Source organism: Cupriavidus phytohabitans (genome assembly GCF_017815025.1).
Classification (GTDB): Bacteria; Pseudomonadota; Gammaproteobacteria; order Burkholderiales; family Burkholderiaceae; genus Cupriavidus.
This window is the reverse complement of record NZ_JAGIQB010000029.1, coordinates 1-94666: the sequence shown is the minus strand read 5'-3', so window position 1 is coordinate 94666 and position 94666 is coordinate 1. Positions and strand designations below refer to the sequence as shown.

Below are 94666 nucleotides of genomic sequence, written 5' to 3'. Positions count from 1 at the left end.
CACCATCGACGCCGAGATCGAGAAACTTCTCTCCGGCTACGGCTCAAAGTTTGAAATCCGTTTCTCGTGAATACTTAAGTGTCGTGTGACTCGCTTAATCGGATAAAGCGACACCTAACCGGAGAACCTTGCATGCAGTCGCTGAAGATCATTTGCCCCAACGGCCATCTCGGCTTTGCGCCGCTGCGCACCGGCAGCTTCGAGCTTGGCGTGGCCGCCCGGCCGGACTACATCGCGGCCGATTCGGGCAGCGATGACGTGGGCCCGGTGCCGCTCGGCTCGGATACTTCGACCAGCCCCGAGGCGTGGCAGCGCCACGACCTGGAGCACATGCTGCTGGCCTCGCGGCGCCTGGGCGTGCCGATGATCATCGGCTCGGCTGGCGACACGGGCACCAACAGCCGGGTCGACCTTTACGTCAGCATCATCCGCGAACTGGCGCAACGGCACGGGCTCAGGCGCTTTCGCATCGGCTACTTCTACTCGGAGGTTCCCACGTCGCTGGTCCGCGAGAAGCTCGGCGCCGGCGAGACCATCCGGGGCCTCGACGGCTTTGCCGACCTGACGCTGTCCGAGCTGGACAGCACCGAGCGCATCGTCGCTATGGCCGGCGTGCATCCGTATCTCGAACTGCTGCGCCAGGGCGCAGACGTGATCATCGGTGGCCGCAGCTCCGACGCCGCCGTGTTTGCCGCGCCGGCGCTGCACCATAGCTTCGCGGCGGACCACGCCTACTATCTGGGCAAGGTGCTGGAGTGCGCCTCCTTCTGCGCGGAGCCGTATGGCGGCAAGGAAACGGTACTGGGCGAGATCACCCGCGACGACGTCCGCGTCACCGCGATGCATCCGGACCAGCGCTGCACCGTTGCCTCGGTGGCCGGCCATGCCATGTATGAACGCTCCAACCCGTTCGAGGAATTCGTCGCGGGCGGCAGGCTCGACATGCGCCATTGCCGCTACGAGCAGCTCGATCCGCGCACCACCCGCATCACCGGTTCGCGCTTCGAGCCCGACCAGCTCGTGCGCGTCAAGCTGGAAGGCGCCGGCAAGGTCGGCGAGCGGTATGTGGGGCTTTGCGGCATCCGCGACCCGTACACGATTGCCAATGTGGACCGCGTGATCGCCTGGGCCCGCGACCAGGTGCGCGCGCGCTTCGGCGATAACGGCTACGAGCTGCACTACAACGTCTACGGACGCGACGGCGTGATGGGCGAGCTGGAACCGCTGCGCGACCGTCCCGGCCATGAGTTGTGCGTCATGGTGCAGGGCGTGGCGCCAACGCGCGAGATGGCGGAGGAAGTCGCGATGATCGGCCTGCGCCAGATGTTCTATGCGCGCCTGCCGGACGTCAAAGGCACCGCCGGCTCGGTGTCGTTCCCGCTGGACGAGGTGCTGCGCGCCAGCCCCGCCTATCGCTGGACGCTGAACCACACGATGGCGGTGCACGATCCGCTGGCACTGTTTCCCACCCATGTTGTCGAGGCCGGCGTCTGAGGCGCCAGGTTTCCAGGAGATCCATCATGACCACTGCCAATCCGACCGCGTTCGCCGCGCCCGCCCCCCATGCGCCCGCGCAGAAGCTGCACGAACTTGCCAAGACCATCCGCAGCAAGAACGCCGGGGTCAACAAGATCACGTTCGACATCATCTTCCGCGAGGCGGCGCAGTATGAGCGCGTCAAGCGGTCCCGGGTGCTGAGCCGCGAAAGCATGGCCGCGCTGTTCGGCGTCCCGGCCACGCGCATCAGCGATTTCGTCGAATACGATCCGGCCTTCGCGATCAAGTTCACCATGTACCGCCAGCGCCCGAGCGGCAGCGCCGGCGACGGCGACATCTTTGGCGCCCAGCAGTATGCACCGCTGCTGGAACTGGAGATTCCGGCCTGACCTGCGCACAGCCAGCGCGGCCGGCCCGGCTGGCCGCGCGCGGGCCTGTGGCATCGCCGGCGCCGCCCGGTTGCGCCGGCGGTGCCGTCCTGCAGCCTTGCTGCACTACGATGAGTTCGGACAGACGTATGAACAAGACCTCTTTCAAGCGCATTTGGACCCGCCTGGCGCGCACCCTGCCGGCGGCTATTGCCACGGCAGCGCTGGCGCTCGCCGCCACGGCCGGCGCCGCGCCCGCGGACAATGCAGCTGCCGTGCCGCCGCTGATGCGGATCGTGGTGCCGTTCTCGGCAGGCGCCAGCAACGACGTGATCGCGCGCGCGATTGCGCCGGCATTGGCCCGTCAGCTCGGCAACACGGTGATCGTGGAGAACCGGCCCGGCGTGGCAGGCGTGCTGGGCGCGGATTACGTCGCCAAGTCGCCACGCGACGGATCGGTGCTGTTGCTGACGTCGTCGACCTTCCTGACCGCCGCGGCGACGCAAGCGCGCTCGCCATATGACCCGCTGACCGCGTTCGCGCCGGTTGCGCTGGTTGCCGACGGGCCGCTGCTGCTGGCGGTGTCGTCCACGCTCGCGGCGTCGAAGTCGATCCGCACCGCCGCGGAACTGATCGCCGCCGCGCGCGCGAAGCCGGGGGCCATCACCTACGGCTCGGCCGGCGTCGGATCGCTGGGCCACCTTGCGTCAGAGATGCTGTGCGACGCCTCCCGGGTGCAGATGATGCACGTGCCGTACAAGGGCGCGGCCAATGCGCTGATCGACCTGGCCGCGGGGCAGATCGATGTGATGATGTCGAACTACAGTTCGATCGCCACGCAGATCAAATCCGGCAAGGTCAAGCCGCTGGCCGTGACGTCGGCCACACCGAATCCCGCTTTCCCGGAGTTGCCAACGCTGGCGGCGTCGGTGCCGGGCTATGGCATCGAGATCTGGGTCGGGGTGCTGGCCCCGGCCGGGACGCCGGCGGCGCTGGTGCAGCGGCTCAATCGGGAAATCGCCGAGATCGCTGCCTCGCAGGAGGTGCGCATGGTGCTGGAGCCGGATGGCTCGCGTCCGCTGGCTGTCAGTCCGGCCGAGTTTGGCGCGCGGATGAAGCACGATCTCGCGCAATGGAAGCGGATTGCCGCGGAACGCAAGATCATTGCGGAATAGCCCCATGCGTCACACTATCGGCCGTATGCGAATCGGTAATCGAGAGCGTATCCGGTAGGTGTTTGGATAAGCCGCATAGGTGATCTGGCAATTTGGGCGCTCGGCCGGCATATGCAATGTGGTAAGCCGATGTGCCATAAATAGACGAAGTAGTAATCGACGTATAAACTCTGGTAATCCTCCATGCCTCCATTACCTCACTCCTCAGTCCGCTTATGGCTTACGCTCCACTCGGCTACAGCGCCCTGATTGCCAGGTTCAAGCTGCGCGTTCCGCCCCTGCATTCGATATCGGAACTGGCGGACAAGACAGGCGTGCTGAGCACGCATACCGGCGCCGACGGCAGCGTAAAGACTGTCTATCCCAGAAATCGCTACCGCGGCGACGATACGACCCTCGACCATCTCACCTTTGCGCTGCGCAAGGAACCGCTGAATCTGACCGTGCTGGCCGCGCTGTTCGAGCATCAGGAGGCGGTTGAGGAGGTACGGCAGTGGCTGGCGGCTTCGCCCGGATCGCGGTACGCGCGGCTCAGCGGTTTCTATGCCAAGTGGCTTGCCGGCGCGCAGTTCGACTACAAGCTGCCGGCGGGAACCGCCCGCGTTGCGGCGCTCGACGAAGCGGACTACGTTACGGGCGACAGCCAGCTCGACGCCCAGTTCGGCATTGTGAACAACCACCTCGGCCCGGCGGCATTCTGCCCCTTGGTGCGCCGCACCGAGCGCCTCCAGGCATTCATCGGCGCCGATCTCCCGGGCAAGATCGCCGCCGCGATCAACCGGCTCGAACCGGAAGTCCTGGCGCGCGCGGTGGACTATCTCTACCTCGCCGAAACGCGTTCGACCTATTCGATCGAGAAAGAGCTGCCCGACAACCAGCGTGTCGCCAGGTTCAGGCGCCTGCTGGAGTTTGCCGGTGCGGCCGTGCCGCTCGACGAGGCGCAGTTCTGCGAATGGCAGAACGAGATCATTTCATCGATCCGGGCGGAGTACGCCTATCGCGATCGCCAGAACTGGCTCTCGCGCGGCGGACGGCTGCGCAACATTGCCGACTACATCCCGCCGCCCCCGCAGCAGGTCGAGCCGATGATGGAAGGCCTGGCGCAGGTTGCCGGCCTGATCAAGACAAAAGCGGCGCACCCCCTGGTCATCGCGGCGTGCGTTGCATTCGGCTTTGTCTATATCCACCCGTTCTACGACGGCAACGGGCGCCTCCACCGCTTCCTGATCCACCATCTGTTGCGCCAGGCCGGCGTGACGCCGGAGGGCGTCGTGTTGCCGGTATCGGCCAGCATGCTGAAAAACCTGCCGGTCTACGCCGGCTTGCTGAAGGACTACTCGGCGCCTCGCACGGGACTGCTGAACTATGTGCTTGACGCGGACAGCGACACGATTCTCATCAAGTCGCCACAACCCTATTGGCTCTATGCCTCGTTCGATGCGACGGCGCTTTGCGAGTTTGTCTTCGAATGCGTCCAGCAGTGCGTCGAGGAAGACCTGGCGCTGGAGATCCGTTACCTGAAGGCCTTCGATGCCAGCGTGGCCCGCATCGAAGGATGGCTGGACCTGCGCCAGGCGCGCCTCACCAACCTGATCGACCTGGTCGTGCAGAACCACGGCGAGCTCTCCAACCGCAAGCGCGCGAAATTCACCGAGTTGTCCGATGCGGAGATTGCACGGATCGAGGAAGTGGTGCGCGACGAATTCGCGGACTACTTCGAAGCCACGGCAAAGGCGGCCTGATTTCGCGAGCGTGCTTCAGGCACCTCGGGCGCCTCGGGCGCCGCACGATTGCCAAAATCGGATATCCGTAGCGGCCACTGCATGGCCCGATCAGGCCATGCGGGCGCCAGGGATGCCGGCCCTCGCGCCCGGCGCCCCTCGCCGCACCGCCGCACGCACGCCGCGACTCAGTAGATCTCCCGGTACGCCGGTTGCCGATTCCGGCTAACGCCCAGGCCCCGCCACTTCATAGACTGCCTCCATCCCGCTTCCCACAGGAGACAGTCGTGACGCACCCAAGCAGGAACGCACGCCCCGCCACCAGAGCGCGGCAGTTCGCACGTTCCGCACCCCCGGCGCTGCGCGCATGGTGCCTTGCCATGTCGCTCGCATCGCTCGCCATCGGCGCGGGCAGCGCCGTCGCCGAGCTGCCGCCCGAAACGCTGACGATGGCCACGCTGGCGCCGGCCGACGAAAACCGCCTTTACGTCTCCGACGTTGCGTTCCGCCACATGGTCGACGGCCGCCTGCACGTGGTCGACGGCAAGCAGATGAAGTACCTCGGCCTGGTGCCGACCGGCTTCGGCGGACAGTCGCTGCTGTCGCCGGACAAGCGCACCATCTATGTGGTCTCGACCTTCTACCCGCGCCTGTCGCGCGGCGAGCGGACCGACGTGGTCAGCCTGTACGATGCCGGCACGCTGGCCTACCGCGGCGAGATCGTGATCCCGCCACGCCATGCGCAGTCGCTCAACTACCGGGGCATCATCGCCACGTCCGCGGACGGCCGCTTCCTGTATGTGCAGAATGCCACGCCGGCGACCTCGGTCAGCATCGTCGACCTGAAAGAGAACAAGCTTGCGTCCGAAGTCCAGACGCCGGGTTGCTGGGGCATCCTTGCCAGCGCCGCGTCGAGCCAGCGCTTTCACTCGCTGTGCAGCGACGGCGCCATGCTGACCGTCACGCACGATACCAATGGCCAGCCTGCCGGCCAGAAGCGCAGCGCGCGCATGTTCGATCCGCAGGAAGACCCCGTTTTCCTGCATGCGGAGCGCATCGGCAACACGCTGTACTTCGTTTCCTTCAACGGCAACGTCTATACCGCCGACCTCTCGGGCGAAGCACCGTCCTTTGGCAAGCCGTGGCCCATCGTCGATACGGCCGACACCAGGGGCGGCTGGAAGCCCGGCGGCTATCAGCTGTTCGCGCTCCACGCCGCCACGCAGCGGCTCTATGTCGGCATGCATCCGAAGAGCCGCGAGGGCTCGCACAAGACGCCCGCGGCGGAGATCTGGACCATCGACCTGGCCAGCCGCAAGCGCGTGGCGCGCGCGCCCGGGCAGAACGCGCTGGCACTGACCATCACGCAAGGCGCCAGGCCCACGCTGTACGCGCTCGACGCGATCAAGGCGGGCGTGGTCGCGCTGGATCCCGCGGCACGGCTGAAGCCGGTCGCGCGGCTGGATAACGTGACCGAGAACGCCGTGCAGGTGGAGGCCCATCAATGACCGCCGCCCTGCTGTGCGCCGATCCCCTTGTCACCGCTGCCTGCAGTGCGGCCGCGGCGCTGGTGCTGCTGATGTCGGTGCTGCCCAAGCTGCGCGACTTTGCGCGCTTCCACGCGGCCCTCGACGCCTACCAGCTGGTTCCCGCCGCATGGACCCGTGCCGCGGCAATGGCCTTCGTTGCCGCTGAAACGGGCGCCGCGCTGCTGCTGGTGGCACGGCCCCTGCAGGCGGCTTCGGCGGTCGCCGGGCTTGCCGTCGTCGGCCTCGCCACCGCTGCCGTCGGCATCAACCTGGCGCGCGGCCGTCGCGATATCCGCTGTGGCTGCGATGCCGAGGGCGTGCCGTTGTCGGGCGGCCTGGTATGGCGCAATGCCGCCTTGCTGGCGGTACTGGGCGCGGCGGCCGCATCCGCCGCGGCAGCGCCCACGCGCGCCCTGGCACCGCTCGACTTTGCCGCCGCTGGCTTCTGCGCCCTGGCGCTGCTGCTGATGTGGCTGGCCAGCACGCAATTGCTGGCCAACGCGGCACGTACCCGCGCCTGACCATCCCTTGATTTCCTTCTGACCGAGACCGTGATGACTGCTCTTGTGATAGCAAATATCGTGCTGTGGATCGCCGTGCTGGCGCTGCTGCTTGGCCTGTATGCGCTGGCCCGCCAGGTCGGCATCCTCTATGAACGCGTGGCCCCGATGGGCGCGCTGGTGATCGACGCCGGCCCGCGCGTCGGCCAGCCGTTGCAGCCGTTCGCGCTGCAGGACGTGCGCGGCGGCCAAGTCTCCGTTGGCGGCCAGCAAGCCGCCGCCACGCTGATGTTCTTCCTGTCGCCAACCTGCCCGATCTGCAAGAAGCTGATCCCGGTGCTGAAGTCGATCCGCGCCAGCGAACGCGGCTGGCTGCGCATCGTGCTGGCGTCCGACGGCGAGCAGCCGGAGCATCTCGCCTTCCTGAAGCAGGCCGGCCTGGGCGAATTCGAATACGTGTTGTCGAAGGAACTCGGCATGCACCTGCAGATCGGCAAGCTGCCTTACGGTGTGCTGCTGGACCAGCAAGGGACGCTGCGCGCCAAGGGCCTGGTCAATTCGCGCGAGCAGCTGGAAAGCCTGTTCACCGCCATGGACCTGAACGTGGCGTCGGTGCAGCAGTTCCTTGAAACCCACGCCTGAGCGCAAAGGAGAACGTGTGATGTGGTTCGACAACCTCTTCGAGCGCCAGGCGCGCCGGGCCGCGCAACGCGTCGGCCGCCGCAGCGTGCTGGCCACGCTGGGCAAGGCGATGGTCGGCGGCATGGCGCTGCCGGTACTGCCTTTCGACCGCAGCGCGCATGCCGCCAGCGCGCACGGCGCGCGCGCCGGCAAGCCGGCCGACGAAACCGCATGCGACTACTGGAAATACTGCGCTGTCGACGGCTTCCTGTGCTCGTGCTGCGGCGGCACTTCGACCACCTGCCCGCCCGGTACCGAACCGTCGAAAGTGTCGTGGGTCGGCACCTGCCGCAACCCTGCGGACGGCAAGGACTACATGGTCAGCTACAACGACTGCTGCGGCAAAACTACCTGTGGCCGCTGCGAATGCAATACCAACGAGCGCGAGCGCCCGGGCTACAAGCTTGGCGTCCACAACGACGTCAACTGGTGCATGAGCAACACCAGCACGATGTTCCACTGCACCACCTCGATCATTCTCGGAGTCCAGGAATGAAGCCGTCCGTCCTGATCGCCACCGCCGGGGCGGCACTGCTGGCCGCCCTGCCCGCCGCCGCGGCCGACCTTGCCGCGCAGGGCAAGGACCTGTTCGCCGCCAACTGCGCGGCTTGCCACAACGCCGACGCATCCGGGATTGCCGGGGTCGCGCCGCCGCTGGCCAATGCGCTGCGCGACCGGCTGGGCGCGCCGGCAGGCCAGGCCTACCTCGCCAACGTGCTGGTGCACGGGCTGGCGGGCCCCATCGAATCGCAGGGGCAGTCCTTCAACGGCATCATGCCGCCCTTTGCCGCGCTGCCGGACGCCTCGCTGCTGGCGGTGATGGCGTGGCTCAACACGCAGAACGGACAGGCAGCGACTGCCGGCGGCGCCGAAGCGCTGGCCAAAGCGCGCGCCGAGCGCAAGACGCCGGGCGCCGTGCGCAAGCTGCGCGAGGCCCGCTGACATGGGCCGCGCCGCGCCACGCCGCGTCGTGCGAGTCGTGCGGATCGCGGCCACCCTGGCCTGCTGCCTGGTTGCCGCGGCGGCGCATGCCGAGGGCAGGCTGCAGCGCGGCCAGGCCAGCTACATGCTGCACTGCTCGGGTTGCCACCTGCCGGATGGCTCGGGCAAGCCGGCCGCCGGCATTCCCGACATGCGCCTCACCGTGCCACAGCTGCTGCGCTCCGCCGCGGGCCGCGCGTTCCTGGTGCAGGTGCCTGGTACGTCCGGCTCGGACTTGACCGATGCGCAGATCGCCGAGCTGATGAACTGGATGCTGCCGGCGCTGACCGCGCAGCACGACGCGGCCCCGTACACGCCGCAGGAAGTGACCCGCTACCGCAATGACCGGCTCGACGATGTCGCCGCGCACCGCGCCGCGATCCTGCCGGGCCGCTGAACCCGAAACACCCACACCGACAACGATCCGACGAGGAGACCCATGGACACCCGCACCGACCTGCTTCTGCCCGCTACCCGCGCCTTCCTGCAACGCCCCAAACGCATGCTGATCGGAGGCCAGTGGGTCGCCGCTGCTGACGGCGGCGTCTTCGTCAGCGAGGACCCCGCCACCGAATCGCCGCTGGCCGAGGTGCCCGCCGGCAAGCCCGCCGACGTCGACGCCGCCGTGCAAGCCGCGCGCCAGGCCTTCGGGCAAGGCGCATGGGCCACGATGCGCCCGTCCGACCGCGAGCGCCTGCTGCTGCGCCTGGCCGACCTGGTCGAGGCCAATGCCGACGAACTGGCGCAGATCGAGGCGCTCGACAACGGCAAGCCGGCCAGCATGGCGCGCGCCGTCGACGTGGCCACCGCCGCCAGCTTCCTGCGCTACATGGGCGGATGGGCGACCAAGCTGCACGGCGAGAGCCTGGACGTGTCGGTGCCGCTGGTGCGCGAGCGCGAGTTCGTCGCCTTCACCCGGCAGGAGGCGGTAGGCGTGGTCGGCGCCATCATCCCGTGGAACTTCCCGCTGCTGATGGCGGCGTGGAAGCTCGGTCCGGCGCTGGCGTGCGGCTGCACGGTCGTGCTCAAGCCGGCCGAGGAAACGCCGCTGTCTGCGCTGCGCCTGGGCGAGCTGATCGTGGAAGCCGGCTATCCCGCCGGCGTGGTCAATATCGTGACGGGCGGCGGCGCGGACTGCGGCGCGGCGCTGGCGGCGCATCCGGACGTCGACAAGGTCGCCTTCACCGGCTCGACGGAGGTCGGCAAGCTGGTCGGCACTGCCGCCATGCAGCGGCTGGCCCGCGTCACGCTGGAGCTCGGCGGCAAGTCGCCGGTGATCATGCTCGACGACATGCCGCCCGAGGCCGCGGCGGCCGGCGCCGCGCAGGCCATCTTCTTCAACCAGGGGCAAGTCTGCACCGCGGGTTCGCGGCTCTACCTGCCGCGCAAGCATTTCGACGCCACCGTGGCGGCGCTCGCCGGCATCGCCAACGGCTTCCGGCTGGGCGCGGGCATCGAGCCCGATACCACCATGGGGCCGCTGGTCTCGGCACGCCAGTGCCAGCGCGTTGCCGGCTATGTGCAGGCGGGCGTGCAGGACGGCGCGACGCTCGTCTGCGGCGGTCCGGCGGACACGTCGCGCGGCCATTTCTTCCGCCCGACGGTGCTCGCCGGCGCGCCGGACACTGCCAGCGTGGTGCAGGAAGAAATCTTCGGGCCGGTGGTGGTGGCCCTGCCCTACGACGAGATCGACGAGGTGGTCGGCCGGGCCAACGGCACGCCGTTCGGGCTCGCCGCATCGGTGTGGTCGAACGACCTGTCGCGGGTGCACCGGCTGGTGCCGCGCATCAAGGCCGGCACCGTGTGGGTCAACTGCCATAACCTGCTCGACAACGCCATGCCGTTCGGCGGCTTCAAGCAATCGGGGATCGGCCGCGAGATGGGCCGCGCCGTGTTCGAACACTACATCGAGACCAAGTCGGTGATGATCGCTGTCTGAGCCGCGGACCGCCAGCAATGAGTACGACCATGAAGACCACTTCTCCCTGCCCCGCCGCCGCCGCCGCTGTGGCGCAGCCGGCCCGCCGCCAGTGGCTGGGCCGGCTGGCCGGTACCGCCCTGACCACGGCCGCGGCCGGCGCCGCGCTGTCGCGCCCGGCTACTGCCGCAAGCCTTGATGCCAACGCGGCGGGCCAGGCGGCAAGCGGCACGCCCGACCCGATCGTGATGATGCCGGCCTGGAAACTGTCGCGCGAGATCTATGCGCGGCGCGTCTCGTGCCGCGAGGTCATGGCGGCCTATCTGTCGCATATCGATCGGGTCAACCCTGCCGCCAACGCCATCGTTGCCCTGCGCGAGCGCGACGTGCTGCTGCAGGAAGCCGCGGCCGCCGACCAGGCGCTGGCCGCCGGCAAGCCGGGCGGCTGGATGCACGGCATGCCGCAGGCACCGAAGGATCTCGCGCTGACGCGCGGCATCCGCACCACCTTTGGTTCGCCGATCTTCAAGGACAACGTGCCGGCGACCGACGCGATCATCGTCGAGCGCGTGCGCAAGGCCGGCGCCATCCTGGTCGGCAAGACCAATACGCCGGAGTTCGGGCTGGGCTCGCAAACCTTCAACACCGTCTATGGCGCCACCCGCAACCCCTATGACGCCACCCGTTGCGCCGGCGGCAGCAGCGGCGGCGCGGCCGCGGCGCTGGCGATGCGGATGCTGCCGGTCGCCGACGGCAGCGACTTCGGCGGCTCGTTGCGCAATCCCGCCGGCTATTGCAACGTGTATGGCTTCCGCCCGTCGATGGGCCGGGTGCCCTACGGCCCGACCGCCGAGGTTTTCCTGCAGCAACTTGGCTACGAAGGGCCGATGGGCCGCACCGTCGCCGACGTCGCGTTGCTGCTGGCCACGCAGTCAGGGCCCGACCCGCGCACCCCGCTGGCGCTCGAGCGCGACGCAACGCTGGCCCGCCTCACGCCCGACAACGTGATGGTGACGCTGGACGCCGACCTGAAAGGCAAGCGCGTGGCGTGGCTGGGCAACTGGGACGGCTACCTGCCGATGGAAGACGGCATCCTGCCGTTGTGCGAGCAGGCGTTGCAGGCATTCCAGGCCTTCGGCGTTTCGGTCGACGCCATCAAGCCGCCCTTTGCGCCGGAACGCCTGTGGAAGACCTGGCTGGTCCACCGGCATTTCCTGGTCGGCAACGGCATGTTGCCGTTCTACCGCGACCCGGCCAAGAGGGCGCTGCTCAAGCCCGAAGCGGTCTGGGAGATCGAAGGCGCGCTCAAGCTCGATGCCGGCGACATCTATGCCGCCAGCGCCGAGCGCAGCGCCTGGGCGCAGGCGCTGCAGCAGGTCTTCGCCAGGCATGACTTCATCGCGGTGCCGACCGCACAGGTGTTTCCGTTCGACGTGCGCGAGCCGTGGCCGAAACAGATCGCCGGCAGGCAGATGGACACCTATCACCGCTGGATGGAAGTGGTGTTCCCCTGGACGCTGTCGGGTTGCCCGGTAATCAGCGTGCCAGCGGGCTTCAGCCGCGATGGCCTGCCGATGGGCATGCAGCTGATCGGCAGGCCGCACGACGACCTGGGCGTGCTGCGGCTGGCGCGCGCCTATGAGCAGGAGCGCGACTGGGTGGGCCGCCACCTGCCGCGCGCGATGATGGCCTAGGCCTGGGCCAACCCGCGGCGCCGTGCCAGCGTTTGCGACGGCAGTTCGCCGAAGAAGGCGCGGTACTGCGCCGCGAAACGCGGCAGATGGTGGAAGCCGAACCGCGCCGCCACGGTGCCGACCGGCTCCACCGGGCCGGCGCGCAGCGCCAGGCGCACGCCGTTCATCCGCACCGCGCGCACGAAGTCCAGCGGCGCCAGGCCGGTGACCTCGTTGAAGCTGTACTGCAGCGTGCGGCGCGATACGCCCAGGCGCTCGCACAGCGCCAGGATGCTCCAGCCGTGGTCGGGCGCGGCACGCACCAGCGCGTAGGCGTCGGCCACCAGCTGGCGGCGCGCGCCTGCGGTTGGCAGCGGCTCGCGCGAGCGGTCGTCGTCCGCGATCAGCGCGGTCGCCGCCGCCAGCAGCAAGGCGTCGCGTATCGCGCTCTCCACGAAGCGGTTGCTGAACACCTCCGCTTCGATCGCCGCGGTCGCCAGCACCGACAGCAACGCGGCGCGCAAATCATTGCCGACCGCCGGCCGCAACTGGCGCACGCCGGCCAGCTTGTCGAGGCGGCGTGGTTCGCCGCTCGCCAGCGCTACCGCGCGATCCAGCGCGGGCAGCGGCATGGTCAGTCCGGTCAGGTCCAGTTCGCGCGGGGTGCGCATCGCCAGCGCCTGGCCGTTGCCCGCGCACAGCAGCGAATATCCGTGCATGCGGTAGCCGTGGAACCAGCCATCCTCGCATTGCACATGCGGCAAGGCGAGCGACAGATAGCCGCGCGCCGCTTCCCCCTCTTCCAGCAGCGCCTGCGTGGTCTGTTCGCGGAACACATGGACATCGCCGTAAGTGACCTGCGAGACCTCGGCCCGGAACACACCTGGCGTCAGTTGCTGGTAGCGCTGCTGCCAGCCGTCGAGCTCGGCCGCGGCAGCCTGCGCCTCGTCGGCAACGACATGGCGCAGCGCGCGCGGCGCGGTGGCTGCAGCGGACGGTTCGGTCGGGGGCGGTGGATTCGGGGGCATGGATGCGCTTGCCATTTGCGCCGCGCAGGGCCTTGGGCAAGACGTAGTTGTGTTGCGGGCTGGCACCCGTTGTGTCGTCTCGCCTGCCGCTGGCGGCAGGTCAGTGTAGCGAACGGTGGCACCCTCATGGGAGCGGGAGAACCCTGAGGGCCGCCGCTGCGCAGCCATGATTGCAACGCCTGGGTGCTGGCAAGCGCCGTGCCCGTACGGTTGGTGTGCCGAGGATGTGTTGGAAAAAATAGTTGGCCTGTGCGGAATAAAGCCGGTCCCGGGCGTGTTTACTCCGAAGCAGCCCGCGAACCACAACCCGGAGAACGCCACACATGAAGTCCACCCTGCCCGCTTTCATGCTCGCCGCCATTGCGGCGGCGGCCGGTTCGATCTGCCTGGCAGGCGGTGTCCCGACGGTGCCGCATGATCATGGCCAGTCGCCAGTGGCGCGGCAGCCGGAACAGCCGGAACCCTTTGTCGCCAGCACCGCAAAGCCGTTCGCGCAACGCATGGACGACGCCATGGCCGTCATGGATGCAGGCATGCGCGCCGCCCCCATGAACGGCGACCCTGACCACGACTTCGTCGCGATGATGATCCCGCATCACCAGGGCGCCATCGACATGGCCAAGGCATTGCTGCTCGACACCCGGGATCCGGAATTGCGCAACCTGGCACAGGGCATCATCACCGACCAGCAGAACGAGATCCGCCTGATGCAAGCCTGGCTTGCCCGCCATCCGAACACCGCGCCGAGCCGCAGCCCGGCACCAGCACATTCTCACTGAAGGAATCCCACATGAAGCAGACCTTGCAGCTTGCGCTGGTCCTGTCCACTGCGTCGTCGCTCGCCGTCGCGGCACCGGCCGCCAGTGACCGCGTCTACACGGCAGACCAGAACAGCAACACCGTGTCGGTCATTGACCCTGCCACCAATACGCTGCTCGGCCAGATCCGTCTTGGCAACGCCCGGCCCGATATCCTTTCGCCGCTTTACAAGGGCGAGATCAACGTGCATGGCCTGGGCTTCTCGCCGGATCACAAGACGCTGCTCGTCGTCTCCAATGGCTCGAACTCGGCAACGTTCATCGATACCGCCACGAACAAGGTCAAGGGGGTTGCCTATATCGGCCGCTCGCCGCACGAGGGTTTCTTTACCGCCGACGGCAAGGAAGCGTGGGTGGTCGTGCGCGGCGAGGACTACATCTCGGTGATCGACCCGGCCAGCTACAAGGAGATCCGCCGCATCCCCACCGCGCCAGGCCCGGGCATGGTGCTGTTCCATCCCGACGGCAAGCTCGCCTTTGTCGTCTCCAGCTTTACGCCCGAGGTCGACGTGATCGATGTCGCCACGCACCAGCTCGTCAAGCGCATTCCGGTCGCCAGCCCGTTTTCGCCCTTCCTGCAGTTCACCCCGGACTTCAGCGAAGTGTGGATGACGCACAAGGACGTCGGCAAGGTCACCCGCATCGACACGCAAAGCCTCAGCGTCAGGGGCGTGTTCGATACCGGCTTTATCACCAACCACATCGGCTTCGCCAGGACCGCGCGCGGCACGCTCGCCTACGTGACGGTCGGCGGCGAGAATGCGGTCAAGGTCTACAGCACCGACGCCGAGCCCCGCCTGCTCGCGACCATACCCGTCGGCGCGCTGCCGCATGGCATCTGGCCGTCCGATGACGGCAGCCGCATGTATGTCGGCCTGGAAAACGGCGACGGGGTCGACGTGATCGACACCGCCACCCAGCGCGTCATCGCCCGCACCCCGGTCGGACAGGCACCGCAGGCCCTCGTCTATGTCTCCAATGCCGTGCCGGCCGGCGATGGCAAGGCAAATCTCGCGCCGCGTGCAAACAGCGATCCCGTCAACATTCCGCTCAAGGCCACCAGCGGCGCCGGACGCGGCTTCGTCGTGGCACGCAACCTGGGCCTGGTCGATGCGCTGGAAGTGTTCCTCTACCAGCTAAAGCCGCAGACGGTCTACAACGTCTACGTCTCTGGCCACCGCACGCCCGTTGCAAGCTTCAGGACGAATGCCGCCGGCGCCGCCAATGGCACGGCCATCGGGCCGTTGCGCGAGGCGGTGCCCGCCTTGTCCACGAAGCAGCCTGCCGCCGCCACGCTGCTGGTGGTCGAGGGCAACGCGCCGCCGACCACCAGCAGCGCGGTGCTGACCGGCACGCAGTAAGGTGCGCTTCAGCTGCCCCGGTACGTGCCGAAACTCCACGGCGAGCACAGCAGCGGCACGTGGTAGTGCTGCGCGGCGTCCGCGATGGTAAAGCGCACGGGCACGATGTCGGCGAACGTGTCCGGCGCCTTGAAGTAGTCCGCCACCCAGAAGCGCAGCTCGAAGTCGCCGGTGCGGGCCTGGGCGGCGGGCAGCATGGGCGTGTCAGTGCGGCCGTCGTTGTTGGTGCGCGCCTTTGCGATCAGTTTCGGGGGTTGCGTGCCGACGTCGAACAGTTCGATCTGCATGCCGGCAATCGGCTTGCCGAGCGATACGTCGAGCACGTGGGTGCTGATGCCTGCCATGGTCTGCCTCCTTTCAATGCAATGCAGGCATCAGCTGCCGCGGTAGTAGTTGTAGCTCCACGGCCCGAACGTCACGGGCAGGTGGATGCGCTGGCTGGCGTCCGTCACGCGCAGGCGCAGCGGGATCTTCGACAGGAACAGCGGCTGCGGCAGGCCGGCCTTGCGGGCGGCGAAGTATTCGTCCACGTGCATGACCAGTTCGTAGGTGCCGGTGCGGTAGGCGTCGCCGAGCAGCAGCGGTGGTTCGCTGCGGCCATTGGCGGCGAGCGTCACCGTCTGCAGCAGGCGTGGCTGTCCGTTTTCAATGCGGTACATGTCTACGCGCATCCCGGCTGCCGGCGTGCCGTGCCAGGTGTCGAGCGCGTGCATGGTCAGCCGCGGGCTGAGGCCGCCCTGCTGCACCGGGCCCGCGGTCTGGTTGGGCGCCGGAGTCGGTGCCGGGCTGGCGGCCAGCGCGCTGCCAGCCAGCAGCGCACTGCCTCCCAGCGTGATCGATTGCAGGCCGAAGCGTCGGCGGGCGGCGTTGAAGCCGGGATCGTGGTCGTCGTGCATGTCAGGCCTCGCGCTTGTGATGGAGACGGCGGATGCAGAACACAACCAGCATCGCAGCCAGGATTTCGATGGCGGCCACCAGGTACAAGCCGCTGCTGACCGTGCCGGTGGCGGTCTTGATCAGGCCCATCGCATAGGGCGCGCCGAAGCCGGCCAGGTTTGAGACAGAATTGATCAGGGCCACGCCCACCGCGGCGGCGCTGCCAGCCAGGTAGCGGTTGGGCAGCTGCCAGAACACGGGGATGGCGCTCATGGTGCCGACCAGCGCGGCAGTCATGGCCACCAGGGTGATCACAGGCGACAGCGCCTGCATGCCCAGCAGCACGGCCAGCAGGGCCATTGCCGCACCACCGACCAGCGCGGCGCCGCTGAAGTGCCAGCGCACCTCGTTGCGACGGTCAGAGTGCGCGCCGTTGGCGATCATGCCGATCGCGCCGCAGAGGTAGGCCACCGCCGCGATCCAGCCCACCGCCATCGGCGTGGTGAAGCCGACTTCCTTGATGATGGTCGGGATCCAGAATGTCAGCGTGGAGTTGGCGCACAGCAGGCAGAAGAAGATGGCGATCAGCAGCCACACCTTGCGGTTGGTGAACAGCGTACGCCAGTCGTGCCCACGTTCGCCCATGGTGGCGTTGTCCCGCTTCAGGGCGTCAAGCACCACGCGCTTCTCGCTGTCGGTCAGCCACTGTGCCTGCTCCGGCTTGTCGGTCATGTAGAACCACGCGAAGATGCCGGCCAGCACGGAAGGAATGCCTTCCAGGATAAACAGCCATTGCCAGCCATGCATGCCATGCACGCCGCCCATCGAGGTCATGATCCAGCCGGCCAGCGGGCCGCCGAGCACACCTGCGATGGCGGACGCCGACATGAAGGTGCCGAAAGCGCGGGCGCGCCGCTCGGACGGATACCAGTAGGTCAGGTAGAGGATCACGCCGGGATAGAAGCCCGCCTCGAACGCGCCCAGCAGGAAGCGCAGGATATAGAACTGCGTCGGCGTGGTGACATAGGTCTGCAGCATGCAGATCACGCCCCAGCAGATGGTGATGCGCATGATGGTCTTCTTGGCGCCGATCTTCTGCAGCAGCATGTTCGACGGCACTTCGAAGAAGAAGTAGCCAAGGAAGAAGATACCGGCGCCCAGGCCATACACCGCCTCGCTGAAGCGCAGCGAATCCAGCATCTGCAGCTTGGCGAAGCCGATGTTGACCCGGTCCAGCCACGCGAGCACCCACAGCACGCCAAGGAATGGCAGCAGGCGCCACGACACCTTGCGAAAGACGCTGGCTTCCGCATTGTCCGCCGTGTCGGCGAACAGCGGAACGCCCTGTTTTGTAATGGACATGGAGTCTCCTGTCTTGTCGGTTTGTGTTGTGCGGGCGATGCCGCGGGATGGTGCTGCGGCGGCCCTCCGTCTGGATTGGGTGCAAGTATAGGAACGGGCCCGGATTGCGGAACGGGGGGGCTGGTATAGGCCCTATATCAGCTTGGATATGGGTCGGAAAGCCTTGCCTGGCGCGGGATTCCGGGCTTTTGCCAGGCGCGTTGGCGGACCTATGGATTACCCTAGGGCACCCGCTTTGCCCTCCTCCGCGGTGCGCCGGGGGGCGGCGTTCCCGCCCGCGTGCGGGTTCGACCGCGTTGCCGTGCGGTGCGGTGCGCAAAAGGCTACAAAGCCGCCATGGGCAGCAAGCAATGCGCACCGGTTGCGGCGCCTGCTGCCCACGCCTACTTACCTACCGGAACGCCCGAGACTCCGCATGATCCGCGCCGACGACCCTTTCGATACCTACCTGCTGCGCGTGCTGTGCATCCTGATTGCCGAGCAGAGCGTCTCGCGCACCGCCATCCGCCTGAACCAGTCGCAACCGGCGATCAGCTCGGCGCTCAAGCGGCTGCGCGCGATCTTCAACGACCCGCTGCTCACGCGCGAAAAGAATGTCATGGTGCCGACCGAGCGCGCCCTGCAGCTTGCCCGCAACGCGCAGGCGGCGCTCAGCGCGCTGGACAACCTGCTGGTGTCGGACGACCGCTTCGACCCCGCCACCACCGAGCAAAGCTTTACCGTAGCGATGCCCGACTACCTCGCGCCGCCGTTCTTTGCCCAAGTCGTACGGGAGTTCCGGCGCATGGCACCCCAGGCGCGGCTGGCGGCGATTCCACTGACCGCCACCTTCGACTACGAGCAGGCGCTGTCGGAGGGCACCATCGACATCGTGATCGGCAACTGGCCCAATCCCCCGGAGCACCTGCACCTGTCCGTATTGCTGGAAGACGAGGTGGTCTGCATGGTGGCGCCTGACAGCGTGCATAACCGGCCGGGAAAGTTCACCGCGCAGGCCTACCTGGGCGCGGCGCATATCGTGCCGACGCCCTACTCGCGCGACCAGCGCGGGGTGGTGGACACGGGCCTCAGCACGATGCGCGTGCACCGGGACAACCGCGTGAGCTGCCCTTACTTCAACCTGGCGCCGAGCCTGATCCCCGGCACGGACCTGATCCTGACGACGGGCCGCCACTTTGCCAACTATCACGCGCAGCATGTACCGGTGGCGGTGCTCAGGCCGCCGATCGAATTCCCGTTCATGCGCTTCTACCAGCTGTGGCATCCCGCGCGCCACCGCTCGGCCTCGCATGCGTGGCTGCGCGGCATGCTGACGGCGGCATCGCAGGCGCTGCGCGACCTGCGCGACCTGGACCCCGCCCCACGCGCATAGCGGTATCGGATTCTGTTATGCGTCTTATATGGCCGCGCCCCTCGCCGCGGCCATGCCTGCTTCCTATACTCGGCCCGTATTCGGTTTCCATGCCTGGCCTGCGCGGCCGGCACAACGGGAGAGCAGTCCATGTCACAGTCCATCGATCTGGCGCCGGTCAACGCGCTGGACCAGTCCGGCTTTACCCACGCGTTCGGCAGCGTGTTCGAGCATTTTCCGCTGGCGGCAGAGCACGCCTGGGCGCGGCGGCCCTTTGCATCGTCCAGCGCGCTGCATGATGCGATGATGGATGTCATCCGCAAGCTGGATGCGAAGGCCCAGTGCGATTTCCTGAACCTGCACCCGATGCTGTCGGCCGCCAATATCCGCGCCGGCACCATGACGGCGGATTCCAATGCCGAGCAGAAGAGCGCGGGGCTGGACACGATGTCAGTGCAGCAGGAAGCCACGCTCGACCGCATGAATGCCGCTTACCTGGCACGACACGGCTTTCCCTTCATTATCTGCGTGCGGCACTACACGCGGGAAGGCATCTTTGCCGCGCTGGAACGCCGTATCGACCGCAGCACGCAGCAGGAACTGGATGAGGCGCTGGCTCAGATCGGCGCGATCACGCGCGGGCGGCTGCAGGCACGGCTCGATACGCTGGCATGAATGCGGCGACAGGTGCGGGCGAGCCAGGCGGCCGAACCGATCGCGCCTGCGCGCACACTGCTTGATAAATCAACTTGTTGACTAAATAACCGACGATTCAGCACTTCTTCACCGGAAATACCCTAGGTTTCCGTCACGATATAAGTAATGATCTTGACGTATAACCACGCATCAACCATAGTCCGTCCAGCCCGGGTCAGGAGCCCGTTCGCGGGCTCTTGCCGCTGGTTGAGCGTTCAAAAGAAGATTGGTGAAGGAGACATAGATGCAGCACATTGATGTACAGAAGCTGGCCGACGGCGCCAGCTTTAACCGATTCCATGCGCGTGTCCTGGCCTGGTGCCTGCTGGTGATCATCATCGACGGATATGACATCGCCGTAGCGGGTGCCGCGCTGCCATCGATCATGAAGGAGATGGGCGTCACGGCGTCGACCGCCGGCTTCATGGCGAGCTCGGCGCTGTTCGGCATGATGTTCGGCGCTATCTTCCTGGGCGCCCTCTCCGACAAGATCGGACGACGCTGGACCATCTCGCTGTGCGTATTCCTGTTCAGCGTGTTCACGGCGGCCGCGGGCCTGACCAGCGATCCGGTCACGTTCAGCGTGATGCGGTTTATCGCCGGTCTTGGCATCGGCGGCGTGATGCCCAACATCGTGGCGCAGATGACGGAATATTCGCCGCGCAAGATCCGCAGCTTCATGACCACGGTGATGTTCTCCGGCTATGCCATCGGCGGCATCCTGGCCGCGGTGATAGGCAAGCAGTTCATTGCCGGGTTTGGCTGGCAGATCGTGTTCTTCGCGGCCGGCGTGCCGGTGATCCTGATCCCGTTCATCCTGAAGACGATGCCGGAGTCGCTGTCGTTCCTGGTGTCGCGCCAGAACGAAAAGGACCTGCGCGCCCTCGCGCAACGCATCGACCCGCACCTGCGCCTGGATGCCGGCGCCACCTTCCGCTTGCCGCAGCAGGACCGCGCAGCCGGCGCGCCGGTGGCCCGCCTGTTCCAGGACGGCCGTGGCTTCAGCACGGTCATGTTCTGGATCGCCTTCTTTACCGGCCTGTTCATGGTCTATGCGCTCAGCACCTGGCTGACCAAGCTGATGGCGATGTCGGGCTACAGCCTGGGCTCCGCGCTCAGCTTCGTGATCGCGCTGAACGTGGGCGCTGTGGTAGGTGCGATCGGTGGCGGATGGCTGGCCGACCGGTTCCATATCAAGTGGGTGCTGGTGGTGATGTACTTGCTCGGCGGCGCGTTCCTTTACCTGATGACGTTCAAGACCTCGACCGAGATGCTCTACCTGCTGATCGGCGCGGTAGGTGCTTGCACTACCGGCGCGCAGATCGTCGCGTATGCATACAGCGGCCAGTTTTATCCGGTGTCGATCCGTTCGACCGGCGTTGGCATGGCCTCGGGCATCGGACGGCTTGGTGCCATCGCGGCGCCGGTGCTGATCGGGCTGATCGTTTCGCTGCAGTTGCCGCTGGCGCAGAACTTCCTGGTCATCGGTGCGGCGGGGATCGTGGGTGCGCTGGCGCTCGCGTGCATCAACCATCGGCTGTCGGCATCGGCGCCGCACGCCGATGCAGCGGCAAGCGCGGCCCCGGCGTCGATGGTGCCGGGCGTGGCTGAAGCGCGAAGCTGACAGCGTCCTGGAGGCGCGCGGCGCGACTGCGCGCCGCCATAAGGAAATGGCGGGCCCTGGCCCGCCATTGTTCATTGGAGGTCAGTCGACCGCGTCGACGATAAAGCGCCGGGTAATGGTTACGCCGGCCCGCACGCGGCGATGCCGGACCGCCCAGACGACCGCACGCATGGCCTTGCCGCCGTGGGACTCGACCATGCGGGTACACCGCTCCAGCGCCGCATCGTCCGGAAAATAGCGAAGCTCGGCGGCACTGCCCAGGATCACCGCAATGTCCAGCGCGGATTCCTGGCGCATGGCCAGCGACAGCAGGCGGCTGAGGCGGCGTGTCACCGCATTGGCGTCGCCGGGCCATTGGCGCCGCGCCTCGGCCTGGATGGTCCGGGCCGCGGCGCGGATGTGATGGAGCATGTCGGTGATGCCCATTTCCGGCTGTGTGGACCGGAGGGGGCGCGCGGCTTGTGCCACTTCCATATTTGCGTCCCAGCGAGCCGGAAGACCAGCCGCTCAGCGGCCGACGAAGCGCGCCGGGCGCTCGACGGCCAGGACGGCGACATCGGCAGCATGGTGGAACGTAATGGTCATGGCTGAACCTTGATGGCAAGAATCCGAAGAATACTAGGCACGCCTTACGTATACGTCAATATCCTTACTTATATTTACCAACACATCCGCTAGCAGGCTTTTTCTCACTACCACCGTTTATAAATAATAATCATGATCTTTGCGCAAATGCAGCAAAAGAGCACGATGGAACACATTCAAACGGCTCGCAGGGTACCATCCCACCCGTCGCGCCCGTGCGTGTGTGCTCCGCGCCGCCTTAGAATAGGCACACTAATGGCAGGCTCACGGCGGCCAGTGTCAATCCCACACCATGACCAAACCAGAATTCGCGTACGACCCGTCCGACGCATCCGTCCATAACCGGCTGTTTTTCCGGCTGTTCCAGGCCGGCAATACGCTGGACCGGCAGACCAGCAAGTCGCTCGGCATCACCACCGTGCAGTGGTCCGTGCTGGGGGCGCTGTCGCGGCCGCAGGTGCCGGAAGGCATGTCGTTCTCGGAACTGACCGAATACCTGGTGGTGAGCCGGCAAAGCCTTGATGGCGTGCTCAAGCGGCTGGAGCGGGAAAAGCATGTCCAGCGTGTTGCCGACACCGTGGACCGCCGCGCCAAGAAGGTCGTGCTGACGCCGAAGGGGCGCGAGTTCTGGAACAGCCTGCAACCCAGGATCTATGAGTTCTACCGCCAGGCGCTGGCGAGCTTCGGCTTTGACGACAAGGTTTCGCTGGTCCATTTCCTGAACCAGCTCAACGCCGGCCTGGCCAGCGTCCACATGGACGCGGACCCCGGCGCGCACGCGGCGGAGGAACCGGCACGGTCCGCGCAGGACTGACAGCGGTCGCGACGCTCAACATGGGTGCCATAGCAACCCCGGAGCGCCGGTAACACCCGCCGGGCTATGACAAAATAGGCCACGTATCGTCCCGGCGCGCTTGCGCACCACTCCGTATTAGCCGCCCCGCAACATTGACCCAGTTCACCGCCACCGTCCCCATTTCGCTGGTCAACGGCTTCCTGTCCGGTGCCGACCCGGCCGCCATGGCGCGGCTGGCGGAGCGCGCGGGGATCCCGAGCGGCCTGTTGCAGGCGCCGGCCGCGCGCGTGACCGAGGAACAGTTTTCCACGCTCTACCGCGAACTGGCCATGGAACTGGACGACGAGATGCCCGGCATCTTCAGCCGGCCGCTGCGCAACGGCACGCTCAAGTTCCTGTGCCTGAGCCTGCTGGATGCGCCGCGGCTGGAAGTGGCGCTGCACCGCTTTGGCCAGTTCTTCCACCTGATCCTGGACGATTTCCGGCTCGAATCCGGACGCGACGATGGTTTCGGCGAGGTCGTGCTGCGTGCCGACCCGGCCGGCCCCGGCGTCAGCGCGCTGGGCAGCGAGCTGATGCTCAAGCTGGTCCACGGCGTCGCCTCATGGCTGATCGGCATGCGCATCCCTCTGGCCAGGGTGGAGTTCGATTTTCCGCGGCCGCCGCGCGCCAGCGACTCCCTTTACCTGTTTCCCGGCCCGGTGCAGTTCGGCGGCCGCCAGACGCTGCTCAGGTTCGAGGAGTCCTACCTGGACATGCCGGTCCGCCGGCGCAAGGCCGATTTGCAGAAATTCCTGGCGCGCGCGCCCGAGGACTGGATCTTCGTCGCGTTCGCCGACCAGATGGTGTGCCACCATGTGCGCCAGTACCTGGCCGACTGCCTGCCGGCGACGCCGACCATCGAAGCGGTGGCGCAGGACCTGCACTTCTCGGTCCGCACGCTGTGCCGCCGGCTGACCGCTGAAGGCACGACCTTCCAGGCAGTGAAGGACGAGGTGCGCCGGGACATTGCCATCCAGCGGCTCACGCGCACCACGGATGCGATCGCGGCGATCGCCTTCGATATCGGCTTTGACAACCCCACCGCCTTCCATCGTGCCTTCCGCAACTGGACCGGCAGCACGCCCAAGGCCTACCGGACCATGCCCGCACACCCCTGACAAATCCTGCCACGAGGCCAGGCCGGTGCCGACCTGCGGGCATCGCCACGCGCCGGTTTATGTATGGCGGCAGATTTCGTCAATGAATGGGCAGCTTTGGATAGCCGCGCCCGGTGCTTCCCGCGTTACGATGACGTATCGGCCCGGGTTGCGGGCCAGGCGCCATGCCCTGCGCGCCACCCAGGAACAAGCGTACAGACGTACAGACAGGAGACATCCATGACCTACCGTGCCCCGCTCAAAGACATGCTGTTCGTGATGAACGAGCTCGCAGGTCTTGACGCTGTCAGCCGCCTGCCCGGCTTCGAGGAAGCCACGCCGGAAACGGCCGGGGCCGTGCTCGACGAAGCCGCCAAGTTCAACGAACAGGTGCTGACACCGCTCAACCGCACCGGCGACCTGGATCCGAGCAGCTGGAAGGACGGCGTGGTGACCACCACCCCCGGCTTCAAGGACGCCTTCCGCCAGTTCGGCGAAGGCGGCTGGCAGGGCGTGCTGCATCCGCAGGATTTCGGCGGCCAGGGCCTGCCCAAGCTGATTGCGACCGCCTGCATCGAAATGCTGAACAGCGCCAACCTGTCGTTCGCGCTGTGCCCGCTGCTGACCGACGGCGCCATCGAGGCCCTGCTGACCGCCGGCTCCGACGAGCAGAAGGCCACCTTCCTGCCCAAGCTGATCAGCGGCGAGTGGACCGGCACCATGAACCTGACCGAGCCGCAGGCCGGTTCGGACCTGGCCGCGGTGCGCACCCGCGCCGAGCCGCAAGGCGACGGTACCTACAAGGTCTTCGGCACCAAGATCTTCATCACCTACGGCGAGCACGACATGGCGAAGAACATCGTCCATCTGGTGCTGGCCCGCACGCCCGACGCGCCCGAAGGCGTCAAGGGCATCTCGCTGTTCATCGTGCCCAAGTACCTGGTCAACGCCGACGGCAGCCTGGGCGAGCGCAACGACGTGCACTGCGTGTCGATCGAACACAAGCTGGGCATCAAGGCCAGCCCGACCGCGGTGCTGCAGTTCGGCGACCACGGCGGCGCCATCGGCACGCTGGTGGGCGAAGAGAACCGCGGCCTGGAGTACATGTTCATCATGATGAACTCCGCGCGCTTTGCAGTCGGCATGCAGGGCGTCGCGGTGTCCGAGCGTGCCTACCAGCAGGCCGTGGCGTATGCGCGCGAGCGCGTGCAAAGCCGCCCGGTCGACGGCTCGGCGCGCGAAGCGGTCACCATCATCCACCACCCTGACGTCAAGCGCATGCTGATGACGATGCGCGCGCTGACCGAAGGCGCACGCGCCGTCGCCTACGTGGCGGCCGCCGCCAGCGACACCGCGCACCAGCATCCGGACGAAGCCGTGCGCAAGCAAAGCCAGTCGTTCTATGAATTCCTCGTGCCGGTGGTCAAGGGCTGGAGCACCGAGCTGTCGATCGACGTCGCCAGCCTCGGCGTGCAGGTGCATGGCGGCATGGGCTTTATCGAGGAAACCGGCGCGGCGCAGCACTACCGCGACGCCCGCATCCTGCCGATCTACGAAGGCACCACGGCCATCCAGGCCAACGACCTGGTCGGCCGCAAGACCGTGCGCGATGGCGGCGCGGTGGCGCGCGCGATCTGCGCGCAGATCGCCGAGACCGAGGCCGCGCTGGGCAAGCATGGCGGCGCGGCCTTCGCCGCGGTCCAGGCGCAGCTGGCCAATGGCCGCGCGGCGCTGGAAGCGGTGGTCGAGTTCGTGGTGGCCAATGCCAAGTCGGATCCGAATGCGGTGTTCGCCGGCAGCGTGCCATACCTGAAGCTGTGCGGCATCGTATTCTCGGGCTGGCAGCTGGGCCGCGCGATGCTGGCCGCGGATGCGAAACGGGCCGAGGATCCGAACTTCCACGACGCCAAGATCGCCACCGCGCATTTCTTCGCACAGCACATCCTGTCGCAGGCAACCGCGCTGCGCGATGCCGTGGTCGGCGGTGCGGCGCCGGTCAATGCGCTGACGGCGGAGCAGTTCTGACGGCGCCTCGGCGCGCAGCAGACACGGGCGGCCTTTGGGCCGCTTTTTTTTTTGGCAGCGACTGGCGCGTCGGTCCTAGCGCTTTGCCGCCAGCTCGCCGTCCAGCACCGTCAGGATGTGATACGCCGCTTCCACCCGCGCCGGCACCGGCATGTTCTTGTTGCCGAGCATCACCAGCCCGATGCGCTTTGCGGGCACGAACACGACGTACGCACCAAACCCGTTGGTCGACCCGGTCTTGTTGACCAGCACATTGGCGCCCGGCGCCTGCGGCGGCTCCAGCCGGTCGACCTTGTTGGCCTCGAACACCATCCGCGGCGAGCTGCCCGCCAGGATGGCGCTGACCGGCGTCGGATAGGGATACATCTCCCATCCCAGCCCCTGCACCATGCCGCCGACCTTGAAGTAGCCCGTACGCGTGGTGGCGATGGCGCGCTGCAGCCTGTCATCGAGCCCGCTCGGCGACATGTTGGCCTCGACGAAGCGGATCATGTCGGCAGACGTCGTCTTCACGCCATAGGCCTCGGAATCCAGCACCCCCGGCGTCACGCGGGTCGGCTTGTCGTCCTTGGTGTAACCCGACGCGTAGTCCACCATCAGCGGCTTCGGCACCCGGATATAAGTGCGCTTCAGGCCAAACGACGGGAAGATGGTCTTCTCCATCAGGTCGTCGAACGGCTCGCCCAGGCTGCGCGCGGCGAGGTAGCCGAACAGGCCGATGCTGGGGTTCGAGTAACGCCGGTGGGTACCGGCCGCGTAGGCGGGTCGCCAGGCCTTGAAGTAATCGGTCATCGCCCGCGGGCTGTTGACCGTCTCGGGAAACTGCAGCGGCAGGCCGCCGGCCGCATAGGTGCCAAGGTCCAGGAGGCTGGTCGTGCCCAAGGCGCTGCCGGCAAGCGCCGGCAGGAATTTACCAGCGGGGTCCGACAGCGACATGGCGCCGCGCGCCTGCGCATAGCCCGCCAGCGTCGCGGTGAAGGTCTTGCTGACCGAGCCGATCTCGAACAGCGTGGACTCGGTGACTGGCTTGCCGCCCCGCTTCGCTGTCACGCCATAGTTGAAGAAATACTGCCTGCCGCCGGCCGTCACCGCGATGGCCATGCCCGGCACGTTGTGCGCCTTCATCATCGGCGCGATCGCCTCGTTGACAGCGCGCTCGAGCTGGCGCTGGTCGACCTTGTCGGCGGCGTACGTGGCTGGCGTGCACAGGAGACCGGCGGCGGCAATCGCCGCGAAGTGCGTGGGGGCAAGGATCGTCATGTCAGGCAATGGCAGGAGTGTCGGCAAACCGCGAGGGACTATACGCGTCTGCGCGCGGCTTGCACAATGGCAACTCCCTTCCTGGCGGGCCACCGTGGAAGCCTTCCGCCGCGAGAGACTCGCCGAATGTTTTGCCGCCCGTCACGGTTAAGCCCCGGAAAGCTGGCCGCCAGCGCTGAAACCCCCGGGCTCAACCCGCCGCGTCCGGGTTGAAGCCAAGCGCGGCGCTGACCACGCGGGCCTCATGCCGCAGGGCGGAGCCGACCGGCCCGTCGATCGACGGATCGAAGCCGCCGGTGGCGCCCAGCGCCGTCAGCACCGCGCACACGCGGCCGGTGTAGTCGCGCACCGGCGCGGCCACGGCGCTGATGCCGGTCAGGTTGGTGTCGCGCACCCAGGCGCAGTCGTCGGCCTGCACGGTGCGGCGCAGTGCGCCGATCGGGTCGTCCTGATCGAGCAATGCTAGCCGCGCCGGGCCGGCCTCTGCCAGTTCTTCCCTTGCCTGCGCCTGTACACGGGTTTCGTCCAGCAGGCCCAGGAATACGCGGCCGGTGGCCGACCACAGCAGCGGCATCACCGACCCCGCCCGCACATTCACCGTGACCGGCAGGCCCGGTTCTTCAAAACGCATGATGGTCGGGCCCTTGTTGCCCATCACCGCGACAAAGCACGTCACTTCCAGCGTCTCGCGCAGCCGCACCAGAGAGGCTTCGGCGAGCCGGATCGGGTCGGCCTGGCGCATCGCCGCCATGCCGATCTGCAGCGCCTCGTAGCCGAGGTGGTACTGCTGGGTACCGGATTCCTGCGCGACCAGTCCCTCTTCCAGCAGGCTGACCAGGTAGCGGTGCACCTTGGCCGGGCTTTCGTCGATATGCGCGGCCAGTGCGGTGAGGCTGGCGCGCCCGCCCAGCCGGGCCAGTCCTTTGAGCACCGCCATGCCCGTGACAGCGGACTGCACGCGCTGGCGGCGCTCCCGTGTGCGGAGCGAGGCGTCTGCAGGCGTTTCGGAGGCAGCGGGCTTGGAACGGGAGGCAGGCATGGCAGTGGTGTTGATGGTTGGGCAAGAGCAGGCAGATTAGGCCACGCCCGGGCGGGCGGTCGGCTTCAAGGTTAACCCTCAATTCAATCATTACGCAATGCGTATAAGATTTACGCAAAACAGAAATCAACGGAGACAACCATATGCCCCGCCCCCTGTTGCCGCGCCTGGCCATCGGCGCGCTCGTCCTGCCCTTGCTGTCCGCCATGCCGGCGCAAGGCGCCGACACCTACCCCGCCAAGCCGATCCGCTGGATCGTGCCGTACGCCGCGGGCGGTGGTTCCGACTTCCTCGCGCGCACCATCGGCCAGGGGCTGTCGGCCAAGGCCGGCCAGCCCGTGCTGGTCGATAACAAGCCCGGCGGCAACACCGCGATCGGCGCGGCCGAGACGGCGCGCTCGGCCGCCGACGGCTATACCGTGCTGTCCGCCGACAACGGCACGCTGGTGTTCAACCCCGTCCTGTACAAGACACTTTCCTACAACCCGGGCAAGGACCTGGCTCCGGTCACGCTGCTGGGCCGCTTCCCGATGATCCTGGTGGTCGGCGCGAACAGCCCGGTGAAAAGCGCCAGGGACTTCATCGCGCAGGCGAAGTCCACGCAGGGCGGCGTCAACTATGGCTCCGCCGGCGCGGGCAGCCCGCACCACCTGGCGATGGAGTTGCTGAAGGTGGAAGCCGGCGGCCTGCCGATGACGCACGCGCCGTACCGCGGCGCCGCTCCCGCGCTGGCCGACGTCGCCGCCGGCCAGGTGGCCGCAATGATGGTGGACTACGCCGCCGGAGCCGGCTTCATCAAGGGCGGCAAGGTGCGGCCGCTGGCGGTGGCCAATGCCACCCGGCTGCCGCAGCTGCCCGACGTGCCGACCTTCGCCGAACTGGGCTACCCGCGCGTGGAAGCCGCCGCGCTGGTCGGCATGGTGGTGCCGGCCGCCACGCCGCCCGAGGTCATCAACACGCTGAACAAGGATGTGGTCGCGGCGATCCGCGAGCCGGCGGTGAACAAGCGGCTGGTGGATTTCGGCGTGGAGCCGGTGGGCAATACGCCGGCGCAGTTCAGCGAGCTGCTGCGCACCGAGTCGGCACGCTGGACCAGGCTGATCCGCGACCTGAAGATCACGCTGGACAACTGAGGCCGGCAATCGTCTGGCAATCGCCTGACCCCAAGCCCGTCCGGCCCGCCCGGACGGCAATGTTCTTGCAGGAGTACGCAGCATGGCCACCCCCTCCCCCGACACCGCGCGCGGCGGCTGTCCCGTCGACCATTCCGCCTTCACCGCCCCCAATGGCTGCCCGGTCAGCCACAAGGCGGCCGAGTTCGATCCCTTCGGCGACGGCTACCAGCAGGATCCGCCCGAGTATGTGCGCTGGTCGCGCGAGCAGGAGCCTGTGTTCTACAGCCCGAAGCTTGGCTACTGGGTGGTCACGCGCTACGACGACATCAAGGCGATTTTCCGCGACAACATCACCTTCAGCCCGTCGATCGCGCTGGAGAAGATCACGCCCACCGGCGACGAAGCCAACGCGGTGCTGGCCTCGTACGGGTATGCCATGAACCGCACGCTGGTCAACGAGGACGAACCCGCGCACATGCCACGCCGGCGCGCGCTGATGGATCCGTTCACGCCCGCCGAGCTGGCGCATCACGAGCCGATGGTGCGGCGCCTGGCGCGCGAGTACGTCGACCGCTTTATCGACGACGGCCGCGCCGACCTGGTCGACCAGATGCTGTGGGAAGTGCCGCTGACGGTGGCGCTGCATTTCCTGGGCGTGCCCGAAGAGGACATGGACCTGCTGCGCCAGTACTCCATCGCGCATACGGTCAACACCTGGGGCCGCCCCAGGCCCGAGGAACAGGTCGCGGTGGCGCATGCGGTCGGCAACTTCTGGCAGCTGGCCGGGCGCATCCTGGACAAGATGCGCGAAGACCCGTCAGGCCCGGGATGGATGCAGTACGGCCTGCGCAAGCAGAAGGCACTGCCCGAGGTCGTCACCGACTCTTACCTGCATTCGATGATGATGGCCGGCATCGTCGCCGCGCACGAGACCACGGCCAATGCGTCGGCCAACGCCATCAAGCTGCTGCTGCAGCACCCGGATGCATGGCGCGAGATCTGCGAGGATCCCTCGCTGATTCCCAACACGGTGGAAGAATGCCTGCGCCATAACGGCTCGGTGGCGGCGTGGCGCCGGCTGGTCACGCGCGACACGGAGGTGGGCGGCATCCGGGTGGCCGCCGGCAGCAAGCTGCTGATCGTGACCTCGTCGGCCAACCATGACGAGCGCCACTTCGCTGATGCCGACCTGTTCGACATCCGCCGCGACAACGCCAGCGAGCAGCTGACCTTCGGCTACGGCTCGCACCAGTGCATGGGCAAGAACCTGGCGCGCATGGAAATGCAGATCTTCCTGGAAGAGCTGACGCGCCGGCTGCCGCATATGCGGCTGGCGGAACAGGTCTTCACCTACGTGCCCAACACTTCGTTCCGTGGCCCCGAGCACCTGCTGGTCGAATGGGATCCTGCGCGGAACCCGGAGCGCCGCAACCCTGCACTACTCACGCAACGGCAGCCCGTGCGCATTGGCGAGCCGTCGGCGCACACCAGCGCGCGCACCGTGGTGGTGGAAAGCATCGCCCCTGCCGCCGACGGCGTGCTGCGGCTGCGGCTGGCGGCGCCGGACGGCAAGCCGCTGCCGCGCTGGGCGCCGGGCTCGCATATCGACGTGGAGTGCGGCGATACCGGGTTGTCGCGCCAGTATTCGCTGTGCGGCGATCCCGACGATGCCGCCGTACTGGAAATCGCCGTGCTGCGCGAGCCCGAGAGCCGTGGCGGCTCGGCCTGGGTGCACGACAGCGTCAAGGCGGGCGACCGCTTGCGCATCCGCGGCCCGCGCAACCATTTCCGTTTCGACGAGGGCTGCGGGCGCGCCATCCTGATTGCCGGCGGCATCGGCATCACGCCCGTCAGCGCGATGGCGCGGCGCGCGCGCCAGCTCGGCATCGACTACGAGATCCATTACTGCGGCCGCTCGCGGCGGTCGATGGCGATGCTGGACACGCTACAGGCCCTGCATGGCGAGCGCCTGCATATCTATGCAGGCGACGAAGGCCGCCGCGCCGACTTCGCCGCATTGCTGGCCACGCCTCAGCCGCGCACCCACGTCTACGCCTGCGGTCCGCAACGGCTGCTCGATGCGCTCGCCGATGCCTGCGCGGCGTGGCCGCAGGACGCGCTGCGGGTCGAGCATTTCGTGTCGCGGCTGGGCACGCTGGACGCGTCGAAGGAGCAGCCCTTTACCGTCGAACTGAAGGACTCCGGGCTGGTCATGGAGGTGCCCGCCGGCCAGACCCTGCTCACGGCGCTGCGCGGCGCGAATATCGACGTGCAGAGCGATTGCGAGGAAGGCCTGTGCGGCTCGTGCGAAGTGCACGTGCTGGCCGGCCAGGTCGATCACCGCGACGTGGTGCTGACCCGCAGCGAGCGTGACGCCAACGACCGGATGATGGCGTGCTGCTCGCGTGCGGCCGGCGGGTGCCGGCTGGTGCTGGAACTGTGACGACAGCCACCGCATCGGCACAAAGTGCCTCGGACAGCCCCTCGCCCTACACACTCCGGCGGCGCGTAGGACAATGCCTGACAACGGCAACAAGGAGCAGGGGCTAAAGTAGCAGCGCTACAGGCTACCCCACCCCGCTCCCTTTATGCGCTTTACGCCAGCCGCCTCGACGGCAACGCCCCACCGCCTCCTGCCGGCCCTCGTTTCCGTGGCCACCTCGTTGGCCACATCCATCGCAGCCACCGCCGCGCTGGCCGCGCCGCCCGCGCAAAGCCCGCAGCTCTCCGGCCTCGCCACGCTGCTGCTCGGCACCGTGCGCGGCAAGCCGACCGGCATGACCGGCGTCACGCGGCTGACGGCTGGCAATGCCGACCGGGAATTGCGGATGGCCTGCCAGGAGCTGGTGCGCGCCGGCCCGCTGGACCTGGACGACACCACGCGCCTGGACGGCTGCGTGGCCCGGCCCGGCAAGATCGTCGAGTTCCAGCTCAAGGTGTCGGGCGTGGATGCCACGCGCGACGGCACGCGCGAGTACATGGCATCGGCCAAGCCGATCCTGGAGCGCGGGATCTGCCGCAATCCGGACGTGCCGGTGCTGGGCAAGCTCGGCGTGACCCTGCTGTACCACTACACCGCGGGGCGGCAGTCGCTGGTGCGGCTCAATATCGCGCCGGACCAGTGCCTGCGCAAGTAGGCGGGCGCTGGCACGCCTAGCGCCTCTCCCCCTCCCCGAGGACCTCGTCACAGACCGCCAGCCACGCGCGCGCCGCGTGCGACAAATAGCGCCCAGGCGACCAGATGTGCGCCATGGCCCAGTCCATCGCGGGTTCGGTCAGGCGCGCCATGGCGAGCGTGTCCTGGCCCTGCAGGCGCTCGGCCAGCGGCTGCGGCAGGAAGGTGGTGCCCAGTCCCGCCGCCGCCATCGAGGCCAGGAAATCCCAGTGGCCGCTACGCGCCACCACGCGCGGCTCGATGCGCGCTTGCAGAAAGGCCTGGCTGAGCTTGCGCGTCAGCGAGAAGTCGTCGGTCAGCATCACCAGCGGCTCGTCGCGCAGCGCACCCAGCGTGACGGTACGCCCGCGCGCCCACTTCGCCTTGCGCGGCCCGACCGCCCAGATCGGGTGCCGGCCGAACTGCCGGGTCTCCAGCGCCAGCCCGCTGTCGCCGGGTAGCACGGTGGCCCCGACTTCCAGTTCGCCGCTGGCAACCAGTTGCTCGACCACCTGCCCGCCGTGCTCGTCCAGCGTCAGCTGCAGGTTGGGATAGCGCTGCCGGAACGCGCTGACTGCCGGCGAAAAAAACAGGTTGACCATCGGCGGGATGCCGACGGTCAGCTGCCCGCGGCCCAGCGATGACAGGTCGGCCACCTCCAGCGTCAGCCGGTGGACAACGCCGAGCGCCTCCTGCCCGCGTTCGTACACCACGCGTCCCACGTCGGTCAGGCGCACGCTCTTGCCTTCGCGGATCAGCAGCGGCTGGCCGACCTCGTCCTCGAGCTGCTTCACCATCTTGCTGATGGTCGACTGGGTGACGAACAGTGAGCCGGCCGCCTGCGTGAAGCTGCGCAGGCGGGCGGTCTCGACGAAGTAGCGCAGCGCGCGGATATCGATAGGCATGTGGAACTCAGGCTGGATCGTGGCGGCACGCATCCATGAACAAAGCGAATGGTAAAGCTAATATTAAATCATGAATGGAATGCGAAGGTTTGGCTACACTTCGCTTCCACACATCGCCCCTGCCCGACTGCGCCGCCATGAAGCGTGGAGCGGCAGGCGGCGGTGCGCGCCCCCGAACTCCTTGTGTCTTCAAGACCCCGCTCCATGGCTAGCTGGCCGAATGCACGACAGTGGCTGTTCTCGCTGAAGGCATTTGCCGCCGCGATGCTGGCACTCTATATCGCGCTGGCGCTTGGCCTGCCGCGGCCGTACTGGGCCATGGCCACCGTGTATTTCGTTTCGCATCCGCTGACCGGCGCGACCCGCTCCAAGGCTGCCTATCGCGTCGCCGGCACGGTGCTCGGCGCCACCGCCGCGGTCGCGACCGTGCCACAGCTGGTCAACATGCCGATCGTGCTGATGGGTGCGATCGCACTGTGGATTACCGCGCTGGTGTACCTGTCGCTGCTGCAGCGCTCGCCGCGCAGCTATGTATTCCTGCTGGCGGCGTACACGCTGCCGATCGTGGCGCTGCCGGCGGTCAGCCAGCCGGCCGGGATCTTTGATATCGCCGTGGCGCGCATCGAGGAGATCGTGATCGGCATCGTCTGCGCCGGGCTGGTCGGATCGATCGTGTTCCCGGCCAAGGTGGCGCCCGCGCTGCGCCAGCGTGCCCAGAGCTGGCTTGCCGACGCCAGCGGCTGGGCCGCGGCGATCCTGCGCGGCAGCCCCGGCGCCGACGATGGCCGCCATCGGCTTGCGAGCGACATCCTGGCGCTGGACCAGCTGATCAGCCAGCTCGCCTACGACACCGAATGCAGCCGCACACTGCACCATGCGCGCGCGCTGCGCCAGCGCATGACCATGCTGATGCCGTTGCTGTCGTCGCTGGAAAGCGTGCTGCAGGCGCTGCGCGGAATGCCCGGCGGCATGCCCGCTCCACTGCGGCGGGCAATGGATTCGACTGCCGCGTGGCTGGATGGCGGTGCCGAGCGGCCAGCTCCGTTATTGCAACGCGACCGGCGCCTGGACGGCGCGGATGGCGACTGGCCGGCGCGGCTCGCCACGACCGCCGCGGGGCAGTTGCAGCGCCTGTGCATGCTCTACGCGGAATGCCTGGCACTGCAACGAGGCATCGGCGAACGCGGCCCCGCAGCGCCGTCCACCTGCAGCCAGCCGGAACCGGATGGCACCGGCCATCACCATGACCACGGCATGCTGCTGTTCGGTGCCGTGTCCAGCGGGCTGGCGGTGTTCTGTGCCGGGTTGCTGTGGATATTTTCGGGCTGGGAAGACGGTGCCGGCGCGGTCGCGGTGGCATCGATCGCCTGTTGCTTCTTTGCCGCCATCGACGAACCGCGCCGCATGGCCGGCTCCTTCCTCCGGTGGAGCCTGGCGTGCCTGCTGGTGGCCTCGGGCTACCTCTTCGTGGTGGTCCCGCACGCGCACACCTTCGAGGCGCTGGCGGCGATGCTGGCGCTGCCCTACCTCGGCATCGGCCTGCTGGTGGCGCGGCCGGGCTTCCAGCTGATCGCGATGCTGCTGTCGGTCAACACCGCCTCGTTCGCCAATGTGCAGGCCGTCTTCGACGCGGATTTCCTTGGCACCTTCAATGCCTGCCTGGCCAGCGCCGCCGCGATGCTGTTCGCGCCGCTGTGGTCGATGGCGGTGCGCCCGTTCGGCGCGCGCGCGGCGGCGCACCGGCTGGTGCGCGCAAGCTGGCGGGACCTGGCACAGGCGGCCACCCTGCGCGCGTCGGATGGCGACGCGCGGCTGGGTGCGCGCATGCTGGACCGGCTCGGCCAGCTGGTGCCTCGCCTGGGCGCGGCCGGTGACCCGCTCTCGTCAGACGGCTTCCATGCGCTGCAGGCGGGCTATTGCGCGCTGGCGCTACACAAGGCGCTGCCGGACCTGCCGCCGGCGGCACGCAAGCCGGTGCGCCGGGTGCTGGCGGCAGTCGCGCGGCATTACCGGTCGCGGCTGCGCAGCGGCCATGCGGTGGCGGCACCGGTGGCGCCGGCGGCACTGCAGCGCTGGGTCGCCGATGCCATCTCCGCGCTGCCACGCCAGGACAGTGGCGCGCTGCGCGCGCTGGTGGTGCTGCAGGTCACGCTGCAGCCCGGCGCATGCCCGCCGACGCGCGCGGCCTGATCCCGTTCCCCGCCCTCGTTGCTTCCCGATGCTCAGTGAAATCGATCTCTATGGCGTGTTCGTGCCAGGCGTGCTGGTGCTGATGGTGCTGGCCTTCGCCGCCACCACCGCGATCCGCCTGGCGCTGGCGGCGCTGGGCTGCTACCGGCATATCTGGCACCGCTCGCTGTTCAATCTTTCCCTCTATGTGATCGTCCTGGGCACCGTGGCGGCGGTCTTCGACGCGGTACCGGGACTGCCGTCATGACACTCCGACTCCGCCCCCTGCTTCCCTTGCTGCCTACGCTGCTGGCCGTGCTCGCCGCCGTGCTGGTGCTGCGCCACCTGTGGGACTACTACACCGCCGCGCCATGGACGCGCGACGGCCATGTGCGCGCCGACATCGTCCAGGTCGCGCCCGACGTCGCAGGCCTGGTCACGCGCGTGCCGGTGCGCGACAACCAGTACGTGCAGCGCGGCGAGGTGCTGTTCGAGATCGACCGCGACCGCTACGCGCTGGCACTGCAGCAGGCGCTGGCCACCGCCGCCACGCTGCGCGCGACGCTGGCCCAGGCGCGGCGCGAAGCCGCGCGCAACCGGGCGCTCGACGGGCTCGTGGCCGGCGAAGTCGCCGAGCAGGGCCGCGCCCGCGTGGAGCAAGGCGAAGCCGCGCTGGCGCAGGCCGAGGCGACGGTGCGGCTGGCGCGGCTGAACCTGGAGCGCACCAGCGTGCGCAGCCCGGTGGCCGGCTACCTCAACGACCGCCTGCCGCGCCTGGGCGACTACGTGTCCACCGGCCGCCCGGTGCTGTCGATGGTCGACGCGGCGTCATTCCATGTGGAAGGGTATTTCGAGGAAACCAAGCTGCACCGCATCCACATCGGCAGCCCGGTGGACGTCCATATCATGGGCGAGCCCCGGCACCTGCGCGGGCATGTGCAGAGCATCGCCGCCGGCATCGAGGACCGTGACCGCAGTGCCGGCTCCAACCTGCTGCCCAACGTCAACCCGACCTTCAACTGGGTCCGGCTGGCGCAGCGCGTGCCGGTGCGGATCGTGCTGGAAGACGTGCCCGCCGACGTCAGGCTGGTCTCGGGCCGCACCGCGACGGTGTCGGTGCGCGAACCGCGGCGCCCTGCCGCGGCGCGATCATGAGCGGGCGCCTTTGCTGGCTGGCGTGCGCGGCCGCGTGCCTGTGCGCTTGCGCCACGGTCGGCCCGGACTACCGAGTGCCCGAACGCGCCGCGTTCAAGGCTGCGCGGGCCAACGGCGCGCTGCAGGGCGGCACCGCGCATGGTGTCGACATCGGCCCGGTCCCTGACGACTGGTGGCGTCTCTATGACGACGCGCGGCTCGACCGGCTGGTGCAACAGGCGCTGGCCGCCAACACCGACATCCGCGCCGCCTCGGCCAACCTGCGGCGCGCGGTGGCGCTGCTGCACGAAGTCGAGTCCGAGAACCTGCCGCAGGGCGGGGCCGACGCCAGCGTGTCGCGCGCGCAGCTGTCGGCCCAGAGCTTCCTGCAGACTGTCAAGCCGCCGGTGTTCAACCTGGGCGATTTCGGCTTCGGCGTGTCCTACCTGGTCGATTTCTTCGGCAAGCTGGCGCGTGCCGACGAGGCCGCGCTCGCCAGCGCCGAAGCCAGCGAAGCCACCCTCGACATGGTGCGCGTCAGCGTGGCCGCGCAGACCGTGCGCGCCTACGTGCAGGGATGCGCCGCCACCCATGAACTGGCAGTGGCCACGCAGCAGCTTGCCGTGCGCGAGCGAACGCTGGACGCAACCCGCCGGCTGGTCGCCGCCGGCCGCGCGCAGCCGCCGGACGTGGCCCGCGAACGCGCCCGCACTGAAGCACTGCGCGCCGCCTTGCCGGCCTTCGCGGCGGAGCGCGCCGCGGCGCACCACCGCCTGGCGCTGCTGCTGGGCAAACCACCGTCGGGACTGGCGCCGGACGACGTCGATTGCCACACCGAGCCGGAATTGCACGCGCCGTTGCCGGTCGGCGACGGTGCCGCGCTGTTGCGGCGCCGTCCCGATATCCGCCAGGCCGAGCGGGAGCTGGCCGCGGCGACCGCGCGCATCGGCGTTGCCACCGCCGACCTGTACCCCTCGATCCGCATCGGCGCCAGCGCAGGCCTGACCGGCGTGCTCAGCGACTTGGGCAGCGGCCCGACGGCGCGCTGGAGCCTGGGCCCCATGCTGAGCTGGTCGCTGCCGACCAACGGCGTGCGTCACCGCATCCACGGCCATGAGGCGGCCGCCGACGCCGCGCTGGCTCGCTTCGACGGCGCCGTGCTGCGTGCGCTGCAGGAAACGGAAACGGCGCTGTCCGCCTATACCCGCGCACTGGAGCGGCAAGAGTCGCTGCATGCGGCGCGCGAGCAGGCCGGCGAAGCCGCGCGCCAGCAGGTGCGGCTGCAACAGGCCGGGCGCATCCCTTACCTCGACCGTCTCGACGCCGAGCAGGCGCTGGCCGATGCCGAGGCCGCCCTGGCGGTGGCCGAAGCACAGGTGTCATACCGCCAGGTGGACCTGTTCCTCGCCTTGGGCGGCGGTTGGCAAGCCGCACCCAAGGCCCCGGCAGAGCCCTTGGAAAGGCCTGCGCATAACGATGAAAAAAGCGACTGATTTTTGTCATTTTTAATCGTCACAGGAATGGATCAGCGTGACTACACTTCGTCCGTGATCGAGCGCGCCCGCGCCGAAGCTCGCGCCCGCCATGCGGTTCCCTGTGCACAAAGTGCCCCCGCGGCGCCCGCTTCGGCGATCCAGGCTACGCCGGCTGCGGCACGCTGAACCCTACTGAGGCGCGCGCTCCGGTGCTAGATTGGAAAGGCCTGCTGGCGGCAAATGCCAGCTGCGCCTGACAACGCACACATCACACGACCCACTACAGCGAGGAGCCGCGCATGTCCCTCCCCCACCTAGCTTCCGGACAGATCGCCAGCGTGCTGCCCCTGGGCACGCGCCTGGACCAGACTGTCACCCAAGCCCTGTTCAAGGAAGGCCCGCTGGAAGTGATGCGGCTGGTGCTGAAGGCGGGCAAGCATGTGCCGCCCCATGCAGTCGACGGCCCCATGACGGTGCAGTGCCTGGAAGGCGAAGTCCGGCTACGCGTGGACGGCGCCGAACGCGGATTGCGCCAGGGCGACCTGCTCTACGTCGGCCCGGGCGTGCGCTATGACCTGACCGCCGACACCGATGCGTCGGTGCTGGTGACGATGGTGCTGCCGGCCGGCCGCTGACGGTCTCGTGCCAGGTATCAGCCCTGGCCGGAGGCCGTGACAGGCGGCGCGTCGTCAAGGCTTCTGCACAAACGGCAGAAGGAGCTCCGGGTGTTCCCTCCCAAAGCAGGGTTGAGCGCCCCTGGCGTGGCCGAAAATTGCCGAAGTTCCGTCTTGAGCGCCCACAGCGGTCAACTGATGCGCCGCATGGCTTCCCGGATCGGATCCGCCTCGGTCGGCCTTATCAGTCTGGCGACTTCCTGCCCGTCGCGCAGGAATACCAGCGTCGGCCACAGCTTGATGCGGAAGGAGCGGCCGAGCGGGCGCCCGCTGCCGTCCTCGACCTTGATATGGCGCAGCCCCGGATGCACGGCGAACGCTTCGGCAAGCGCGGGCTGCGCACGCTGGCAGAAGCCGCACCACGGGGCGCCGAACTCCAGCACGGTGCCGCCGTTCAGCGCATCCACTTCGGTACGGGGCGGCTCGGTGGCCGCGTAATGCTGGGTCATGGGCATGGTCGGGTCCTTGGTTCGATGACGACGGGATGCGGTCGGCACGCATGGTCGCATTGCTGCCGGATTCGTGCCAGATTCGTTCTGGCCCGGCGGGGCCGCCAGCGGCCTGGCCAAGCCCATCACGCCGTGTAATTTCTACGCCGCCGGGCCGATTTGCCACCATTCCGGCAGCAGCCGGCGCACCTCCGGCGCGGCAAAGCGGTCGTCGATCAGGTAGACCACGCCTTCGTCCTGCTGCGTGCGGATCACCCTGCCCGCGGCCTGCACCACCTTGCGCAAGCCCGGATAGAGATAGGCATAGTCGTAGCCCTGGCCGAAGGCCGACTGCATGCGCGCGCGGAACTGCTCGTTGACCGCGTTGAACTGCGGCAGCCCCAGCGTGGCGACGAAGGCGCCGATCAGGCGCTCACCGGGCAGGTCCACGCCCTCGGCAAAGGCGCCGCCTAGCACGGCAAAGCCGATGCCTGCGCCATCCGGGACAAAGGCGGACAGGAAGGCGGCCTGCGCCGCCTCGTCCATGCCGCGCGACTGGACCCAGTACGGAATGTCGGGATGGGCCTGCGTGAAATTCGACACGGCCTGCTGCAGGTACTCGTGGCTGCTGAAGAACGCGAGGTAGTTGCCGCGGCGGGCGCGAAACTGGTTCGCCATCAGCGCGGCAATGTCCGGCAGCGACTGGCCGCGCCGCGCATAGCGGGTGGAAATCCGGCTGGCGATACGTACTGACAGTTGTTCCGCCCGGAACGGCGACGGCACCGCCACGCGCGCGCAGTCGGCAGGCAAACCCAGCGTATCGAGGTAGTAGGCGGCCGGGTCCAGCGTGGCCGAGAACAGCGTGACGGAATGCGCCGCGGCAAAGCGCGGCCGCAGGAACGGCGCCGGGATGACGTTGCGCAGGCACAGGCGCGCATGGTTGCCGCGCCGGGCGTTTGCGGCGAGGGCTGGCCGCTGGATATCGAACAGCGAACTGGCATCGAGCTGCTCTGCCAGCCGGCTGAAATGCAGCGCATCGAAATAAAAGCGCTGCAGCGCCGGGTCGATCGCCGCGGGCTGCTCGGTCATGTGCGCCAGCACGGCCGCGCAGCAGTCATCGAGCGCCCGCAGCAGGGGCGCGGGCACTTCCGGCAAGACTTCATAGGCAACGTCGGCCTGCCGCGCCAGCGCGCTCCAGTGGCGCGCCAGCCGGGCCAGCGGCCTGGCCACCGCGCCGGGCGCGCCGCGCCGGGCTTCGCGCAGCGCGTGCGGATCCAGCTCGGCGGTGTACATGGCGCGGCCGCGCTCGACCAGGTTGTGCGCCTCGTCGACCAGCACGCTTGCGCGCCAGCCGTTGGCGATCGTCAGCGCATACAGCAGCGCGCTGCGGTCGAAGAAATAGTTGTAGTCCGCCACCACCACATCGCTCCAGCGCACCAGTTCCTGCGCCAGGTAGTAGGGGCAGATGCCATGCGCCAGCGCCAGCGTGCGCACCGCGGCACGGTCACGCACCGGCACGTCGCAGGCGGCTTCGCGCGCGGCCGGCAGGCGATCGTAGAAGCCGCGCGCCAGCGGGCAGGATTCGCCGTGGCAGGCGAGCTCCGGATGCTCGCAGGCCTTGTCTCGCGCCACCAGTTCGATCACGCGCAGCGGCTGCGCGCCGTGGCTGCGCAGCGCCTGGGCGGCCTGCAGCGCGACGCCGCGCCCGGTGGAGCGCGCCGACAGGAAGAACGCCTTGTCGATGCCCTGCCCCGGCATCGCCTTGAGCAGCGGGAACAGCGTGCCGACCGACTTGCCGATGCCTGTCGGCGCCTGGGCCAGCAGGGTGCGCCCGGCGCGGTTGGCGTTGTAGACCGCCTGCGCCAGTTCGCGCTGGCCAGTTCGGAATGCCGGGTGCGGAAAGGCCAGCCGCGCCAGCGCGGCATCGCGGGCCTGCCGGTGCGCCAGTTCGGCCTGGGCCCACCGCAGGAAGCGTTCGCAGGTCTGGACGAAGAACGCATCGAGCGCGTCCGCGGTGAAGTGCTGCACCACCGGGTGCTCGCGCTGGCCGATGATGTCGAAATAGACCACAGCCACGTCGATCCCGGGCAATCCGAGTTTGCGGCACATCAGGCAGCCATAGATCTTTGCCTGCGCCCAGTGCAGGTGGCGGTGGTTATCCGGCACGGCGGCCTCGCCGCGCACGGTCTTGATTTCTTCCAGGCGGTTGGCCCCCGGATCGTAGCCATCGGCACGGCCGCGAACGTGCAAGGGCCCAAAATCCGCCGACAGCGGCACTTCCGCCTGGTAGTCCGGTCCGCGCCTGCCGGTCACCAGGGAGTGGCCGGCGACGCCTTCCTGCGCGGTTGGCGTCGGCACGAAGCGCAGGTCGAGGTCGCCTGCCCTGGCGGTGAAGTCGCACAACGCGCGCACGGCGACGACGTAGGCGGGAGCTTGCGCTGGAGCTGGGGCACGAACGGGGGCGGCAAGTGGGTCGACGGACACGAAGGCTGGAACGCTAAAAAGGCTGTATGAATATACAGTATCCGAACCGATTCTCCCGCCCTGTGCGGCAACGGCGGCATAAGGAAAGAGCAAATCGTTATTCCACCAGCGGCAAGATCCAGAAGCACATGCTGCGCACTGGCGCGCAGGTGTAACGCACCGCGGTTCAGCCGCCCGGCGCCGCCCGCGTCCGCAGCAGGGCACTCGCGCCGCCGGCCAGTGCTCCACGCGCCGGGCGCCCGCGCCGGCCCGCCGCGGCAACGCCCTGGCTGCCGGCACCCTTCTGTTCGCGATATTCGACAAGCATCGCCTCGCGCTGGCGGATGCGTTCTTCCAGTACGGCAATCGACTGGCTTAGCCGCGCCATCTCGCCGCCCTGGCGTGAAGCCGCTTCGGCAGCGTGCGCAAGCCGCTCCAGCGCGGCCTTGCGTTCTGCTTCCAGCAACTTCTGCGCTTCCTTGCCCGCCATGCGGGCCGCATCCAGTTCCAGCGCCAGCCGGCGTTCGCTGGCGGTGGCGCGGGCGGTCATGGTTTCGCGCTCCTGGTCCCACGCGCCGCGTTCCGCGGCGAATTCCCGCTGCAACGAGGCACGGGCCTCCAGCGCGATGCCAGCCTCGGCTCGCAACGTCTCCACCTGCTGCTGCAGGCCTGCAGCGCGGGCTTCGGCCTGCGCGCCGCGCTCCAGCGCCTCGTCCCGCGCGCGCGTCAGCTCCGCCATCGCCGCTTCGGCACCGTCCAGCCGCGCCTGCATGACCAGGCGCTCCTGCTCCAGCGCCTCCCGTTCCCTGGCCAATGCCGCCTGCGCCTCGGCCAGCGCCGTTTCGCGCTGGGTCAGCGCGGTTTCCGCCTGCGCCCGGGCAACCTGCAATGCAGCTTCCCACAGGTAACGCGCCGCTTCGGTGACCGGTTCCGGGCAACCCGGCTTTGGCGCGAAGCCTTGCGGATCCTGCAATCGCCCGCCGAGCGCGGCGAACCAAGCGTCGAGGTGGGGGCTGACAGTGTTGGGCGAACCGCGGCCCAGATGCAGGCGGATGCGTTCGATGGTCGGACGCTGGCCTGCCTTGAGCAGGCTGTCGGCGGCGGCCCAGACGTCGTCGCGATTGATGCCTCGGGAGCGGAGCGTTTCCATGGTGTGATCCGGAGAAGACCCAAATAAGGTTCGATAATGGAGACTTATCGAGCGCTATTCGATATTTATGTATGATATAATACAGCATACATCATATTTATTATGATAACAGCCGACCCGCTAGCCAACCCACCGCAGCTTGCCTCCGATGTCGAATTCCCGGCGCCGCTCCGCCCGTCTGAACTGGATCCCCTCGCCGAACAGGCCGCGAACGCACTGCGCCGCGAAGGCGAGTCGTCCAACACCGTGGCGAGCTACCGCTCTGCCCTGCGTTACTGGGCTGCATGGCACGGGCTGCGCTATCGCCAGCCGGCCCGGCTTCCGCTTGCTCCTGCCGTCGTGGTTCAATTCATCGTCGACCACGCTACGCGGCAGACGCCGCACGGGCCGGTCTGTGAACTACCCCCGGCGATCGACCAGGCGCTGGTCGCTGATGGATACAAGGCACGACCCGGCGCGCCCGCGCTGTCCACGCTGACGCACCGCCTTGCGGTGCTGGCCAAGGCCCACCGCATGCAGCAGTTGCCCAATCCTTGTGCCGACGCGTCCGTGCGCGAATTGATGTCCGGCATCCGCCGCGCCTATGCGCGCCGCGGACACCGCCCGGCGCGCAAGGCCGCGCTGACGCGCGACCCGCTGCTGCGGCTGCTCGCTGCCTGTGATGATTCATTGCGCGGCGTCCGTGACCGCGCGGTGCTGTTGTTTGCATGGGCCAGCGGCGGCCGCCGTCGTTCCGAGGTCGCGCGCGCGACGGTGGAGAACCTGACGCGTGTCGCGCCGGGTGAATTTGTCTACGTGCTGGGCTGGTCCAAGACCAACCAGTCGGGCCGCGACCACGCCGATGCCGCCAAGCCGGTGACGGGTGCAGCGGGACAGGCACTGGAGGCGTGGCTGGCCGCTTCGGGAATTGCAGGCGGACCGCTGTTCCGCCGCATCCGGCGCGGCGGACATGTGGGTGAAGGCTTGTCCGATGCCGCAGTGAGCCGCATCGTCAAGGCGCGCTGCGCGCAGGCGGGACTTGAGGGCGATTACTCCGCGCATTCGCTGCGCGCGGGTTTCGTCACCGAAGCGGCGGCGCAACAGGTGCCGCTGGCCGAGACCATGGCGATGACCGGCCACGCCAGCGTAGCCACAGTGGTGCGCTATTTCCGTGCGGCGGACATGCAGCGCTCGCGCGCGGCGGACCTGCTCGGGCCTGCACAAGCGGAAGAACAAGACGGCTAGCGGGCGCAGAGCGCGCCGCAAATTCGGGTATTTCGCTAGCCCCGTGCGCTGGCCCGGGATGCGTCAGGTGCCTATACTGGCAGGCGCGCCGGACATTGCCAGATGCGCTGGCCGGCAGTACCCGGAGGTCCGGGGCAGGTGATGGCGGCCCGCCCGGACGAGCCCACGACGTGCGCCGGAACGCGTGCCGGAGTGACCGGACCGGCTGCCGGGCCAACCCAGTGGAAATGCGGAGATGGGCATGCCCAACGAACAATTCCTCGCCACCCAGGAAACTCGCCGCTCGGGGCTGCAAGCCTTGCGGGCGGCCTTGCTGCAAGTTCACAAGGAAGTCATCGGCTACGACCGCGGGCAGTACGAACGGCTGAACGGCCCGATCCCGGCCGGACTGTTTGTCCAGCTGGTCACGGAGGACAACTTCTTTCGCTGGCTCGATCCGCTGTCGCGGCTGATCATCGAGGTCGATGAGGAACTCGAATCGAAGGAACATCACGACGAAACCTGCCGCGCCGTGGCGCGTGCCGCCGAAAGGCTCTTCAGCGACGGTGCCGATCCCGGCTTTCGCAAGCGCTACCAGGAAGCCTTGCAGGACGAATCGGGCGTCATCGTGGCGCACGGGCGACTGATGTCCGTGATCGGCCAGCTACGGCAGCTGCCCTAGCTGCCGTGGCGTCTATCAAAACGTAGCGTCAGGCCCTGGCGCTAGCGCACTTCTGCGTCAAGCGAGATAGCCAGGAAGTCGTGCGCCTTGGCCATCCCCGCCAGACATCCCGGCCAGACATCCGTCATCGGCCCCTGCCTCCGCCATGTCCGCCATGTCCGCCATGTCCGCCATGTCCGCCAGCAGCCCAGCCGCCTCTGCCACGGCCGCCGCCGTGCCAGCCGCGGTGTCCATGGTGTCCGTGCCTCCAGCCGTGGCCACCGCCACCATAGATAAAGGCAAAGCTGCCGTAGTAGCTGCTGTATCCGGGGCCGTAATAGGGGTAGCCGGGCGCGACCGGATAGCCGCTGTAGTACGGTGAGCTGACCGGGTAGGCGGGATAGGCCAGGTAGTCGTCGCTGGCATAGGGATAAGCCACGCACCCGCTGGCCAACACCACCGCAAGCAATATTCCATATCCGAAGCGCATGGGGTTCCCTCCTTGCATCGCCAGCCTGCATTGCGGGCACAGGTTAGACCCCCGCCACTGCCACGCAATTCCACCGGCGCCCGGCCCGCAATTGGCGATGACTTACGGTCGCTGCGCCGCAGCCTAATCCAAATCACGACAATTCAGGGACATATTTAGGATTTGTCCGATATTCGCATGAGAAAGCCCGTATTACATTGCCCTTGCACCCGGCCCGCGGGTGCCCCGACAGAGCCAGGTTGCCCCCCTTCCTGGTTCCTTGCACTGCCACGATGGTCCCCGCCATCGTGGCAATTTTTTTGAGCATGCGCGGGGCTACAGGCCCTTCTCGACCATTTCCAGCAGCCGTTGCCCGAGCGGCTCGGCCATTTCGCGCGCGCGGCTGCGCAACGGGCCGTCGATCAGCAGGATTGCCAGCCCGTGCACGGCGGACCAGGCCAGGTACTCGGCACCGGGCCGCCGCTCGGGTGGCAATGCGCCGGACTCCACCAGCTTGTCGAGCGCGGCGCCAAGCAACTGGAACGGGTTGAGCCCGCTGTTGCCCGCCTTGGCGGGATCGGCGTCATCCTCGACCTCATCCGGCACGGAGAATGCCGTACGGAACAGGCCGGTTTCCGTCAGCGCGAAGCGCAGATAACCCGTGCCGACCGCGCGCAGGCAGGCGCGCGCATGGGCAGCGGCGCCACGGCCGGGGCGCAGTCCGCCAATCTCTGCCTCCATGGCAATCGCCAGCGACGACAAGGCTGACGCTCGCACCGCCTGCAGCAGGTCCTGCCGGCTGGCAAAGTGCCGGTAAGCCGCATTGGGAACGACGCCGGCGCGGCGCGTGGCCTCGCGCAGCACGATGGCGTCTGGGCCGCCTTCGCGGGCCAGGTCAATGCCGGCGTCAAGCAAGGCGCGGCGCAGGTCGCCATGACGGTAAGTGGCGCGCGCCGGTGGCGCGGGGACGGCCGGCTTCATGCGGCTCCCCTGTGATGCTGGAATCGGTTCATTATCTGTAGGCGCTTATAGTGAACAGTGTACACAAACAAAGCGCCATCGGCTCGCCGCGGGCCCGTATCCGCAGGCCGGCATCCACAACCGGTATCAGAGAATGGGGGCGAACAGCTTGGCCACGTGCATGGCCACGCGCAGCGGCGCGGGCGCGCCCAGGAACTCATCCGGCCCGATGCGTGTGGCGTTGGCGAAATCGGATTCCAGCATGGCCGCCACGTCGGCGGCGAAGCCCTTGTCCGCCGTCATCACCATCAGTTCGAAATTGAGGCGGAACGAGCGGTTGTCGAGGTTCGCCGTGCCCACCGCGGCGGCCTCGTCATCGATCAGGATCACTTTCTGGTGCAGGAACCCGGGCTGGTAGCGATACAGCTTGATTCCCGCCGCGACTGCCTGGTACGCATAGATTGTCGACGCGGCGTAGACGACGACGTGATCGGGACGCGCCGGTATCAGGATGCGCACATCGACGCCGCGCAGCACCGCCAGCCGCAGCACGGCGAACACCGCCTCGTCCGGCACGAAATACGGCGACGTGATCCACAGCCGGTGCCGGGCCGACTGGATCGCCTCGACAAAGAACAGCGAACACGTTTCCTGCGAGTCCGCTGGACCGGTCGGGACCACCTGGCAGGTCATGCGCCCGCCCACCTCGGCTGGCGGCATCAGCAAATGCGGGACTTCGCGCGCGGCCCAGTACCAGTCTTCGGCAAAGGACATCTGCAGGTCCAGCACGGCACTGCCGCGCAATGCGATATGGGTGTCGCGCCATGGCGCCAGCGACGGATGCTCGCCCAGATACTCCACGCCGACATTGTGGCCACCAATAAAAGCCTCGCGCCCGTCCACGATGACCAGCTTGCGGTGGTTGCGGAAGTTGAGCTGGAAGCGGTTGACGAAGCCGCGATGCGTGGAAAACGGCCGGGCATCGACACCCGCCTCGAGCAGCGTGCGCACGTAGCGGCGCGGCAGCGCGTGGCAGCCGATGCTGTCGAACAGGAAGTAGACCTTGACGCCGGCCTGCGCGCGCTCGCACAGCAGCGCCTGCAGGCGCCGGCCCAGCGCATCGTCGTGGACGATGAAGAACTGCACGATCAACACTTCCCTGGCCTGGCCGATCGCGGCAAAGATGGCATCGAAGGTCTGCGTGCCATTGACCAGCAGCCGCACGTCGTTGTTGGCCAGGCATGGCATGCCGGTCAATCGCGGCAACGCGCGCATGCAGACCTGCGTTGGCTCGTGCACCACGCAGGCGCTGCGGGCCTCGCGTTCGCGCGGTGTCATGCCATGGCGGATCTCGCGCAGCCGGTCGTCATTGAAGCGGCGCGCATCGACATAGCCGGCAAAGGTGCTGCGTCCGAAGATCAGGTAAGGGACCAGCGTGACATACGGCATCATCAGCAGCGACCCCGCCCAGGCGATCGCGCCAGGCGCGGTGCGCACCGTCATGACGGCGTGCAGCGCCGCCACCAAGCCGACGACGTGAAAGGCCAGGAGGATGAAGGCGATGACACTCGGGCTCTGCAGCATCGGTGGCTTGAGTCCCTGGACCGGAACACGATGCGCGCTATTTTGGCACACCGCGGGCGGGATGTTGATGCCGCGGCGCACGCCTGCCTTCTTTTTTGGCACGCCGATGGGATGACGGTGCCATGCGGCCGCCAGGCCTGGGGCCGGCCCGTTGTCCACAGGATCTGTGGACAACTTCGTCTCCCCCCCGGCCCCGGCCGGCCATCAATGGCCGCCATTTACCGCGCTGCCACAAAAAGGGCAAAAACGGCGAGCTTCTCGGAAACATCTGATTGTTCCACGGCACGCGGCTTTTTACGCTTTGAGGCCGGTCCGATCCCGTTGAAGCGCTGTCGGTATCTGCCCGCCAAGCGTCCGCTACCCGTCCTGTTCCTGCGGTTCTCACACGCCGTCACGCTCGCTTCGTATGCCGTCGCCGATCACTATTGCGCTGCTGCTGGGCAAGTCGCCCCAGCTCCAGGACGTTCCAGACCTGCTGGTGCGCTCGGGTTTTCGCTGCAGCATTTTCGACGCGGGCCGCGACCTGATCCACAGCACCCTGCAGCAGACCTACGACATGCTGCTGCTTCCCGACGAAGTGGCCGACATCCCGGCCATCGACGTGATCCGCGCGGTGCGCAGCGCGCGCTCGCGCGATGTGCCGATCATGATGCTGGGCAGCGACAGCAGCGAAGACCGCCTGGTTGATGCGCTCGACGCCGGTGCCGACGACTACATGTGCCGTCCGCTCAGCCACCGCGTGCTGCTGGCGCGCATTGCCGCGCTGCGCCGGCGCGTGACCGGCGAGCGTTTGCGCCAGGGGCTGGTGGTGCGTGCCGGCCCGTACCAGCTCAACAGCGTCGGGCGCTTCGCCACGCTGCGCGACGAGCGCATCGCACTGACGCCGAAGGAATTCGACCTGGCCATGCTGTTGTTTTCCAATGTCGGCAGGGTGATGCCCAACAGCCGCATCGAGCAGACGGTATGGCGCCATGAATTGCCGCCGCTGTCACGGGCGCTGGCGGGGCTGATGTCGCGGCTGCGCAAGACGCTGCGGCTTGGCATCGAGAACGGCATCATCGTCACCGTCGTCTACGCCCATGGCTATCGGCTCGATGTGCTGGAGGAAAGCAGCCTGCCGCGCCTGCCGGCAGCCGGTCGCAAGCCCCCCGGTTGCTAGCCCTGCAGCGCAGCCGCCAGCGACAGGAACTCGAGCACCGCCATGCCCGTGGCCGAACGCTTGGCCTCGCGCTTGGCGACTGCCGCGGCGGCGCCGATATGCTGGCTGCCCAGGCGCTGCAGCGCAGCCACGCCCTCCCCACTCACGCACACCACGCCCGCTGCCATCGATACCGGCGGAAAGAAGACCGGCTGGCCGTGCCTGTCTTCGCCCTGCATGCCGCCTGCGGCACGATCCCCCGGCGCATACATGGCGAGGGCCGCATCGTTGAAGCGCCGGATCGCCTCGTGCATCCGTGCCGGCCAGTCGCGGCTCTGGAACAGCACCAGGAAGTCGTCGCCGCCGACATGGCCAAGGAAATCGCGCGCCGGATCACATGCCTCGGCCAGGATCGCGGCGGCGCCCTTGAGCATTTCGTCGCCCTTCCAGTAGCCGTACTTGTCGTTGAACGGCTTGAAGTGGTTCAGGTCGACATAGCACGCGCGGAACTCGCTGGCGGCTTCGATCAGGCGCTCGATATGCTGGTTGAGCGGGATATTGCCCGGCAGGAACGTCAGCGGATTGGCATAGCGGGCCGCCTCCATGCGCACTTCGGTGATCGCGCGGATCAGGTCGGCGCCGGTGCCCAGCCCGATATAGCGCCCTTGCTCGGTGATCAGGAAGCCGTCGGCCAGCGAGCGCGTATTCTCTCCGGACAAGATCTGCGCCATTTCCTCCAGCGTCGCGCGGCGCTCGAAACAGGCCGGTTCGCGGTTGGCCATGGCAATGCAGGCCTTCTTGCCATACAGCTCGCGGTGGAACGGTGCGGCATAGCGGTCGATAAACCCTTGGCGGCCGATGATGGCGAGCGGCCGGCCATCGTCATGGACCACCGCCACGGCGTGCAGCTCGGGCTGGTCCTGGAACATGCGCAGCACCGCGTCGTTGCTGGTGGAGGGCGATACGGTCGGTGCCGGGCGCAGCAGCCGCCCGGCAGTCATGCCGGACCAGCCCGAGCGCACCACCTGCGGAAACACGGCAATATGCCGGGATGCCAGCGTGCGCCGCACCTGCGGTGCCACCTGCGTATCCGGGCGCGCCGACGGCCGGCCGATGTAGTAGCCCTGTGCGCCGGTCACGCCGAGGTCGCGGACCACCGCAAGTTCGTCCTCATGCTCGATTCCCTCGGCAATGACGCGCCCGCCGAAGGCGCTCATCATGCGCATCACCGCACGCAGTATCTCCAGCCGCCGCGAGCACGAAGCGATGCCGCGTACCAGCGATTTGTCGATCTTGACGAACTGCGGCGACAGATGCGCCAGCAGGTCGAGATTGGCATGGCCGGAGCCGAAGTCGTCCAACGCATACTGCATGCCCAGTTCGCGCAGCAGCGACATGGCCGTGCCGAAGCTCGCGGCATCGCCGATCGGGGTCTGCTCGGTGACCTCGACCACCAGCCGCGACGGTGCGATACCGGCTCGCAGCAACGCCGCCGACAAGCGCTCGCGATCGGCCAGCAGATGTCGCAACGTCATCGGACTGAAATTCAGGAACAGCTTGCCCGGCAGCTCGAGGCCGCGCCAGGCGGCCAGCGCGGTGCGCGCCGCCTCGATTTCCAGCGCGATCGTGTTCTCGACGCCCTGTGCAAGGCGAAACAAGGCTTCCGGCAACGCGTAAGGCGAGCCCGCCGGGCCGCGGACCAGGGCTTCGTAACCGAGCAGCTGGGCATTGCCGGCCTGCACGATCGGCTGGAACACCGCATGCAGCGGCGGGATCTGCGCGCGGGGCACCGCAGGCGCGGCAGGTACGCCTGTTGCGAGGTGGAACGGTAGCAGTGCGGCGTCGTGGCCGGGCATGAATGGATCCGGGGAGGCGAAGCAGATTGGCAGGGCACAAGACCACAGAGGCGGGCCACATTGCATGACATAAATGTGACGGCACGATGACAGTCCCCTGCCTGTCATGTCACGCCGGCGTCACGTTGATCCGCCACCATCCGTGCGCCGCCAGCGACCCTCCCGCACGAGGAAGGCGCGACGGCAAACCGGGTCAAGCCCGGGCTGCGCTGCCGCCCGCCGCGGTTGGCTGGACGCGCGCCCGTCAGGAGTCATCTCCGTGTTGCACGTCATCAAGTCAAGCCTGCCGGGCCGCCGCCCGGCTTTTGCCGTACTGGGCCGGGCCGCCTCGCGCCTGAACCGCCTGCCACTGGTCGCACGCCTGTGCGCCGCCTTTGCCCTGGTCTACCTGTTCGGGGCCGCGGTCGGGTTGACCGGCATCGCCAACCTCGTGTCGATCAAGGCGCGCACCGATACCCTCTACCAGCAGGACATGCATGGCGCCATGTCGGCCGAGCGCGCGCATTCGGCGCTGGCCGCACTCGGCCGCGCCCAGCTGGCGCTGACCATGGCCACCAGCGGCGCCGAGCGCGACACCGCCGCCGCCGAGATCGACCAGGCGCTGGGGCGGCTCGACACGGCGCTGGGCGGGGTGCGCCAAGCCAATGCCACGCAGGCCGTGCCGCTGCTCGACGCCAAGCAACGCGCCGCCGGGCTGGTGCAAGGCTATGTCGCGCTGCTGCGCAAGCAGCCGCTCGATCCGTTGCAGTTCGACAGCGCGGTCTCGGTCGAGGGCCACTTTGTCACCGAGCAATTGCAGGCGCTGAGCCAGCGTATCGAGGCGGTGCGCGTGCAGCAGGAGCGGCAGGCCGCCGCCACCGTGGCAAGCGTCGCCAGCAGCCAGCTGCGCGCGCAAGCGTGGATGGTAGCCCTGCTCGGCGCCAGCCTGCTGGCCGCCGCAGGGCTGGCGTGGATCGCGGCACGCAGCCTGCGTGCCGAACTGGGCGGCGAGCCGCGCGACGCCGCCGAGATTGCGCGGCGCATTGCCGCCGGCGACCTGACCGCCACGATCGCGCTGCATCCGTCGGATCGCAGCAGCATGCTGCATCACGTGGCGGGCATGCGCGACCAGCTCGCCGGGGTGCTGGCGCGCATTCATGGCTCCGCGCAGGAGGTCGCCGCGGCCAGCCAGCAGATCGCCGCCGACAATCACGCCTTGTCGGCCCGGACGCAACTGCAGGCCAGCGCACTCGATGCCGCGGGCGCCAGCATGGAGACGCTGGCGGGGCGCGTTGCCGACGCGCACGCCCAGGCGACCGAATCGAGCCTGCTGGCCGACCAGGCGCGCGCCGCCACCGATGCCGGCGCAGACGTGGTGCGGCAGATGCGCGGCGCCATGGACGCGCTGCACGGGCACTCGCGGCACATCGCGGAAATCGTCAGCGTGATCGAGGGCATCGCGTTCCAGACCAATATCCTGGCGCTCAACGCCGCCGTCGAGGCGGCCCGAGCGGGCCCGGCCGGGCGCGGCTTTGCCGTGGTTGCGCAGGAAGTGCGCGCGCTGGCCCAGCGCAGCGCCGATGCCGCGCGCGAGATCGGCGGCATCATCGGCACGGCCACACATGAAATCGGACTGGGCGCGCGCCTGAGCGGAGACGTGGTTGCAGCCATGGAGCGCATCGCCACCGCGGTCCGGCACAGCCATGCGCTGGCCGGAACCCTGTGCGCGCTGGCCGACCAGCAGGCCGCCAGCGTGCAGGCGGCTGCAGGAGCCGTCACGCAGCTGCGCCTGACCGCACAGCAGAATGCCGCGCTGGTGGACGAACTGGGTGGTCAGGCCGGTCGCCTCGATCACCAGGCTGCGGTCCTGGCCGAGGACGTGGCGCGTTTCCGCTTCTGAGCGGCAAGCTTTATTGCTCCCCGGTCTCGCTTGTCCGTCAGGCAGCCGTCACCGTCAGGCAGATGTGTCAGCGCGAAACATTTGTCATGGCGAAGTAACCGGCATTTACGTCTTCCTCGACAAAGTTACAGATCTGTTTCAACTGAAGCGGTGCCAGTTACGTGCAGGCCGCTGCCTGCCTAGTAATCTTGCCTCACACCAACTGAACTGGCATCCGCCCAGGAAATCATGGCTGAACGACTGATCATGCTGGACGTACCCGGCGTCCTGTACTCCGACCGCTCCCGCGCCCGCCTCGGCGGCATTCCGGATTCAGGCACCCTGCGCGATGTCAGGTTTTTTGACCCGATCGCGCTCGGATTCGTCCGCCGCCTGTTCGGTGTCGCCGGTGCGCGCGTGGTGGTGTCCGATGCCTGGCGTCGCGGCACGCCGGCCGCGATCCTGCAGCAGCTGGACCTGCAGGTCGAAGCCATGACCCCGGCCGCCACGGGCGGCCACGGCGCAGAGATCGCCGCCTATTTTGCGCAGGCTGCGGCGCCCGTCCATTATGTGATCCTGTCATGCGCCGCGCCTGAATCCATGCCGGAAGCCATTCGCGATCACCTGGTCAGCGTCGATCCGGCGCTCGGCCTGACCCTCGAAAACTTCCAGCAAGCGCTCGGGATCCTCGGGGTGGCCTGCCCGTCCACGGTGATGCCCGCGCCGAAGCTCGATGCCGGGCTGAAGGCGAAGCTGGAACAACTGCAGCAACTGGCGCGCGAAAAACCGGCACGTTTCGCCACGGAGCAGGCTGCGCAGGTCATGCGCGAGTACGTCCACGCCTGATCCGCAGCCACCTTTTCGGCAAGCCAAGCGGGGCGCCTTCGGGCGCCCCGTTGCATTCCACGTAACGCGCGATCCCGTATCATGCTCGCTGCCGCCGGCATTCCGCCGGCACCACCGCCAGGATCATCCAGGATACAGCCATGCCCCACCTCGTCATCGAACTCACGGAAAACACCCGCCTGAACTGCTCGCAGGAAGAGTTGCTCGATGAAGCCAATGCCGCGCTGCTGGCGTCGGGGCAGTTCCAGGAGGCCGATATCAAGTCGCGCTGCATCACGCTGTCGACCTACCGCCAGGGCGTGGATGCCGCGGATCGCGCCTTCGTCCATGCGCGCCTGTCGATCCTCGACGGCCGCGACACCGCCGTGCGACAGGCGCTAGGCCAGGCCGTCTGCGACGTGATCGCCGATGCCGTGCGCACGGGCGTGGAGGGCGGGCAATCGGTGCAGGTATCGGTGGAAGTGTGCGAGATGCAGCGCGCGACCTACGCCAAGCAGGTCATTGCCTGAGCCGCGACTGCGCCCCAACGATTGGCGCACCCAATAAAAAACCCGCGGCCTTCTCAAGCCGCGGGCACCAGCTTCGGGGAAGACGCCGAAGCCTGTCACGGGGAGCGCCCCCGCACCCATGACGTTTGGGATTCTAGGACGATGCCCGCGCTGGCGGATTGACCTGGATTAAATGCCAGACATTGTCCCCAGTCGTAAAAAAGGAGCCGCGAGCGGCTCCTTTTTCATTGGGACAGGCTGTGGCGCAAATCAGGCCGCGGCGTCCTTCAGCTTCTTCAGCGGGCGCACCTTCACCTTGACGCTGGCCGGCTTGGCCGGGAACCAACGCTCTTCACCGGTGAACGGGTCCTTGCCGAAGCGCTTCTTCTTGGCCGGGACTTGCTGCGCCGTCACCTTCAGCAGGCCCGGCAGCGTGAATTCACCAGCGCCCTTCTTGTTCAGCGCGCTGACGATGGTGTTTTCCAGATGGGCCAGAACCGTCTTCACGGTCTTGGCTTCCAGTTCCGTCTGAGCTACCAGATGAGCGACCAGGCTCGACTTGTTGAAGGTGTCCTTCAGCGGGCGCGCAACGGGCGCAGCGGCGGGAGCAGCCTTCTTGGCCGGCGCGGCCTTCTTGGCGGCAGCCTTCACGGGTGCCTTGGTTGCCGCAGCCTTCTTGGCAGCGGGCTTGGTTGCAGTCTTCGCGGTCGGTTTCGCTTTGGTCGCCATATCGATATACGTAGGTTGAACGATGGATGCCGGCTCGTCGTCTTGCATCGCTCAGCAGCGCTACGCAAAACGCCTTGTCGGCGCCCACTGAATCATAGCGGAAACAGCCATAAGTCAAGGGGTTTTCGTGCATGCGAAACGCAAAACCCCGTGAAAACCCCGGGTTTTGTCGCGGCTTTACCTCAGTAAAAACGCAAAGAGGGCCTACGTACCCCCGTTTTGGCGCTTGCGCACGCTGCGCGACGCGAACGTGCAGACCCGATTGCATGCCTCAGGCGCGCTCCGAAAGCGCAAGCAACGGGCCCGCAAACAGCGCGCCGAGCGCGAGCAGCGGCAGCGATGCATCAGCCTGCGCCCATGCGTTCGACAGTGCCGCCAGACTTGCCTGCATGCCGAACACGCTGGCCACGCTCAGCAGCGAAACCGGTGCAACGGCGGCAAGCGACAGCGTGCGCAGGGACCTGCCGCGATGGATCGGCGAAACGCTGGCGAGGGTGTCGGATCGGGACATGTCCGCTTCCTTGGATGGGATGCGGGCATTGCCGGCGGCGCTGGCTGAATCCGGCCTGAGCGTTTCGTTCAGCCCGCGTTCAGGGTTTTTGATGCAAACTTCGGGCCATGAAGCGTTTTTCCGCGCTGCTGTGGCGCCCCGCCCGCCTGCTGTCCGCTGCCGTACTGGCAGCGCTGCTGGCGCTCGCAGCCGTGCCTGCCGCGCATGCCGACAAGGATGCCGACCGCGCCCGCGCCGCGGTGCAGTCGGGCGAAATCCTGCCGCTGTCGCGCATTCTCGAGACCGTCTCGCGCCAGTATGCCGGCGACGTGATCGGCGTCGAGCTGGACCGCGACGACGGCATCTGGCAATACGAAGTCAAGCTGCTGCTGCCCGGCGGCTCGGTGGCCAAGCTGGAATACGATGCGCGCACCGCCGCGCTGATCAAGGCCAAGGGCCGCGGCCTTGAAGAGGCGCGCAAGCAGCCGTGAGCGCGCGCCGGCCGCCAACCTGCCCACCGGAAGACACTGATGCGCATCCTGCTGGTTGAAGATGAAGCCACCCTGGCCGCGCAGGTCCGCGCCAGCCTGGCCGACGCGGGCTACGCGGTCGACGTAGCCGCCGACGGCATCGATGCCTGCCACCTGGGCGAGCAGGAACCGTACGACGCCGTCATCCTGGACCTGGGCCTGCCCCGGCTCGACGGCCTCTCCGTGCTGCGACGCTGGCGCGCCGGGCAGGTCAATGTGCCGGTACTGATACTGACCGCACGCGACAGCTGGACCGAAAAAGTCGAAGGCATCGACGCGGGCGCCGACGACTACCTGGCCAAGCCGTTCCGCATGGAGGAGCTGCTGGCGCGCATCCGCGCGCTGATCCGGCGCGCGCACGGCATGGCCGTGCCGGAGCTGCAATGCGGGCCGGTGCGGATGAACCCGCGCGCCGGCACCATCTCCGTCGACGGCGCGACGGTGGTGCTGACCTCGCATGAGTTCCGCGTGCTGGACTACCTGATGCACCACCCGGGCGCGATCGTCAGCAAGACCGCGCTGACCGAACACATCTACGCCCAGGATTTCGACCGCGACAGCAATACCATCGAAGTCTTCGTCGGGCGGCTGCGGCGCAAGCTGGGCGTGGACGTGATCGAGACGGTGCGCGGCCAGGGTTACCGGCTGCGGCCGCCGCCGGGCCCCGGCAACGCCGACGCGCCTTCGGCCCAGGCATAGATGCCCACCCGCCTGCGCCGTTCGCTTGCACTGCGCCTGCTGGCGCTGGCCGCGATCTGGCTGGCCGCGGCGCTGGGTGGCAGCGGCTGGCTGCTGTCGACCCTGTTCGAGCGCCATGTCAACGATAACTATGTGCGCCAGCTCGACCACCAGCTGGCAAGCCTGGCCGCGGCGCTGGACTGGGATGCCAGCGGCAAGCTGGTGCTGACGCGCGCCCCCGCCGATCCCCGTTATGAATTGCCTTACTCCGGCGCCTACTGGCAGGCGCGCGCGCCCGGCGCACTGCTGCGCTCGCGCTCGCTGTGGGACACCGAGATGCCGACGGCAGTGGAGCGGCGCCTGGACGGCACACAAGCGGAAGTGCGCGCCGGGCCCAGCCATCAGTCGCTGCTGGTGGTGTCGCGGCAGCTGGTGCTGGCCTCGGCGGATACCCCGGTGGAAGTCTCGGTCGCACTGGACCGCACCGAACTGCGCGCCGCCCGGCGCAACTTCAACCGCATGCTGGCCTGGTCACTGACGGCGCTGGGACTGGGCCTGATGCTCGCCGTGGCGGCACAGGTGAAATTCGGCCTGGCACCGCTGGCACGGCTGCGGCGCGCGCTGGCGGCGATGCAATCGCGCCGCGAAGCGCGCCTGGGTGGCGACTGGCCGACGGAAGTGGAACCGCTCGTCAGCGAAATCAACGCGCTGCTGGCACGCAACGCGCAGGCGCTGGAGCGCTCGCGCCGCCAGGCGGCGGACCTCGCGCATGCCGTCAAGACGCCGCTGGCGGTGCTGGCCAACGAGTCCGCCGCGCTACCGGGCAGCGCCGCGCTGGCGGTCGCATCGCAAGTGGAGGCAATGCGCCGCCAGGTCGACCGCCATCTGGCGCGCGCCCGTGCCGCGGGGGCGGCAGGCGCCCGGGGCATGCGCGTCGAGGCCGGACCCGCCGTGCGCGAGCTGGTGCGGGCGCTGTCGCGGCTGCATGCCGGGCGCGCGCTGGCGCTGGAAGTCGAGGGTAATGGTCATTTTGCCGGCGACCGCCAGGACCTGGTCGAGATGCTCGGCAACCTGCTGGACAACGCCTGCCAGTGGGCGCGCACGCGTGTGCACGTCACGCTGCGCGAGGCCGGCGGCGAACTGGAAATCCTGGTCGAGGACGATGGCCAGGGCATGCCGCCCGAGGCGCGCGAAGGGGCCACCGCCCGCTTCGGCAGGCTGGACGAGGCGGCTGCAGGCAGCGGGCTGGGCCTGGCGATCGTCACCGAAATCGCCGCGATGTATGAGGGCAGCCTGGCGCTGGCGACCAGCCCCATGGGGGGGCTGTCGGCGCGCTTGCGGCTGCCGGCGGGCCTGCCCTGAATTCCCCGTCAGTGCGCGCGTGCCGCCATCGCGTCGCGCGTGTCGCGCGCCAGCCCCAGCGCGAAAGCGGTCTCGGCGACCAGGAACAGCGGGCCGATCAGCAGGCCCACCAGGTCGTCGACAAACGCCGGCTTGCGGCCTTCGTAGTAATGGCCGACGAACTGGATAATCCACCCCACCACGAACAGCCCGACCCCGACAGCCAGCCACGCAGCGGTCGGCATGGCGGCGATGTGCGCCCCGGCATAGAGGAACAGCGCCAGGATCGACGCCATCGCCACGCCGAAGCCCAACGACAGGCGCAGGTAGAACAGGCACGACAGGATATACACCAGCATCGCCGGTGTGAGGTGGGCGGAGCCGTCGCCCAGCGCCATGGCCGGCCGCGCCAGCAGCGTGGTCACCGCCAGCACGATCATCGGGATGCCGACGAAATGGGTGACGATATTGCGCGGATCACGGTGGTAGGCGGCATAGTTGGCCAGGTGCTCGATCAGGGTTTTCACGGGGCGTCTCCTTGTATGCGCAGGCGTGCGCGGACACTGCCGCCTGCTGCTGTGCGCGCTCAGGTCGCGACGTGGATTTATAGTAGTGGGCGTGTACCGGCGGGTCTGTCTGGTTTTTGACAATCTGCCGGCACACCGGCTTTGCCACGACACCGGCCTTGCCACGACCTTTCGCCCCCACAGGAGACCGGCATGGGATCCGCGCCCCCGCCGCACCGCCACGCGCCGCAGCCGGCCAATGCCGCGCACGCACGCGCGCGGCCTGACACCGCCTCACCGGGCCACGACCCGCTGGCCGCGGTGCGCGCCGGCGCCTGGTTCAGCCAGTCGCCGCCGGCGTTGCGCCAGGCGCTGCTCGACGATGGCTGCCTGCGCCGGCTGGTGCCCGGCCAGACCCTGTTTGCCCGTGGCGACCGCTTCGACGGCCTGTACTGCGTGGCCAGCGGCACCGTGCAGATCCATGCCAGCGGCGAATCGGGCAAGGCGGCGCTGCTGGGGCTGCTCGAGCCCGGCACCTGGTTCGGCGAGATCTGCCTGTTCGACGGCCTGCCGCGCACGCACGACGCACGCGCAGTCAGCGCCGCAACGCTGTGGCACGTGCCGCGCGCGCCGCTGGAGCGGCACCTCGCGCAGCATCCGGCATGGTGGCAGGCATTCGGGCGGCTGCTCGCGGCGAAGACGCGCCAGGCCTTTGACTATGTCGAGGAAACGCAGCTGCTGCCGCCGCCGGCACGCATTGCCCGGCGCCTGGCCGCGATCGCGCATGGCTACGGCAACCTGCCGGCGCATGCCGATGCGGTGCTGCACGTGCGCATCCCGCAGGAGCAGCTGGCGCAGATGCTGGGGCTGTCGCGCCAGACCGTCAATCACGCCCTGCGCGAACTCGAAGCCCGCGGCCTGCTGCGGCTGGAATACGGCGGCATCGAGCTGCTCGACCTGGCCGCGCTGGAAGCGCTCGACTGAATCCACCACCGTGGAGCCTTGCCTGCCATGAACACACTCGATGCTGCCCAGCTCGACGCCTATTGCGGGCGGCTGGGCATCGCCGCCCCGCCCTCGCCCACGCTGCAGGCGCTCGACACCGTGCTCGGCGCACAATTGGCCAGCATCCCGTTCGAGAACATCGATCCGCTGCTGCGGCGGCCGGTCAGCATCGATCTCGACACCGTCTTCGACAAGCTGGTCACGCGCAGGCGCGGTGGCTACTGCTTCGAACTCAATACGCTGCTGGCGGCAGCGCTGGGGGCGCTCGGCTTCCGCGTGACGCCGCTGGCCGCGCGCGTGCGCTGGGGCGTGCCCGATGCGGTCGAGACCGTGGTATCGCACATGCTGCTGCGCGTGGAAGTGGCGCATCGCAGCTATCTCGCCGACGTCGGCTTCGGCGGACCCACGCCGTTCCGCGCGATGGCACTGTCCGCGCCTGCCGAGGACGACTTCCCCTACCGGCTCGCCAGCTCCCCGCCGGAAGCCGCCGGCAACGCGTTCCACAGCTTCGACCTGGAGGCGCGCGGCGCTGCTGGCTGGATCAAGGTCTACCGCTTCGACCTGACGCCGCAGCCATGGATCGATTTCGGGCCGCGCAACTGGTATGTCTCGACGCATCCGGACAGCGTGTTCCTGCGCCGGCTGATGGCCGCGCGCACCGATGGCGGCACGCGCGTGACGCTGGCCGATGGCGAGCTGGCCGAACGCGCGCCCGACGGCAGCGTGCGGCACCAGCGGCTGGCAACGCCTGAAGCCGTGGTGGGCGCCTTATCCGAACGCTTCGGCATACGGCTCGACGATGCGCTGCGCCATGGGCTGATGGCGGCGCTGCCACCGCTGCTCGACACTGGCCGGCACACGTAAGCGCATTCAGTGCGCGGCTTGTGCGCCACCTTCGAGTGATGCCTGCCCCGCTGCAGCAGCCCTCCATGCACGCCGCGCATTGCCCGCAGAAAGAATGCTGATATGGCGGCCATCCGCACCGCGGCGCTGTGGACTCGGCCGCCGCGGCACTACCATAATGTCCCGTCGATGCTGCGTTTGCGCCGCATCGCCAGGACCACAGCGCGGCAGCCCCGCCGCCTGCATGAAGCCGGCCGCTGACGCCGGCGCAGCTATACAGGAGACTCCATGTCATTGTTCGATCTGACGGGCAAGGTTGCCATCGTCACCGGCTCCTCGCGCGGCATCGGCCGCGCCATTGCCGAGCAGATGGCCGTCCAGGGCGCCAAGGTAGTGATTTCCTCGCGCAAGGCAGAGGCCTGCCAGGAAGTGGTTGACGCCATCAATGCGCGCCATGGCGCCGGCACCGCCATCTCGGTGCCCGCCAATATCTCGTCGAAGGAAGACCTGCAGCGGCTGGTCGACGAAACCAATCGCACCTTCGGCAGGATCGACGTGCTGGTCTGCAATGCCGCGTCCAACCCGTACTACGGGCCGATGGGCGGTGTCTCGGACGACCAGTTCCGCAAGGTGCTGGACAACAACGTCATTTCCAACCATTGGCTGATCCAGATGGTGGCGCCGCAGATGATCGACCGCAAGGACGGCTCGATCATCATCGTGTCGTCGATCGGCGGCCTGCGCGGCTCGCCGACCATCGGTGTGTACAACATCTCCAAGGCCGCGGATTTCCAGCTGGCGCGCAACCTCGCCGTGGAATTCGGGCCGCACAATGTGCGCGTCAACTGCATCGCGCCGGGCCTGATCAAGACCGACTTCGCGCGCGCGCTGTGGGAAGACCCCGAGCGCTACAAGCAGTCCACGCAGGGCGCCCCGCTGCGCCGTATCGGCGAGCCCGTCGAGATCGCCGGCGCGGCCGTATACCTGGCCTCCGCCGCGAGCAGTTTCATGACCGGCCAGGCGCTGGTGGTCGACGGCGGCGTGACGATCTGAGCCACGCATCTGAGCCGCATTCTGAGTTGTACCTGAGCTTCTGACGCAAGCGTTGCGCGTGCGCCGGCCTGTCCGGCGCACGCCGCTTTCTTTGCATTGCCCTCAACCTGCAGCGCAGTCACGGGAGGCAGTCATGTCAAGCAATCCGCAAGTGGCCGGCAGCTGGCCGGTCATGTCCCTGGCCGAGGCCCATGCCCGGCTGACCGCGTCCGGCTCTCCGTTCGAGACCGAGACACGCGAGATCCGCGGCATCCCTACCACAGTCTGGAAGCACGCACCCGCCACGCTGTGCGACCTGTTCCACGCGACCAGTGCCTTCGGCGACCGCACCTTCGTGGTCTACGAGGACGAGCGCGTTTCCTACGATGCCTTCCGCCGCGCCGCCATCACGCTGGCGCACGCGCTGGTGCGCGATGGCGTGCGCAAGGGCGACCGCGTGGCGCTGGCGATGCGCAACCTGCCGGAGTGGCCGGTGGCGTTCTACGGCGCGCTGCTCGCTGGCGCGATCGTGACGCCGCTGAACGCGTGGTGGACCGGCGCCGAGCTGGAATATGGCCTGGCCGATTCCGGCAGCCGCGTGGCCATCGTCGATGCCGAGCGGCTCGACCGCATCCTCGAGCATCTGCCCGGCTGTCCGGCCCTGGAACGCGTCTACGCCTCGCGCACCTGCGCTGCGACCGGCGATGCCCGCGTCGCCGCACTGGAAAGCGTGATCGGTACCAGCGCCGATTGGGCCGCGCTGCCGCAGCAATCGCCGCCGCAGGCCGAGATCGGCCCGGAGGACGATGCCACCATCTTCTATACCTCCGGCACCACCGGCAAACCCAAGGGGGCCTTGGGCACGCATCGCAACTCCGCCACGGTCGCTGCCGCGGGCAGCTTCAGCCCGCTGCGCAACCTGCTGCGCCGCGGCGAGCCGATTCCGGCGCCGGATCCCGCCGCCCCGCAGAAGGCCATGCTGCTGGCGGTGCCGTTCTTCCATGTCACGGGCTGCATGGCGGTGCTCAACGGCGCGCTCGCCAGCGGCGGCAAGATCGTGCTGATGCACCGCTGGGACACGCTGCGCGGCATGGAGCTGATCGAGCGCGAGCGCTGCACCGCCGCCGGCGGCGTGCCCACCATCGCCTGGCAGATCCTGGAACATCCGGAGCGCGCGCGCTTCGACCTGTCTTCGCTGGAGAACGTCAACTACGGCGGCGCGCCGGCATCGCCCGAACTGGTGCGGCGCATCGTCGACGTGTTCCCGATGGCGGCACCCGGCATCGGGTGGGGCATGACGGAGACCTCGTCGACCTTCACCAGCCACAGCGCCGAGGAATACGTGCTGCGCCCCGACAGCAGCGGTCCGGCGCTGCCGGTCGGCGAAATGAAAGTGGTCGACGGACGCGGCCAGGCGCTGCCGCCGGGCGAGACCGGCGAACTGCTGGTACGCGGCGCCAACGTCGTGCGCGGCTACTGGAACAAGCCCGAAGCCACGGCGCAGACCTTTGTCGACGGCTGGCTGCGCACCGGCGACATCGCGCGGCTGGACGAGGAAGGCTATGTCTATATCGTTGACCGCATGAAGGACATGCTGATCCGCGGCGGCGAGAACATCTACTGCATCGAGGTGGAAAGCACGCTGTACGAACATCCGGCGGTGATGGACGCGGCGGTGGTCGGCATCGCGCACAAGACGCTGGGCGAGGAACCGGCCGCCGTGGTCAGCCTGAAGCCAGGCATGCAGGCAACCGAGGCCGAACTGCAGGATTTCGTGCGCGAGCGGCTGGCGGCGTTCAAGGTGCCGGTGCGCATCCTGCTGTACCAGGAGATGCTGCCGCGCAATGCCAATGGCAAGATCCTCAAGTCGAACCTGCGCAAGCTGTTCGACCCGGCAGCCTGACCAGCCGGCGGCAAACCATCTCAACAAGGAACAAGAATTGACGGATCTAGCAAAGCGGAATCGAACCCTGTCCAATCCCTTGCGCCTTGGCGCCGCTGTCGCAGCAGCCGCGGCAGCCGCGCTGCTGGCCGGCTGCGCGGCCGGCGGCACCAACCTGTCCGCGGTGCCGGAATTCCGCCCGGGCGTGCCGGCCGGCTACCTGCCGGCCGATGCGCGCCCGGACAGCCTGAAGCTGTTGCCCGCCCCACCGGCACAGGGCTCGCCCGCGCAGGCGCTGGATGACGATGCGGCGCGCCAGGCCGGCACGCTGCGCGGCTCGCCTCGCTGGCAGGTTGCCGCCACCGACGCAGTACTCACGTTCCCGCAGGCGGCCAGCGCGTTTTCATGTGCGCTTGGGGTGCCGGTCAGTGCCAGGGACACGCCCCACCTGAATATCCTGCTGCGCCGCAGCCTGGTCGATGCCGGCCTGTCCACCTATGGCGCCAAGGACCGCTACAAGCGCACGCGGCCATTCGTCGCCAACAAGACCGCGATGTGCACGCCAGACGAAGCCGCCAAGCTGGAGAAAGACGGATCCTACCCGTCGGGCCACAGCGCCATCGGCTGGGCCTGGGCGCTGATCCTGGCCGAGGTGGAACCGGCCCGCGCGGACGCCATCCTGGCGCGCGGGCACGCCTTCGGGCAGAGCCGGGTGGTGTGCAACGTGCACTGGCAGAGCGACGTCAACGAAGGCCGCATGATGGCCGCCGCGACCGTGGCGCGCCTGCATGCCGACCCGACCTTCCGCGCAGACCTTGAGCAGGCGCGCCGCGAAGTGGCCGCCGCACGCGTCGCCGGCGCCCGAGCGCCGGGTGATTGCCAGGCCGAAGCCGCGGCGCTGGCGCCGTGATCGGGCCGCCAGCGCTTACTTGACGGGAATCGCCGTGCCGGCCGGCACCGGCACGGCGGTCACGCTGTTCTGCGGGCTGCCGCTGACGATGCGGTCCGAATAGGTCAGGTAGACCAGCGTATTGCGCTTGCGATCGACCGCGCGCACCACATGCAGGGTCTTGAAGAGCACCGACATGCGCTCGGAAAAGACATGGTCCTGCTGCTTCAGCGGCCCCTTGAAGGCAATGGTTCCCACCTGCCGGCACGCGATCGAGGCTTCCGGCGGGTCTTCCGCCATGCCCAGCTGGCCCTTGATGCCGCCGGTGCGGGCCCGCGACACGTAGCAGGTAATGCCGTCGACCTGCGGGTCGTCATAGGCTTCGATCACGACCTTGTCGGAGCCGGTCATGCGGAAATTGGTGCTGACGCTGCCGATCTCCTCGGCATGCGCGCCGCCCGTGGCCGCCGCGCAGGCGGCCAGGACCAGGATCGTGCAGGATCGCTTCATCATGGCGGGAGGCAACGTGTCAGGTCACCGACGACTTGATGTCGCCGTGGCGCTTTTCCATTTCCTGGCGCAGTGCACGGCGCTGCTGGGCGGCGGCGAAGCGCTGGCGCTCGACCTCGTCGCGCGGCTCGAGCGGCGGCACCTCGGCCGGGGCGCCGTTGTCATCGACCGCCACCATGGTGAAGTAGCAGCTATTGGTATGGCGCACCAGCTTGCTGCGGATATTCTCGGTCACGACCTTGATGCCGATCTCCATCGAGCTGCGCCCGGTAAAGTTGACCGAGGCCAGGAAGGTTACCAGCTCGCCCACGTGGATCGGCTGGCGGAACACCACCTGGTCCACCGACAGCGTCACCACGTAGCGTCCGGCGTAGCGGCTGGCGCAGGCATAGGCGACCATGTCCAGATACTTCAGGATGGTGCCGCCGTGGACGTTGCCGGAGAAATTGGCCATGTCCGGCGTCATCAGCACGGTCATGGAAAGCTGGTGGGACTGGTCGTTCATGATGCGGAGGGTCTGGATTGCGGGGGCGGTCGCCCGGGCCGGCTGGTCGGCATCCGGGCGCCGGCAGTTTAACCCGGATCGGCCCCGCCGTTGCCGGTCATCGCGGCACGGCACCCAAACAAAAAAGCGGCCTGCCTGGCCGCCTTTCACGCTGTGGACGCAAACTGCTTACTTCTTCTTGTTCACCGCGTCCTTGAAACCCTGTCCGGCGGAAAACTTGACTGTCTTGGCGGCCGGGATCTTGATGGTTTCGCCGGTGCGCGGATTGCGTCCGGTGCGGGCTGCGCGCTTGCCGGCGCTGAAGCTGCCAAAACCTACCAGCGTGACCGAATCACCCTTTGCCACTGCCTTCTTGATACTGTCCAGCGCCGCGTTGAGCGCGCGCTCGGCGGCGGCGTTGCTCAGTTCTGCTTCCGTGGCGATGGCCGATACCAGTTCACCTTTATTCATGGCTGATTTCCCTTGTTGGTCGTCGTCACCGATGTGCCTGCCTGGCGGCAAAACATCGATCGGCGCAGTCTAATCTGCCCCTTGTGCGTTGAGCAATCCCCAGTGGCACCAATGCAACGAAAAAACCCGCAAATCCTTGCTTGAGGCCGGTTAGCGGGCAATTTCCCGCTCTTTTCGAGCTTGTCACGAACCGGATTTGCCTGGCTGCGGCGTTGTGCCGCAAGGCGTCGCCGGCATGGACCGGACGGGACAAATGCCCGGAATTGGGGCGCCGCACCATAACGGGTCATCCTGGCATGCCGGCGACGCGCCATTCTGGCGCATTTCCGGCACAACCAGTGGCGCCTGCCTCCCGGCGTCCTGCGTGCCCGGTTCCCTGTGCGCGGCATTCCGGTGCGGATTTTGCCCACTCCGGTGCAGCCGGCACCAGGATGTAGCCGAAACTGGAATGCTTTTTGCATTCACATGCGCCCATTTTGAGCATGAGGTCACTATGGACAACTGGAAGACCGGCACCGACGCCATGTTTATCCTGCTTGGCGCCATCATGGTGCTGGCCATGCACGCCGGCTTTGCTTTCCTCGAGCTGGGCACGGTGCGCAAGAAAAACCAGGTCAATGCACTGGTAAAGATTCTGGTGGATTTCGCAGTTTCCACGATTGCCTATTTCTTTATCGGTTACACCATTGCCTACGGCGTGCAATTCATGTCCGGGGCAGAAACGCTGGCCCACAAAAGCGGGTACGACCTGGTCAAGTTCTTTTTCCTGGCGACTTTTGCCGCCGCCATTCCGGCGATTATCTCGGGCGGTATTGCCGAACGTTCGCGCTTCAATCCGCAACTGGTGGCGACATTCGTGCTGGTCGGTTTTGTCTATCCGTTCTTCGAAGGGATTGCGTGGAACCAGCGTTATGGGGTCCAGGACTGGATCACGCAGGTTGCCGGTGCGCCCTTCCATGACTTTGCCGGCTCAGTGGTGGTGCATGCGCTGGGCGGCTGGATCGCGCTGCCGGCGGTGCTGCTGCTCGGCGCGCGCCGCGGGCGCTACCAGAAGGACGGGCGCATCAGCGCCCATCCGCCCTCCAATATCCCGTTCCTCGCGCTGGGCGCATGGATCCTGGCGGTAGGCTGGTTCGGCTTCAACGTGATGAGCGCGCAGACCGTCGACAAGATCAGCGGCCTGGTCGCGATCAATTCGCTGATGGCGATGGCCGGCGGCACGCTGGCGGCCTGGGCCGCCGGGCGCAATGATCCGGGCTTTGCCTACAACGGCCCGCTGGCGGGGCTGGTGGCGGTATGCGCCGGCTCGGACCTGATGCACCCGCTGGGTGCGCTGATCACTGGCGGCATTGCGGGCGCCCTCTTCGTCTATATGTTTACGCTGGCGCAGAACCGGTGGCACATCGACGATGTGCTGGGCGTCTGGCCGCTGCACGGGCTGTGCGGCGCCTGGGGCGGCATCGCCGCTGGCATCTTCGGGGCCAGGGCCCTGGGCGGGCTGGGCGGCGTGTCGCTCGGCGCGCAGCTGATCGGGACGGCGCTGGGGATCGTGGTGGCACTGGTGGGCGGCACGCTGGTATACGGTGCGCTCAAGAAGCTGGTCGGCATCCGGCTCGATGCCGAAAGGCGAATTCAACGGCGCCGACCTGACGCTGCACCGCATCTCCGCCACGCCGGAGCGCGAAACCAACTGGTAAGGCGGATGCGCCGCCCGGAGGCGCCTGGGCAAGCTGGCCTGCCGGCCCGCTTGTCTTGACAATTATTTGCTTGCAGTTCCACGCACGGCATTCCAATAATTGCCGTGCCCACGTATTGCGCCGCGTCAGCGCGCAGGGCTTGCACCACTCACCCAAACCGAGAGGACACGCCGATGGATGCCACGACTTTCGACAACCTCAAGACCCTGGTGGTCGCCTATGCGACGCAGTTCGGGGTCAAGATACTGGCAGCGCTAGCGTTCTGGGTCATCGGCCGATGGCTGATCCATTTTGTGGTACGAATGGTGCAGAATGCGCTCACCAAACAGAAGGTCGACCCGACGCTGCTGCGCTATGTGGGGTCGATCGTCACGGTCACGCTGAACGTAGTGCTGGTGATCGGCATCCTCGGCTACTTCGGCATCCAGACCACTACCTTTGCCGCGTTGATTGCCGCGGCCGGCGTGGCCATCGGCATGGCGTGGTCGGGACTGATGTCGAATTTCGCGGCGGGCGCCTTCCTGGTGGTACTGCGGCCGTTCAAGGTGGGAGACTTCGTTACCGTCGGCGGCGTCACCGGCACGGTGCGCGAGATCGGGCTGTTCGCCACCACGCTCGACACGCCGGACAACGTGCAGACCGTGATCGGCAACAACAAGATCTTCAGCGACACCATCCATAACTTCACCGCCAACCCGTTCCGGCGCGTGGAACTGAAGGCGCAGCTCGCTGCCAGCACCGACGTGGCCGATGCGGTGGCGCTGCTCAAGTCGCGCATCGCGCAGATCCCGAACGTGCTGCCGGAACCCGCAGTCGACGTGGAGATCCTGGAGTTCACGCTGGTCGGGCCGGTGCTGGCGGTACGCCCGTATTGCCACAACGACAATTACTGGCAGGTCTACTTCGACACCAACCGCATCATCCGCGATTGCTTCGGCCAGGCCGGCTATGCCGCGCCGATGCCGGCACACATGGTGGTGGTACAACAGGCCGCTGCCTTGCAGCAGGCGGCCGCCTGATTTGTCAGGCGGCCGCCCGGCCAGCACCTGAGCGGCCGTAGTAACGCATCAGCACCGCGCCAGCGCCGCATAGCGCCATCACCACGGCCAGCGGCAGCGCGGTGCCGTCGCGCCACACGCTGACGGCCGCCCCGCCGAGCGTGCCCAGCGAAAACTGCAGCGTACCCATCAGTGCCGAAGCCGTGCCGGCGCGATGCCCCTGGTGCGCCAGCGCCAGCGCGGAGGCATTGGGCGTGACGCAGCCAAGCGCACCGATAAAGACGAAGAACACCGCCAGCAGCATCGGCAGCGTCGCCAGCCCGGCCAGCGCCGCCACGGCCAGCACCGCGCCTGCGGCACAAGGCGCCAGCAGCGCCCGTCCCAGAACCTGGTCGAGCGTGCGACCGTGCACCAGCCGGCTGTTGAGCTGCGACATCACGATCAGGCCCAGCGCATTGGCGCCGAACACAAAGCCATAGTGCGACGGCGCAATGCCGTGCAGTTCGATCAGCACGAACGGCGAACCCGAGATATACGCAAACATCCCCGCCGAGCCGAAGCCTGCCGACAGCGAGTAGCCGACGAATTCACGGTCGCGCAGAAGCTCGCCATAGCTCCTCGCCACGGTGCCAAGCCGCAGCGGTGCCGCCTGGCGCCGGTCCAGCGACTCCTCCATGCGCCAGTGCACCAGCAGCAGGATGGCCAGGCCGGCCGCCGCCAGCACCCAGAAGATCGTGCGCCAGCCGGCCGCCGTCAGGATCGCGCCGCCGATGACCGGCGCCAGGATCGGCGCCAACCCCATCACCAGCATCAGCGACGAGAACGCGCGGGCCGATTCATGCGCCGCGAGCCGGTCGCGGATCACAGCGCGCGCCATCACCATGCCGGCGCAACCGCCCAGCGCTTGCAGGAAGCGCCACAGCATCAGCGTCTCGGCACTGCGCGCCAGTGCGCATCCGATCGCCGCAACCACGTAGAGGCCCAGTCCCAGGTAAAGCGGCGGCTTGCGGCCAAAGCGGTCGCTGAACGGCCCGTAGAATGCCTGCCCCAGTGCAAGGCCGACCAGGAACGTGCCGAGCGTCAGCTGCACCTGGCCGATATCGACGCCAAGGTCGCCCGCAAGCGCGGGAAAACTTGGCAGGTACATGTCGATCGACAGCGGCGCGATCGCCATCAGCGAGCCGCAAATCAAGAGCCAGGCAGGAAAGCGCGCGGTCGAGGCGGCGCTCGGGGAACGGGACATGGAAGAGATCCGGTGCATGCGGTTGCGTGGCGCGCATCGCCGCGGGCGATGCCAGGGCGCGGTCGCAAGCCGTTGGAAAGGGGCAATTGTTGCACAGCATAACGAAAACGATGCCTCAGCATGTTGCGCAGCTTTGAAGCACTCGTTCAGGAATATTGCCCTGCCAGGGTCGGGCTCGGTGAAACTGGCAGTGGGGACTTGGCAAAATCGGCAAACTTGCCAGATAGTGGAATCAAGCAGCATCGGCCCGGCATGGATGGCATGCGTGCACTGACGTGGACCCGAATGGCAAGTGTGGCGCGCCTTTCACGCCTGGCAAGGTGAAGGGTACAATGCCAGCCTGACGGCGTGAGTGTCGCGTGACATGCGCCGCCGGCCACGCAGAGACGGACGACAGTACCGCCCCGGCAACGTTAGCCTGCATGAGAACACGACACACGCCGCTTTCCGCTTCGCCTGGCCTGGCCACCCTTGCATGGGTGGCCGCGCTGCTGTTGCCGTTGCCGCTGCCGCTGCCGCTGCATGCAGCGCCGGTGCCGCTGCCGGCGCGCAATGCCGCCGCGGCGTCAGCGTCCGCGCCGGCGCCCGTGGTCGACGAAGCCGATGCCCTGTCGCGCATGCTCAAGGGCGCAGCCACGGGCCAGAATACCGGCGCCGCCGGCGTGCCCGAATTGTTGCGTAACACCACCCGCCCCGACAGCGTGCTGGCGCGCGCCTGCCGCCAGCTTAACGACGCCCTGCCGATCGAAATCGACGGCGAGACGCGGCTGCGCCGCTGCCAGTCGGTGCCGGGCAAGCACGTGCTGTTCCAGCTGGAGCTGACCAACTACCGCGGGCCGATGCTGGATCTCGCCAGCTTCGAGGTCAACTATGCCGCGCCGTTGCAGCGCAATATCTGCGCCAACCGCGACGTGGAGATCCTGACCAAGCTCGGCGTCAGCCTGATGTTCCGCTACATGACCCGCAAGGACCGCGGCGAGCGCCGCATCGGCGATGTCTACATCAACGCGCCGATCTGCACGTCGGCGCTGCGCTGAAGCGGCAACCGGGCAGGAAACAAGAATCGATTGCAAATGACACGCCAGTAATGCCGGTCGTTGCGAGTTGGTGCCGATTCGTGCCGGTACCCTGCCAGCAAAAGAAACGGCCCGCATCAGCGGGCCGTTTCTTGTTCAGCAGTCAATATAGCGTCACGCCGCACGCGGCCGCAACGGCAGCACGTTGGCCGCCCTGCGCACCAGCAAACGCGTGTCCTTCCAGCCGGCATCGGCCAGCGGCGAACCCCACACCAGCTCATGCAGCCGGGCCAGCGCGAACGGGTTGCCCAGCAGCAGGTGCTTCTGCGCCGGCGTCAACGCGCGCGGACCATGGGTCAGCGCATGCTCGACCAGCGTTTCGTGGCGCCGGCGTGCCGCTTCGGGCTGCACCAGGCGCGCCGTCGCGGTCGCGCACATCAGCGCATTGGTGACCGGGTCCACCACCGCATCGACAAAATCAGGCGTGTCCGCGGCGTTCTCGACATGCTGCTGCGTCTCGACGATCTCGCGCGGCACCAGCGTTTCTTCCGGGATCATGAACAGGCCCGCATTGCGCGAGGCACGGCCCAGCGACACGCGCGACAGCATCACCGACAACGGGATCGACAATGCCAGCGACCCGACAATCGGCAGCAGCCACAGCACGTACGACGGGTTCAGCCAGTAGACCAGCCCGCCCCAGGCCAGCCCCAGCGCGGTATGCCAGCCGTGGCGGCGGAACGCCTCGCCCCAGGTGGTCTCGGCGTCTTCGCGCGGCGGCGATTTCCACGAGATGCCCCAGCCGCTGTAGGCGGCGATCACGAACTTGGTATGGAACAGCATCCGCGTCGGTGCCAGCAGCGCTGACAGCAGCACCTCGATCAGCATGCTGGCAAACAGCTGCACCGCGCCGCCGTAGCGCCGCGCCTGCTTCATCAGCAGCACCACGCTGGCCAGCTTGGGCAGGAACAGCAGCGTGGCGGTCGCCGAGAACAGCGCCAGCGCCTTCTCCGGATGCCACTCGGGCCAGGTCGGGAACAACTGGTATTGCTGCGTGAAATACTCCGGCGGCACCAGCGCATGCTTGGCCAGCATCGCCGTGGACAAGAGCAGGAACAACAGCCACAGCGGCGCCGACAGGTAGGCCATGATGCCGGTCAGGAACACCGCGCGGTGCACCACGTGGAAGCCCTGCTTGAGCCAGAGCCGGAAATTCATCAGATTGCCCTGGCACCAGCGGCGGTCGCGCTTGACCTCGTCGAGCAGGTTCGGCGGCAGCTCTTCGTACGAGCCTTCGAGGTCGTAGGCAATCCACACGCCCCAGCCGGCCCGGCGCATCAGCGCGGCTTCGACGAAGTCGTGCGACAGGATTTCGCCGGACAGAGGACCGCGCCCCGGCAGCGGAGCCAGCGCGCAATGCTCGATGAACGGCTTGACGCGGATGATGGCGTTGTGGCCCCAGTAGTGCGATTCGCCCAGCTGCCAGTAGTGCAGCCCCGCGGTGAAGAGCGGCCCGTACACGCGCGTGGCGAACTGCTGCACGCGCGCATACAGCGTCTCGCGGCCCACGGCCAGCGGCGCGGTCTGGATGATGCCGGCGCCGGGGTTGGCCTCCATCAGCCGCACCAGCGTGGCCAGGCAGTCGCCGCTCATCACGCTGTCGGCATCGAGCACCACCATGTAGCGGTACTTGCTGCCCCAGCGGCGGCAAAAGTCGGCGACGTTGCCGGTCTTGCGCTTGACGCGGTGGCGGCGCCAGCGATAGAAGATACGGCCGAAGCCGCCGACCGCGCGGCACAGTTCCATCCACGCGTCATGCTCGGCGGTGCGCAGGTCCGGGTTGCCGCTGTCGGACAGCACGATGAAGTCGAAATTGGACAGATGGCTGGTGCGCGCCAGCGATTCATAGGTCGCGCGCAGCCCCGCGAACACCCGCGTCACGTCCTCATTGCAGATCGGCATGATGATCGCGGTGCGCGCCTCGGGCGCGAGCGGCCCCTCGGGTGCGGCGGAGCGCGAAATCAGATGCCGGTCGCCGCCCTTGGCGAGCACGAGGAAGCCCATCATCGCGGTCCAGAAGCCCGCCGACACCCACGAGAACAGGATGGCGAACAGGCCCAGGATCGCGATTTCGAGCGGATCGGCTCCGTGGTATGGCAGCACGCTGGTCATGAAGTAGGTGGCCAGCACGGTCTGGACCAGGACCAGGCCAAGCAGGACCCAGCGCCGGTGCGAACCGGCCGGATGCCACTTGCCTTCGGCATCGGGACCGTCGTGGAGCGTGTCCCAGGTCTCGGGCACGGGCGGACGGCCCAGCATGCGGCGCCAGGTATTGCGCAGCCAGCCGGTGACGATATGCGGCGGCCACTGGCGCGGCACCATCGAGCTGCGCTCGGGCTCGGGGCCGGTGTCGACCTTGACGGTGCCGTCTTCGCGCCGCTGCAGCAGCGGCTCGCCGCCGATCTGCGGGTTGCCGTAAGCGATGGTGAAACGGCGGCCGACCGAGGCGTAGGCGCTGCCGCCCTGCGCGGCGGGCGTGTCCTTGGCGGCAAGGCGCGACTGCAGGCGCGAGATCGCCTCCTGTGCATCGCGGCCGTCGCCGCCGACCGGTATGACAGGGCTGGCCGTACTCAGCGGCGCCAGCGACGCCACCGGCGCCGCGGCCGCGCCGGGCATGTCGGCCAGCAGTTCGCTGCGGATTTCAGGCGATATGGGCAGGCGGTCGACATAGCGCTCGCATGCCGCTGCCTGGGCCGGCCGCTGCTTTAGCCTGGGGGTAAGATGTAGCTCCACGTCTCGGATAGGGTTGTATTGCCGTTGCGAAGATAGCCGCGCAACTCTACCGGCTTGGTTTCATCCTTGCGGCGCATCACCATGGTCATGCGCCAGCCGCCGGTCGCCTCATTGCGCTGCACCGACGTCTTCAGCAGTTCACCGTTGGCATCGGCCGAAACCACCGGGTCGATGCGAACGTCCGCGGGCAGCTTGCGAAAGCCCGGGCCTTCGAAGTCCACCACCAGCGAAAAGCTCGTGTCCTCCTTGCTGGCCGACTGGCCCTGGCCCAGCCGGGTCTGGCTCACCCACGACAGCGGCGGCAGTTGTTCGCCGTCCTTCTGCCACAGCAACCGGTACTCGTAGTCGAAGGGCTGCTTCGGCCTGGGCGGGTTGTCCGGCACCCAGTACGCGACGATGTTGTCGTTGGTCTCGTCCGGCGTCGGGATCTGCACCAGCTCGACCCGGCCCGAGCCCCAGTTGCCGCGCGGCTGCACCCAGCCGCTCGGGCGGCGCTCATACCATGCGCCCAGTTCCTGGTAGTTGTTGAAGCTGCGGTCGCGCTGCATCAGCCCGAAGCCCTGCGGGTTGGTCGCCGCGAAGGACGTCACCAGCAGGCGCTTGGGATTGACCAGCGGGCGCCAGACCCATTCGCCGGTACCCAGGTGGATCGACAGGCCGTCCGAATCATGCACCTCGGGGCGGAAATCCCGCGCCGGCGCCGGCTGGTTCTCGCCGAACAGATACATGCTGGTCAGCGGCGCCAGGCCCAGCTTGGTCACGTTCTCGCGCAGGAACAGGCGCGACTTGACCTCCATGGCGGTCTCGGCGCCCGGCTTGATGGTGAAGCGGTAGGCGCCGCTCATGCGGCGCGAATCCATCAGTGCGTAGACGATAAGCTCCTTGGCATTGGGGCCAGGCCGCTCGATCCAGTATTCAACGAAGCGCGGGAATTCCTCGCCGGAATTGAGCGCGGTGTCCACCGCCAGGCCACGCGCCGACAGGCCGTACCACTGGTCCTTGCCGAGCGCGCGGAAATAGCTGGCACCCAGGAACGACGCGAGTTCGTCCTTGCGCTTGCCCTGGTTCAGCGGATACAGGATGCGGAAGCCGGCGAAACCCAGGCCCTTGAGCTTGGCGGCGTCGACCTTGTGCGGCCCGTAGTTGAATGCGGCGGGATCGAAGCGGAATTCACGCACGCTGTTGCCCACCACTTCATGGATGCGCACCGGCTGGTCGAACACCATGCCCTCATGGAAGAACGACAGTTCGAACGGCGAGCGCGTGCCGTGCCAGGCGAAACGCTCGGGCTTGTACTCGATCTCGCGGTAGCGCTCGTACGAAAGTTCGCGCAGTTCGCGCGGCAGGGTCTGCTGCGGCGCCTTGTATGGCGATGCTGCGAGCTGCCTGGCACGCGCGGCGACGGTATCGAAGTCGAACGCCTGCGCCGTCATGGCGCACAGTGCGAGGATGCCGCCCCCCAGCCATGCCGCGATCCGTACGCCGGCGCGCGCGCTGCGGCGACGGGCAGGCACGGTAAACAATGCGGATAAACGTAGCGTGGCGATCTGTGACATGTATGCCAGGGGAACAGTTAAAACGGGGTGACCGGCATCGGCGGTCGGGACGAAGAGCCTTGCAGGCGGTGCAGCAAGACACGACACAGCGAGAGACGGGCCCGGCCAAACTGGCGTGGCCTTAACACGGGTCTCGGGGCCGGTGGGGCGCTGTGTCCGGTTTGTTGCGATGCGCAATAAACCATAACAATTCGAGACGCGGAAGTCACGTTTCGATCACGCAAGGTTTGCAACAAAATGTTGGTGAGGTTGCCCGAAAGCCGCTCCGGGCAAGGCTTTGCGGGCGTTCGGGTCACACCGGGGCAGCGCGGGCGAGCGCCAAGCTCGCCCGACCTCCGACCAGCGTGATGGGCGGGGTGCCAGCCGGCACCCCGCACTCGACACTTTTAATACAGCGTTACTTTTTCGCGCCTTCGCTATAGGGATCGAACTTGCCGCTCTTGGCGCCTTCGGAATACGTATCGAACTTACCGCTCTTCATGCCGCCCTGGCTGAATGAATCGAACGACTTCTGCGCGCCGCCCTGGATCGGTTCCATCTGATCAGGCCGCGCACCGGGGTTGAGCGAGGTCACGTTGTCGCTTTTTGCGCCATCAGAATAGGGACTGAACTTGTCCTGCTTGGCCCCATCGGTGTACGTGCTGAATTTGTCCTGCCTGGCGCCGTCGGTATAGGGGTTGAACTTGTCGGCCTTGCCGGTCTGGGCATGCAGTGTGCCGAACGCACACGCACCGGCCAGGCCGAGGATGAGGTAGCGCAGCTTCATGGGATCTCCTCTCGGGGGAAAGGCGCTTGCCTTGCGGCGTGCACCGCCGACAGCCGCTGCGGAACAAGGGATGGCAAGCGTTGGGGCAGCAATCAACGCTAGGTCAGCGCTACGCCGGTGTCAACCGCGCCGGCGCCGCCGCAATGCGGCAAAGTGGTCGTCGCCAGCCCGGCATTGCGCTTACAATGCCACCCAAACGACCCATCCGGCTTGCCCGCGCAATGCCTTCCCTCGGCTCGCGGCACGCCAACACGAAGCCAAAGGAATCGCCATGCTGCCTCGGCAAACAGACCGCCCGTTCCGCCCTGCCATCCGCGCCGCCACTCGCGCCGCCATCGCCGGCGTGCTCGGCTCCACGCTGATGCTCGCCATGGCCGCGCCGGCCCACGCGTACTTCGACAACTACCTGAGCGGATCCATCATCGGCACGCTCAACGAGAAGGAAGGTGCCTCGCTGTCGCAATCGGTGCGCAAGGCGCTGAACGATACCGCGGATGGCCAGTCGGTGACTTGGACCTATCCGGCCAACGGCCGGCGCCCGCAAGTCGATGGCACCATCACCCCGGTTGAAAGCAAGACCGACAAGGGCCAGCAGTGCCGGCGGCTCGAGTCGGAGCTCAAGCGCGGCAGCTCGCAGGAACACTGGAAAGGCTGGTTCTGCAAGCAGCCCAGCGGGCAATGGAAGGCCCGCCACGTCGACGGCTGAGGCAGGCGCCCCGCTGCGCGTACGACCTGTGCACCGGCCGTGCTCATGCGGCGCGCGACGGTGCCCGGTGTGGCCGCGCGGCCGGATCGATCTGAGCGCTGCCGGGCTGTTCGAACCACTTGGCCTCTGGCACGTAGACCGTCTTCTCCGGCTGCGCCATGAAGTGCGGCGACATGATCTGCACGCCGTGCGTATTGAACTGGTCCTGGATCGCCGCGTGGAGCGCGGATAGCGCATAGAAGCGATTGCGCGGATCATCGAGCGCGGCAAACAGTTCATACTCGACGTAGAAATCCGACAAGCCACGCTGCAGGACGAACGGCGTCGGCGACGCCGCCACGTGTCCGGCCTGCGCGGCCGCAGCCAGCAGCATGGCATGGACCTGCCGCCAGGGCGTGTCGTAGCCGATGGTGACCGAGGTCGAAATCATCGCGGCCTGCCAGCCCTCTTTCGTGCCGGCATCGCGCACGCTGCCGTGCCGCGTGTAGTTGTGGATCGCGCTGCCGACCACCACCGCGTTCGGCAGCGTCACTTCTTCGTTGCGCAGGTTGATGACCTTGACCGACAGCGCGTCGAGCGAGGCCACCGTGCCGACGGTATCGCCGATACATACCATGTCCCCACGCCGCAGCGCGCGCGAGTACACCACCACCATCCCGCTCATCAGCTGGTTGACCACATTGGCCGAGCCCAGCGTCACCATAAAGCCGAGCAGCACCGACAGGCCCTTGAACACATCGCTTTCCGAGCCCGGGATATACGGATAGGCGAAGGTGAAGCCCAGCACCCAGATCAACGCCGCGGCCAGGCGCCGCGTGGCGCCGGCGGTCTCGGCATGCAGTCCGGGCACCGAGATCTGGCCTTTCTGCACCGCCTTGAAGATATTCGATACCAGCCGCTGCACCGCGCGCGTGATCAGCAGGATCACCACCACCGTCACCAGCCCTGGCACCGCCCCCACCATCGACAAGGCAATGCCCGACAGCAGGTGGAGGATGAACACGCCCATGCGGTCGCCCATCGGCTGCGTCAGCGGAAACTGTTCGAGCGCGAACTCCAGCCAGGCAAAGGCCAGCACCAGCACCACGCCGACGGCAACGATCTGCACCAGGCGCGCAACCAACTGGTAGAGCGTGCCGGTCCAGTCGAACTGGCCGGCCCGGCGCTCAAGGTGCAGCGCCACGTGGCGCTGCAATGCCGTGCGCAGGCGCGTGCGCAGCGTCACGCTGGCGCGCGAGACGCCCCAGGCCAGCGTTGCCAGCACGCCCAGGCCGAGCAGGCTCAGCGCGGCCCCGCGCATCAGGGTGGGCCAGTGCAGGTGCGCGCGCCGCGCGGCAATGGCCTGGCGCAGCGCCGCCGCGGCCTGCGCGCCGGCAGCCTCCAGCGTGAGGTTGTCTTCCGGGGAAAGGTCTTGCACGGCCAGGGCGAACAGCAGCCGGTCGCCGAGCCGGAAGGCGATCATCGGCGCATCACCGAGGGTGCCGCTGAGCTGCCCGAGCGGCTGGACCAGTTCGGCTTCGGTAAGACCGTCGAACAACTGCTGGGCGCGCGCTACGCGCATGGCCGGTGTCGCACCGCCGATTGCTGCGCGCAGCATGGCGATGTGACGGTCCATCAGCCTCAGTTCCGCGACTTCGCCGCTGGGCACGGCGATCGGTACCGGCGCTGGTGCGGGTGCTGGTGCCGTTGCCAGCGTGGCCGCCCATGCCGGCAGGCACGGCAGCGCCAGCGTCCACAGGATTGCGATTTGCCGCCACCATGCTGCAAGCGCTGCCATAGACGCTCCTGTCCGAGGATTGCTTTGCGCCGGCGCGGCACCGCACGCCAGCCCGGGCACGTTGCCCGCTAGCATAACGTGCCCGGCTGCGCACGCAAAGCCGTCGCGCAAGAGCAAAAAAAGGAGGCCGAAGCCTCCTGTCGCGATCCGCCGCAACGACCCTCCCTTTCCCCCCGGAAGGCACGGCATCGCGTGCCACAGGGCTGTCGTTCGCGCGGCGGGGACACGCCCCCCGCCGTCGTGCCACGCTATCGCAGCGCAGCGGCATGGCGGTACGGACTCACCTGCTTCCTGCTTTGCCGGGAAGCAGGGCGCCCGCCGCCATCGGCAGCGCCCTCAGGCGCCTTTCTTCGTCATCGGGTCCTTGGTACCGGCAGCGTGGCTGTTCTTTTTCTTGGCGCTGGCCTTTTTGGCCTTGGCCTTGTGCTTGCTGTCGGCCTTGGCCGGCGCAGCCTTGTCGGCGGCCGGTGCCGCCGGCGTGGCCGGGGTTGCCGGAGTGGCCGGCGTTGCCTGCGCCATCGCGCCCGCACCGAACATTGCCAGCGACAGCATGACGATCCACTTCTTCATTTCGGTCTCCTCGTGAGCCCTGCGTGTGGGAATGCCTGCAATGACCGGCACGCGATTCGCGCCGGGTCACTCGCATCAACGAGGACGGCTTGCACGCGGTTGACCGGGACAAACCCTGACAGGGACATCGGCGCCGCCGGGGCGCTTGGTCCAACTCAGCGGGACACTCAGCGGCACAGCCTGCGCAGCAGTTCACCCGCAATGGTGCCAGGGCCCGCGGGCTGGAAGGTGCCGTACTGCGGCGCGCGGATGGTATAGAGCGAATTGCCGCGCGCGTAGCGCTTGCTGTACAGCGTCTGCTCGACCACCGCGAACATCGACGTGGCACAGTCGAGCACCATGCGCTTGAGCGACGAGCGGATCGGTTCGCCGTTGGCGGTGCGGATCACGCCCGACGGCGAATTTCGCATCAGCACGACACCGACCTGCGCGCCCTGGCGGCGGATCGCGGACTGGTCGAAGTACGAGATCACGCCGTTGGCACCCATCAGCGGCAACCAGCGCTGCGGATCTGGCGCGCCCGGGTCGGGCGCAACCACCAGATGGCAACCTTCTCTCGGCGTGGAGCGGAACACCGTGCCGGCACCCGGCACCTGGCACTCATACAAGCCGGCGGCCGCGGCCGGACGCTGTGCCGGCATGGCACTGCCTTCGGCATGAGCGGTCGGCACGGCCAGGCCGAGCATGCAGCCTGCCAGCGCGGCAGCATGCCTAAAAATGCGGAACATCATTGAACTGCCCTCGTATAGACGGGAAAAGCGAGCCGCATTGTCGCACACGACACGCACGATCTGGCGGCTTTGTATCTGTTGCGCATGCGCGCGCGAATGGCATCGCACCACCCTCGGCCAGCAATGTGCTATCCCGTGTACTACAAATAGGGTATGGAGGCCGGCCATGCGTGGCAACGCCCCATGCGAAGTCCGACAGCAACGCAGCATCCCAAGCCTTGCTTCCCATGCCACGACAAGACCAAGAAGCCAGACAAGACCGCCTTGCAAGTTGTTGCGACCCATCCCCCGCGCCGACAGCGCCTACCCGGCGCCCGTGGCATCGACAGCGTCGCCTGGTAGCGCGCTCAATGCCGCCAGTCGTTCGCCACGCCGCCGCGAGCCTGCTCGCCCTGCCCCTTTGCCTCGGCACCGCCCACGCCGCGCCAGCCGTGCAGCTGGGCTACGGCTTCGACGAAACCCATCACGTGCAGAAGGCCGAGGTCGCCATGCTGTGGGATTCGGGCTTTGCGTGGGGCAATCCGCAGGGCTGGCTCGTCGACCTCCAATGGGAAGTCAATATCGCGCGCTGGAACAGCAGCAGCGACACCAATCCACATGACCTGTGGGAGTTCGGCGCCTCGCCGGTGGTCCGCATCGGCTGGTGGAAGCACGCCTGGGCGCCATTCCTCGAATTGTCGCTCGGCCCGCGCTTGCTGACCGGAACACGCACCTCGGACGACCATGTCATTTCCACGGCGTTCCAGTTCTCGGAATACGCGGGCCTGGGCGTGACCTTCGGCTCGGACCGGCGCCTCACCGCGGGCTACCGCTTCCAGCACCTGTCCAATGGCGGCATCAAGGCCCCTAATCCTGGCACCACCTTCCACGTCATCTACCTGCGCTACCGCTTCTGAACGCCGGCGGCCGCGAGGCGCCCAGCGCTTCAAACAGGGCGCGCGTGGATTCGTCGGCGGGGAAGAAGGACTCGATGCGCAGCTCCTGCAGCGTGATGTCCTGCGGAATGCCAAGCGTGGTCAGCGTCGAGAACAGCGACGCACGGAACGCGCCGGCATGCAGCACCACCGGCAGCACCGGCGGCGGCGGTCCTTCCGCGCCGTCATCCTCGGGGAGCAGCACGCCACCGGGGCCGACCATGTCGGGATGCCACGCGGCGATACGCCGGAAGATTTCGCGCGCGGTCTGGTCGTGCGCCTGCACCTGCAATTCCTGCCAGACGCGCCGCAGCAGGTAGCGTCCGACCTGGCGCGCGTTCTCGATCACCGGCCACAAGCCTTGCGGATCGAACACCGACAACATCAGGTTTGCCCGGCGCGGACCGCCGCCCTGCCCGCTGCCCTGCCCGCCTTCGTCCTCCAGCGACGCGGGCACGCGTCCGTCGAGCAGCGTATCGAGCATGCGCCGGTAAGCCTGGTTGGCGTCGACCAGGTTCCAGAACCGGTCCAGCACCACGGCCGGGTACGGCTCCTGCTTGGACAGGATCAGTGCGATCGCCTGCTGCACCATCTGCAACGGCGGCGAGGCCAGCGCATGCTCGCTGTAGGCCGGGGCGAAGCCGCCCGCCAGCAGCATGCGGTTGCGCTGGCGCAGCGGCACCCCAAGGCGCTCGGCCAGCGCCAGCACCATTTCGCGGCTGGGGCGGGCGCGGCCGGATTCCAGGAAGGAGATGTGGCGCTGCGACACCCCGGCGGCCAGCGACAGTGCCAGCTGGCTGTAGCCGCGTTTGCCGCGCCAGTAGCGCAGCAGGCCGGGGAAGTCGAGAGTGGCTTCGGAAGCAGGGGTCAGCGTTTCCATGCACGTATTACAGCATGGCCAGGAGCAGGGATCGACTACCTGCCAGGTAATAGCGGCAATTCCCTGCCGGCCATTGCCTTGCCGGCACTGAGACGCAGGCGTCACTGTGACGACTTCCTGTAACAGCCGGATGGTATGCTTGACTTCTTTTGAACTCCCGGCGCGCAAAGGGCGCGCACTTTGATGGAAATTGCCATATTACTGGCGCTGATCTTGCTGAATGGCGTGTTCGCGATGTCCGAGATCGCGCTGGTCACCGCGCGCAAGGCGCGCCTGCAGCGGCAGATCGAGAACGGCGACCGGGGCGCGATCGAAGCCGTCAAGCTGGGCGAGGACCCCACACGCTTCCTGTCGACGGTGCAGATCGGCATCACGTCGATCGGCGTTCTCAACGGGGTGGTCGGCGAATCGACGCTGGCGCAGCCCTTCGGCGACTGGCTGCACGGCAGCGTTGGCATGGCAGAGTCCACCGCCGGCTACGTCGCCTCCGCGATCGTGGTGGCCGGCCTGACCTACTTTTCCATCGTGCTGGGCGAGCTGGTGCCCAAGCGCCTGGGCCAGATGGCCCCCGAAGCGATTGCGCGCCTGGTGGCACGCCCGATCTCCTGGCTCGCCGTCGCGTCCACCCCCTTCGTCAAGCTGCTGTCGAGCTCCACCCGGCTGGTGCTGCGCCTGCTCGGCACCAAGACCGACAGCGGCCCCGGGGTGACCGAGGAAGAAATCCACGCACTGCTGGTCGAAGGCTCCGAGGCGGGCGTGATCGAGCAGCACGAGCACACCATGGTGCGCAACGTGTTCCGCCTCGACGACCGCCAGCTGGCCTCGCTGATGGTGCCGCGCGGCGACGTCATCTACCTGGACGTGGACGCGCCGCTGGAAGAAAACCTGCGCCGTATCGAGGAATCCGACCACTCCCGCTTCCCGGCGGTGCGCGGCGGCATGCACGACATCGTCGGGGTAGTCAGCGCGCGCCAGCTGCTGGCGCGCCGCCTGCGCGGCGAAGAGGCCGACCTGATGGCAGTGATGCAGCCGGCGGTGTTCGTGCCCGAAAGCGTCACCGGGATGGAGTTGCTGGAAAATTTCCGCGCCTCGGGCGGCCAGGTGGCCTTTGTCATCGACGAATACGGCGAGGTGCTGGGGCTGGTGACGCTGCAGGACCTGATCGAAGCCATCACCGGCGAGTTCAAGGCCGAGGCCGCCGGCGAGGAATGGGCGGTGCAGCGCGACGATGGCTCGTGGCTGCTCGACGGCCTGATCCCCATCCCCGAACTGAAGGACCGCATCGGGCTGCGCCAGGTGCCGGAGGAAGAAAAGGAGCGCTACCACACGCTGTCGGGCATGCTGCTGCTGCTGCTCGGACGACTGCCACAGATTGCCGACCGCGTCGAGTGGGGCGACTGGCGCTTCGAGATTGTCGATATGGATGGCAAGCGCATCGACAAGGTCCTGGCTTCGCGCCTGCCACCTGAAAACGGCCCGGAGGAAGAAACGACCGGCTGATGCCGCGCGGTGTTCAGTCAACCTCTTCGAGTGAAGCGCCAGCACCGCTTTGCCCCCCCGTCAAACGATAGGTGCCTGGTTCGCAACTTGTCGTAACTTGCAAGTCCTTGCCCCGTCCTGGCTTATGATCTGGCCCTGCGGCCCGTTGCGGCTGCAGCAGGCGCGCGCATTCCCGCCTGACGAGAGCAGCCGGCCCGCGCCAGCGGTCCTGCCAGACGTGGAACACTGACAACGGGGAGACGCGGGACAGCGCCGCCAGCACGGCCGCCTGCCGCAACACGATCCATGTATCCAGATGCCGACGGTCCCGGCGGGATGCCATCGGGCGCATCGGGAAGCCCACAAGCGCCATTCGATGCAAACGTCCCGGCGCGGCCGGCAGGAGTGCTGTTGGCGCTGGCCGCGCGCCGCGCGGACGGCGCGCCGCCCGCCGCCGTGCTGGCGATCCGGCTCGACCGCTTTGCCAGCGCGTGCGAGCCCCTTGGCCCGCACCGCGCCGCCCGCCTGCGGGCGTTGGTGCAGGCCCGCATTGCGGCGCTGCTGCCGCAGGGGGCGGTCGTGCACTGGGTGGCAGCGTCTGACCTGGGTGCGGTCACGGCACTGGCGGCCGGCTGCACGGATGCGGGGCCGATTGCCGAGCGCATTGCCGCCGACCTGTCCCGTCCGTTCCTGCTGGATGGCTTTGAACTGTTTATTTCCAGCAGCATCGGCGTGGCCACCGACCACCCCGACATTCCCGCCGAGCGCCGCGTGCAGCAGGCCTTCGATGCCATGCTGCGCGTCGTCCGCCAGGGCGGCGACGGCCTCGCGCGTGCCGACAAGCCCGCTACACCGCCCTCCGCTCCGCTGCTGGCCGCCCTGCCCGAGGCACTGGAGCGCGGCGAACTGAGCCTGCAACTGCAGCCGCGCGCCAACTTTGCCGGCGCCCGTATCAGCGGCTATACCGTGCGCCTGCGCTGGCACAGCCCCGTGCTGGGGCGGGTGGCGCCGCAGGACTTCCTGCCGGCGGTGGAAACGCTCGGGCTGGTGGAACGCATCGGCGGCTGGCTGCTCGACGGCGTGCTGCCGCTGGTGCGCAGCGCCGAAGCGCTTGCGCCGCTGCAATTTACGCTGCTGGCCTCAAGCGCGCAGCTGCACCGCCCGCAGATGGTCGATGCCCTGGCGCGGGCCATCGACACCGGCGGCATCGCCGCGGAGCGCCTGTGCATCGAGCTGCCCGCCAGCGCGATGCCCCCGGTCGCCGGTATCCTCGATCGCTTTGCAGACTTGCGCCGCCTCGGGGTGCAGCTGGCGCTGGGCGATTTCGACGGCGGCCCAGGCAGCCGGCGTGCCCTCGAGGCACTGCGGCCCGATAGCGTCTCACTCGATGTGCGCCGGCTGGGCCATGGCGGCGCGCCGGGCGGCAGCCCGGACCTGGCCGAGCGGCTGCGCGGCGCCTGCGTCATGGCGCGCCGCGCCGGCGCGGCGGTATGCGCCAAGGGCGTGGAAAGCCGGCAGCAACTGGAGGCGGTGCGCGCCTGGGGCTGCCACAGCGTGCAGGGCTACCTGCTGGCGCAACCTTTCCCGGCGGCCTGGCTGGTGCAGACACACGCCGCAATCCAGCAGCGCGCCCGCGAGCTGCTGGCGACAGCCGGCTGAAGCGGCCGAGCCGGCCCGCGCCACCGGCAACTGTTGCAGCGATTGCACGATTTACAAATTGGCACATACCAGATATCAACCGCGCTGACAGCGACGGTAAAATCTGCCTCAAACCCTCAACCGAATGGAAAGGAGCCCGGCGTGAAGAAAGGTTGGATCTGGTGCGTTCTGTTTGCCACCCTGTTGGCTGGCTGCAACACGATGGCAGGACTCGGACAAGACATTCAGCGCGGCGGCCAGAAGCTGGAAAGCTCGGCGGACCGGCACAAGTAAGCCGGACCGCCAAACCGCGCGACGACGCGGCCTGGCCGCGTCTGCAACCACAAACGGCACGCCCCTCGGCGTGCCGTTTTGCATTGCATCGATGGGCTTAGCTTTGACTTGATGACACCGCCCGGCGCGCTCAGCCCTTGCTGCGCAGCGCGCGGGCCTGCTCGGCCAGCGAACGGATGCGGCCCCAGTCCTTGCCGGTCACCGCGTCCTTCGGCACCACCCACGACCCGCCCACGCACACCACGTTGGGCAAGGCCAGGTAGGTCGGCGCCAGCGCGGCATCGATGCCGCCGGTCGGGCAGAAGCGCAGCTGCGGCAGCGGTCCCCCCAGCGACTTGAGCATCGGCACTCCGCCGGCCGCTTGCGCCGGGAAGAACTTCAGGAAGGTGAAGCCGGCTTCCAGCGCCAGCATGGCCTCGCTGGCAGTGGCCACCCCCGGCAACAGCGAGATCCCCGCGCCCTGCGCGCCCTCCGCCAGCGACGGCGTCAGGCCGGGCGACACGGCAAACTGCGCGCCGGCGTCGCGCACGGCACGCAGCTGCTCGACGGTCAGGACCGTGCCCGCGCCCACGCACGCCTGCGGCAGCGCGGCGGCCACGGCCTTGATGGCTTCCAGCGCGACCGGCGTGCGCAGCGTGATCTCAAGCAGCGGCAGGCCGCCGGTGACCAGTGCCTCGCTGACGTGCAGGGCCTCGTCGACCGAATGGAATTCCAGCACGGGGATCACCGGCACGTCGGCCAGCAGGGGGAGCAGCGGGGAAGTCTGGTTTTGCATATCGGATCTCGGGGTGAAGGGTTCAAAAAAGCAAAGTCAGGGAATGCTGCCGGCTCAGCTGCCGATCAGCCGCCGCTCAGCCCCCGATCACGGAGACCGATTCGGCCAGCCGGGCCATCACGGTCTGCGCATCGGGGATCGGCGCCACCGCGCCATAGCCCGTGGTGGACAGCGCCGCGGCCACGTTGGCGTAGCGCGCGGCCTCGAACGGGTCGGCGCCCGCCGCCAGGCGCGCGACGAAGCTGCCGCCGAAGCAATCGCCGGCGCCGGTGGCATCGACCGGCTTGACCGGATACGGTTCCACCAGCGTGCGCGACTCGGGCGTGGCCACGTAAGCGCCCTCCTCGCCCAGCTTGAGCGCCACCAGGCCGATGCCGCAGCCGAGCAGGTAATCGACGATGGCATCGCGGTCGTCCAGCCCCGTCAGCACGGTGATGTCGTCCCAGCTTGGCAGGCACACGTCGGTCAGCGCGAGCGCTTCGCGCATGATGCCGCGCGCGCGCGCCAGCGACCACAGCCGCAGGCGCAGGTTGGTGTCGAGCGTGACCTTGGTGCCGGCCTTGCGCGCGTGTTCCATCGCCGCCAGGCCCGCATCGCAGGCGCTGGTGCTGATGGCCAGGCTGATGCCCGACAGGTGCAGGTAGCCTGCCGCGGCGATCGCGCCCAGCGGCAGCTGCTCATGCTGGTAGCGGCTGGCGGCGGAGCCTTCGCGCAGGTAGTCGAAGCGGTGGCCGTGGTTGTCGTGCGAGACAAAATAGACGCCGGTCGGCGCGGACGGGTCCACATGGACGTGACGCGTATCGACCCGCTCCTGCGTCCACAGCGCGCGCAGGCGCTCGCCGAAGGTATCGGCGCCCACCGCGGTGATATAGCCGGTGCTCGCGCCCTGCCGCGCCGCGGCGATGCAGAAGTTGGAGGTATCGCCGCCAAAGCCCTGCAGGTAGCGGTCGGGATCGTCGGGCTGCTGGTTGAACTCCACCAGCGGCTCGCCGTAGGCCAGGATATCGATGCTCATGGGGCGGCCCGCCTCAGAAAAAGGTTTGCACGATGTCGATCACGCGCAGGTCGCGATCCAGCACCGGGATATGGCGCCACTTGTCGAAAGTCAGGCACGGGTGCGAGATATCGAAGGCGATCATGTCGCCGACCCGGATGTCGTCGCCCGGCTTGACCTGCAGGTAGGCGTGCTGGTCCATCATGCCGGTCACCTCCCAGTGCGCGGGCACATCGACCGGCGCCTCGCTGCCAGGACGGTACAGCCGCGCCGGGATCGGCATGCCGGCATCGAAGGCGGCGTCGCGCTTGCCCATGCCGATGATGACGCGCTCTGGCTCGGGGATCGACTGCACGTAGGCCCACAGCTGCAGCGCCGGCAGCAGGCCCTCGCGCATTTTCTGCGCGACCGGGTTGCTGGCGAGGATGCGCTGCTGCGCGGCGCGGTAGATGCCGACGTCATGGGTCAGGTAGCAGCCGGGGCGCAGCACGATGTCGATCGGCGTGCCGATGTCGGTGCGCGCGAACTCCTCGGCGACCACGTCGTACCAGGCCGAGCCCGCGCCCGACATCACCACCGGGCTGCGGCCGAAGCGGCCCTGCTGCGCCAGCTGCCGCGTCACCGCCACGGTGCGCTGCAGGAAGGCGCGGATGTCGGCCTCTTCCTTCAGCACGCCTTCATAGATCTCGACACCCGCCAGCGACAAGGCCTGCGGCCAGCGCGCCAGCGCGTCGAGCACGGCCTGCTGCTGCGCGTCGTCGCGCACGCCGGTGCGCCCGCCCGCCACGCCCAGTTCCAGCAGCACCTGCAGCGTCTGCCCGCGCTCCTGGAAGAACTTGCCGAGCTGGTCGACCAGCGCGGCGGAGTCCACCAGCGCGAAGAATTCGAAGTCCGGATCGTCGCGCAGCAGGTCCGCAATGATTTCCATATTGCGGCGGCCCACCAGCTGGTTGGCCATCAGCACGCGCTTGACGCCGTGCGCATGCGCCGCGGCGGTCTGGTGCGCGGTCGCCAGCGTGATGCCCCACGCGCCGGCGCCGAGCTGGCGCGCGAACAGCTTGGGCGCCATGGTGGTCTTGCCGTGCGGCGCAAGCTGCACGCCGTACTCGCCCATGAAGCGGCGCATCCATTCCAGGTTGTGCGCAAGCCGGTCTTCGTAAAGCACCGCGGCCGGCAGGCTCAGTTCTTCCTGCAGCAGGCTCCAGCCGGTGCGGGCGGCGTCCGGTGCCAGCGGGGCTTCCAGGCGCCCCAGCGCCTTGTTGAGCGGATCGATCACGCCAGCCTGATACTTTATTTCACGCATGCTTGCCATCACCCTGAAAAAATCTGATTGACGTAATGATAGCCCTGAAAATAAGATATTTCATCCTTGTTATAAAGTAACATGCTGACCGCACAAAGGACCACAGAGGCAACGCGCAAGGTCGCGTCAGTCACTGTTATAGCCCTTGCCGACAGCATCTGCCGGCTGCGCCACTTTGTCTCGCGGCCCTGCTCAGCCACCCAACCATGACCGCGCCCTTCGACATCCTGACCCGCATTGCCGAGCGCGGCCCCGCGCTGCGCCTGGCCGAGCAGAAGGTCGCGCAGGTGGTGCTGGAAGACCTGGCCGGCGCCGCGGCGGCGAGCATCAACGAACTGGCGCGCAAGGCCGGCGTCAGCGAGGCCAGCGTGACCCGCTTCGCCAAGGCCATCGGCTGCCGCGACGTGCGCGACCTGAAGCTGCGGCTGGCGCAGGCCACCGCAGTGGGCGCGCGTTTCCTGCAACCCGGCGGCGCCGATGCCGCTGCCGAAGCCCCGGCGACGCTCGCCGACAGCATCCATGCCGACATCCTGACCGCGCTCGAAGTCAACCGCGGCCTGATGGACGCGCAGCGCATCGAAGATGCCGCGCGTCTGTTGCTGGGCGCACGCATGGTCTACGCTTTTGGCATGGGCGGCGGCTCGTCGTTCATGGCCGACGAGGCGCGCCACCGCCTGGCGCGGCTGGGCCAGCCGGTCGCCAGCTACCAGGACGGCCTGCTGCAGAAGATGGTGGCCGCCACGCTGAGCCGCGACGACGTGGTGCTGGCCTTCTCGGCCAGCGGGCGCGTGCCGGAGATGCTGGCCAGTTGCGAGATCGCACGCGAATACGGCGCGAAGCTGGTTGCGGTGACTGCGCTGGGCTCGCCGCTGGCCGCGCGCGCCGACGTGCTGCTGCCGGTGCGCACGCTGGAGACGGATTTCATTTTCAAGCCGTCGGCATCGCGCTACGCGATGCTGATGGTGCTGGACGTGCTGGCCACCCAGTGTGCGCTGCTGCAGCCGGACCAGAGCAAGGAGCGGCTGCGCCGGCTCAAGTACGTGCTGGACAGCCACCGCGGCGAGACCGGCCCACGGTCGGGACCACAAGTGGGCCCTGACAGCCGCCAGCCTCTGGGAGACTGACCATGCCACACCTGTTCGATACCCTGATCCGCCTCGTCACGCTGATCGATGGCTCCGGCGCCGCCGCGCGCCTGGCCGACGTGGCGCTGCGCGACGGCCGCATTGCCCGCATCGATGAAGGCGGCGCGATCGATCCCGACGCCGCCGCGCACGTGGTCGAAGGCCATGGCCTGGTGCTGGCGCCGGGCTTTATCGACGTGCATACGCACGACGATACCAACGTCGTGCGCCAGCCCGAGATGACGCCCAAGCTGTCGCAGGGCGTGACCACCGTGATCGTCGGCAACTGCGGCATCAGCGCCGCGCCGGTGACGCTCTCCGGCGACCCGCCCGACCCGATGAACCTGCTCGGCCATGCCGACGCGTTCCGCTACCCCAGCTTCAAGGCCTACGTCGACGCCGTCGGTGCCGCGCAGCCCGCGATCAACGTCGCCGCGCTGGTGGGCCATACCGCGCTGCGCAGCAACCATATGGACCGGCTCGACCGCGCCGCCACGCCCGCCGAAATCGCGGCCATGCGCGCGCAGCTGGAAGAATCGCTGCAGCACGGCGCACTGGGACTGTCCACCGGACTCGCCTACGCCAATGCCTTCAACGCGCCGACCGAGGAAGTGCTGGCGCTGGCCGAGCCCCTGGCCCATGCCGGCGCGCTCTACGCCACGCACCTGCGCAGCGAGTTCGCCGAGATCCTCGAAGCCATGGACGAAGCCTTCCGCATCGGCCGCCATGCGCGCGTGCCGGTGGTGATCTCGCACCTGAAATGCGCGGGCGTTGACAACTGGGGCCGCAGCACCGAAGTGCTCGATGCCCTTGACGGCGCGCAGCGCTGGCAGCAGGTCGGTTGCGACTGCTATCCCTATACCGCCAGCTCGTCGACGCTGGACCTGAAGCAGGTCACCAGCGACTTCGACATCATGGTGACGTGGTCCGAAGGCGCGCCCGAGATGGGCGGCCGGCTGCTGGCCGATATCGCCGCCGAGTGGCAGGTCGGCCTGCACGAGGCCGCGCGCCGGCTGATGCCCGCCGGCGCGGTCTACCACTGCATGGAAGATGCCGATGTCGACCGCATCCTGAGCCACCCCGCCACGGTGGTCGGCTCGGACGGCCTGCCCAACGACCCGCTGCCGCATCCGCGCCTGTGGGGCGCGTTCCCGCGCGTGCTTGGCCACTATGCGCGCGACCGCGAGCTGTTCCCGCTCACCGTCGCGGTGAACAAGATGACCGGCCTGTCGGCCGAGCGCTTCGGCCTGCATGGCCGCGGCTTCGTGCGCGAAGGCTACTGGGCCGACCTCGTGCTGTTCGACGCCGCCACCATCCGCGACGCCGCCAGCTTCACCGACCCGATGCAGCCGGCCGAAGGCATTGCCGCGGTCTGGGTCAACGGCGAGCTGTCATGGCAGCAGCGGCAGCCGACGGGCATCCGCGCAGGACGCTTCCTGGCGCGCGGCGCCGACTGATTCGCTTCCTTTTCTTCGATTTTTTTCCCAGCAACAAATTCCAGGAGTACCCATGGACATCAAACGATTCGGTGTGGAAGGCGGCACCGGCCAGGGCGGCGCGCACATGCCGTTTGCGCGCGCGGTAGCGGCCGACGGCTGGCTCTACGTTTCCGGCCAGGTGCCGATGACCGGCGGCGAGCTGATCGACGGCGGCATCGTGCCGCAGACCCACCAGGCCATCAAGAACGTGCTGGCGATCCTGGCCGAGGCCGGCTACGGCCCCGAGCACGTGGTCCGCTGCGGCGTGTGGCTGGACGATGCGCGCGACTTCGCCTCGTTCAACAAGATCTTCAAGGAATACTTCGGCGCCAACCCGCCGGCGCGCGCCTGCGTGCAATCGAGCATGGTGGTGGATTGCAAGGTCGAAGTGGACTGCATCGCCTACAAGAAGCCGGCGGCCTGAGCCTGCTGCCTGCTTGCTTGACTCACTCCTGACTGTTTGCTCCCCTCCCCCGCACGCGGGAGAGGAGACGGGGGAGAGGGCCGGCGTCACCACGAAGTGAGCCGCCACGGTGCTTGCCAGGCGCCCGCCCTCTCCCCAACCCCTCTCCCGCAAGCGGGAGCGGGGAGAAAACAACAAGCCTAAAACCTCTGCTGCCGCACACAAGCGGCCTTTTTTCCACGCAAGGAGACAATATGGGTGCCGTCACCGGAACCATGCTCTTGGTGTATGCGCTGATCGCCGTGATCGCCCTGGTGGTGCTGATCGCGCGCTTCAAGCTCAACCCCTTCATTACCCTGGTCGTCGTCTCGGTGCTGCTCGGCTTTGCCGTGGGCATGCCGATGGGCGACATCGTCAAGTCATTCGAAGCCGGTGTCGGCGGCACCCTCGGCCATATCGCGCTGGTGGTGGGCCTTGGCACGATGCTTGGCAAGATGATGGCCGAATCGGGCGGCGCGGAACGCATCGCCAATACGCTGATCGATTTCTTCGGCGCGAAGAACGTGCACTGGGCCATGGCGACCATCGCCTTTATCGTCGGCCTGCCGGTGTTCTTCGAGGTCGGCTTCGTGCTGCTGGTGCCGATCGCCTTCAACGTAGCCAAGCGCACCGGCACGTCGATGGTAGTCGTCGGCATCCCGATGGTGGCCGGCCTGTCGGTGGTGCACGGCCTGATCCCGCCGCATCCGGCGGCGCTGCTGGCTGTGACTGCGTATGGTGCGGACATTGGCAAGACCATCATGTATGCGCTGATCGTGGGCATTCCCACGGCGGCCATCGCCGGCCCGCTGTTTGCCAGGCTGATGGACCGCTATGTCAAGCTGCCCGAGGTCAACCCGCTGGCCGACCAGTTCACCGAAGAGGATGAGCACGTCAAGGAATCGCACGAATTGCCCGGCTTCGGCATCACGGTGTTCACCATCCTGCTGCCGGTGATCCTGATGCTGATCGGCAGCTGGGCCGACGTCTTCACCACGCCCAAGACCTTTGCCAACGACTTTCTCAAGCTGATCGGCAACTCGGTGATAGCGCTGCTGATCGCCGCGCTGGTGAGCTTCTACACCTTCGGCAAGGCGCGCGGCTTCAACCGCGAGACCATCCTGAAATTCACCAACGAGTGCGTGGCGCCCACCGCCATCATCACGCTGGTGGTCGGCGCTGGCGGCGGCTTCGGCCGCATCCTGCGCGACTCGGGGATCTCCACCGCCATCGTCGATGTCGCCACCAGCGCGCAGGTGTCGGTGCTGGTGCTGGGCTGGCTGGTCGCGGTGATGATCCGCATCGCCACCGGCTCGGCCACGGTCGCCATGACCACCGCCGCCGGCATCGTCGCGCCGATCGCCGCCAGCGTGCCGGGCACCCGCCCCGAGCTGCTGGTGCTGACCACCGGCGCCGGTTCGCTGATCCTGTCGCACGTGAACGACGGCGGCTTCTGGCTGGTCAAGGAGTACTTCAACATGACCGTGACCCAGACCTTCCAGACCTGGTCGGTGTGCGAGACCATCATCTCGGTGGTGGCGCTGCTGCTGACGCTGGGCCTGGCCACGGTGGTCTGAGGCGCAAAAGCCGTACCGCGCACCCCGTCCGCAGGGTGCGCGCGGCGGTGCCCACGGCGCGCGGCGTGCCGGATAGCGCACTGAAGCAGCGGTTTACAAGGCTCCGGCCAGCGCCTAAGGTCAACCAGTGTATGACCCGTCTCGAAGCGCTTCCATGCCAATCGACCGCCGCTCATTCCTGGCCCTGGCCGCCGGGCTGACCGCCACCGGCGCCCTGCCCGCCCTCCCCGCCGGCGCCGCCACCGTTGCCGTCCCCATGCGCCGCAGCATCCCGGGCACCACCGAGGCGCTGCCCGTCGTGGGCATGGGCACGGCCGACACCTTCAACGTCAGCAGCGAAGCCGCCGAGCGCAAGCCGCTGGCCGAAGTCATGGCGATGCTGTTGCGCACCGAAGGCTCGGTCATCGACACCGCGCCCAGCTATGGCAACGCCGAGGCCGTGACCGGCGACCTGCTGCGCGCGGCCAATGCCCGGCAGCGCGTGTTCCTGGCGACCAAGATTTCGGCCCAGTCCGGCGCCCCGGCGCAGGCGCAGTGGGGACACTCGCTGGCCGACCTGCGCGTCGACAAGGTCGACCTGCTGCAGGTGCACAACCTGATCGACTGGCAAGGCAACCTGCGCTTCCTGCGGGAGTTGAAGGAACAAGGCCGCATCCGTTACCTGGGCATCACCCATTACCGCGACGACGCGCACGAGGCGCTGGAGCGGATCGTGCGCAACGAGCGCGTCGATTTCGTACAGGTCAACTACTCGGTGGCCGAGCGCAATGCCGAGCGCGTGCTGCTGCCGCTGTGCCAGGAGCGCGGCGTGGCGGTGCTGGTCAACCGCCCGTTCCAGGACGGCCGCCTGTTCCGCGTGGTCAAGGACCGGCCGCTGCCGCAGTGGGCCGGAGATATCGACTGCGGCTCGTGGGGACAGCTGTTCCTGAAATTCATCGTCAGCCATCCGGCGGTGACCGCTGCCATCCCCGCCACCTCCAAGCCGCGCAACATGGCCGACAACCTCGGCGCCGCGCTGGGGCGCATGCCCGATCCGGGCCAGCGCGAGCGCATCGCCGCGCTGCTGGCCTGACGCGCGCCGGGCCGCATGGACGAACCCGATCGCGACACGCCCGCCGGCGGCGGCCTGGCACGGCTGCGGCGCGGCTTCGGCATCCTCCCCGGCGAGGCCGGCGCGGTGGTGGCTGGCTTCCTGTTCTTCTTCTGCCTGTTCTCCAGCTATTTCATGCTGCGTCCGGTACGCGAGACCATGGGCATCGCCGGCGGCGTGAAGAACCTGCAATGGCTGTTCACCGCGACCTTCGTCGTCATGCTGGCGGCGATCCCGCTCTACGGCGCGGTGTGCGCACGGCTGCCGCGGCGGCGCTTCGTGCCGTGGGTCTACGCGTTCTTTATCGCCAACCTGCTCGCCTTTGCCTTCGGCACGCGCGTGTGGCCGGACGATGTCTGGCTGGCGCGCGTGTTCTACGTGTGGCTGTCGGTATTCAACCTGTTCGTGGTCTCGGTGGCGTGGAGCCTCATGGCCGACGTGTTCCGGCCAGAGCAGGCGCGACGCCTGTTCGCGCTGCTGGCCGCCGGCGCCAGCGCCGGCGGCCTGGCCGGGCCGGTGCTGGGCGGCTGGCTGGTGCCGCAGGTCGGGCTGACCGGGCTGATGCTGCTTTCCGCCGCGCTGCTCGCCGCGACGCTGCCGGGCGTGGGCTGGCTGTTCGGCTGGCGCCGCCTCGCCGGCGCGGGCCATGAAGTGCCCGCCGATGTTGCCAGCGATCCCGCCAGCGACCCCGCCAACCCGGTCGGCGGCGGCCTGTGGGCGGGGCTGGTGTTGTTGCTGCGCTCACGCTACCTGCTCGGCATCGGCCTGTTCGTGATCCTGCTGGCCACTGCCAGCACCTTCCTGTATTTCGAGCAGGCGCGGCTGGTGGCCGAGGCCTTCCCCGAGCGCACCCGGCAAACCCAGGTCTTCAGCGCGCTCGACGCCACGGTGCAGGCGCTGACGATCCTGGTCCAGCTGTTCTTCACCGGCCGCATGGCGCGGCGCTACGGCGTCACGCTGCTGCTGACCGCGGTGCCGTTGGCGGTCGCGGCGGGCTTCGTCGTGCTGGCGCTGGTGCCGACCTTCGGCGTGCTGGCCGGCGTGATGATCCTGCGGCGCGTAGGCGAGTATGCGCTGCTGCGGCCCGGGCGCGAGATGCTGTTCACGGTGGTCGATCCAGAAACCAAGTACAAGGCCAAGAACGTGATCGACACCGCGGTCTATCGTGCCGGCGATGCGGTCAGCGCATGGGTCAAGACCGCCATCGATGCGATTTCCGGCCACCCGGCCACGGTAGCGCTGGCTGGTGCCGGGCTGGCGCTGGCATGGGCGGCGCTGGGATGGTGGCTGGGACGGCGCCACGAGACCGAACTGGTGCCACAGGAAACCAGCCGCCGCGCCGCAGCGGCTGGCGCGACGACGACTTCGCGCTAGCCCTGCTTGCAAGCCTGGCACTGGCCTGCCGACACCGGATGGTCGTATAGTCTTGCGCTCCGGCCCGCGTCACCGGTGTCTGTGCCCGCCGCCGAGCCCATCCGTATCTCTTTTCTCCGGAGGACCCCATGAAGACCAAAGCCGCCATCGCCTGGAAAGCCGGCGCCCCGCTGACCATCGAAGACGTGGACCTGGACGGCCCGCGCGCCGGGGAAGTGCTGGTGGAAGTGAAGGCCACCGGCATCTGCCACACCGACTACTACACGCTGTCCGGCGCCGATCCCGAAGGCATTTTCCCGGCGATCCTGGGCCATGAAGGCGCCGGCAT

General features: G+C 67.9%; 88 protein-coding genes and 1 pseudogene. 57 read left to right on the top strand and 32 right to left on the bottom strand.

The genetic code is table 11. From position 1 onward, the window contains the following. Nucleotides 1-132 precede the first annotated feature (132 nt). From J8I34_RS20360 to J8I34_RS20305, 12 genes are all read left to right on the top strand, one after another. The gene (locus tag J8I34_RS20360; protein ID WP_209806821.1) at nucleotides 133-1494 is read left to right on the top strand and encodes an acyclic terpene utilization AtuA family protein; all 1362 of its coding nucleotides are present in this window, start codon (nucleotides 133-135) and stop codon (nucleotides 1492-1494) included. 26 nt (nucleotides 1495-1520) lie between these two features. Beyond that, on the top strand, nucleotides 1521-1886 hold the full coding sequence (locus tag J8I34_RS20355; RefSeq protein ID WP_051320490.1) for a DUF4387 domain-containing protein: 366 nt from the start codon (nucleotides 1521-1523) through the stop codon (nucleotides 1884-1886). Nucleotides 1887-2014: 128 nt separating this feature from the next. Next, on the top strand, nucleotides 2015-3040 hold the full coding sequence (locus J8I34_RS20350) for a tripartite tricarboxylate transporter substrate-binding protein (protein WP_051320489.1): 1026 nt from the start codon (nucleotides 2015-2017) through the stop codon (nucleotides 3038-3040). Nucleotides 3041-3255: 215 nt separating this feature from the next. After that, complete coding sequence (locus tag J8I34_RS20345) at nucleotides 3256-4782, top strand: Fic family protein (RefSeq protein ID WP_209806820.1); 1527 nt, start codon at nucleotides 3256-3258, stop codon at nucleotides 4780-4782. Nucleotides 4783-5141: 359 nt separating this feature from the next. Next, nucleotides 5142-6269: an amine dehydrogenase large subunit gene (locus tag J8I34_RS20340; RefSeq protein ID WP_245176025.1), complete on the top strand. Its 1128-nt coding sequence runs from the start codon at nucleotides 5142-5144 to the stop codon at nucleotides 6267-6269. After that, the gene (locus J8I34_RS20335; RefSeq protein WP_209806819.1) at nucleotides 6266-6811 is read left to right on the top strand and encodes a MauE/DoxX family redox-associated membrane protein; all 546 of its coding nucleotides are present in this window, start codon (nucleotides 6266-6268) and stop codon (nucleotides 6809-6811) included. The genes J8I34_RS20340 and J8I34_RS20335 overlap by 4 nt, the downstream gene beginning before the upstream one ends. Before the next feature lie 33 nt (nucleotides 6812-6844). Further along, complete coding sequence (mauD, locus tag J8I34_RS20330; RefSeq protein WP_029047461.1) at nucleotides 6845-7432, top strand: methylamine dehydrogenase accessory protein MauD; 588 nt, start codon at nucleotides 6845-6847, stop codon at nucleotides 7430-7432. A gap of 19 nt (nucleotides 7433-7451) precedes the next feature. Then, on the top strand, nucleotides 7452-7967 hold the full coding sequence (locus tag J8I34_RS20325) for a methylamine dehydrogenase light chain (protein ID WP_084402448.1): 516 nt from the start codon (nucleotides 7452-7454) through the stop codon (nucleotides 7965-7967). Continuing rightward, a complete protein-coding gene (locus J8I34_RS20320; protein ID WP_209768995.1) occupies nucleotides 7964-8413 on the top strand; it encodes a c-type cytochrome in 450 nt (149 codons plus the stop codon). Before J8I34_RS20325 ends, J8I34_RS20320 begins: the two co-directional genes overlap by 4 nt. Before the next feature lies 1 nt (nucleotide 8414). Beyond that, a complete protein-coding gene (locus J8I34_RS20315; protein ID WP_209761608.1) occupies nucleotides 8415-8849 on the top strand; it encodes a c-type cytochrome in 435 nt (144 codons plus the stop codon). Between the two features lie 42 nt (nucleotides 8850-8891). Beyond that, a complete protein-coding gene (locus tag J8I34_RS20310; RefSeq protein ID WP_209806818.1) occupies nucleotides 8892-10391 on the top strand; it encodes an aldehyde dehydrogenase family protein in 1500 nt (499 codons plus the stop codon). A gap of 29 nt (nucleotides 10392-10420) precedes the next feature. Further along, nucleotides 10421-12064, top strand: coding sequence for an amidase (locus tag J8I34_RS20305; protein ID WP_256441835.1), 1644 nt, complete (start codon nucleotides 10421-10423; stop codon nucleotides 12062-12064). On the opposite strand, the gene J8I34_RS20300 is transcribed toward J8I34_RS20305, so the two are convergent. After that, nucleotides 12061-13071: a helix-turn-helix domain-containing protein gene (locus J8I34_RS20300; protein ID WP_209806817.1), complete on the bottom strand. Its 1011-nt coding sequence runs from the start codon at nucleotides 13069-13071 to the stop codon at nucleotides 12061-12063. The genes J8I34_RS20305 and J8I34_RS20300 overlap by 4 nt on opposite strands. A 323-nt stretch (nucleotides 13072-13394) precedes the next feature. Between J8I34_RS20300 and J8I34_RS20295 the strand changes: the two genes are divergently transcribed. Both J8I34_RS20295 and J8I34_RS20290 read left to right on the top strand, forming a co-directional pair. Continuing rightward, nucleotides 13395-13850, top strand: coding sequence for a DUF305 domain-containing protein (locus tag J8I34_RS20295; RefSeq protein WP_245176024.1), 456 nt, complete (start codon nucleotides 13395-13397; stop codon nucleotides 13848-13850). A gap of 11 nt (nucleotides 13851-13861) precedes the next feature. Beyond that, nucleotides 13862-15250, top strand: coding sequence for a beta-propeller fold lactonase family protein (locus J8I34_RS20290; RefSeq protein WP_209806816.1), 1389 nt, complete (start codon nucleotides 13862-13864; stop codon nucleotides 15248-15250). Between the two features lie 8 nt (nucleotides 15251-15258). Here J8I34_RS20290 and uraH read toward each other — a convergent pair whose 3' ends face one another. Genes uraH through J8I34_RS20275 form a run of 3 tightly spaced genes read right to left on the bottom strand, consistent with a single transcriptional unit; the run spans nucleotide 15259 to nucleotide 17488 of the window. Continuing rightward, the gene (gene uraH, locus J8I34_RS20285; RefSeq protein WP_209769009.1) at nucleotides 15259-15594 is read right to left on the bottom strand and encodes a hydroxyisourate hydrolase; all 336 of its coding nucleotides are present in this window, start codon (nucleotides 15592-15594) and stop codon (nucleotides 15259-15261) included. 30 nt (nucleotides 15595-15624) lie between these two features. Then, the gene (locus J8I34_RS20280; protein WP_209806815.1) at nucleotides 15625-16146 is read right to left on the bottom strand and encodes a hydroxyisourate hydrolase; all 522 of its coding nucleotides are present in this window, start codon (nucleotides 16144-16146) and stop codon (nucleotides 15625-15627) included. A 1-nt stretch (nucleotide 16147) separates the two neighbouring features. Further along, nucleotides 16148-17488: an MFS transporter gene (locus tag J8I34_RS20275; protein WP_209806814.1), complete on the bottom strand. Its 1341-nt coding sequence runs from the start codon at nucleotides 17486-17488 to the stop codon at nucleotides 16148-16150. Nucleotides 17489-17903: 415 nt separating this feature from the next. On the opposite strand from J8I34_RS20275, the gene J8I34_RS20270 reads away from it, so the two are divergent. From J8I34_RS20270 to J8I34_RS20260, 3 genes are all read left to right on the top strand, one after another. Next, nucleotides 17904-18860, top strand: coding sequence for a LysR family transcriptional regulator (locus J8I34_RS20270; RefSeq protein ID WP_209806813.1), 957 nt, complete (start codon nucleotides 17904-17906; stop codon nucleotides 18858-18860). A gap of 129 nt (nucleotides 18861-18989) precedes the next feature. Beyond that, complete coding sequence (gene uraD / locus J8I34_RS20265; protein ID WP_209806812.1) at nucleotides 18990-19514, top strand: 2-oxo-4-hydroxy-4-carboxy-5-ureidoimidazoline decarboxylase; 525 nt, start codon at nucleotides 18990-18992, stop codon at nucleotides 19512-19514. Between the two features lie 265 nt (nucleotides 19515-19779). Further along, nucleotides 19780-21159 carry an MFS transporter gene (locus J8I34_RS20260; RefSeq protein WP_209806811.1) on the top strand — a complete coding sequence of 460 codons (1380 nt, stop codon included), beginning with the start codon at nucleotides 19780-19782 and terminating at the stop codon, nucleotides 21157-21159. Nucleotides 21160-21240: 81 nt separating this feature from the next. Here the strand turns inward: J8I34_RS20260 and J8I34_RS20255 are convergent, their stop codons facing one another. Further along, the gene (locus J8I34_RS20255) at nucleotides 21241-21570 is read right to left on the bottom strand and encodes a hypothetical protein (RefSeq protein WP_209806810.1); all 330 of its coding nucleotides are present in this window, start codon (nucleotides 21568-21570) and stop codon (nucleotides 21241-21243) included. 466 nt (nucleotides 21571-22036) lie between these two features. On the opposite strand from J8I34_RS20255, the gene J8I34_RS20250 reads away from it, so the two are divergent. The 3 genes from J8I34_RS20250 (at nucleotide 22037) to J8I34_RS20240 (ending at nucleotide 25704) form a co-directional block, all read left to right on the top strand. Then, complete coding sequence (locus tag J8I34_RS20250; protein ID WP_029047445.1) at nucleotides 22037-22558, top strand: MarR family winged helix-turn-helix transcriptional regulator; 522 nt, start codon at nucleotides 22037-22039, stop codon at nucleotides 22556-22558. 206 nt (nucleotides 22559-22764) lie between these two features. Next, nucleotides 22765-23700, top strand: coding sequence for an AraC family transcriptional regulator (locus J8I34_RS20245; RefSeq protein WP_084402454.1), 936 nt, complete (start codon nucleotides 22765-22767; stop codon nucleotides 23698-23700). A gap of 219 nt (nucleotides 23701-23919) precedes the next feature. Further along, the gene (locus tag J8I34_RS20240) at nucleotides 23920-25704 is read left to right on the top strand and encodes an acyl-CoA dehydrogenase (protein WP_209806809.1); all 1785 of its coding nucleotides are present in this window, start codon (nucleotides 23920-23922) and stop codon (nucleotides 25702-25704) included. A 75-nt stretch (nucleotides 25705-25779) separates the two neighbouring features. Here J8I34_RS20240 and ampC read toward each other — a convergent pair whose 3' ends face one another. Continuing rightward, nucleotides 25780-26964 carry a class C beta-lactamase gene (gene ampC / locus J8I34_RS20235; RefSeq protein ID WP_209806808.1) on the bottom strand — a complete coding sequence of 395 codons (1185 nt, stop codon included), beginning with the start codon at nucleotides 26962-26964 and terminating at the stop codon, nucleotides 25780-25782. A gap of 190 nt (nucleotides 26965-27154) precedes the next feature. Further along, nucleotides 27155-28003, bottom strand: a complete 849-nt coding sequence (locus J8I34_RS20230; RefSeq protein WP_209806807.1) for an IclR family transcriptional regulator — start codon at nucleotides 28001-28003, stop codon at nucleotides 27155-27157. Nucleotides 28004-28146: 143 nt separating this feature from the next. Here J8I34_RS20230 and J8I34_RS20225 point away from each other — a divergent pair, with 143 nt between their 5' ends. The 3 genes from J8I34_RS20225 (at nucleotide 28147) to J8I34_RS20215 (ending at nucleotide 32255) form a co-directional block, all read left to right on the top strand. Continuing rightward, complete coding sequence (locus tag J8I34_RS20225) at nucleotides 28147-29136, top strand: Bug family tripartite tricarboxylate transporter substrate binding protein (protein ID WP_209806806.1); 990 nt, start codon at nucleotides 28147-28149, stop codon at nucleotides 29134-29136. A gap of 82 nt (nucleotides 29137-29218) precedes the next feature. Next, entirely contained in the window at nucleotides 29219-31561 is a 2343-nt protein-coding gene (locus tag J8I34_RS20220; RefSeq protein ID WP_209806805.1) for a cytochrome P450/oxidoreductase, read from the top strand. Between the two features lie 145 nt (nucleotides 31562-31706). Next, entirely contained in the window at nucleotides 31707-32255 is a 549-nt protein-coding gene (locus tag J8I34_RS20215) for a hypothetical protein (protein ID WP_209806804.1), read from the top strand. 16 nt (nucleotides 32256-32271) lie between these two features. Here the strand turns inward: J8I34_RS20215 and J8I34_RS20210 are convergent, their stop codons facing one another. Then, nucleotides 32272-33177, bottom strand: coding sequence for a LysR family transcriptional regulator (locus J8I34_RS20210; protein ID WP_209806803.1), 906 nt, complete (start codon nucleotides 33175-33177; stop codon nucleotides 32272-32274). A gap of 204 nt (nucleotides 33178-33381) precedes the next feature. Here J8I34_RS20210 and J8I34_RS20205 point away from each other — a divergent pair, with 204 nt between their 5' ends. The 5 genes from J8I34_RS20205 (at nucleotide 33382) to J8I34_RS20185 (ending at nucleotide 38590) form a co-directional block, all read left to right on the top strand. Beyond that, entirely contained in the window at nucleotides 33382-35367 is a 1986-nt protein-coding gene (locus J8I34_RS20205; protein ID WP_209769069.1) for an FUSC family protein, read from the top strand. 28 nt (nucleotides 35368-35395) lie between these two features. Beyond that, the gene (locus J8I34_RS20200; protein ID WP_209769071.1) at nucleotides 35396-35614 is read left to right on the top strand and encodes a DUF1656 domain-containing protein; all 219 of its coding nucleotides are present in this window, start codon (nucleotides 35396-35398) and stop codon (nucleotides 35612-35614) included. Then, on the top strand, nucleotides 35611-36501 hold the full coding sequence (locus tag J8I34_RS20195; protein ID WP_209769078.1) for an efflux RND transporter periplasmic adaptor subunit: 891 nt from the start codon (nucleotides 35611-35613) through the stop codon (nucleotides 36499-36501). The genes J8I34_RS20200 and J8I34_RS20195 overlap by 4 nt, the downstream gene beginning before the upstream one ends. Continuing rightward, nucleotides 36498-37973, top strand: a complete 1476-nt coding sequence (locus J8I34_RS20190; protein WP_209769080.1) for an efflux transporter outer membrane subunit — start codon at nucleotides 36498-36500, stop codon at nucleotides 37971-37973. Before J8I34_RS20195 ends, J8I34_RS20190 begins: the two co-directional genes overlap by 4 nt. 281 nt (nucleotides 37974-38254) lie before the next feature. Then, nucleotides 38255-38590: a cupin domain-containing protein gene (locus tag J8I34_RS20185; protein WP_029047434.1), complete on the top strand. Its 336-nt coding sequence runs from the start codon at nucleotides 38255-38257 to the stop codon at nucleotides 38588-38590. Between the two features lie 170 nt (nucleotides 38591-38760). Here J8I34_RS20185 and J8I34_RS20180 read toward each other — a convergent pair whose 3' ends face one another. The 3 genes from J8I34_RS20180 to J8I34_RS20170 form a co-directional block, all read right to left on the bottom strand. Then, nucleotides 38761-39084 (bottom strand): thioredoxin family protein, encoded by a 324-nt coding sequence (locus J8I34_RS20180; RefSeq protein WP_029047433.1) that lies wholly within the window; start codon nucleotides 39082-39084, stop codon nucleotides 38761-38763. Between the two features lie 135 nt (nucleotides 39085-39219). Then, nucleotides 39220-41541 (bottom strand): ATP-dependent DNA helicase, encoded by a 2322-nt coding sequence (locus J8I34_RS20175; protein ID WP_209806802.1) that lies wholly within the window; start codon nucleotides 41539-41541, stop codon nucleotides 39220-39222. Between the two features lie 166 nt (nucleotides 41542-41707). Further along, complete coding sequence (locus tag J8I34_RS20170; protein WP_209806801.1) at nucleotides 41708-42670, bottom strand: DNA-binding protein; 963 nt, start codon at nucleotides 42668-42670, stop codon at nucleotides 41708-41710. Nucleotides 42671-42772: 102 nt separating this feature from the next. Here J8I34_RS20170 and J8I34_RS20165 point away from each other — a divergent pair, with 102 nt between their 5' ends. After that, nucleotides 42773-43894 (top strand): site-specific integrase, encoded by a 1122-nt coding sequence (locus J8I34_RS20165; RefSeq protein ID WP_209806800.1) that lies wholly within the window; start codon nucleotides 42773-42775, stop codon nucleotides 43892-43894. Between the two features lie 235 nt (nucleotides 43895-44129). After that, entirely contained in the window at nucleotides 44130-44555 is a 426-nt protein-coding gene (locus J8I34_RS20160) for a hypothetical protein (protein ID WP_209769103.1), read from the top strand. A gap of 124 nt (nucleotides 44556-44679) precedes the next feature. Here J8I34_RS20160 and J8I34_RS20155 read toward each other — a convergent pair whose 3' ends face one another. From J8I34_RS20155 to cls, 3 genes are all read right to left on the bottom strand, one after another. After that, the gene (locus tag J8I34_RS20155; RefSeq protein WP_209806799.1) at nucleotides 44680-45024 is read right to left on the bottom strand and encodes a hypothetical protein; all 345 of its coding nucleotides are present in this window, start codon (nucleotides 45022-45024) and stop codon (nucleotides 44680-44682) included. 315 nt (nucleotides 45025-45339) lie between these two features. Beyond that, nucleotides 45340-45984, bottom strand: a complete 645-nt coding sequence (locus J8I34_RS20150) for a TetR/AcrR family transcriptional regulator (RefSeq protein ID WP_029047427.1) — start codon at nucleotides 45982-45984, stop codon at nucleotides 45340-45342. A 126-nt stretch (nucleotides 45985-46110) separates the two neighbouring features. Beyond that, entirely contained in the window at nucleotides 46111-47547 is a 1437-nt protein-coding gene (gene cls / locus J8I34_RS20145) for a cardiolipin synthase (protein ID WP_029047426.1), read from the bottom strand. Nucleotides 47548-47965: 418 nt separating this feature from the next. Here cls and J8I34_RS20140 point away from each other — a divergent pair, with 418 nt between their 5' ends. Then, the gene (locus J8I34_RS20140) at nucleotides 47966-48706 is read left to right on the top strand and encodes a response regulator transcription factor (protein WP_209806826.1); all 741 of its coding nucleotides are present in this window, start codon (nucleotides 47966-47968) and stop codon (nucleotides 48704-48706) included. On the opposite strand, the gene J8I34_RS20135 is transcribed toward J8I34_RS20140, so the two are convergent. After that, entirely contained in the window at nucleotides 48703-50541 is a 1839-nt protein-coding gene (locus tag J8I34_RS20135; RefSeq protein WP_209806798.1) for an EAL domain-containing protein, read from the bottom strand. The two genes, J8I34_RS20140 and J8I34_RS20135, sit on opposite strands and share 4 nt — an antisense overlap. Nucleotides 50542-50800: 259 nt before the next feature. Between J8I34_RS20135 and J8I34_RS20130 the strand changes: the two genes are divergently transcribed. From J8I34_RS20130 to J8I34_RS20120, 3 genes are all read left to right on the top strand, one after another. Then, nucleotides 50801-52420 (top strand): methyl-accepting chemotaxis protein, encoded by a 1620-nt coding sequence (locus J8I34_RS20130; RefSeq protein ID WP_209806797.1) that lies wholly within the window; start codon nucleotides 50801-50803, stop codon nucleotides 52418-52420. 228 nt (nucleotides 52421-52648) lie between these two features. After that, complete coding sequence (locus tag J8I34_RS20125) at nucleotides 52649-53245, top strand: HAD domain-containing protein (protein ID WP_209806796.1); 597 nt, start codon at nucleotides 52649-52651, stop codon at nucleotides 53243-53245. A gap of 140 nt (nucleotides 53246-53385) precedes the next feature. Beyond that, nucleotides 53386-53754, top strand: a complete 369-nt coding sequence (locus tag J8I34_RS20120) for a 5-carboxymethyl-2-hydroxymuconate Delta-isomerase (RefSeq protein WP_063241435.1) — start codon at nucleotides 53386-53388, stop codon at nucleotides 53752-53754. Nucleotides 53755-54003: 249 nt separating this feature from the next. On the opposite strand, the gene J8I34_RS20115 is transcribed toward J8I34_RS20120, so the two are convergent. Together J8I34_RS20115 and J8I34_RS20110 are read right to left on the bottom strand one after the other, a co-directional pair. After that, entirely contained in the window at nucleotides 54004-54462 is a 459-nt protein-coding gene (locus J8I34_RS20115; protein ID WP_029047420.1) for an HU family DNA-binding protein, read from the bottom strand. A gap of 271 nt (nucleotides 54463-54733) precedes the next feature. Further along, on the bottom strand, nucleotides 54734-54973 hold the full coding sequence (locus tag J8I34_RS20110) for a hypothetical protein (protein WP_209806795.1): 240 nt from the start codon (nucleotides 54971-54973) through the stop codon (nucleotides 54734-54736). A 107-nt stretch (nucleotides 54974-55080) separates the two neighbouring features. On the opposite strand from J8I34_RS20110, the gene J8I34_RS20105 reads away from it, so the two are divergent. The 3 genes from J8I34_RS20105 to J8I34_RS20095 are packed head-to-tail and all read left to right on the top strand — an operon-like array spanning nucleotide 55081 to nucleotide 57522. Continuing rightward, complete coding sequence (locus J8I34_RS20105) at nucleotides 55081-55443, top strand: PepSY domain-containing protein (RefSeq protein WP_209806794.1); 363 nt, start codon at nucleotides 55081-55083, stop codon at nucleotides 55441-55443. Between the two features lie 39 nt (nucleotides 55444-55482). Next, nucleotides 55483-56181, top strand: a complete 699-nt coding sequence (locus J8I34_RS20100) for a response regulator transcription factor (protein ID WP_209806793.1) — start codon at nucleotides 55483-55485, stop codon at nucleotides 56179-56181. After that, complete coding sequence (locus J8I34_RS20095; RefSeq protein ID WP_209806792.1) at nucleotides 56182-57522, top strand: sensor histidine kinase; 1341 nt, start codon at nucleotides 56182-56184, stop codon at nucleotides 57520-57522. It begins immediately after the preceding gene. An 8-nt stretch (nucleotides 57523-57530) separates the two neighbouring features. On the opposite strand, the gene J8I34_RS20090 is transcribed toward J8I34_RS20095, so the two are convergent. Then, a complete protein-coding gene (locus J8I34_RS20090) occupies nucleotides 57531-58028 on the bottom strand; it encodes an Mpo1 family 2-hydroxy fatty acid dioxygenase (RefSeq protein WP_029047417.1) in 498 nt (165 codons plus the stop codon). A gap of 192 nt (nucleotides 58029-58220) precedes the next feature. Between J8I34_RS20090 and J8I34_RS20085 the strand changes: the two genes are divergently transcribed. The 5 genes from J8I34_RS20085 to J8I34_RS20065 all read left to right on the top strand — a co-directional run bounded on the left by J8I34_RS20085 (nucleotide 58221) and on the right by J8I34_RS20065 (nucleotide 63679). Beyond that, nucleotides 58221-58991, top strand: coding sequence for a Crp/Fnr family transcriptional regulator (locus J8I34_RS20085; RefSeq protein WP_209806791.1), 771 nt, complete (start codon nucleotides 58221-58223; stop codon nucleotides 58989-58991). Nucleotides 58992-59018: 27 nt separating this feature from the next. Continuing rightward, nucleotides 59019-59876, top strand: a complete 858-nt coding sequence (locus tag J8I34_RS20080; RefSeq protein ID WP_209806790.1) for an arylamine N-acetyltransferase family protein — start codon at nucleotides 59019-59021, stop codon at nucleotides 59874-59876. A 267-nt stretch (nucleotides 59877-60143) separates the two neighbouring features. Then, nucleotides 60144-60908: an SDR family oxidoreductase gene (locus tag J8I34_RS20075; protein WP_209769128.1), complete on the top strand. Its 765-nt coding sequence runs from the start codon at nucleotides 60144-60146 to the stop codon at nucleotides 60906-60908. A 133-nt stretch (nucleotides 60909-61041) separates the two neighbouring features. Next, nucleotides 61042-62790, top strand: coding sequence for a class I adenylate-forming enzyme family protein (locus J8I34_RS20070; RefSeq protein ID WP_209806789.1), 1749 nt, complete (start codon nucleotides 61042-61044; stop codon nucleotides 62788-62790). 37 nt (nucleotides 62791-62827) lie between these two features. Next, complete coding sequence (locus tag J8I34_RS20065; protein WP_245176022.1) at nucleotides 62828-63679, top strand: acid phosphatase; 852 nt, start codon at nucleotides 62828-62830, stop codon at nucleotides 63677-63679. Between the two features lie 15 nt (nucleotides 63680-63694). Here the strand turns inward: J8I34_RS20065 and J8I34_RS20060 are convergent, their stop codons facing one another. The 3 genes from J8I34_RS20060 to J8I34_RS20050 form a co-directional block, all read right to left on the bottom strand. Then, nucleotides 63695-64171 (bottom strand): CreA family protein, encoded by a 477-nt coding sequence (locus J8I34_RS20060; protein WP_371748107.1) that lies wholly within the window; start codon nucleotides 64169-64171, stop codon nucleotides 63695-63697. Nucleotides 64172-64187: 16 nt separating this feature from the next. Beyond that, nucleotides 64188-64673: an acyl-CoA thioesterase gene (locus J8I34_RS20055; protein ID WP_029047410.1), complete on the bottom strand. Its 486-nt coding sequence runs from the start codon at nucleotides 64671-64673 to the stop codon at nucleotides 64188-64190. Nucleotides 64674-64841: 168 nt separating this feature from the next. Then, entirely contained in the window at nucleotides 64842-65123 is a 282-nt protein-coding gene (locus J8I34_RS20050; protein WP_029047409.1) for an HU family DNA-binding protein, read from the bottom strand. A 493-nt stretch (nucleotides 65124-65616) separates the two neighbouring features. On the opposite strand from J8I34_RS20050, the pseudogene J8I34_RS20045 reads away from it, so the two are divergent. Together J8I34_RS20045 and J8I34_RS20040 are read left to right on the top strand one after the other, a co-directional pair. After that, nucleotides 65617-66820: pseudogene (locus J8I34_RS20045) on the top strand (ammonium transporter). A gap of 173 nt (nucleotides 66821-66993) precedes the next feature. Then, a complete protein-coding gene (locus J8I34_RS20040) occupies nucleotides 66994-67839 on the top strand; it encodes a mechanosensitive ion channel family protein (protein WP_209806787.1) in 846 nt (281 codons plus the stop codon). Between the two features lie 4 nt (nucleotides 67840-67843). On the opposite strand, the gene J8I34_RS20035 is transcribed toward J8I34_RS20040, so the two are convergent. After that, nucleotides 67844-69061, bottom strand: a complete 1218-nt coding sequence (locus J8I34_RS20035) for a Bcr/CflA family multidrug efflux MFS transporter (protein WP_209806786.1) — start codon at nucleotides 69059-69061, stop codon at nucleotides 67844-67846. Between the two features lie 422 nt (nucleotides 69062-69483). On the opposite strand from J8I34_RS20035, the gene J8I34_RS20030 reads away from it, so the two are divergent. Then, a complete protein-coding gene (locus J8I34_RS20030; protein WP_245176021.1) occupies nucleotides 69484-70098 on the top strand; it encodes a hypothetical protein in 615 nt (204 codons plus the stop codon). A gap of 153 nt (nucleotides 70099-70251) precedes the next feature. On the opposite strand, the gene mdoH is transcribed toward J8I34_RS20030, so the two are convergent. From mdoH to J8I34_RS20015, 3 genes are all read right to left on the bottom strand, one after another. Continuing rightward, nucleotides 70252-72870 carry a glucans biosynthesis glucosyltransferase MdoH gene (mdoH, locus tag J8I34_RS20025; RefSeq protein WP_209769148.1) on the bottom strand — a complete coding sequence of 873 codons (2619 nt, stop codon included), beginning with the start codon at nucleotides 72868-72870 and terminating at the stop codon, nucleotides 70252-70254. Further along, a complete protein-coding gene (locus J8I34_RS20020) occupies nucleotides 72843-74426 on the bottom strand; it encodes a glucan biosynthesis protein G (RefSeq protein ID WP_305826444.1) in 1584 nt (527 codons plus the stop codon). Before J8I34_RS20020 ends, mdoH begins: the two co-directional genes overlap by 28 nt. A gap of 397 nt (nucleotides 74427-74823) precedes the next feature. After that, nucleotides 74824-75192: a hypothetical protein gene (locus tag J8I34_RS20015; protein ID WP_209769157.1), complete on the bottom strand. Its 369-nt coding sequence runs from the start codon at nucleotides 75190-75192 to the stop codon at nucleotides 74824-74826. A gap of 271 nt (nucleotides 75193-75463) precedes the next feature. Here J8I34_RS20015 and J8I34_RS20010 point away from each other — a divergent pair, with 271 nt between their 5' ends. Continuing rightward, nucleotides 75464-75898 carry an RT0821/Lpp0805 family surface protein gene (locus J8I34_RS20010; RefSeq protein ID WP_209769159.1) on the top strand — a complete coding sequence of 145 codons (435 nt, stop codon included), beginning with the start codon at nucleotides 75464-75466 and terminating at the stop codon, nucleotides 75896-75898. A gap of 43 nt (nucleotides 75899-75941) precedes the next feature. Here the strand turns inward: J8I34_RS20010 and J8I34_RS20005 are convergent, their stop codons facing one another. From J8I34_RS20005 to J8I34_RS19995, 3 genes are all read right to left on the bottom strand, one after another. Then, the gene (locus tag J8I34_RS20005) at nucleotides 75942-77675 is read right to left on the bottom strand and encodes a mechanosensitive ion channel family protein (RefSeq protein ID WP_209806785.1); all 1734 of its coding nucleotides are present in this window, start codon (nucleotides 77673-77675) and stop codon (nucleotides 75942-75944) included. A 336-nt stretch (nucleotides 77676-78011) separates the two neighbouring features. Further along, nucleotides 78012-78245: a hypothetical protein gene (locus tag J8I34_RS20000; protein ID WP_029049838.1), complete on the bottom strand. Its 234-nt coding sequence runs from the start codon at nucleotides 78243-78245 to the stop codon at nucleotides 78012-78014. Nucleotides 78246-78412: 167 nt separating this feature from the next. Next, nucleotides 78413-78976, bottom strand: coding sequence for a surface-adhesin E family protein (locus tag J8I34_RS19995; protein WP_209806784.1), 564 nt, complete (start codon nucleotides 78974-78976; stop codon nucleotides 78413-78415). 350 nt (nucleotides 78977-79326) lie between these two features. On the opposite strand from J8I34_RS19995, the gene J8I34_RS19990 reads away from it, so the two are divergent. Next, nucleotides 79327-79872 carry an acyloxyacyl hydrolase gene (locus tag J8I34_RS19990; protein ID WP_245176020.1) on the top strand — a complete coding sequence of 182 codons (546 nt, stop codon included), beginning with the start codon at nucleotides 79327-79329 and terminating at the stop codon, nucleotides 79870-79872. Here J8I34_RS19990 and J8I34_RS19985 read toward each other — a convergent pair. Then, on the bottom strand, nucleotides 79847-80770 hold the full coding sequence (locus tag J8I34_RS19985) for a helix-turn-helix domain-containing protein (RefSeq protein WP_209806782.1): 924 nt from the start codon (nucleotides 80768-80770) through the stop codon (nucleotides 79847-79849). The two genes, J8I34_RS19990 and J8I34_RS19985, sit on opposite strands and share 26 nt — an antisense overlap. 183 nt (nucleotides 80771-80953) lie before the next feature. Between J8I34_RS19985 and J8I34_RS19980 the strand changes: the two genes are divergently transcribed. The 3 genes from J8I34_RS19980 (at nucleotide 80954) to J8I34_RS19970 (ending at nucleotide 84181) form a co-directional block, all read left to right on the top strand. Continuing rightward, a complete protein-coding gene (locus tag J8I34_RS19980) occupies nucleotides 80954-82270 on the top strand; it encodes a hemolysin family protein (RefSeq protein WP_029049842.1) in 1317 nt (438 codons plus the stop codon). Nucleotides 82271-82654: 384 nt separating this feature from the next. Next, the gene (locus J8I34_RS19975; protein ID WP_371748106.1) at nucleotides 82655-83908 is read left to right on the top strand and encodes a GGDEF domain-containing protein; all 1254 of its coding nucleotides are present in this window, start codon (nucleotides 82655-82657) and stop codon (nucleotides 83906-83908) included. A gap of 141 nt (nucleotides 83909-84049) precedes the next feature. Then, complete coding sequence (locus J8I34_RS19970) at nucleotides 84050-84181, top strand: entericidin A/B family lipoprotein (protein ID WP_010814145.1); 132 nt, start codon at nucleotides 84050-84052, stop codon at nucleotides 84179-84181. A 130-nt stretch (nucleotides 84182-84311) separates the two neighbouring features. Here the strand turns inward: J8I34_RS19970 and J8I34_RS19965 are convergent, their stop codons facing one another. From J8I34_RS19965 to J8I34_RS19955, 3 genes are all read right to left on the bottom strand, one after another. After that, the gene (locus J8I34_RS19965; protein WP_029049844.1) at nucleotides 84312-84956 is read right to left on the bottom strand and encodes a bifunctional 4-hydroxy-2-oxoglutarate aldolase/2-dehydro-3-deoxy-phosphogluconate aldolase; all 645 of its coding nucleotides are present in this window, start codon (nucleotides 84954-84956) and stop codon (nucleotides 84312-84314) included. 76 nt (nucleotides 84957-85032) lie between these two features. Beyond that, entirely contained in the window at nucleotides 85033-85971 is a 939-nt protein-coding gene (locus J8I34_RS19960; RefSeq protein WP_029049845.1) for a sugar kinase, read from the bottom strand. A gap of 13 nt (nucleotides 85972-85984) precedes the next feature. Then, complete coding sequence (locus J8I34_RS19955) at nucleotides 85985-87253, bottom strand: amino acid deaminase (RefSeq protein WP_209806781.1); 1269 nt, start codon at nucleotides 87251-87253, stop codon at nucleotides 85985-85987. A gap of 206 nt (nucleotides 87254-87459) precedes the next feature. On the opposite strand from J8I34_RS19955, the gene J8I34_RS19950 reads away from it, so the two are divergent. The 7 genes from J8I34_RS19950 to J8I34_RS19920 all read left to right on the top strand — a co-directional run. Continuing rightward, nucleotides 87460-88377 carry a MurR/RpiR family transcriptional regulator gene (locus tag J8I34_RS19950; RefSeq protein WP_029049847.1) on the top strand — a complete coding sequence of 306 codons (918 nt, stop codon included), beginning with the start codon at nucleotides 87460-87462 and terminating at the stop codon, nucleotides 88375-88377. Nucleotides 88378-88379: 2 nt separating this feature from the next. Beyond that, nucleotides 88380-89834, top strand: coding sequence for an N-acyl-D-amino-acid deacylase family protein (locus J8I34_RS19945; protein WP_209806780.1), 1455 nt, complete (start codon nucleotides 88380-88382; stop codon nucleotides 89832-89834). Nucleotides 89835-89886: 52 nt separating this feature from the next. Continuing rightward, nucleotides 89887-90279, top strand: coding sequence for a RidA family protein (locus tag J8I34_RS19940; RefSeq protein WP_209806779.1), 393 nt, complete (start codon nucleotides 89887-89889; stop codon nucleotides 90277-90279). 233 nt (nucleotides 90280-90512) lie between these two features. Then, the gene (locus J8I34_RS19935; protein WP_029049850.1) at nucleotides 90513-91874 is read left to right on the top strand and encodes a GntP family permease; all 1362 of its coding nucleotides are present in this window, start codon (nucleotides 90513-90515) and stop codon (nucleotides 91872-91874) included. 154 nt (nucleotides 91875-92028) lie between these two features. Beyond that, nucleotides 92029-92946: an aldo/keto reductase gene (locus J8I34_RS19930; RefSeq protein WP_209806778.1), complete on the top strand. Its 918-nt coding sequence runs from the start codon at nucleotides 92029-92031 to the stop codon at nucleotides 92944-92946. 15 nt (nucleotides 92947-92961) lie between these two features. Beyond that, nucleotides 92962-94338 (top strand): NTP/NDP exchange transporter, encoded by a 1377-nt coding sequence (locus J8I34_RS19925; protein WP_209806777.1) that lies wholly within the window; start codon nucleotides 92962-92964, stop codon nucleotides 94336-94338. Nucleotides 94339-94466: 128 nt separating this feature from the next. Further along, a partial coding sequence (locus tag J8I34_RS19920) for an alcohol dehydrogenase catalytic domain-containing protein (protein ID WP_209806776.1) occupies nucleotides 94467-94666 on the top strand: 200 nt, incomplete at its 3' end.

Excerpts from the sequence above, each read along its gene's own strand:
- J8I34_RS20300 (WP_209806817.1), bottom strand. The coding sequence starts at position 13,071 with ATGCCCCCGAATCCACCGCCCCCGACCGAACCGTCCGCTGCAGCCACC.
- J8I34_RS20070 (WP_209806789.1), top strand. The coding sequence starts at position 61,042 with ATGTCAAGCAATCCGCAAGTGGCCGGCAGCTGGCCGGTCATGTCCCTG.
- J8I34_RS20250 (WP_029047445.1), top strand. The coding sequence starts at position 22,037 with ATGACCAAACCAGAATTCGCGTACGACCCGTCCGACGCATCCGTCCAT.
- J8I34_RS20205 (WP_209769069.1), top strand. The coding sequence starts at position 33,382 with ATGGCTAGCTGGCCGAATGCACGACAGTGGCTGTTCTCGCTGAAGGCA.
- J8I34_RS20230 (WP_209806807.1), bottom strand. The coding sequence starts at position 28,003 with ATGCCTGCCTCCCGTTCCAAGCCCGCTGCCTCCGAAACGCCTGCAGAC.
- uraD (WP_209806812.1), top strand. The coding sequence starts at position 18,990 with ATGTCACAGTCCATCGATCTGGCGCCGGTCAACGCGCTGGACCAGTCC.
- J8I34_RS19980 (WP_029049842.1), top strand. The coding sequence starts at position 80,954 with ATGGAAATTGCCATATTACTGGCGCTGATCTTGCTGAATGGCGTGTTC.
- J8I34_RS20355 (WP_051320490.1), top strand. The coding sequence starts at position 1,521 with ATGACCACTGCCAATCCGACCGCGTTCGCCGCGCCCGCCCCCCATGCG.
- J8I34_RS20225 (WP_209806806.1), top strand. The coding sequence starts at position 28,147 with ATGCCCCGCCCCCTGTTGCCGCGCCTGGCCATCGGCGCGCTCGTCCTG.
- mauD (WP_029047461.1), top strand. The coding sequence starts at position 6,845 with ATGACTGCTCTTGTGATAGCAAATATCGTGCTGTGGATCGCCGTGCTG.
- J8I34_RS20100 (WP_209806793.1), top strand. The coding sequence starts at position 55,483 with ATGCGCATCCTGCTGGTTGAAGATGAAGCCACCCTGGCCGCGCAGGTC.
- J8I34_RS19925 (WP_209806777.1), top strand. The coding sequence starts at position 92,962 with ATGGACGAACCCGATCGCGACACGCCCGCCGGCGGCGGCCTGGCACGG.
- J8I34_RS20125 (WP_209806796.1), top strand. The coding sequence starts at position 52,649 with ATGGCTGAACGACTGATCATGCTGGACGTACCCGGCGTCCTGTACTCC.
- J8I34_RS20270 (WP_209806813.1), top strand. The coding sequence starts at position 17,904 with ATGATCCGCGCCGACGACCCTTTCGATACCTACCTGCTGCGCGTGCTG.
- J8I34_RS20215 (WP_209806804.1), top strand. The coding sequence starts at position 31,707 with ATGCGCTTTACGCCAGCCGCCTCGACGGCAACGCCCCACCGCCTCCTG.
- J8I34_RS19995 (WP_209806784.1), bottom strand. The coding sequence starts at position 78,976 with ATGATGTTCCGCATTTTTAGGCATGCTGCCGCGCTGGCAGGCTGCATG.
- J8I34_RS19990 (WP_245176020.1), top strand. The coding sequence starts at position 79,327 with ATGCCGCCAGTCGTTCGCCACGCCGCCGCGAGCCTGCTCGCCCTGCCC.
- J8I34_RS20345 (WP_209806820.1), top strand. The coding sequence starts at position 3,256 with ATGGCTTACGCTCCACTCGGCTACAGCGCCCTGATTGCCAGGTTCAAG.
- J8I34_RS20055 (WP_029047410.1), bottom strand. The coding sequence starts at position 64,673 with ATGAACGACCAGTCCCACCAGCTTTCCATGACCGTGCTGATGACGCCG.
- J8I34_RS20155 (WP_209806799.1), bottom strand. The coding sequence starts at position 45,024 with ATGCGCTTCGGATATGGAATATTGCTTGCGGTGGTGTTGGCCAGCGGG.
- J8I34_RS19955 (WP_209806781.1), bottom strand. The coding sequence starts at position 87,253 with ATGCGTGAAATAAAGTATCAGGCTGGCGTGATCGATCCGCTCAACAAG.
- J8I34_RS20120 (WP_063241435.1), top strand. The coding sequence starts at position 53,386 with ATGCCCCACCTCGTCATCGAACTCACGGAAAACACCCGCCTGAACTGC.
- J8I34_RS20050 (WP_029047409.1), bottom strand. The coding sequence starts at position 65,123 with ATGAATAAAGGTGAACTGGTATCGGCCATCGCCACGGAAGCAGAACTG.
- J8I34_RS20210 (WP_209806803.1), bottom strand. The coding sequence starts at position 33,177 with ATGCCTATCGATATCCGCGCGCTGCGCTACTTCGTCGAGACCGCCCGC.
- J8I34_RS20275 (WP_209806814.1), bottom strand. The coding sequence starts at position 17,488 with ATGTCCATTACAAAACAGGGCGTTCCGCTGTTCGCCGACACGGCGGAC.
- J8I34_RS20160 (WP_209769103.1), top strand. The coding sequence starts at position 44,130 with ATGGGCATGCCCAACGAACAATTCCTCGCCACCCAGGAAACTCGCCGC.
- J8I34_RS20240 (WP_209806809.1), top strand. The coding sequence starts at position 23,920 with ATGACCTACCGTGCCCCGCTCAAAGACATGCTGTTCGTGATGAACGAG.
- J8I34_RS20350 (WP_051320489.1), top strand. The coding sequence starts at position 2,015 with ATGAACAAGACCTCTTTCAAGCGCATTTGGACCCGCCTGGCGCGCACC.
- cls (WP_029047426.1), bottom strand. The coding sequence starts at position 47,547 with ATGCTGCAGAGCCCGAGTGTCATCGCCTTCATCCTCCTGGCCTTTCAC.
- J8I34_RS20000 (WP_029049838.1), bottom strand. The coding sequence starts at position 78,245 with ATGAAGAAGTGGATCGTCATGCTGTCGCTGGCAATGTTCGGTGCGGGC.
- J8I34_RS20080 (WP_209806790.1), top strand. The coding sequence starts at position 59,019 with ATGAACACACTCGATGCTGCCCAGCTCGACGCCTATTGCGGGCGGCTG.
- J8I34_RS20245 (WP_084402454.1), top strand. The coding sequence starts at position 22,765 with ATGGCGCGGCTGGCGGAGCGCGCGGGGATCCCGAGCGGCCTGTTGCAG.
- J8I34_RS20170 (WP_209806801.1), bottom strand. The coding sequence starts at position 42,670 with ATGGAAACGCTCCGCTCCCGAGGCATCAATCGCGACGACGTCTGGGCC.
- J8I34_RS19950 (WP_029049847.1), top strand. The coding sequence starts at position 87,460 with ATGACCGCGCCCTTCGACATCCTGACCCGCATTGCCGAGCGCGGCCCC.
- J8I34_RS20315 (WP_209761608.1), top strand. The coding sequence starts at position 8,415 with ATGGGCCGCGCCGCGCCACGCCGCGTCGTGCGAGTCGTGCGGATCGCG.
- J8I34_RS20320 (WP_209768995.1), top strand. The coding sequence starts at position 7,964 with ATGAAGCCGTCCGTCCTGATCGCCACCGCCGGGGCGGCACTGCTGGCC.
- J8I34_RS19930 (WP_209806778.1), top strand. The coding sequence starts at position 92,029 with ATGCCAATCGACCGCCGCTCATTCCTGGCCCTGGCCGCCGGGCTGACC.
- J8I34_RS20035 (WP_209806786.1), bottom strand. The coding sequence starts at position 69,061 with ATGTCCCGTTCCCCGAGCGCCGCCTCGACCGCGCGCTTTCCTGCCTGG.
- J8I34_RS20220 (WP_209806805.1), top strand. The coding sequence starts at position 29,219 with ATGGCCACCCCCTCCCCCGACACCGCGCGCGGCGGCTGTCCCGTCGAC.
- J8I34_RS20115 (WP_029047420.1), bottom strand. The coding sequence starts at position 54,462 with ATGGCGACCAAAGCGAAACCGACCGCGAAGACTGCAACCAAGCCCGCT.
- J8I34_RS20290 (WP_209806816.1), top strand. The coding sequence starts at position 13,862 with ATGAAGCAGACCTTGCAGCTTGCGCTGGTCCTGTCCACTGCGTCGTCG.
- J8I34_RS20005 (WP_209806785.1), bottom strand. The coding sequence starts at position 77,675 with ATGGCAGCGCTTGCAGCATGGTGGCGGCAAATCGCAATCCTGTGGACG.
- J8I34_RS20260 (WP_209806811.1), top strand. The coding sequence starts at position 19,780 with ATGCAGCACATTGATGTACAGAAGCTGGCCGACGGCGCCAGCTTTAAC.
- J8I34_RS20085 (WP_209806791.1), top strand. The coding sequence starts at position 58,221 with ATGGGATCCGCGCCCCCGCCGCACCGCCACGCGCCGCAGCCGGCCAAT.
- J8I34_RS20255 (WP_209806810.1), bottom strand. The coding sequence starts at position 21,570 with ATGCTCCATCACATCCGCGCCGCGGCCCGGACCATCCAGGCCGAGGCG.
- J8I34_RS19985 (WP_209806782.1), bottom strand. The coding sequence starts at position 80,770 with ATGGAAACGCTGACCCCTGCTTCCGAAGCCACTCTCGACTTCCCCGGC.
- J8I34_RS20280 (WP_209806815.1), bottom strand. The coding sequence starts at position 16,146 with ATGCACGACGACCACGATCCCGGCTTCAACGCCGCCCGCCGACGCTTC.
- J8I34_RS20360 (WP_209806821.1), top strand. The coding sequence starts at position 133 with ATGCAGTCGCTGAAGATCATTTGCCCCAACGGCCATCTCGGCTTTGCG.
- J8I34_RS20295 (WP_245176024.1), top strand. The coding sequence starts at position 13,395 with ATGAAGTCCACCCTGCCCGCTTTCATGCTCGCCGCCATTGCGGCGGCG.
- J8I34_RS20165 (WP_209806800.1), top strand. The coding sequence starts at position 42,773 with ATGATAACAGCCGACCCGCTAGCCAACCCACCGCAGCTTGCCTCCGAT.
- uraH (WP_209769009.1), bottom strand. The coding sequence starts at position 15,594 with ATGGCAGGCATCAGCACCCACGTGCTCGACGTATCGCTCGGCAAGCCG.
- J8I34_RS20075 (WP_209769128.1), top strand. The coding sequence starts at position 60,144 with ATGTCATTGTTCGATCTGACGGGCAAGGTTGCCATCGTCACCGGCTCC.
- J8I34_RS20110 (WP_209806795.1), bottom strand. The coding sequence starts at position 54,973 with ATGTCCCGATCCGACACCCTCGCCAGCGTTTCGCCGATCCATCGCGGC.
- J8I34_RS20310 (WP_209806818.1), top strand. The coding sequence starts at position 8,892 with ATGGACACCCGCACCGACCTGCTTCTGCCCGCTACCCGCGCCTTCCTG.
- J8I34_RS19965 (WP_029049844.1), bottom strand. The coding sequence starts at position 84,956 with ATGCAAAACCAGACTTCCCCGCTGCTCCCCCTGCTGGCCGACGTGCCG.
- J8I34_RS20190 (WP_209769080.1), top strand. The coding sequence starts at position 36,498 with ATGAGCGGGCGCCTTTGCTGGCTGGCGTGCGCGGCCGCGTGCCTGTGC.
- J8I34_RS20305 (WP_256441835.1), top strand. The coding sequence starts at position 10,421 with ATGAAGACCACTTCTCCCTGCCCCGCCGCCGCCGCCGCTGTGGCGCAG.
- J8I34_RS20095 (WP_209806792.1), top strand. The coding sequence starts at position 56,182 with ATGCCCACCCGCCTGCGCCGTTCGCTTGCACTGCGCCTGCTGGCGCTG.
- J8I34_RS20185 (WP_029047434.1), top strand. The coding sequence starts at position 38,255 with ATGTCCCTCCCCCACCTAGCTTCCGGACAGATCGCCAGCGTGCTGCCC.
- J8I34_RS20135 (WP_209806798.1), bottom strand. The coding sequence starts at position 50,541 with ATGCCCGGCCACGACGCCGCACTGCTACCGTTCCACCTCGCAACAGGC.
- J8I34_RS20010 (WP_209769159.1), top strand. The coding sequence starts at position 75,464 with ATGCTGCCTCGGCAAACAGACCGCCCGTTCCGCCCTGCCATCCGCGCC.
- J8I34_RS19945 (WP_209806780.1), top strand. The coding sequence starts at position 88,380 with ATGCCACACCTGTTCGATACCCTGATCCGCCTCGTCACGCTGATCGAT.
- J8I34_RS20040 (WP_209806787.1), top strand. The coding sequence starts at position 66,994 with ATGGATGCCACGACTTTCGACAACCTCAAGACCCTGGTGGTCGCCTAT.
- J8I34_RS20335 (WP_209806819.1), top strand. The coding sequence starts at position 6,266 with ATGACCGCCGCCCTGCTGTGCGCCGATCCCCTTGTCACCGCTGCCTGC.
- J8I34_RS20020 (WP_305826444.1), bottom strand. The coding sequence starts at position 74,426 with ATGTCACAGATCGCCACGCTACGTTTATCCGCATTGTTTACCGTGCCT.
- J8I34_RS20200 (WP_209769071.1), top strand. The coding sequence starts at position 35,396 with ATGCTCAGTGAAATCGATCTCTATGGCGTGTTCGTGCCAGGCGTGCTG.
- J8I34_RS19935 (WP_029049850.1), top strand. The coding sequence starts at position 90,513 with ATGGGTGCCGTCACCGGAACCATGCTCTTGGTGTATGCGCTGATCGCC.
- ampC (WP_209806808.1), bottom strand. The coding sequence starts at position 26,964 with ATGACGATCCTTGCCCCCACGCACTTCGCGGCGATTGCCGCCGCCGGT.
- J8I34_RS20060 (WP_371748107.1), bottom strand. The coding sequence starts at position 64,171 with ATGATGAAGCGATCCTGCACGATCCTGGTCCTGGCCGCCTGCGCGGCG.
- J8I34_RS20340 (WP_245176025.1), top strand. The coding sequence starts at position 5,142 with ATGTCGCTCGCATCGCTCGCCATCGGCGCGGGCAGCGCCGTCGCCGAG.
- J8I34_RS20015 (WP_209769157.1), bottom strand. The coding sequence starts at position 75,192 with ATGAAGCTGCGCTACCTCATCCTCGGCCTGGCCGGTGCGTGTGCGTTC.
- J8I34_RS19960 (WP_029049845.1), bottom strand. The coding sequence starts at position 85,971 with ATGAGCATCGATATCCTGGCCTACGGCGAGCCGCTGGTGGAGTTCAAC.
- J8I34_RS20180 (WP_029047433.1), bottom strand. The coding sequence starts at position 39,084 with ATGCCCATGACCCAGCATTACGCGGCCACCGAGCCGCCCCGTACCGAA.
- J8I34_RS20150 (WP_029047427.1), bottom strand. The coding sequence starts at position 45,984 with ATGAAGCCGGCCGTCCCCGCGCCACCGGCGCGCGCCACTTACCGTCAT.
- J8I34_RS19940 (WP_209806779.1), top strand. The coding sequence starts at position 89,887 with ATGGACATCAAACGATTCGGTGTGGAAGGCGGCACCGGCCAGGGCGGC.
- J8I34_RS20195 (WP_209769078.1), top strand. The coding sequence starts at position 35,611 with ATGACACTCCGACTCCGCCCCCTGCTTCCCTTGCTGCCTACGCTGCTG.
- J8I34_RS20030 (WP_245176021.1), top strand. The coding sequence starts at position 69,484 with ATGAGAACACGACACACGCCGCTTTCCGCTTCGCCTGGCCTGGCCACC.
- J8I34_RS20105 (WP_209806794.1), top strand. The coding sequence starts at position 55,081 with ATGAAGCGTTTTTCCGCGCTGCTGTGGCGCCCCGCCCGCCTGCTGTCC.
- J8I34_RS20325 (WP_084402448.1), top strand. The coding sequence starts at position 7,452 with ATGTGGTTCGACAACCTCTTCGAGCGCCAGGCGCGCCGGGCCGCGCAA.